The organism is Streptomyces mutabilis, from assembly GCF_014649815.1.
Classification (GTDB): Bacteria; Actinomycetota; Actinomycetes; order Streptomycetales; family Streptomycetaceae; genus Streptomyces; species Streptomyces mutabilis.
Genome location: NZ_BMTT01000004.1, coordinates 285,831 through 398,307, shown reverse-complemented (window position 1 = coordinate 398,307; position 112,477 = coordinate 285,831). Strand labels below are relative to the sequence as shown.

107 protein-coding genes and 4 pseudogenes (1 of these 111 running past the window's edge) are annotated in these 112,477 nt (G+C 73.3%); 56 read left to right on the top strand and 55 right to left on the bottom strand.

The features are described 5' to 3' along the window. The first annotated feature begins 177 nt into the window (after nucleotides 1-177). From IE142_RS12625 to msrB, 3 genes are all read left to right on the top strand, one after another. Complete coding sequence (locus tag IE142_RS12625) at nucleotides 178-651, top strand: indole-3-glycerol phosphate synthase (RefSeq protein WP_191885815.1); 474 nt, start codon at nucleotides 178-180, stop codon at nucleotides 649-651. An 82-nt stretch (nucleotides 652-733) separates the two neighbouring features. After that, entirely contained in the window at nucleotides 734-2,131 is a 1,398-nt protein-coding gene (gene murC, locus IE142_RS12620) for a UDP-N-acetylmuramate--L-alanine ligase (protein ID WP_191885814.1), read from the top strand. A 14-nt stretch (nucleotides 2,132-2,145) separates the two neighbouring features. Continuing rightward, complete coding sequence (gene msrB / locus IE142_RS12615; protein WP_191885813.1) at nucleotides 2,146-2,553, top strand: peptide-methionine (R)-S-oxide reductase MsrB; 408 nt, start codon at nucleotides 2,146-2,148, stop codon at nucleotides 2,551-2,553. 9 nt (nucleotides 2,554-2,562) lie between these two features. Here msrB and IE142_RS12610 read toward each other — a convergent pair. Next, nucleotides 2,563-3,039: pseudogene (locus IE142_RS12610) on the bottom strand (sensor histidine kinase); the annotation flags it as partial. Between IE142_RS12610 and IE142_RS12605 the strand changes: the two are divergent. From IE142_RS12605 to IE142_RS12580, 6 genes and pseudogenes are all read left to right on the top strand, one after another. Further along, nucleotides 3,034-3,462 (top strand): annotated as a pseudogene (locus IE142_RS12605) (oxidoreductase); the annotation flags it as partial. The pseudogenes IE142_RS12610 and IE142_RS12605 overlap by 6 nt on opposite strands. 2 nt (nucleotides 3,463-3,464) lie before the next feature. Next, nucleotides 3,465-3,824: pseudogene (locus IE142_RS12600) on the top strand (FAD:protein FMN transferase); the annotation flags it as partial. A gap of 68 nt (nucleotides 3,825-3,892) precedes the next feature. Continuing rightward, the gene (locus IE142_RS12595) at nucleotides 3,893-5,044 is read left to right on the top strand and encodes an ABC transporter ATP-binding protein (protein ID WP_191885812.1); all 1,152 of its coding nucleotides are present in this window, start codon (nucleotides 3,893-3,895) and stop codon (nucleotides 5,042-5,044) included. Next, the gene (locus tag IE142_RS12590; protein WP_191885811.1) at nucleotides 5,041-5,745 is read left to right on the top strand and encodes an ABC transporter permease; all 705 of its coding nucleotides are present in this window, start codon (nucleotides 5,041-5,043) and stop codon (nucleotides 5,743-5,745) included. The genes IE142_RS12595 and IE142_RS12590 overlap by 4 nt, the downstream gene beginning before the upstream one ends. Then, complete coding sequence (locus tag IE142_RS12585) at nucleotides 5,742-6,407, top strand: ABC transporter permease (RefSeq protein WP_191885810.1); 666 nt, start codon at nucleotides 5,742-5,744, stop codon at nucleotides 6,405-6,407. Before IE142_RS12590 ends, IE142_RS12585 begins: the two co-directional genes overlap by 4 nt. 80 nt (nucleotides 6,408-6,487) lie before the next feature. Beyond that, nucleotides 6,488-7,447 (top strand): ABC transporter substrate-binding protein, encoded by a 960-nt coding sequence (locus IE142_RS12580; protein WP_191885809.1) that lies wholly within the window; start codon nucleotides 6,488-6,490, stop codon nucleotides 7,445-7,447. A gap of 16 nt (nucleotides 7,448-7,463) precedes the next feature. Here IE142_RS12580 and IE142_RS12575 read toward each other — a convergent pair whose 3' ends face one another. The 7 genes from IE142_RS12575 to IE142_RS12545 all read right to left on the bottom strand — a co-directional run bounded on the left by IE142_RS12575 (nucleotide 7,464) and on the right by IE142_RS12545 (nucleotide 13,899). Further along, nucleotides 7,464-8,075 carry a GTP-binding protein gene (locus IE142_RS12575; protein WP_191885808.1) on the bottom strand — a complete coding sequence of 204 codons (612 nt, stop codon included), beginning with the start codon at nucleotides 8,073-8,075 and terminating at the stop codon, nucleotides 7,464-7,466. Then, a complete protein-coding gene (locus tag IE142_RS12570) occupies nucleotides 8,062-8,421 on the bottom strand; it encodes a DUF742 domain-containing protein (protein ID WP_191885807.1) in 360 nt (119 codons plus the stop codon). Before IE142_RS12570 ends, IE142_RS12575 begins: the two co-directional genes overlap by 14 nt. A gap of 1 nt (nucleotide 8,422) precedes the next feature. Continuing rightward, on the bottom strand, nucleotides 8,423-8,842 hold the full coding sequence (locus IE142_RS12565; RefSeq protein ID WP_100048488.1) for a roadblock/LC7 domain-containing protein: 420 nt from the start codon (nucleotides 8,840-8,842) through the stop codon (nucleotides 8,423-8,425). Beyond that, nucleotides 8,839-11,322: a sensor histidine kinase gene (locus IE142_RS12560; RefSeq protein WP_191885806.1), complete on the bottom strand. Its 2,484-nt coding sequence runs from the start codon at nucleotides 11,320-11,322 to the stop codon at nucleotides 8,839-8,841. The genes IE142_RS12565 and IE142_RS12560 overlap by 4 nt, the downstream gene beginning before the upstream one ends. A 65-nt stretch (nucleotides 11,323-11,387) precedes the next feature. Next, a complete protein-coding gene (locus IE142_RS12555) occupies nucleotides 11,388-12,392 on the bottom strand; it encodes a substrate-binding domain-containing protein (RefSeq protein ID WP_191885805.1) in 1,005 nt (334 codons plus the stop codon). Nucleotides 12,393-12,745: 353 nt separating this feature from the next. Further along, nucleotides 12,746-13,204: a DUF6114 domain-containing protein gene (locus tag IE142_RS12550; RefSeq protein ID WP_191885804.1), complete on the bottom strand. Its 459-nt coding sequence runs from the start codon at nucleotides 13,202-13,204 to the stop codon at nucleotides 12,746-12,748. Continuing rightward, on the bottom strand, nucleotides 13,204-13,899 hold the full coding sequence (locus tag IE142_RS12545) for a DUF6230 family protein (protein ID WP_191885803.1): 696 nt from the start codon (nucleotides 13,897-13,899) through the stop codon (nucleotides 13,204-13,206). The genes IE142_RS12550 and IE142_RS12545 overlap by 1 nt, the downstream gene beginning before the upstream one ends. Nucleotides 13,900-14,472: 573 nt before the next feature. Here IE142_RS12545 and IE142_RS12540 point away from each other — a divergent pair. From IE142_RS12540 to IE142_RS12520, 5 genes are all read left to right on the top strand, one after another. Then, nucleotides 14,473-15,156: a Tat pathway signal sequence domain protein gene (locus tag IE142_RS12540; protein ID WP_191885802.1), complete on the top strand. Its 684-nt coding sequence runs from the start codon at nucleotides 14,473-14,475 to the stop codon at nucleotides 15,154-15,156. A gap of 151 nt (nucleotides 15,157-15,307) precedes the next feature. Beyond that, nucleotides 15,308-15,955: a ScbR family autoregulator-binding transcription factor gene (locus IE142_RS12535; protein ID WP_191885801.1), complete on the top strand. Its 648-nt coding sequence runs from the start codon at nucleotides 15,308-15,310 to the stop codon at nucleotides 15,953-15,955. Between the two features lie 117 nt (nucleotides 15,956-16,072). Further along, nucleotides 16,073-17,278 carry a damage-control phosphatase ARMT1 family protein gene (locus tag IE142_RS12530; RefSeq protein ID WP_191885800.1) on the top strand — a complete coding sequence of 402 codons (1,206 nt, stop codon included), beginning with the start codon at nucleotides 16,073-16,075 and terminating at the stop codon, nucleotides 17,276-17,278. Between the two features lie 126 nt (nucleotides 17,279-17,404). Next, nucleotides 17,405-19,585: a germacradienol/geosmin synthase Cyc2 gene (gene cyc2 / locus IE142_RS12525; protein ID WP_191885799.1), complete on the top strand. Its 2,181-nt coding sequence runs from the start codon at nucleotides 17,405-17,407 to the stop codon at nucleotides 19,583-19,585. Between the two features lie 75 nt (nucleotides 19,586-19,660). Beyond that, the gene (locus IE142_RS12520; protein WP_191885798.1) at nucleotides 19,661-20,257 is read left to right on the top strand and encodes a PDZ domain-containing protein; all 597 of its coding nucleotides are present in this window, start codon (nucleotides 19,661-19,663) and stop codon (nucleotides 20,255-20,257) included. Nucleotides 20,258-20,333: 76 nt separating this feature from the next. Here the strand turns inward: IE142_RS12520 and IE142_RS12515 are convergent, their stop codons facing one another. Beyond that, a complete protein-coding gene (locus tag IE142_RS12515; protein ID WP_191885797.1) occupies nucleotides 20,334-21,089 on the bottom strand; it encodes a metallophosphoesterase in 756 nt (251 codons plus the stop codon). Nucleotides 21,090-21,275: 186 nt separating this feature from the next. Here IE142_RS12515 and IE142_RS12510 point away from each other — a divergent pair, with 186 nt between their 5' ends. Both IE142_RS12510 and IE142_RS12505 read left to right on the top strand, forming a co-directional pair. Beyond that, nucleotides 21,276-22,406, top strand: a complete 1,131-nt coding sequence (locus tag IE142_RS12510) for an aminopeptidase P family protein (RefSeq protein ID WP_191885796.1) — start codon at nucleotides 21,276-21,278, stop codon at nucleotides 22,404-22,406. 55 nt (nucleotides 22,407-22,461) lie between these two features. Beyond that, on the top strand, nucleotides 22,462-23,415 hold the full coding sequence (locus IE142_RS12505; RefSeq protein ID WP_191885795.1) for an aminoglycoside phosphotransferase family protein: 954 nt from the start codon (nucleotides 22,462-22,464) through the stop codon (nucleotides 23,413-23,415). 33 nt (nucleotides 23,416-23,448) lie between these two features. Here IE142_RS12505 and treZ read toward each other — a convergent pair whose 3' ends face one another. After that, complete coding sequence (treZ, locus tag IE142_RS12500; protein ID WP_191885794.1) at nucleotides 23,449-25,194, bottom strand: malto-oligosyltrehalose trehalohydrolase; 1,746 nt, start codon at nucleotides 25,192-25,194, stop codon at nucleotides 23,449-23,451. A 196-nt stretch (nucleotides 25,195-25,390) separates the two neighbouring features. Between treZ and IE142_RS12495 the strand changes: the two genes are divergently transcribed. The 3 genes from IE142_RS12495 to IE142_RS12485 all read left to right on the top strand — a co-directional run bounded on the left by IE142_RS12495 (nucleotide 25,391) and on the right by IE142_RS12485 (nucleotide 27,939). After that, nucleotides 25,391-25,942: an FHA domain-containing protein gene (locus tag IE142_RS12495; RefSeq protein WP_191885793.1), complete on the top strand. Its 552-nt coding sequence runs from the start codon at nucleotides 25,391-25,393 to the stop codon at nucleotides 25,940-25,942. Between the two features lie 216 nt (nucleotides 25,943-26,158). Next, the gene (locus IE142_RS12490) at nucleotides 26,159-27,484 is read left to right on the top strand and encodes a M14 family zinc carboxypeptidase (protein ID WP_191885792.1); all 1,326 of its coding nucleotides are present in this window, start codon (nucleotides 26,159-26,161) and stop codon (nucleotides 27,482-27,484) included. Next, the gene (locus IE142_RS12485) at nucleotides 27,481-27,939 is read left to right on the top strand and encodes an SSI family serine proteinase inhibitor (RefSeq protein WP_191885791.1); all 459 of its coding nucleotides are present in this window, start codon (nucleotides 27,481-27,483) and stop codon (nucleotides 27,937-27,939) included. The genes IE142_RS12490 and IE142_RS12485 overlap by 4 nt, the downstream gene beginning before the upstream one ends. A gap of 43 nt (nucleotides 27,940-27,982) precedes the next feature. On the opposite strand, the gene IE142_RS12480 is transcribed toward IE142_RS12485, so the two are convergent. The 3 genes from IE142_RS12480 to glgX form a co-directional block, all read right to left on the bottom strand. Further along, entirely contained in the window at nucleotides 27,983-28,120 is a 138-nt protein-coding gene (locus IE142_RS12480) for a hypothetical protein (RefSeq protein ID WP_191885880.1), read from the bottom strand. Nucleotides 28,121-28,330: 210 nt separating this feature from the next. Further along, complete coding sequence (treY, locus tag IE142_RS12475; RefSeq protein WP_191885790.1) at nucleotides 28,331-30,733, bottom strand: malto-oligosyltrehalose synthase; 2,403 nt, start codon at nucleotides 30,731-30,733, stop codon at nucleotides 28,331-28,333. A gap of 131 nt (nucleotides 30,734-30,864) precedes the next feature. Further along, on the bottom strand, nucleotides 30,865-32,973 hold the full coding sequence (gene glgX, locus IE142_RS12470) for a glycogen debranching protein GlgX (protein ID WP_191885789.1): 2,109 nt from the start codon (nucleotides 32,971-32,973) through the stop codon (nucleotides 30,865-30,867). Between the two features lie 378 nt (nucleotides 32,974-33,351). Between glgX and IE142_RS12465 the strand changes: the two genes are divergently transcribed. Both IE142_RS12465 and IE142_RS12460 read left to right on the top strand, forming a co-directional pair. Next, nucleotides 33,352-34,599 (top strand): DUF5919 domain-containing protein, encoded by a 1,248-nt coding sequence (locus IE142_RS12465; protein ID WP_191885788.1) that lies wholly within the window; start codon nucleotides 33,352-33,354, stop codon nucleotides 34,597-34,599. Between the two features lie 117 nt (nucleotides 34,600-34,716). Continuing rightward, nucleotides 34,717-35,439, top strand: coding sequence for a 3'-5' exonuclease (locus tag IE142_RS12460; RefSeq protein ID WP_191885787.1), 723 nt, complete (start codon nucleotides 34,717-34,719; stop codon nucleotides 35,437-35,439). 25 nt (nucleotides 35,440-35,464) lie between these two features. On the opposite strand, the gene IE142_RS12455 is transcribed toward IE142_RS12460, so the two are convergent. Continuing rightward, nucleotides 35,465-36,328, bottom strand: coding sequence for a phosphotransferase enzyme family protein (locus IE142_RS12455; RefSeq protein ID WP_191885786.1), 864 nt, complete (start codon nucleotides 36,326-36,328; stop codon nucleotides 35,465-35,467). Between the two features lie 152 nt (nucleotides 36,329-36,480). Between IE142_RS12455 and IE142_RS12450 the strand changes: the two genes are divergently transcribed. The 5 genes from IE142_RS12450 to IE142_RS12430 all read left to right on the top strand — a co-directional run bounded on the left by IE142_RS12450 (nucleotide 36,481) and on the right by IE142_RS12430 (nucleotide 41,942). Continuing rightward, on the top strand, nucleotides 36,481-37,428 hold the full coding sequence (locus IE142_RS12450) for a carbohydrate ABC transporter permease (protein WP_191885785.1): 948 nt from the start codon (nucleotides 36,481-36,483) through the stop codon (nucleotides 37,426-37,428). Beyond that, complete coding sequence (locus IE142_RS12445; RefSeq protein WP_191885784.1) at nucleotides 37,425-38,258, top strand: carbohydrate ABC transporter permease; 834 nt, start codon at nucleotides 37,425-37,427, stop codon at nucleotides 38,256-38,258. The genes IE142_RS12450 and IE142_RS12445 overlap by 4 nt, the downstream gene beginning before the upstream one ends. Continuing rightward, entirely contained in the window at nucleotides 38,258-39,547 is a 1,290-nt protein-coding gene (locus IE142_RS12440; RefSeq protein ID WP_191885783.1) for an ABC transporter substrate-binding protein, read from the top strand. Before IE142_RS12445 ends, IE142_RS12440 begins: the two co-directional genes overlap by 1 nt. A gap of 56 nt (nucleotides 39,548-39,603) precedes the next feature. Continuing rightward, nucleotides 39,604-40,806 (top strand): glycosyltransferase, encoded by a 1,203-nt coding sequence (locus IE142_RS12435; RefSeq protein ID WP_191885782.1) that lies wholly within the window; start codon nucleotides 39,604-39,606, stop codon nucleotides 40,804-40,806. Nucleotides 40,807-41,393: 587 nt separating this feature from the next. Continuing rightward, entirely contained in the window at nucleotides 41,394-41,942 is a 549-nt protein-coding gene (locus IE142_RS12430) for a DUF1697 domain-containing protein (protein WP_191885781.1), read from the top strand. A 17-nt stretch (nucleotides 41,943-41,959) separates the two neighbouring features. On the opposite strand, the gene IE142_RS12425 is transcribed toward IE142_RS12430, so the two are convergent. The 15 genes from IE142_RS12425 to IE142_RS12355 form a co-directional block, all read right to left on the bottom strand. Continuing rightward, nucleotides 41,960-42,697 (bottom strand): sirohydrochlorin chelatase, encoded by a 738-nt coding sequence (locus IE142_RS12425; protein ID WP_191885780.1) that lies wholly within the window; start codon nucleotides 42,695-42,697, stop codon nucleotides 41,960-41,962. Nucleotides 42,698-42,704: 7 nt separating this feature from the next. Further along, nucleotides 42,705-43,601, bottom strand: a complete 897-nt coding sequence (locus IE142_RS12420) for an ABC transporter permease (RefSeq protein ID WP_043378492.1) — start codon at nucleotides 43,599-43,601, stop codon at nucleotides 42,705-42,707. After that, the gene (locus IE142_RS12415; RefSeq protein ID WP_191885779.1) at nucleotides 43,588-44,382 is read right to left on the bottom strand and encodes an ABC transporter ATP-binding protein; all 795 of its coding nucleotides are present in this window, start codon (nucleotides 44,380-44,382) and stop codon (nucleotides 43,588-43,590) included. Before IE142_RS12415 ends, IE142_RS12420 begins: the two co-directional genes overlap by 14 nt. Nucleotides 44,383-44,417: 35 nt before the next feature. After that, the gene (locus IE142_RS12410; protein ID WP_191885778.1) at nucleotides 44,418-45,521 is read right to left on the bottom strand and encodes an aliphatic sulfonate ABC transporter substrate-binding protein; all 1,104 of its coding nucleotides are present in this window, start codon (nucleotides 45,519-45,521) and stop codon (nucleotides 44,418-44,420) included. Between the two features lie 223 nt (nucleotides 45,522-45,744). Further along, a complete protein-coding gene (locus IE142_RS12400; protein ID WP_191885777.1) occupies nucleotides 45,745-47,100 on the bottom strand; it encodes a sulfate adenylyltransferase subunit 1 in 1,356 nt (451 codons plus the stop codon). Nucleotides 47,101-47,102: 2 nt separating this feature from the next. Next, nucleotides 47,103-48,041, bottom strand: a complete 939-nt coding sequence (cysD, locus tag IE142_RS12395) for a sulfate adenylyltransferase subunit CysD (protein ID WP_191885776.1) — start codon at nucleotides 48,039-48,041, stop codon at nucleotides 47,103-47,105. Further along, nucleotides 48,038-48,574: an adenylyl-sulfate kinase gene (gene cysC, locus IE142_RS12390; protein ID WP_191885775.1), complete on the bottom strand. Its 537-nt coding sequence runs from the start codon at nucleotides 48,572-48,574 to the stop codon at nucleotides 48,038-48,040. Before cysC ends, cysD begins: the two co-directional genes overlap by 4 nt. A 43-nt stretch (nucleotides 48,575-48,617) precedes the next feature. Beyond that, nucleotides 48,618-49,328, bottom strand: coding sequence for a phosphoadenylyl-sulfate reductase (locus IE142_RS12385; protein WP_191885774.1), 711 nt, complete (start codon nucleotides 49,326-49,328; stop codon nucleotides 48,618-48,620). After that, nucleotides 49,325-49,504: a hypothetical protein gene (locus IE142_RS12380; RefSeq protein WP_043378468.1), complete on the bottom strand. Its 180-nt coding sequence runs from the start codon at nucleotides 49,502-49,504 to the stop codon at nucleotides 49,325-49,327. Before IE142_RS12380 ends, IE142_RS12385 begins: the two co-directional genes overlap by 4 nt. Continuing rightward, entirely contained in the window at nucleotides 49,501-51,198 is a 1,698-nt protein-coding gene (sirA, locus tag IE142_RS12375) for a sulfite reductase SirA (RefSeq protein ID WP_191885773.1), read from the bottom strand. Before sirA ends, IE142_RS12380 begins: the two co-directional genes overlap by 4 nt. A gap of 181 nt (nucleotides 51,199-51,379) precedes the next feature. Then, a complete protein-coding gene (locus IE142_RS37640; RefSeq protein WP_351391960.1) occupies nucleotides 51,380-51,463 on the bottom strand; it encodes a putative leader peptide in 84 nt (27 codons plus the stop codon). A 130-nt stretch (nucleotides 51,464-51,593) separates the two neighbouring features. Then, nucleotides 51,594-52,166, bottom strand: a complete 573-nt coding sequence (locus tag IE142_RS12370; protein WP_191885772.1) for a GNAT family N-acetyltransferase — start codon at nucleotides 52,164-52,166, stop codon at nucleotides 51,594-51,596. A gap of 64 nt (nucleotides 52,167-52,230) precedes the next feature. Further along, the gene (locus IE142_RS12365) at nucleotides 52,231-53,538 is read right to left on the bottom strand and encodes a hypothetical protein (RefSeq protein WP_191885771.1); all 1,308 of its coding nucleotides are present in this window, start codon (nucleotides 53,536-53,538) and stop codon (nucleotides 52,231-52,233) included. 364 nt (nucleotides 53,539-53,902) lie between these two features. Beyond that, nucleotides 53,903-55,192: a GAF domain-containing protein gene (locus IE142_RS12360; RefSeq protein WP_191885770.1), complete on the bottom strand. Its 1,290-nt coding sequence runs from the start codon at nucleotides 55,190-55,192 to the stop codon at nucleotides 53,903-53,905. A 241-nt stretch (nucleotides 55,193-55,433) separates the two neighbouring features. Further along, complete coding sequence (locus IE142_RS12355; RefSeq protein ID WP_191885769.1) at nucleotides 55,434-57,077, bottom strand: acyl-CoA dehydrogenase family protein; 1,644 nt, start codon at nucleotides 57,075-57,077, stop codon at nucleotides 55,434-55,436. Nucleotides 57,078-57,176: 99 nt separating this feature from the next. Between IE142_RS12355 and IE142_RS12350 the strand changes: the two genes are divergently transcribed. Then, nucleotides 57,177-58,310 carry a YihY/virulence factor BrkB family protein gene (locus IE142_RS12350; protein WP_191885768.1) on the top strand — a complete coding sequence of 378 codons (1,134 nt, stop codon included), beginning with the start codon at nucleotides 57,177-57,179 and terminating at the stop codon, nucleotides 58,308-58,310. A gap of 25 nt (nucleotides 58,311-58,335) precedes the next feature. Here IE142_RS12350 and IE142_RS12345 read toward each other — a convergent pair whose 3' ends face one another. Beyond that, nucleotides 58,336-59,187, bottom strand: coding sequence for a Rossmann-fold NAD(P)-binding domain-containing protein (locus IE142_RS12345; RefSeq protein ID WP_229830395.1), 852 nt, complete (start codon nucleotides 59,185-59,187; stop codon nucleotides 58,336-58,338). Nucleotides 59,188-59,269: 82 nt separating this feature from the next. Here IE142_RS12345 and IE142_RS12340 point away from each other — a divergent pair, with 82 nt between their 5' ends. Further along, the gene (locus tag IE142_RS12340) at nucleotides 59,270-60,205 is read left to right on the top strand and encodes an AraC family transcriptional regulator (RefSeq protein WP_191885767.1); all 936 of its coding nucleotides are present in this window, start codon (nucleotides 59,270-59,272) and stop codon (nucleotides 60,203-60,205) included. 10 nt (nucleotides 60,206-60,215) lie between these two features. Then, complete coding sequence (locus IE142_RS12335; RefSeq protein ID WP_191885766.1) at nucleotides 60,216-60,902, top strand: helix-turn-helix transcriptional regulator; 687 nt, start codon at nucleotides 60,216-60,218, stop codon at nucleotides 60,900-60,902. Here IE142_RS12335 and IE142_RS12330 read toward each other — a convergent pair. Further along, nucleotides 60,885-61,286 carry a VOC family protein gene (locus IE142_RS12330; protein ID WP_043378442.1) on the bottom strand — a complete coding sequence of 134 codons (402 nt, stop codon included), beginning with the start codon at nucleotides 61,284-61,286 and terminating at the stop codon, nucleotides 60,885-60,887. The two genes, IE142_RS12335 and IE142_RS12330, sit on opposite strands and share 18 nt — an antisense overlap. Nucleotides 61,287-61,408: 122 nt before the next feature. Here IE142_RS12330 and IE142_RS12325 point away from each other — a divergent pair, with 122 nt between their 5' ends. Both IE142_RS12325 and IE142_RS12320 read left to right on the top strand, forming a co-directional pair. Next, nucleotides 61,409-62,074 (top strand): hypothetical protein, encoded by a 666-nt coding sequence (locus IE142_RS12325; RefSeq protein ID WP_191885765.1) that lies wholly within the window; start codon nucleotides 61,409-61,411, stop codon nucleotides 62,072-62,074. Nucleotides 62,075-62,102: 28 nt separating this feature from the next. After that, entirely contained in the window at nucleotides 62,103-62,747 is a 645-nt protein-coding gene (locus tag IE142_RS12320) for a ThuA domain-containing protein (RefSeq protein WP_191885764.1), read from the top strand. Here the strand turns inward: IE142_RS12320 and IE142_RS12315 are convergent. The 6 genes from IE142_RS12315 to IE142_RS12290 form a co-directional block, all read right to left on the bottom strand. Continuing rightward, a complete protein-coding gene (locus IE142_RS12315) occupies nucleotides 62,744-63,595 on the bottom strand; it encodes an ABC transporter permease (protein WP_191885763.1) in 852 nt (283 codons plus the stop codon). The genes IE142_RS12320 and IE142_RS12315 overlap by 4 nt on opposite strands. Before the next feature lie 11 nt (nucleotides 63,596-63,606). Further along, on the bottom strand, nucleotides 63,607-64,521 hold the full coding sequence (locus IE142_RS12310) for an ABC transporter ATP-binding protein (RefSeq protein ID WP_191885762.1): 915 nt from the start codon (nucleotides 64,519-64,521) through the stop codon (nucleotides 63,607-63,609). After that, nucleotides 64,518-64,868, bottom strand: a complete 351-nt coding sequence (locus IE142_RS12305; protein ID WP_191885761.1) for a transcriptional regulator — start codon at nucleotides 64,866-64,868, stop codon at nucleotides 64,518-64,520. Before IE142_RS12305 ends, IE142_RS12310 begins: the two co-directional genes overlap by 4 nt. Continuing rightward, a complete protein-coding gene (locus IE142_RS12300) occupies nucleotides 64,865-65,371 on the bottom strand; it encodes a hypothetical protein (RefSeq protein WP_191885760.1) in 507 nt (168 codons plus the stop codon). Before IE142_RS12300 ends, IE142_RS12305 begins: the two co-directional genes overlap by 4 nt. A gap of 140 nt (nucleotides 65,372-65,511) precedes the next feature. After that, on the bottom strand, nucleotides 65,512-66,576 hold the full coding sequence (locus tag IE142_RS12295; protein ID WP_191885759.1) for a LacI family DNA-binding transcriptional regulator: 1,065 nt from the start codon (nucleotides 66,574-66,576) through the stop codon (nucleotides 65,512-65,514). A gap of 115 nt (nucleotides 66,577-66,691) precedes the next feature. Next, nucleotides 66,692-67,036, bottom strand: a complete 345-nt coding sequence (locus IE142_RS12290) for an STAS domain-containing protein (protein ID WP_191885758.1) — start codon at nucleotides 67,034-67,036, stop codon at nucleotides 66,692-66,694. Nucleotides 67,037-67,181: 145 nt separating this feature from the next. On the opposite strand from IE142_RS12290, the pseudogene IE142_RS36530 reads away from it, so the two are divergent. After that, a pseudogene (locus IE142_RS36530) lies at nucleotides 67,182-67,477 on the top strand (carboxylesterase/lipase family protein); the annotation flags it as partial. Between the two features lie 340 nt (nucleotides 67,478-67,817). Here IE142_RS36530 and IE142_RS12285 read toward each other — a convergent pair. From IE142_RS12285 to mmuM, 6 genes are all read right to left on the bottom strand, one after another. Beyond that, a complete protein-coding gene (locus IE142_RS12285; protein ID WP_229830392.1) occupies nucleotides 67,818-68,486 on the bottom strand; it encodes a hypothetical protein in 669 nt (222 codons plus the stop codon). Next, nucleotides 68,483-69,829 (bottom strand): DUF58 domain-containing protein, encoded by a 1,347-nt coding sequence (locus IE142_RS12280; protein WP_191885757.1) that lies wholly within the window; start codon nucleotides 69,827-69,829, stop codon nucleotides 68,483-68,485. Before IE142_RS12280 ends, IE142_RS12285 begins: the two co-directional genes overlap by 4 nt. Next, nucleotides 69,826-70,827 carry an AAA family ATPase gene (locus tag IE142_RS12275; RefSeq protein ID WP_191885756.1) on the bottom strand — a complete coding sequence of 334 codons (1,002 nt, stop codon included), beginning with the start codon at nucleotides 70,825-70,827 and terminating at the stop codon, nucleotides 69,826-69,828. The genes IE142_RS12280 and IE142_RS12275 overlap by 4 nt, the downstream gene beginning before the upstream one ends. Before the next feature lie 13 nt (nucleotides 70,828-70,840). Continuing rightward, entirely contained in the window at nucleotides 70,841-71,398 is a 558-nt protein-coding gene (locus tag IE142_RS12270; protein WP_191885755.1) for a hypothetical protein, read from the bottom strand. Next, the gene (locus IE142_RS12265) at nucleotides 71,395-72,333 is read right to left on the bottom strand and encodes a DUF4129 domain-containing protein (protein WP_191885754.1); all 939 of its coding nucleotides are present in this window, start codon (nucleotides 72,331-72,333) and stop codon (nucleotides 71,395-71,397) included. The genes IE142_RS12270 and IE142_RS12265 overlap by 4 nt, the downstream gene beginning before the upstream one ends. Nucleotides 72,334-72,454: 121 nt before the next feature. Beyond that, a complete protein-coding gene (gene mmuM / locus IE142_RS12260) occupies nucleotides 72,455-73,363 on the bottom strand; it encodes a homocysteine S-methyltransferase (protein ID WP_191885753.1) in 909 nt (302 codons plus the stop codon). Between the two features lie 161 nt (nucleotides 73,364-73,524). Here mmuM and IE142_RS12255 point away from each other — a divergent pair, with 161 nt between their 5' ends. The 6 genes from IE142_RS12255 to IE142_RS12230 all read left to right on the top strand — a co-directional run bounded on the left by IE142_RS12255 (nucleotide 73,525) and on the right by IE142_RS12230 (nucleotide 78,829). Further along, complete coding sequence (locus IE142_RS12255; protein ID WP_191885752.1) at nucleotides 73,525-74,364, top strand: CPBP family intramembrane glutamic endopeptidase; 840 nt, start codon at nucleotides 73,525-73,527, stop codon at nucleotides 74,362-74,364. Next, nucleotides 74,361-75,527 carry a sensor histidine kinase gene (locus IE142_RS12250; protein WP_191885751.1) on the top strand — a complete coding sequence of 389 codons (1,167 nt, stop codon included), beginning with the start codon at nucleotides 74,361-74,363 and terminating at the stop codon, nucleotides 75,525-75,527. The genes IE142_RS12255 and IE142_RS12250 overlap by 4 nt, the downstream gene beginning before the upstream one ends. Beyond that, nucleotides 75,524-76,183 (top strand): response regulator, encoded by a 660-nt coding sequence (locus tag IE142_RS12245; protein ID WP_191885750.1) that lies wholly within the window; start codon nucleotides 75,524-75,526, stop codon nucleotides 76,181-76,183. The genes IE142_RS12250 and IE142_RS12245 overlap by 4 nt, the downstream gene beginning before the upstream one ends. A 154-nt stretch (nucleotides 76,184-76,337) precedes the next feature. Further along, complete coding sequence (locus tag IE142_RS12240) at nucleotides 76,338-77,414, top strand: glycoside hydrolase family 43 protein (RefSeq protein WP_191885749.1); 1,077 nt, start codon at nucleotides 76,338-76,340, stop codon at nucleotides 77,412-77,414. A gap of 114 nt (nucleotides 77,415-77,528) precedes the next feature. Further along, nucleotides 77,529-77,996, top strand: a complete 468-nt coding sequence (locus IE142_RS12235; RefSeq protein WP_191885748.1) for a hypothetical protein — start codon at nucleotides 77,529-77,531, stop codon at nucleotides 77,994-77,996. Nucleotides 77,997-78,043: 47 nt separating this feature from the next. Next, nucleotides 78,044-78,829, top strand: coding sequence for an isocitrate lyase/PEP mutase family protein (locus tag IE142_RS12230; protein WP_191885875.1), 786 nt, complete (start codon nucleotides 78,044-78,046; stop codon nucleotides 78,827-78,829). On the opposite strand, the gene IE142_RS12225 is transcribed toward IE142_RS12230, so the two are convergent. Beyond that, entirely contained in the window at nucleotides 78,826-79,416 is a 591-nt protein-coding gene (locus IE142_RS12225) for a TetR/AcrR family transcriptional regulator (RefSeq protein ID WP_191885747.1), read from the bottom strand. The two genes, IE142_RS12230 and IE142_RS12225, sit on opposite strands and share 4 nt — an antisense overlap. A gap of 150 nt (nucleotides 79,417-79,566) precedes the next feature. Between IE142_RS12225 and IE142_RS12220 the strand changes: the two genes are divergently transcribed. From IE142_RS12220 to IE142_RS12210, 3 genes are all read left to right on the top strand, one after another. After that, on the top strand, nucleotides 79,567-81,282 hold the full coding sequence (locus tag IE142_RS12220; RefSeq protein WP_191885746.1) for a PHP domain-containing protein: 1,716 nt from the start codon (nucleotides 79,567-79,569) through the stop codon (nucleotides 81,280-81,282). Further along, nucleotides 81,279-81,803, top strand: coding sequence for a hypothetical protein (locus IE142_RS12215; RefSeq protein WP_191885745.1), 525 nt, complete (start codon nucleotides 81,279-81,281; stop codon nucleotides 81,801-81,803). Before IE142_RS12220 ends, IE142_RS12215 begins: the two co-directional genes overlap by 4 nt. A gap of 255 nt (nucleotides 81,804-82,058) precedes the next feature. Next, on the top strand, nucleotides 82,059-83,321 hold the full coding sequence (locus tag IE142_RS12210) for an MFS transporter (protein WP_191885744.1): 1,263 nt from the start codon (nucleotides 82,059-82,061) through the stop codon (nucleotides 83,319-83,321). 12 nt (nucleotides 83,322-83,333) lie between these two features. Here IE142_RS12210 and IE142_RS12205 read toward each other — a convergent pair whose 3' ends face one another. Further along, nucleotides 83,334-84,590, bottom strand: a complete 1,257-nt coding sequence (locus tag IE142_RS12205; protein WP_191885743.1) for an FAD-binding protein — start codon at nucleotides 84,588-84,590, stop codon at nucleotides 83,334-83,336. A 106-nt stretch (nucleotides 84,591-84,696) separates the two neighbouring features. Here IE142_RS12205 and IE142_RS12200 point away from each other — a divergent pair, with 106 nt between their 5' ends. The 4 genes from IE142_RS12200 (at nucleotide 84,697) to IE142_RS12185 (ending at nucleotide 89,634) form a co-directional block, all read left to right on the top strand. Beyond that, nucleotides 84,697-86,016, top strand: coding sequence for a radical SAM protein (locus IE142_RS12200; RefSeq protein WP_043378373.1), 1,320 nt, complete (start codon nucleotides 84,697-84,699; stop codon nucleotides 86,014-86,016). 262 nt (nucleotides 86,017-86,278) lie between these two features. After that, a complete protein-coding gene (rsgA, locus tag IE142_RS12195) occupies nucleotides 86,279-87,379 on the top strand; it encodes a ribosome small subunit-dependent GTPase A (RefSeq protein ID WP_191885742.1) in 1,101 nt (366 codons plus the stop codon). 243 nt (nucleotides 87,380-87,622) lie between these two features. After that, entirely contained in the window at nucleotides 87,623-89,035 is a 1,413-nt protein-coding gene (locus tag IE142_RS12190) for a bifunctional transcriptional activator/DNA repair enzyme AdaA (protein ID WP_191885874.1), read from the top strand. Further along, nucleotides 89,032-89,634 (top strand): methylated-DNA--[protein]-cysteine S-methyltransferase, encoded by a 603-nt coding sequence (locus IE142_RS12185; RefSeq protein ID WP_229830390.1) that lies wholly within the window; start codon nucleotides 89,032-89,034, stop codon nucleotides 89,632-89,634. The genes IE142_RS12190 and IE142_RS12185 overlap by 4 nt, the downstream gene beginning before the upstream one ends. Here IE142_RS12185 and IE142_RS12180 read toward each other — a convergent pair. Continuing rightward, nucleotides 89,631-90,119 carry a DUF456 domain-containing protein gene (locus tag IE142_RS12180; RefSeq protein ID WP_191885741.1) on the bottom strand — a complete coding sequence of 163 codons (489 nt, stop codon included), beginning with the start codon at nucleotides 90,117-90,119 and terminating at the stop codon, nucleotides 89,631-89,633. The genes IE142_RS12185 and IE142_RS12180 overlap by 4 nt on opposite strands. A 62-nt stretch (nucleotides 90,120-90,181) precedes the next feature. Beyond that, a complete protein-coding gene (locus IE142_RS12175; RefSeq protein WP_191885873.1) occupies nucleotides 90,182-91,165 on the bottom strand; it encodes a helix-turn-helix transcriptional regulator in 984 nt (327 codons plus the stop codon). Nucleotides 91,166-91,453: 288 nt separating this feature from the next. Between IE142_RS12175 and IE142_RS36525 the strand changes: the two genes are divergently transcribed. The 3 genes from IE142_RS36525 to IE142_RS12160 all read left to right on the top strand — a co-directional run bounded on the left by IE142_RS36525 (nucleotide 91,454) and on the right by IE142_RS12160 (nucleotide 95,941). Next, a complete protein-coding gene (locus tag IE142_RS36525) occupies nucleotides 91,454-93,643 on the top strand; it encodes a protein phosphatase 2C domain-containing protein (protein WP_229830389.1) in 2,190 nt (729 codons plus the stop codon). A gap of 28 nt (nucleotides 93,644-93,671) precedes the next feature. After that, on the top strand, nucleotides 93,672-95,414 hold the full coding sequence (locus IE142_RS12165) for a pyruvate dehydrogenase (protein ID WP_191885740.1): 1,743 nt from the start codon (nucleotides 93,672-93,674) through the stop codon (nucleotides 95,412-95,414). A gap of 143 nt (nucleotides 95,415-95,557) precedes the next feature. After that, nucleotides 95,558-95,941, top strand: a complete 384-nt coding sequence (locus IE142_RS12160) for an ATP-binding protein (protein WP_191885739.1) — start codon at nucleotides 95,558-95,560, stop codon at nucleotides 95,939-95,941. 47 nt (nucleotides 95,942-95,988) lie between these two features. On the opposite strand, the gene IE142_RS12155 is transcribed toward IE142_RS12160, so the two are convergent. Continuing rightward, a complete protein-coding gene (locus tag IE142_RS12155) occupies nucleotides 95,989-97,041 on the bottom strand; it encodes a DUF2637 domain-containing protein (RefSeq protein WP_191885738.1) in 1,053 nt (350 codons plus the stop codon). A gap of 256 nt (nucleotides 97,042-97,297) precedes the next feature. After that, nucleotides 97,298-98,143: a (2Fe-2S)-binding protein gene (locus tag IE142_RS12150; RefSeq protein ID WP_191885737.1), complete on the bottom strand. Its 846-nt coding sequence runs from the start codon at nucleotides 98,141-98,143 to the stop codon at nucleotides 97,298-97,300. A gap of 226 nt (nucleotides 98,144-98,369) precedes the next feature. On the opposite strand from IE142_RS12150, the gene IE142_RS12145 reads away from it, so the two are divergent. Then, on the top strand, nucleotides 98,370-99,209 hold the full coding sequence (locus IE142_RS12145) for a GntR family transcriptional regulator (RefSeq protein ID WP_191885736.1): 840 nt from the start codon (nucleotides 98,370-98,372) through the stop codon (nucleotides 99,207-99,209). Between the two features lie 19 nt (nucleotides 99,210-99,228). Here the strand turns inward: IE142_RS12145 and secD are convergent, their stop codons facing one another. From secD to IE142_RS12125, 4 genes are all read right to left on the bottom strand, one after another. After that, nucleotides 99,229-101,568, bottom strand: coding sequence for a protein translocase subunit SecD (secD, locus tag IE142_RS12140; RefSeq protein ID WP_191885735.1), 2,340 nt, complete (start codon nucleotides 101,566-101,568; stop codon nucleotides 99,229-99,231). Nucleotides 101,569-101,641: 73 nt separating this feature from the next. Further along, nucleotides 101,642-102,133 carry a hypothetical protein gene (locus tag IE142_RS12135; RefSeq protein ID WP_191885734.1) on the bottom strand — a complete coding sequence of 164 codons (492 nt, stop codon included), beginning with the start codon at nucleotides 102,131-102,133 and terminating at the stop codon, nucleotides 101,642-101,644. 90 nt (nucleotides 102,134-102,223) lie between these two features. Continuing rightward, nucleotides 102,224-102,967 carry a response regulator gene (locus tag IE142_RS12130; RefSeq protein WP_229830387.1) on the bottom strand — a complete coding sequence of 248 codons (744 nt, stop codon included), beginning with the start codon at nucleotides 102,965-102,967 and terminating at the stop codon, nucleotides 102,224-102,226. Nucleotides 102,968-102,969: 2 nt separating this feature from the next. Then, nucleotides 102,970-103,926 (bottom strand): HAMP domain-containing sensor histidine kinase, encoded by a 957-nt coding sequence (locus IE142_RS12125; RefSeq protein ID WP_191885871.1) that lies wholly within the window; start codon nucleotides 103,924-103,926, stop codon nucleotides 102,970-102,972. Between the two features lie 364 nt (nucleotides 103,927-104,290). Between IE142_RS12125 and IE142_RS12120 the strand changes: the two genes are divergently transcribed. From IE142_RS12120 to IE142_RS12105, 4 genes are all read left to right on the top strand, one after another. Next, nucleotides 104,291-104,617, top strand: a complete 327-nt coding sequence (locus IE142_RS12120; protein ID WP_191885733.1) for a TraR/DksA family transcriptional regulator — start codon at nucleotides 104,291-104,293, stop codon at nucleotides 104,615-104,617. A gap of 47 nt (nucleotides 104,618-104,664) precedes the next feature. Beyond that, nucleotides 104,665-105,033 (top strand): TraR/DksA family transcriptional regulator, encoded by a 369-nt coding sequence (locus tag IE142_RS12115; RefSeq protein ID WP_191885732.1) that lies wholly within the window; start codon nucleotides 104,665-104,667, stop codon nucleotides 105,031-105,033. After that, on the top strand, nucleotides 105,030-105,854 hold the full coding sequence (locus IE142_RS12110) for a rod shape-determining protein (RefSeq protein ID WP_191885731.1): 825 nt from the start codon (nucleotides 105,030-105,032) through the stop codon (nucleotides 105,852-105,854). Before IE142_RS12115 ends, IE142_RS12110 begins: the two co-directional genes overlap by 4 nt. Before the next feature lie 466 nt (nucleotides 105,855-106,320). Beyond that, the gene (locus IE142_RS12105) at nucleotides 106,321-106,959 is read left to right on the top strand and encodes an Rv1733c family protein (protein ID WP_191885730.1); all 639 of its coding nucleotides are present in this window, start codon (nucleotides 106,321-106,323) and stop codon (nucleotides 106,957-106,959) included. Nucleotides 106,960-107,114: 155 nt separating this feature from the next. On the opposite strand, the gene IE142_RS12100 is transcribed toward IE142_RS12105, so the two are convergent. Together IE142_RS12100 and IE142_RS12095 are read right to left on the bottom strand one after the other, a co-directional pair. Continuing rightward, complete coding sequence (locus IE142_RS12100; protein WP_229830383.1) at nucleotides 107,115-107,888, bottom strand: hypothetical protein; 774 nt, start codon at nucleotides 107,886-107,888, stop codon at nucleotides 107,115-107,117. Between the two features lie 176 nt (nucleotides 107,889-108,064). Beyond that, nucleotides 108,065-109,750, bottom strand: a complete 1,686-nt coding sequence (locus IE142_RS12095) for a PucR family transcriptional regulator (RefSeq protein ID WP_191885728.1) — start codon at nucleotides 109,748-109,750, stop codon at nucleotides 108,065-108,067. A 296-nt stretch (nucleotides 109,751-110,046) separates the two neighbouring features. Between IE142_RS12095 and IE142_RS12090 the strand changes: the two genes are divergently transcribed. The 3 genes in view from IE142_RS12090 to IE142_RS12080 are tightly spaced (at most 2 nt apart) and all read left to right on the top strand, a layout consistent with a single transcriptional unit that may run on beyond the window. Further along, nucleotides 110,047-110,937 carry an FAD binding domain-containing protein gene (locus IE142_RS12090; protein ID WP_191885727.1) on the top strand — a complete coding sequence of 297 codons (891 nt, stop codon included), beginning with the start codon at nucleotides 110,047-110,049 and terminating at the stop codon, nucleotides 110,935-110,937. Then, nucleotides 110,937-111,530, top strand: coding sequence for a (2Fe-2S)-binding protein (locus tag IE142_RS12085; protein WP_191885726.1), 594 nt, complete (start codon nucleotides 110,937-110,939; stop codon nucleotides 111,528-111,530). Before IE142_RS12090 ends, IE142_RS12085 begins: the two co-directional genes overlap by 1 nt. Nucleotides 111,531-111,532: 2 nt before the next feature. Then, nucleotides 111,533-112,477 carry the start of a xanthine dehydrogenase family protein molybdopterin-binding subunit gene (locus IE142_RS12080; RefSeq protein WP_191885725.1) on the top strand. The gene runs 1,437 nt beyond the window's last position, so only the first 945 of its 2,382 coding nucleotides appear in the window; it begins with the start codon at nucleotides 111,533-111,535; the stop codon falls past the right edge of the window.

Sequence of the window (112,477 nt, the reverse complement as noted above, 5' to 3'; positions counted from 1 at the left end):
CGGACAGGGGTTCGGTCGTTGCCACGCATCCGGGGATCGGCGGAATCTCCCGTTCCGTTCAGGTCGCGACGGGCACACTGATTCCGGCAGTACCCGTGCGATCACGGGGCAGGATGGTTTCCGCAGGGTTTGGACGGAGGGTGGGCCCGCGGGCCCGCGAAGGAGAAGGGGCGCCTGGTGTTCACAAGCGTTTTGATGATCGAGAAGGCCCTGACGTCCGCCGACGTGGAGTTCGTCACCACCTTGCACGGGGACGAGCAGGTCGCCTTCCACGTGCTGCTCCAGCCGCGCGGCGATCAGGCGGACCGGCTGCTGAGAGCGATCGACGACGTCGCGCTCGGCGAACTCGACGACGCCGTGCGGGAGGGTGAGACGCCGGAGGGCGAGGAGGCGCTGAGCGTCGGGCAGCGGGCACTGGAGGTGTCCCTCACGGCCCTGCGCGCGTCCGGAGCCGAGGCGGAGGGACGGCTGATCGAGGACCACCCGCTGGACGAGCTCAAGTCCCTGGTCCTGGAGGCCGGAGCCGATGAGGTGATCGTCCTGACCGACCCGCACTACGTGGAGGAGTTCTTCCACCGGGACTGGGCCTCACGGGCCCGCCACAAGGTCGGCGTACCCGTCCTGAAACTGTTCTCCCACAGCAAGGCATAGGCTTGGGCCGCGCTCCCCGGACCGGGGGCGCCACCAGCAGACCACCTCACGCAGACCGTCGCACTTCTGGGGAGAACAGCGCATGGCACCCGGCCTTCCTACCGCCATGGACCGACCGCACTTCATCGGCATCGGCGGCGCCGGGATGTCGGGCATCGCCAAGATCCTCGCGCAGCGCGGGGCCGCGGTGGCGGGCAGCGACGCCAAGGAGTCCGCGACCGCCGAAGCCCTGCGCGAGCTGGGCGCGACCGTGCACATCGGGCACGCCGCCGGGCACCTCGCCGACGACGCGACCTGCGTCGTCGTGTCCTCGGCGATCCGCGAGGACAACCCGGAGCTGGCCCGCGCCGCGGAGCTGGGCATCCCGGTCGTCCACCGCTCCGACGCCCTCGCCGCCCTGATGAACGGCCTGCGCCCGCTCGCCGTCGCCGGCACCCACGGCAAGACCACCACCACCTCGATGCTGGCGGTCTCCCTGTCCGAGCTGGGCCTGAACCCGTCGTACGCGATCGGCGGCGACCTGGACGCGCCCGGCTCCAACGCCCTGCACGGCGACGGCGAGATCTTCGTCGCCGAAGCCGACGAAAGCGACCGCAGCTTCCACAAGTACGCCCCCGAGGTCGCCATCGTCCTCAACGTCGAACTCGACCACCACGCCAACTACGCGTCGATGGACGAGATCTACGAGTCCTTCGAGACCTTCGCCTCGAAGATCGCCCCCGGCGGCACGCTGGTGATCGCAGCCGACCAGGCGGGCTCCCGGGAGCTGACCCGGCGACTGTCCGGCAAGGTGCGGACCGTGACGTACGGGGAGTCCGAGGACGCCGACGTGCGCATCCTGTCGGTCGTTCCGCAGGGCTTGAAGAGCGAGGTCACCGTCGTCATGGAGGGCGCCGAGCTGACCTTCACCGTCTCCGTCCCCGGCCGCCACTACGCCCACAACGCGGTCGCCGCCCTCGCCGCGGGCGCGGCCCTCGGCATCCCCGCCGCCGAGCTGGCCCCCGCCCTCGCCGCCTACACCGGCGTCAAGCGACGCCTACAGCTCAAGGGCGAGGCGGCCGGCGTCCAGGTCGTCGACTCCTACGCGCACCACCCCACCGAGATGACGGCCGACCTGGAGGCCATGCGCGCCGCCGTCGGCGACGCCCGCATCCTGGTCCTCTTCCAGCCGCACCTCTTCTCCCGCACCCAGGAGCTGGGCAAGGAGATGGGCCAGGCCCTGTCCCTCGCGGACGCGTCGGTCGTCCTCGACATCTACCCTGCCCGCGAGGACCCGATCCCGGGCGTCACCAGCGAGCTGATCATCGAGGCGGCCCGCGCCGCGGGCGCCGACGTCACGCCGGCGCACGACAAGACGGAGGCCCCCGCGGTGGTCGCGGGAATGGCGAAGGCCGGTGATCTGGTTCTCACCATGGGCGCGGGCGATGTCACGGACCTCGGACCGCGCATCCTGGACGAGCTGTCGAGCAAGGCGAAGTAAGGGGCTGAGGACTCATGTCGTACGACGTCGAGAAGCCGGACGAGCAGTGGCGCGCGGAGCTGGCCCCGGCCGAGTACGCCGTACTGCGCCAGGCCGCGACCGAACCCGCCTTCACCGGTGAGTACACCGACACCGAGACCGAGGGCGTCTACTCGTGCCGGGCCTGCGGCGCCGACCTGTTCACCTCGCAGACCAAGTTCGAGTCGCACTGCGGCTGGCCGTCCTTCTTCGACCCGAAGGACACCGACGCCGTCGAGCTGATCGAGGACCGCTCCCACGGCATGGTGCGCACGGAGGTGCGGTGCGCGCGGTGCGGGTCGCACCTCGGGCACGTGTTCAAGGGCGAGGGGTACCCGACCCCGACCGATCAGCGGTACTGCATCAACAGCATCGCGCTGCGGCTCCAGCCCGCCGAGGGCTGAGCCGGACGTTCAGCGGGCGGCGGCCGGGAGCGTCAAGGTGAAGACCGTCCTGCCCGGCCCGCCGCCCAGCGAGATCGTGCCGCCGTGCGCCCGCACCAGCGACCCGGCGACGGAGAGCCCCAGCCCGCTGCCGCCCCGGTCGCGGCTGCGGGCCTTGTCGACGCGGTAGAAGCGGTCGAAGACCCGCTCCCGGTCGGCCGCCGGGACACCCGGCCCGGTGTCCGCGACGGTCACCGTCACGCAGTCCGCCGCCGCCGACACCATGACCGAGACCTCCGTTCCCGGCGGGGTGTGCACGGCCGCGTTGGTGAGCAGGTTGTCGAGCACCTGCCGGATGCGCTGCGGGTCCATGCGCAGCTTCACCACCGCCGGCCCGGCCGTCACCGTGAGCGGGTGCTCCGGGTGACCGGCGCGGAAGGCGTCGGCCGCCTGCCGCACCAGCTCCGTGAGGTCCGCGTCCTCCCACCGCAGCGGCGCCTCGCGCTCGCCGCCCTGGCGGTCCTCGTGGTGGTGGGCGCCGTCTCGGCGCGTGCCGCCCGGCGCAGGATGGCGTACGAGACCTGGCACTTGGGCCACCTCTACACGTACGCCGCGGTAGTGCTGGCCTTCACCCACCAGATCGCCGTCGGTACGAGCTTCACCTCCTCGCCGGCCGCGACGGCGCACTGGTACGGGGTGTGGGGCGCGGCCCTCGGCGCGCTCCTGGCCGGCCGGGTCGTGCTGCCGCTGCGGCGGAACCTGCGCCACCGGCTGCGCGCGACCGCAGTCGTCCCCGAGAACGACCACGTCGTCTCCATCCTCATCACCGGCCGCGATCTGGACCGGCTGCCCGCGCGGGCCGGACAGTTCTTCCCGTGGCGGTTCCTGACCCGCGACCACTGGTGGCAGGCCAACCCCTCTTCGCTCTCCATGGGGTGCGGCACCCCGAGGACGCCGGCCGGCTGTGCACCGTCCTGGAGGTCACCGACGGGGCGGTCGCGACCTCCGCGCGATAGGAGCGCGGTGACCACGTCGTCGACGGGCGCACCGGGCGTCCGGCGTCCGGACCGCTCGCCGTGACCGTCGTGACGCCGACCCTCACGGAGGCGGACACGGTCGCCACGGCGGCGTTCGCGATGGGCGCCGAGGGCGTCGAGTGGGCGGCCGTACGGGACGGCTGCGAGGTCTTCGCGGTGGACGCCGGGCGGCGGGTGCGGCGCACGGCTGGGCTGCCCGTCGCGGAGCAGGTGGCCTCATACCGTCACCACGGTCATGTGACACCGGACGTCTAGACTTCCCCGGCAACGACCCGTGGCGACCTGGCCAGAACCATCCGCCCACCCGAAGGGTATTCGGCGTTTTGATACGGATTGATTCAGTCACCAAGCGGTACCCGGACGGCACCGTGGCGGTCGACCGGCTGTCGCTGGAGATACCCGACCGCTCGATCACGGTTCTCGTCGGACCGTCGGGCTGCGGCAAGACGACGACCCTGCGGATGATCAACAGGATGATCGAGCCCACCGAGGGCACCATCTCCCTGAACGGCGCGGACCTCCAGCAGCAGCCGGTCACCACGTTGCGCCGGTCGATGGGGTACGTCATCCAGAACGCCGGTCTCTTCCAGCACCGGACCATCCTCGACAACATCGCCACCGTGCCCCGCATGATCGGGTGGGGCAGGCGGAAGTCCCGGGAGCGGGCCGCCGAGCTGATGGAGCGGGTGGGGCTCGACGCCTCCCTCGCCAAGCGGTACCCGTACCAGCTCTCCGGCGGCCAGCAGCAGCGGGTCGGCGTGGCCCGGGCGCTCGCCGCCGACCCGCCGGTGCTCCTCATGGACGAACCGTTCTCCGCCGTGGACCCCGTGGTCCGCAAGGGCCTCCAGGACGAACTCCTGCGCATCCAGGACGAGCTGGGCAAGACCATCGTCTTCGTCACGCACGACATCGACGAGGCCATCAAGCTGGGCAGCACGGTCGCGGTGATGCGTACCGGCGGCCGGCTCGCCCAGTTCGCGCCGCCCGCCGAACTGCTGTCGAACCCCGTGGACGACTTCGTCGAGGACTTCCTCGGCGCCGATCGCGGCATCCGGCGGTTGTCCTTCTTCGCCTCCGAGGGCCTGGAACTGACGACGGACCCCGTCGTGCGCGTGGACGCCACGGCCGAACAGCTGGCCGCGCCCGACGCCCCCTACCTGCTGGTGACCGACGCGGAGGGCCGCCCGCTGGGCTGGGCCGAACCGGGGGACCTGACCGCCGGCGACATCGTGGCCGAAGGGCTGCTGCCGTACGGGCGGCCCTTCGTGCCGGGCGCGGATTCGCTGCGGGCCGCGCTGGACTGCGCGGTGCTCTCGCCCACTGGCTGGGCCGTCGCCGTGGACGCCGGCGGGCGGGTGACGGGGGTCGTCTCCCAGCAGGCCGTCGGCGAGGCGATCCGCGCCGCCCACAGTGCGGCGGACACCGGCGACGCGCGGGCCGTGGGGCCCGCCGACATCGCGAAGGTCGCGCCGTGAACGGCTTCTTCGACATCCCCAGCGACCTCGACAACACCTACTTCGGCCTCATCGGACTGCACCTGCGCGAGGCGCTGCTGCCGGTCCTGGCCGGGCTGCTGGCCGCGCTGCCCATCGCCCAGCTCTGCGTGCGGTTCCGCTGGCTGTACCCGCCGGTGCTCGGCCTGACCACCGTGTTCTACGCCATCCCGTCCCTCGCGGTCTTCGTCGTCCTCATCGACTACACCGGCCAGACCGAGCTGACGGTGATGATCCCGCTGGCCGTCTACAGCCTGGTGGTGCTCGTCCCGGCCATCGTCGACGGCGTGCGGTCGGTGCCCGAGGAGACCCTGGCCGCGTCCACCGCGATGGGTTTCGGACCCGTACGGCGCTACCTCCAGGTGCAGTTGCCGATCGCCGTGCCCGCGATCCTCGCCGGCCTGCGGGTGGCCGTGTCGGCGAGCATCTCCCTGGTCAGCGTCGGCGCCCTCATCGGCAACCAGGGCGCCCTCGGCAACCTGCTCGCGGACGCCCAGAAGTACGGCAGGCCCGAGCTGGCGGTCAACTCGGTCCTCACCACCGCCGTACTGGCCATCCTGTGCGACGCGGCGCTCGTCCTGGTCCGCAACCTGCTGACGCCTTGGATGCCGCGCGGCAAGGCCGGGCGACGTCCGAAGCAGGCCGCCGCGCGGCCCGAGCCGGAGGAGGCGGCGACCCGGTGAACGTCCTCGACTTCGTCAACGCCTTCTTCAGCGACAGCGCCCAGTGGCACGGCTACGACGGCATCCCGCAGCGCCTGCTGGAGCACGTCCAGTACACGCTGATGGCGCTCGGCATCGCCGCCGCGATCGGGCTGCCCGTCGGGCTGCTGACCGGCCACACCGGGCGCGGCGGCAACGCCGTCGCCTTCGTCGCCACCGCAGCCCGTGCCCTGCCCAGCTTCGGGCTGCTGGTGCTGATCGCCGTCGTCGTCGGCATCGGCCTGCTGCCCGTGATGATCCCGCTGGTCGTGCTCGCGATCCCGCCGATCCTCGTGACCACCTACGAGGCGGTCCGCTCCGTCGACCCCGCCCCGGTGGACGCCGCACGGGGCATGGGCATGCACGAGCCGGACATCCTCCTCCGGGTCGAACTGCCCGTCGCCCTGCCGCTGGTGCTCAGCGGACTGCGCTCGGCCGCCATCCAGGTCGTGTCGACGGCCACCATCGCCGCGTACGTCAGTCTCGGCGGGATCGGCCGGTACATCATCGACGGCCTCTACCAGCGCGACTACGAGAAGGTGGTCGGCGGCGCGACGCTGGTGGCCCTCCTGGCGCTGGCCACGCTCGCGGTGTTCTGGGCGGCGGAGCGGCTGGCGGTCTCCCCGGGGGTGCGCAGGCGCTGACGCGCTCGAACGCACACGTGACGAAAACCGTAACCAGGCCGTTCTTGACTGACCGACAAGTGGCTCGTTTGGATCGACGGATGACTTCTAGCGCGAAGAGCGGCAGGTCCAGGACGAGGCACACCGGCGCGGCGGCCGTCGCGCTCACCGCCGCGACGGCGCTGCTCGCGGGCTGTTCCTCCTCCGACGACACCTCCGACAACCCCCTGGCCGGGGAGAAGGCGGAGGCCGGCACCGTCGTCGTCGGCTCCAACAACTTCGCCGAGAGCACCCTGCTCGCCGACATCTACGGCGAGGCGCTCAAGGCCAAGGGCCTCAAGGTCACCTACAAGCACAACATCGGCAGCCGGGAGACGACGTACGGCCTGATGAAGAACGGCTCGGTCACGGTGCTGCCCGAGTACAACGGTTCGCTGCTCGCCTACCTCGACCCCGAGGCCGGGCAGCAGTCCGCCGAGGCCGTGAACGAAGCGGTCAAGGCCAAGCTCGACAAGAAGCTGACGCTCCTGGAGTCCTCGCCGGCCGAGAACAAGGACTCGGTCAGCGTCAACGCCGAGACCGCGAAGAAGCACGGCCTCACCGCCGAGTCGACCCTCGCCGACCTCAAGGACATAGCACCGGACCTGGTGATCGGCGGTTCACCCGAGTTCCAGACCCGGCAGCAGGGCCTCAAGGGCCTGGAGTCCGTGTACGGCCTGGAGTTCAAGTCGTTCAAGGCGCTCGACGCGGGCGGCCCGCTGACCCAGTCGGCGCTGACCAAGAACACCGTGCAGGCGGCGGACATCTTCACCACCGACCCGACCATCGTCAAGGAGAAGTTCGTCGTCCTCAGGGACCCGGAGAACCTCTTCGGCCACGCGAACGTGACACCACTGGTCCACAAGGAGGGCCTGCCCCCTGAGGGCGTCGACGCGCTGAACGCGGTCTCCGCCAAGCTGGACACCAAGACCCTCCTCGACCTGGACGCCCAGGTCCAGCTGGACAAGAAGGACCCGCTGGACGTGGCCGTGGAGTGGCTGGAGTCGGCCGGATTGAGCTGACCCGCAGCACGCTCCCTCACGACGCCGCGGCCGAGGCCGCGGCGTCGATCAACTGGTCGATCAGGGCGATGAGGACGTCCCGGCTGGAGGCCCGCTCCCGCGCGTCGCACAGCAGCACCTTGACGTGCTCCGGCAGCGCCAGCGCCTCCCGGATCTCCTCGGCCGGATACGGGTGCCGCCCGTGGAAGCCGTTGACGCCGACGACGAACGGAATGCCGCGGCGCTCGAAGAAGTCGATGGCCGCGAAGCTCGACTCGGGCCTGCGGACGTCCACCAGCACCACCGCGCCCAGTGCCCCGATCGCCAGGTCGTTCCACATGAACCAGAAGCGCTGCTGACCGGGCGTACCGAACAGGTACAGCACCAGCTCCCGGCCGATGCTGATCCGCCCGAAGTCCAGGGCGACCGTGGTGTCCCGCTTCTCCTCGATCCCGGCGAGGTCGTCGACGTCCAGCCCCGCCGCGGTCAGCGGTTCCTCGGTGCGCAGCGGGGCGATCTCGCTCACCGAGCCGACCATGGTGGTCTTCCCGACGCCGAAACCGCCGGCGATCAGGATCTTCACCGCCTCGGGCGCGGCCGGGGAGGCGGGTGCCGTGGGCGCCGGAGCGGCGCGGTCAGAGCCGGCCAAGGCCGTCCCTCACTTTCTGCAGCAGGTCCAGGTCGGGGGTGGCGCGGTCGACCGGGTGCGGCGGCCGGGCGGTGATCCGGCCGGCCTCCAGCAGGTCCGAGAGCAGGATGACGACCACACTCACCGGCAGGTCGAGGCGGGCCGCGACCTCCGCCACGGCGACCGGTTCCGCGCACAGGCGCAGGATCCGCAGGTGTTCGGGCTGTGGTCGCACGGCACGGGCCGGCTGCGGATCGAGGGCGGTCACCGTCGTGATGAGGGTGAAGTCGGCGCGGCTGGGCCGGGTCCGGCCGCCGGTCAGGGTGAACGGCCGCACCAGCCGCCCCCCGGTGTCGCCTCCGGTCACGTCACTCGCCTGGGAGGGCGGTGGCCCGCGGTGCCGCGCTCAGGTGCTCGCCGATCTTCTTCACCAGCATGTTCATCTGGTAGGCCACCACACCGACGTCGGCGTTCGCACCGGTGAGCACGACCAGGTGGGCACCGGGGCCGGCCGAGGTGAGTATCAGGTAACCGTTGGCCATCTCGATGAGCGCCTGCCGCACCGGGCCGCCCCGGAAGTCCATGCTGACGCCCTTGCTGAGGCTCATCAGACCCGACGCGGTCGCCGCCAGCCGCTCGGCGTCGTCGCGCAGGAAACCGGTGGACTTGCTGACGACCAGTCCGTCCTCGGAGAGCACCACCGCCTGGTTCACGTCGGCGACCCGCTCCACGAGTCCGGTGAGGAGCTGGTCCAGCTCGGTGTGAGTGGCGGGCGAGGGTCGGGTCATGGCGAGTCCTTCGTCGGCGGTCGGCGGTCGGCGGTCGGGGTCGAGGGGGTGGCGGAGGCGAGGAGCTGCCCGCCGGCTTCGGCGTTCGAGTCGTCGGCTTCCGTGTCGGCTTCGGTGTCGGTGTCGTCGGCCTGGGCCCGCAGCGTGCCGCGCTGGAAGCCGGCGAGGGAGGAGGCGGCGCGCTCGGCGGTGAAGTCGGCGTACCCCTCGCCTGCGGCGTCCGGACCGTCCTGGCCGGTGACGGGGGTCTCGTCGCGCAGCTCGGCGGCCAGGCTGGTCTGCGGTACCCGGCGGGGGAGCGGCGCCAGACCGCCGCGCTCGGCGGGCGACGCGGCCGGGGAGAGCGGCCCCGGGCGGCTCGTGGGTCGGCTCCGCGTCGGCCGTACGGGCTGCACGGGCAGTTCCGCCGGGGCTGCTGGAGCCGCGCCATGTCCGCGGGCATCGGTGGCATCGGTGGTTCCGTCGGCCTCGGGGCTTCCCGTGGACACCGGTGACGCCAGGGCACCGGCGCCGCGGCGGACCGCCGGCCCGTCCGCCCCGCCGGCGCCGTCGACCGGCTCGCGCACCACGATGTCGTGCGGGATCAGCACGATCGCCGTGGTCCCGCCGTACGGGGAGGAACGCAGCGTCACGGTGATGTCGTGCCGGTGCGCGAGCCGGGCGACGACGAACATGCCGAGCCGCAGGTCGTCGGCGAGAGCCACCACGTCGAACTGCGGGGCCACCGCCAACTGGGCGTTGAAGGACGCGTAGTCCTCCTCCGACAGCCCCAGCCCGCGGTCCTCGATCTCGACGGCCAGCCCCTTGGCGACCAGCGTGGCGCGCACCCCGACCGGGTGGGGAGCGGGGGAGTACGCCGTCGCGTTGTCGATCAGCTCGGCCAGCAGGTGGATCACGTCGGCGACCGCGGGCGGCGCGAGCGCCACCTCCTCCTCGGTGTGCAGCTCCACCCGCTGGTACTCGGCGACCTCGCCGACGGCACTGCGCAGGATGTCGACCAGCGCGACGGGCTCGCGCCAGGTGCGCCGGGGCTGCTCGCCTGCGATGATCACGAGGTTCTCCTCGTAGCGGCGCAACTGGCTGGCCGTGGAGTCCAGTTCGTACAGGCCCTTGAGGATCTCAGGGTCGGTGTGCTCGCGTTCCAGCGCGTCCAGCTTGCCCAGTTGCATGTTGACGAGGTTCTGGCTCTGCCGGGCGATACCTAGGATCACCTTCTGGAAGCCGCGCCGGGTGTCGGCGAGTTCGACGGCGGTGTACACGGCGGTGCGCTGCGCGGTGTTGAACGCCTGCGCCACTTGCCCGAGTTCGTCCCGCCCGTAGTCCAGCGGCGGGGTCGCCGACTCCACGTCGACCTTCTCGCCCCGCTCCAGCCTGGCCACCACGTCCGGCAGCCGTTCCTCGGCCAGGCTCAGGGTCGCCAGCCGCAGCCCGCGCAGCCGCCGGGACAACGAACGGGTGATGCGCCAGGACATGCCGACGCACAGCACCAGCGCGATCAGGCCGCCCACGCTGAGGGACGCGGCCTTGATCAGCAGACCGCGGGCGTTCTCGGCACTGCGGTCGAGCAGCCCGTCGGTCTGCTGCCGGATCAGCGTGGCGTACTGGTCGGAGACCTTGGCCAGCGCACCGGTCCACCGCTGCCGCGCGTCCGGGAGGTCGATCCGCGCCTCCTCGCCCGCCGCGCGGGCCGCCAGCACCTCGTCCTCGACGGATTCCAGGGTCTGCCACTCGGGGCTCGCGAGGATCCGCTCGGTCTGCGTCTTGGCGCTGCCGCTCAGGGAGGGGACGATCTGGTCCCGCACGAGCCAGCGCCGGGTGTGGACGAGCTGGGCGAACTGCGCCCACTCCTTCTCGTCCATCCGGCCGGACGGCCAGGACAGGGTGAGCCGGGCGTCCTCCTGGGACGTGAGTTCGGCCGCATGCTCCAGTGCGACCAGCGGCCCGGCCCGCGAGGTGAGGTCGCCGTCGTCGACCTGCGAGAGTTCCTGGAAGGCGTGGATCTGCTCGTCGATGATCGAGGTGTACTGGTCGAGCGCCTGCTCGGGGGTGATGTCGCTGGGGTCGTCCACCTGGTTGCGGTAGTACTCGAGGCTGCCCACCGAGCCGAGGACCGAGTACAGGCGGTCCGAGATCCGGTCGGGCGCGCTCTCGATCGCGTCGGACTGGCCGACGAGCTGGGCGACCGCCGCGTCCGTCCGCTTCCGTTGCGCGTCCAGAGCGGCCCTCGAGCCGTCCGGTTCGGCCAGCCAGGCCGCGGACAGACTGCGCTCCCGTTGCAGCGCCAGGGCCGCCTCGGTGCCCATGGCCCCGGTGGAGCGGCTCAGCTCCGTCTGCGCCCGCAGCCGCAGACCCTCCGAGAACACCTGGATCGTGGTCACGCCCCACACCGCGGCGAGGGTGACGCCGGGGACCAGGGCGAGGAGGATCAAGGAGAGACGTATGGAGCCGAGGCGGCGCCGGGCACCTTTCCGTGCAGACATCGTCGTCCTAGGCGATCAGTGGGGGAGGGTGGCGGGTGTGCGGGGCACGCGCCCGCGGAATCCGGTCATCGGGTGCCGCCCGCGGCGAACTCGGCGACCGCGCCGGCGTTGGCCCGGGTCACGAACGCGGGGCCGGTCAGCACGGGTGCCACTCCACCGCCGCTGACGTTGCCGTTGGTGCGGTGCAGCCACAGCGCGTCCACCGCGAGGTAGCCCTGCAGGTACGGCTGCTGGTCCACCGCGAACTGCACGTCCCCGCGTTCGACCGCGGCGACCAGGTCCTCGTCGAGGTCGAAGGTGGCCACGTGCGCCTTGCTGCCCGCCTCGTCGACCGATTCCACGGCGGCCAGGGCGAACGCGGCCCCGTTCATGACGACTTCGTCGATGCTCGATTCCTGCCGAAGCCGCGCGGTGACGGCGGCACCCACCGCGTCCATGTCGGTGCCCTCGACGTACAGCATCTCGGTCTCGCCCTCGAAGGTCTTCTTCACGCCGGCGCAGCGGGCCTCCAGGGCGACGTTCCCCCGCTCGTGGATGACGCACAGGGCGTGCCGCGCCTTCAGGCCGTTCAGCTTGTCACCGACGGCACGGCCCGCCACGCTCTCGTCCTGCCCGAAGTATCCGAGAAGTCCCGTGGAGCGCCAGGCGTCCATGCCGGAGTTGAGGCCGACCACGGGGATGCCGGCCTTCCTGGCCTCGGCTACCGGCCCCTTCATCGCCTGCGGCTTGGCGAGGGTGACGGCGATGCCGTCCACCTCGTCACGGACCGCGTCCCGCACCAGCTCGGCCTGGTCGGCGGCGTCGGCGTCCCCGGCGTACGTCAGGTCGATGCCGTCCTTGTCGGCCGCGGCCTCGGCACCCTTGCGCACCCGGTCCCAGAAGGCGTCCCCTTCGCCCCCGTGAGTGACCATGGCGACCTTCATCCGGTGGCCGCCGGGCCCGCCCGCGGGAGAGCCGTCCTCGTCCCCGCCGAGTGCGGAGCAGCCGGCCACCAGCAGGCAGCCGACGGCGACGAGGGCCGCGGTGCGCACGCGTCCGGGGAAGCGGGTGGTCGGGGGAGTCGTACTCATGGGGGGTGCGGCACCTCGCTGTACGGCCGAGCAGGAGGAACGGAGCGAGGGGGAACCGGAGCCGCGGGTCGGTGCGCCAGCCGGGGGAATCTCGCCTGGCCGGAGCAAACCGTGAGTGACCGCCGGTAGTCAAGTGACCAGCGACGAGGTGTGAGTTGTCGGTGCCGCATCGTGATGAACGGGGCGGGGGAGGTCTGTGGGTACGTGTCGCCTACGGTCCGGCGCCCGTGGCCCGGGGTCCATCTCCGGGTGCGTGCCGATGCGCGGACGCCGGGGGTTGGGGGCGCGGGGGCCTGGTGCACTGGGGCGCGGGGCCCGGGTGTCCGGTGGTTCCGGTGTCAGGCGGCTTCGGTTCAGGCGGCTTCGCCGGCCCCGCGTTCCAGTGGTGGTGGAGCCGTTCGCGCGACCCGGGCCGCCTTCCTGCGGCGCCGGCGATCACGGCGGGACTCCTGGTCGGGCAGCCAGCCGAAGACCAGGCAGCTGCCGGTACAGCCCAGGAGCAGCCCGACGACGAACCCGCCCAGATTGGACGTGACCCAGGTCCCCAGGGAGGCCAGGACGCCGATGAGCGAGTAGAAGAGCCGCTGGGAGGGGTTGACCAGGACGAGCAGCCCGCAGAGCAGCATGACGACCGGCAGCAGGTAGCCGGCCACGCCCTGCATGCCGACGTGCAGCACGACCTTCAGTGACGCCTTCATCGTGAGCAGTACCTCGGCCCCGGCCAGGGCGAGCAGCAGCCCGCCCCAGAACGGCCGGCCGGACCGCCAGTCGCGGAAGGCGGCCCGCAAGCCCCTGCGCCGGTCGCCGGGCATCAGCAGCCCGACCCGCTGAAGCGCATCTTCAGGCCGGGCAGCTTGAACACCCCGGCGGTGGTGGCGTAGTTGGTCTGCCGCAGGTTCTTGATGTGCACGGTGTCGGCCTGCTGACTGAAGACCCCGATCGGTCCGCGGCCCTTGGGGCCGGCCTTGTCCAGCGTGCTGGCGTCGTTGCCGATCTCGATGTTGTCGAAGGCGGCGTCGCCCGACAGTTCCGTGGAGTCGGTGGTCAGGTCCTTCGCCGAGACCCGGGTGGTCCCGCCGCCCGCGGTGATGAGCAGGTTGGTGCCGCCCAGGTCGACGCTCTGGCACAGCTTGGTGAGCTCGGCCTCCTTGATCACGGAGGTGACGACCAGCACCTGTCCGCCGGTGTCTCCCGCGTTGGGGCTGCCCTCGGCCATGTTGTCGAGGCCGCCGAACTGGGCGAAGCCGTTGCCGTCGAGTTCTGTCGCGGTGACGGTGAACGGCATGCCGGAGATCGCGAACTGCACGCCCAGCGCGCCCTGGGCGGTGAGGATCGCCAGGCCCGCGGTGACCGCGGCGGCGGGTACCGCCAGCACCGCGGCCCGGCGCAGCCTGACCCGGCCGCGTCCGGTGGTGGCGACGGCTTCCGGAACGGTACCGCTTTCCTGGCCGCTCACGGGGTCGGGGGTGTTGCCGGCGGACGGGGTGAGATCCGAGGACGAGGCCATGTCTGCTCCCAGAGGCACGGTGAATGCGGATCGGGCTTCAGCGGCACGTTGTCCTGGCGCGGACAGCGGCTGGTGCGCACGTCTCCCGGCAACTCCCGGCGGGTGCAGGGGCTATCACACGTTACGCACCAGTAGCCAATTGGGAAGTTACCGGTGGTTACACGGCGCGGTCAAGCAAGTTGTGAGTAAAGAGTGGGGATCGTGTGTCACCTGCCGTACTCCTCGGCCCGGTGGCACTGGAGGCGGGTACCGCGTCGCCTCAACCTACGTGCCGGGCCTTGACGTTGACGGCACGTCAGGTCTACAACGGTCCCTGTTTCCTCCGGATCCGTGGCGCCGGATCCGTTTCCGCGGCACCGTCCGCGTTCCCGGCCCCGGTGCTGTCCCCGCACAGCACCGGACCCCGCCCCCCTCGGGGCGCGCACCACACCTTCCGGGCGAGGCCCGTACCTCATGAGCCACGCACGTGCCCACCCGGCACGGCCCGGTATCCCGTCGCATCGGCCCGCCCGCGTCCCCGCGGCCGGCCCACTCCTGCTTCACCGAACCCCACTTCAGAGAAGAGGCAGCCGCATGCGTACTCGTACCGCTCCTCGCACCCGTCAGTTCCTCACCCTCACCGCGGCCGTCGCCGCGCTGACCCTCCCCGCGGCGGTCCCCGCCGTCGCGGACACCGCGGTGGCCGACACCCCCGTCCTCACCACCGGCGCCACCGGCGGTACGCCGGTCGCCGTCGGGGACGTCCTCACCGCCTCGCTGGCGAGCGGCACCGCCGCCACGTTCCACTCCAGCGCCACCGGCAGCAGCGGCGTGTCCTGCACGTCCTCGCAGTTCACGGTCACGGTCACCGACAACCCGACCGCGCCCGGCACGGCCACCGAGACGCTCACCGCCCACACCTTCGATAGCGGCAGCTGCACCAGCAACGTCACCGGCGTCCTCGGCGTCAACGGCATCACGGTCCACAACCTGCCCTACACCACCACCGTGTCTTCCGACGGAGCCGTCGTCGTCACCCCGCCGAGCGGTTCGACCGTCCGGACCACGGTCGCCCTGCGCACCCTGCTCGGCAGCATCAACTGCGTCTACGAAGCCCCTCGTCTCACCGGCACGGCGAGCAACGACGGCAACTCGATCGCCTTCACCGACCAGCGGTTCACCAAGGTGTCCGGCTCGGGACTCTGCTTCGCCAACGGGTACTTCACCGCCACCTACGCCCCGGTGACGGACGGGACGGAGGCGGTCTACGTCAACTGAACCGATCCGCCCGGCCCGTGCCGTGACGGCGCGGGCCGGGCCCCGGAACCGTGGGGTCTTCGGGTGACGGATCTGACGGTGAGTTATCTTGTACAGGGGGTCAAGACAGGCGGCACGGCCTGTTGAGTTCCAGCCCAGGAGAGTTCAGCCGATGGCGAGGCAGCTACGCGCCGAGCAGACCCGCGCGACGATTCTCGGGGCCGCCGCCGACCTGTTCGACCGTCATGGTTACGAGTCGACCAGCCTGAGCGAGATCGTGGCCCATGCCGGAGTCACCAAGGGCGCCCTGTACTTCCACTTCGCGGCGAAGGAGGACCTCGCCCACGCGATCATGGAGCTGCAGTCCAGAACCTCGCGTCGGCTGGCGACGGAGCTGGACGACCGGGGCTACACCTCCCTGGAGGCGCTGATGCGCCTCACGTTCGGCATGGCCCGGCTGTGCGAGGAGGGTCCGGTCCTGCGGGCGGGGCTGCGGCTCGCCACCGGGGGAGTGCCGGTACGTCCGCCGCTGCCGCACCCCTTCACCGAGTGGCGGGAGATCGCCTCCTCCCGCCTCCTGGACGCCGTCCGGCAGTCCGACGTCCATCCCGACATCGACGTCGACTCCGTCGCCCACACCCTCGTCAGCTCAATCGTCGGCACCCGCCTCGTGAGCGGCACCCTCGAACCGCACGCACGCCAGCCCCGCCGCCTGGCCGGCATGTGGCACCTCCTGATCCGCGGCATGGTCCCGGTGACCCGACGCGCGCGCTACCTCACCCTGGCGGCCCGGCTGGAACGCGAGACCTACGCGGCCTGACCGGCCGGGAGTCGGTCGGAAGTCGGCCGGGAGTCGGCCGATAGCCGAAGGACGCACCTGCCGGGAGGCGGCGACGGCCTCGCCGCCCGAGCGGAGGCGCGCGATACGGTGAGGCGCATGCCCGACACCCCGACCGAGTCCGTCCCTGTCATCCGCGGTGACGACCCCGGCTCCTTCCCGCACAGTGTGCTGGCCGAGCGGCACCCGGCCATCATCAGGCAGGTCAAGGAGGTGTTCCCCCACGGTCCCGAACGCCGGCGCGCCCTCGACGCGCTGCTCCGAAGCTGTGCCGACGGCGTCATCGAGCCACTGCCCGCCGACGCGGACGTCCGCGACCGTGACCGCTGGGCCGACTGGGGAATGAGCGAGTACGCCGGCCGCTCCTGGTACGACGTGCCCTGGCTGTGGGCCGAGGGCCACTTCTACCGCAGACTCCTCGACGCCGTCGGCTACTTCGGCCCCGGCACCTGGCGGGGCGTCGACCCCTTCCGGCCCGCGAAGCTCGCCGAACTCGACGCCCCCGAGACGGACGAGGAACTCGCCGCGCTCGACGGCCTCGACGCACTGTCCGCGGACGAGCGGACCCGGTCCCTGCTGCACGGCTCGCTCTGGGGCAACCGCGCGGACCTCGGCTTCCGCCTCTCCGGAAGCGGTGGCGACGCCGGGGGCGAGGTGGCGGCACTCGTCGCCGACGACAGCGACGCGCTCTGGTCCCTGCTCCCGCCGGCCCGAGCCGGCACCCCCGGCCCCGCCACTCTCTGCCTCGTCGCCGACAACGCGGGCCGGGAACTCGTCCCGGACCTGCTCCTCGTCTCGCACCTGCTCGGCGAGGGCCGCATCGACCGGGCGGTCCTGCACGTCAAGCCGTACCCGTACTACGTCTCCGACGCCACCCCCACCGACGTGCTCGACGCGCTGCGGCGGCTCGTCGCGGCGGGCGGCGCGGCGGCCGCGTACGGCGACCGGCTGTGGGCCGCGCTCACCGACGGCCGGGTCACCGTCCGCGCCCACCCCTTCTCGTGCGCCCCGCTCCCGTACTCCGACATGCCCGCCGACCTGCGCGCGGAGTTCGCCGCTGCCACGGTCACCGTGCTCAAGGGCGACCTGAACTACCGTCGTCTGGTGGGGGACCGCCGGTGGCCCCCGACCACGCCCTTCGCGGACGTGACCGCCTACTTCCCGGGTCCGGTCGCCGCGCTGCGCACCCTGAAGTCGGACGTGATCACGGGCCTGACCGCGGACACCGAGCAGGCGCTCGAAGGAAGCGGGGAACGACGCTGGCGCACGAGCGGGACGCACGCGCTGATCCAGGTCAGGACCTGAACGTCACGGCACCACCGCGGATGTCTAACCGGCGGAAGTTCCCGGATCACGCGCTGATTCACGCGATGGTGTGATCATGTCCCGGCGAGCGGGTGCGCCCACCGGGCCATGGGTAGTGCCCCGGCCATGACGCAACAGCCCTTCGAACTGCCGCACTTCTACCTGCCGCACCCCGCGCGGCTGAACCCGCATCTCGACGAGGCCCGCGCCCACTCGACGACGTGGGCGCGCGAGATGGGCATGCTGGAGGGCTCCGGGGTCTGGGACCGGGCCGACCTCGACGCACACGACTACGGCCTGCTCTGCGCCTACACCCACCCCGACTGCGACGGGCCGGCGCTCTCCCTGATCACCGACTGGTACGTATGGGTCTTCTTCTTCGACGACCACTTCCTGGAGAAGTTCAAACGCTCCCAGGACCGCGTCGGCGGCAAGGCCCACCTGGACCGGCTCCCGCTGTTCATGCCCCTCGACCCCGACGCCGTGATGCCCGAGCCCGAGAACCCGGTCGAGGCCGGTCTCGCCGACCTGTGGAAGCGCACGGTGCCGGCCATGTCGGCCGGCTGGCGCCGCCGCTTCGCCGTGGCCACGGAGCACCTGCTCAACGAGTCCCTGTGGGAGCTGTCCAACATCAACGAGGGGCGGATCGCCAACCCCGTCGAGTACATCGAGATGCGACGCAAGGTGGGCGGCGCCCCCTGGTCGGCCGGGCTCGTGGAGTACGCGACCGCGGAGGTGCCCGACGCCGTGGCCGGGACCAGGCCGCTCAGGGTGCTGATGGAGACGTTCTCCGACGCCGTGCACCTGCGCAACGACCTCTTCTCCTACCAGCGGGAGGTCGAGGACGAGGGTGAGCTGAGCAACGGCGTGCTGGTGCTCGAGACCTTCTTCGACTGCACCACCCAGGAGGCCGCCGAACTGGTCAACGACGTGCTCACCTCCCGGCTGCACCAGTTCGAGCACACCGCGTTCACCGAAGTGCCCGCCGTGGCCCTGGAGAACGGCCTGTCCCCGGCCGAGGTCGCCGCGGTCGGGGCGTACGCCAAGGGTTTGCAGGACTGGCAGTCCGGCGGTCACGAATGGCACATGCGCTCCAGCCGGTACATGAACAAGGGCGCCCGGTCCGGCGCCCCGTGGGAGGCGCTCACCGGCCCCGGCACCTCCGCCGCGGACGTCGGCGCGCTGCTCGCCCGGGCCGCCGCCGAGCGGGCGCGCCCCTACACCCACGTGCCCTTCCAGAAGGTCGGGCCGTCGATCATCCCCGACATCCGCATGCCGTTCCCGCTGGAGCTGAGCCCCGCTCTCGACGGCGCCCGACGGCACCTGTTCGAGTGGTCGCGGGCGATCGGCTTCCTCAGTGAGGGAGTCTGGGACGAGGACAAGCTCGCGAGCTGCGACCTCCCGCTGTGCGCCGCCGGCCTCGACCCGGACGCCACCCAGGAACAACTCAACCTCGCCTCCGGCTGGCTCGCCTTCGGCACCTACGGCGACGACTACTACCCGCTGGTCTACGGCCACCGGCGCGACCTGGCCGCCGCCCGGCTCACCACGGCCCGCCTGTCCGCCTGCATGCCGCTCGACGGCGAGCCGGTCCCACCGCCGGCCAACGCCATGGAACGCTCCCTGATCGACCTGTGGGCCCGCACCACGGCCGGCATGACGGCCGAGGAGCGGCGTCCCCTGAAGGCGGCCGTCGACACGATGACCGAGGCGTGGGTGTGGGAGCTCGCCAACCAGATCCAGAACCGCGTCCCCGACCCGGTGGACTACCTGGAGATGCGGCGCGCCACCTTCGGCTCCGACCTCACCCTCGGCCTGTGCCGTGCCGGACACGGACCGGCCGTCCCGGCCGAGGTCTACCGCAGCGGTCCCGTGCGGTCCCTGGAGAACGCGGCGATCGACTACGCGTGCCTCCTCAACGACGTCTTCTCGTACCAGAAGGAGATCGAGTACGAGGGCGAGATCCACAACGCGGTCCTGGTCGTGCAGAACTTCTTCGGCGTCGACTACCCGGCCGCCCTCGGTGTCGTCCAGGACCTGATGAACCAGCGCATGCGCCAGTTCGAACACGTCGTCGCCCACGAACTGCCCGTTGTGTACGACGACTTCCAGCTGACCGACGAGGCGCGGGAGATCATGCGGGGCTATGTGACCGACCTGCAGAACTGGATGGCGGGCATCCTCAACTGGCACCGCAACGTCCCGCGCTACAGGGCCGAGTACCTGGCCGGCCGCACCCACGGCTTCCTCCCGGACCGCGTCCCGACCGTGCCCGTACCACGGAGCAGCCTCGTCCCGATCCGCTGACCGCCGGTCAGTCTCACTCTTTCGTGGCTCGTCTCGCGCCGGTGCGCCGGGTAGATCACCTGCCGGAGGCGATCCATGGAACACACAGCGTTGCGACCCAAGCCGATGCCCGGACAAGACCCGGGGGCCGGCACCGCGCCCGACGGCGACCGGCCCCCGCCCGGCGGACACCGGCGCCGCCGACGGCTCACCACCCTGCTGCTCGGGGTGCTGGCCGCGACCGTGCTGCTGCTGTCCGGCGTGGGACTCGGCACGATGGGTGCCACGGTGATCGGTATGAGCAAACTGGCCGAACTGCAACGGCAGGCGGGAGCGCCGGGTGCGGGGACGGAGCAGCCGTCCGGGTCCCGGGCCGCCCCGGTGCACCCGTCGGCCGGTGCGTCCCCCTCCGCGTCCCCGGCCCGGGTCGTCGCGACCCTCGGAGTGGAGGCCGTGGACGACGACAAGCCGGGCGCGCTGGTCGTCGGCGTCCACGTGCCGGGCCCCGGGTACGAGGCCGGGCTGGTGAGGGGCGACGTACTCCTGGCGTTCGGCAGGACCCGAATCGATTCGGCGGCCGACCTCGCCGAGGCCGTGGCCGACGCCCGGCCGGGCAAGCAGATCAAGATCACGGTGCGCCACGAGAGCGGCGGCTACCAGCAACTGACGGCCGTACCGGGCGTCGTCACCTGACCGTGCTTCGGTACTGCTCCGGGCGTCTCACTGTGCCGGACGTCTGCTCCGGACGACTTCACTGATCCGTGCGTCGTCATGTCACCGTACGGAAGTGGCTGGTGAGCCGCCCGGTGTCGTCCAGCACGTGGTAGGCCAGCCCGACCGGCGCGTCCCGGTCCGCGATCTCCTTCCCCTCCCAGGGCAGCCGCAGGGTCCACGTCACCCCGGGCCCGACCATCAGGGGCCGCCCGGCGAACACCGTGGCGGCGGGCGTGTGGGCGTGCCCCGTGATCAGGCCGGCGATCTCGGGCCGGCGCTCCAGCAGCGCGGCGAGACGCTCGGGACGGAGCAACGGGTAGGAGTCGGGCAGGGGGTGGTGCAGGGGCACGGGCGGGTGGTGGAAGGCGAGGACGACCGGGCGGTCGCCGCCGAGCTCGTCGAGAGAGGCCTCGATCCAGCCGTACGTCTCCTCGTCCAGCTCGCCCTCGTCGCTGCCCGGGACGCTGGAGTCGCACATCAGCACCGCACCGCCGTCGAAGACGTGCGCACCGTTGACCGGCCCGTCGGTGGCGGGCCGGCCCAGCAGGGCCTTGCGGTAGGGCGCGCGGCTGTCGTGGTTGCCGGGGCAGGTGAGCACGGGGAACGGTGCGTCGCCGTCCCGCAGCCCCAGGATGCGGGCGGCCTCCTCGTACTCCGCCTCCGTGCCGTGGTCCGCGATGTCCCCGGTCACTAGCAGGGCGTCCACCCGCCCGGGCAGGTCCCACAACCGATCGCGCACCCGCTCGGCGCGCGCGGTGGCCCGCGCGCTCCCGTCCAGGTGCAGGTCGCTGATGTGCGCGAGTACGAGCACGGTGCCGGCCCCCTTCGGGCGCCCGAACACCGCGCCCCGTAGTCACTGCTGACTCATTTAATGCTTAGCCCGCATCAAACCATTAACGAAGGCCACTGATCAATGGCAATCGGCTCGCGCCGTCCCCTCGCTGCGGGCAGGATGCTGCTCGTGGTCCCTTCACCCACGTTGCCCAGGGAGGCCCGGATGACCGGCAGCGCGCCCGCTGCTCCCTTCACCGCCGACGACTACCGGGCCCGCATGGAACGCGCCGCTCGGGCGGCCGCCGACGCCGGACTGGCCGGGCTGCTGGTGGCACCCGGACCGGACCTCGTGTGGCTCACGGGCTACGCCCCCACCGCGGACACCGAACGACTCACCCTGCTCGTCCTCGCCCCCGGCCGCGACCCCGTCCTCGTCGTCCCGACGCTCGAGGCCCCCGACGCGGAGAAGGCCGCCGGCGCGCCCGCCCTGACCCTGCGCGACTGGACCGACGGCAAGGACCCCTACGCCGCCACCGCGTCCCTCCTCGACGGCGCCGGCCGGTTCGGCATCAGCGACAACGCCTGGGCGATGCACCTGCTGGCCCTCCAGCGGGCGCTGCCCGGCACCTCGTACGCCTCCCTCACCGAGGCGCTGCCCATGCTGCGTGCCGTCAAGGACGCGGCGGAGCTGGAACTCCTGGCGGCGGCGGGCGCGGCCGCGGACGCGGCGTTCGAGGAGATCCGGAAGGTGCGCTTCGGCGGGCGCCGCGAGTCCGACGTCGCCGCCGACCTCGCGGACCTGCTGCGGCGCTTCGGCCACTCCCAGGTCGACTTCACCATCGTCGCCTCGGGCCCGAACGGCGCCAATCCGCACCACGAGGTCGGTGACCGCGTCATCGAGGACGGCGACATGATCGTCCTGGACTTCGGCGGCCTGAAGGACGGCTACGGCTCCGACACCTCCCGCACCGTCCACGTGGGCGAGCCCACCGAGGAGGAGCGCAGGGTGCACGACGTCGTCCGCGAGGCCCAGGAGGCGGGGTTCGGTGCGGTGCGGCCCGGCGTGGCCTGCCAGGAGGTCGACCGGGCCGCCCGGGCGGTCATCGACGGCGCCGGGTACGGCGAGTACTTCATCCACCGCACCGGTCACGGCATCGGCGTCACCACGCACGAGCCGCCGTACATGATCGAGGGCGAGGAGCAGCCCCTCGTGCCCGGCATGTGCTTCTCCGTCGAGCCCGGCGTCTACCTCCCGGGTCGTTTCGGGGTACGTATCGAGGACATCGTGTCGGTCACCGAGGACGGCGGCCGGCGTCTCAACAACACGGCCCGGGAGCTGGTCACGGTGGAGTGACCGGCGACGACGGACCCCGAACGCCCCGGCGATCCCGGAAGACGACGGCGCGACCATGACCCAGGCACCGACACCCACCGCGGACACCGTCCGCCGACTGGTCCGTTCCCTGCTGGGCGAGGGCGCGGCCTCCGACGTCAGGCCCGCGGCGACGGGCGCCGAGCCCGCCACCTGGTGGGTCGGCACCCGGCACGTGCTGCGCCTGGCCACCGACCGCGAGACCGCACTGCGGCAGCGGCGCGAACTGCGGCTGCGCGAGCTGGTCCGCCAGTACGTCTCCGTGACGGTGCCGACGAGCGTGGCGCACGGCGAGTGGGCGCCCGGCCTGACCTACACGCTGGACGGCAAGGTGCCCGGCGGGTCGGCCGAGGAGCACCACGTGTCGGCCCTGGGCGAGGCGGACCTGGCCGCGCTGCTCACCGGACTGCGCGAGGTGCCCGTCCGCCAGGCCGAGACGCTGGGCGTGCCCCGCGCCGCCCCGCGCTCGCTGGAGGCCCTGCGGCAGTCCGCCGAGTCGGCCGGCCGGCGCCTCGCCGAGGCCGACGAGTTCGACCCCGCACGGCCGGAGCGGCTCACCCGCGAGGCGTCGGCGCAACTCGGCGTCCAGCCCGGCTCGCCGGCGGTCCTCGTGCACCACGCGCTGGCCGACGAGCACCTCGTGGTCGGCGCCGACGGCCGGGTCCGCGGCGTCCTCGGCTGGACCGACGCGGTGCTCGGCGATCCCGCCGAGGACATCGCAGCCCTCGCGCTCCGCTTCGGCTCGCCCGCCGCCGTCCGCGCCGCCACCCTCGCCGGCTACGGCGCCCGGCCCTGCCTGCGCGGCCTGTGGCTGGCCCGCTGCGACACCCTCGTCCACCTCGCCGACACCCTCGCCGGCCGGCCGTCCGAACCGGCGAGCGTGTCCCTGCCGCTGCTGCGGACCCGGCTGCGCCGCGCCTGGGAGCCCATCCTGCTGGAGCGGGTGACGGAGCTGCGCGGGGACGGCACGGGCGGGGACGGCCCCGCCTGAACGCACCCCGCGCAGGCTCGGCGGTCGCTCCCGTCACTCCTGTACGAGCACCACGCTCGACTCACCCGGCACCCGCAGCACCCCGTCCGCCGCCGGCGCCTGGACCGGCTCCCACGCGGCGAGCACGCGCGCGGGCCGGCCGCCCAGCGGGATCGCCGCGGGCTCGGCGCCCAGGTTGACGACCACCCGGATGTCACCGCGCCGGAAGGCCAGCCAGCGTGCCTCGCCGTCGTACGCCACCCTGGTGTCGGCGAGGTCGGGGTCGGTCAGGTCCGGCTGCTCGGCGCGCAGGGCGATCAGCCGGCGGTACCAGTCCAGTACGCGGGCGTGCGGCTCGCGTTCCGGCTCGGACCAGTCGAGGCAGGAGCGCTCGCGGGTCGCCGGGTCCTGCGGGTCGGGCACGTCCTCCTCCTTCCAGCCGTGCGCGGCGAACTCCCGCCGCCTGCCGACTCGCACCGCCTCGGCGAGCTCCGGGTCGGTGTGGTCGGTGAAGAACTGCCACGGGGTGCCCGCCGCCCACTCCTCGCCCATGAACAGCATCGGAGTGAACGGCGCGGTCAGCGTCAGCGTGGCCGCGCAGGCCGCCAGGCCGGGGGAGACCAGCGAGGCCAGGCGGTCGCCCTGGGCACGGTTGCCGACCTGGTCGTGAGTCTGGCTGTAGCCGGTCAGCCGGTGCGCGGCCGTGCGGCTCCGGTCCAGCGGGCGTCCGTGACCGCGGCCCCGGAAGCTGGACCAGGTGCCGTCGTGGAAGTAGCCCCGGGTCAGGGTCTTGGCGAGCGCCGCGAACGGATCGCGCGCGAAGTCGGCGTAGTAGCCCTGCGACTCCCCGGTCAGCGCGGTGTGCAGGGCGTGGTGGAAGTCGTCGTTCCACTGCGCGTGCACCCCGAAACCGCCCTCCGCGCGCGGGGTGATGATGCGCGGGTCGTTGAGGTCGGACTCCGCGATCAGGAACAGCGGGCGCTCCAGGTCGGCGGCGAGGTCGTCCACCGCCGTCGACAGCTCCTCCAGGAAGTGGCACGCGCGCGTGTCGACCAGGGCGTGCACCGCGTCCAGACGCAGGCCGTCGATCCGGTAGTCCCGCAGCCACGCCAGCGCGCTGTCCACCAGGTAGGCGCGGACTTCGTCCGAGCCGGGGGCATCCAGGTTGACGGCGACGCCCCAGGGTGTGTGATGGGTGTCGGTGAAGTACGGGCCGAACGCGGGCAGGTGGTTGCCGGAGGGGCCCAGGTGGTTGTGCACCACGTCGAGGACCACGCCCAGGCCCAGTTCGTGGGCCCGGTCGACGAACCGTTTCAGCGCCGCGGGCCCGCCGTACGGCTCGTGCACCGCCCACAGCGAGACGCCCTCGTACCCCCAGCCGTGCCGGCCCGGGAAGGGGCACAGCGGCATCAGCTCGACGTGAGTGACCCCCAGCGCGGCGAGGTGGTCGAGCCGCGCGGCGGCGGCGTCCAGCGTGCCCTCGCGCGTGTACGTGCCCACGTGCAGCTCGTACAGGACGGCGCCGGGCAGCGGGCGCCCGGTCCACCCGGCGCGCCACGAGTACCCCCCCTGGTCGACGACCGCGCTGAGCCCGTCCGGCCCGTCGGGCTGCCTGCGCGAGCGCGGGTCCGGCAGTACCGGCCCGTCGTCGACCGCGAAGCCGTACCGCGAGCCGTCCTGCGCCTCGGCCTCGGCGCACCACCACCCCGGCCGTTCCGTATCGCGCTCCAACGCGCGCGTGACGCCGTCGCACTCGAGCGTCACCCGGTCGGCCTGCGGTGCCCACACCTCGAACTGCACGGACGGTTCCCCTTCGTCTGCTCACCGTGATGTAGCCCGTCCATGGTGCTGCAAAAGCGATCTCCGCGCTGCCGAAAGTCCCCGTGCGCGGCGGGTGTCGTGGCGCACCGCGCGGGCCGGCCGGGGCGCACCGCGTGCGGGCGGCCGTTCTCCCGCTTTCTGGACACTCCGGCCCGGCTGACCGACAATCACCTGCGTGACGTCGTCCTTCGAGTTCCACACGTACCCCGCGCGGTTGTCCGACGCGGAGCGCGACAAGGCGCTGCAGGTGCTCCGGGACGGCGTCGCGATGGGGCGCCTCTCGCACGACACGTTCATCCGCAGGATGGAACTGGCGCTCGCCGCCCGCCGCCCGGACGAGCTCGCCGTGCTCACCGCCGACCTGCACTCCGAGGGCCGGTTGGCGCGACTGGTGTTCGGCACCGTCGAGGCGGTCTCCGGATTCGGCGTACGGCTGCGCAGGGCCTGGCAGGCCGAGCGGCTGCCCAAGCTGCTGCTGCCGCACCCCGGCGCCGGGCACCCCCTGCGCATAGGGCGCGATCCGGCGAACGGGCTCCGGCTGACCCACGAGACGGTCTCCCGGGTGCACGCCGAGCTGAGCCGCCAGGGCGGCACGTGGGTGCTGCGTGACCTCGGTTCCACCAACGGCACCACGGTCAACGGGCGACGGGTCATCGGGGCGGCCGTCGTCCGTGAGGGCGACCAGATCGGCTTCGGCCGGATGGCCTTCCGTCTCGCGGTGAACTGAACGCCGGCCGGAGGCACGGAGCCCAGCTCTGGCCTGGGCCTCACTCGGCGTCGTGCGTCCCGGTGGAGTGAGCGGGCGGGACAAATCCCATTGCGTTTTCTGGTGTTGACGTACCTCCCAACTCGTGACTGACTGTGCGTACACCGCGCACGCCAGGTGAACCGACAGCCCGCATCGTGGAGGTGTGCCCTGCCGCCCCTCCTGCGCTATCCGACCGTGGACGAGCTGGGCGCCCGGGCCGCCGCCCTCGTCGCCCGCCATCCCCGGCACGCCCGGCTGCGCCCCGTCGGGACCTCCCGCGCGGGCACCCCCCTGCTGCTGCTCTCCGTCGGCCACGGCAGCCGTCAGACACTCGTGGTCGCCGGACCGCACGCCAACGAACCCGTGGGCGGCGCCACCGTCCTGCGGCTCGCCGAGCGGGCCCTGGCCGACCCCCGGCTCACCGAGGGGGCCGACGCCACCTGGAACCTGCTGCTGTGCGCCGACCCCGACGGTCTGCGCCGCAACGAGGGCTGGCTTTCGGGTCCGTACACCCTGGGCCGCTACGCCCGTCACTTCTTCCGCCCCGGCTTCCTGGAGCAGCCCGAGTGGCTGCCCGACGGCCCCGAGCACGCGACTCTGCCGGAGACCCGCGCCCTGCTCGCCCTCCAGGACGAACTGCGGCCGTTCCTCCACTGCTCCCTGCACGGCGTGGACGTCGGCGGTGGCTTCGTCGAGGTGACCCACGACCTGCCGGGCCTCGCCCAGCGCATCGCCCACACCGCGGCCCGGCTCGGCATCCCCCGCGAACTCGGCGCCTACGACACCCTGTACTGGCCCGACCTCGGCCCCGCCGTCTACCGCATCCCGCCGCCCCGCGACGGGGACCTCACCGCGGCCATCACCGAGGCCGCCGTCGATTCGACGTGGTGCCACCCGCAGCGGTACGGCACCGTCACCGCGGTCGTCGAGGCGCCCATGTGGGGCGTGGCCGCGGTGGCGGACGACTCGCCCCCCGCCGACCGCGACGCGGTGCTCCGCTCGGTGAGCCGCACCCTGCGGCACGACACCCTGCGCCTGCGACGCGTCCTCGCCCGCGTCCGGCCCCACCTCGCCGGCGTCCCGGACGCGGCGCACCTGCTCGCACCGGTCGACGACTACCTGCTGGTCTGCCCGCAGCTCGCCGACGCCTGGGACCCCGAGACGGACGACGGGACGGGCCGCTCACTGCCCCCCATGAGCACCGCCCACCTGGTCGCCCTGCGCCTGGCCGGCCGGCGCCTGTCCCTGCGGACGGCGGGCCTGCTGCACCAGCTGGTGACGCGCACGGGCGACGATCCGGCGGGCGTGCTGCCCGAGGTGAACCGGCTCGTCGACGAGGGCTGCGCCGACTACACCGACGGCTGCGGGGCCCGCTGGATCCCGGTCGCGCGTCAGACGGAGTACCAGACACGGGTCGTCCTCGCCGCGTTCGAACTGACCGGCCGGCGCCCCACCGCGGGCTCCCGTTCGGGTGAGCCCGGCTGGGGTTCGGGGGCCGCCGTGCCGATGCACCAGGAATGACACACACCCTCACGACCGCCGCCCGGGCCGGTCTCCTGGCGGCCGCCGCGCTCCTCCTCGCCTGCGCGGCCCCGGCGCAGGCCGCCGCGGAGCGGGAACCGGCGGGCGACTGGCTCCTGCTCACCGTCACCCCTGACGACGCCCAGCCGGGCATCCTGCCCGGTGCCCCGGTGAAGGACCGGCCCGACGCCACCCGCGGCGCCCTGCTGCTGTGCGACCCGCCCCGGGGCCACGCCCGCGCGGCCCGCGCCTGCGCGGAGCTGGACGCGGCGAACGGCCGCATCGCGGACATCCCGCTGCGCGAGACCCACTGCCCGATGATCCACGCCCCGGTGACCGCACAGGCGCGCGGCCAGTGGCGGGGACAGCCGGTGGAGTACACGCAGACCTTCTCCAACGACTGCGTGATGGCGGCGCGGACGGGGGCGGTGTTCGCCTGGGACACGCAGGACTGAGCGGTACGGCGGACAGGCGTCCCCGTGGCCGGTCGGGGACGGGTCACTGCCGGTGCAGCCCCCGGGCGGCCAGGGTCGGGCACGCCTCGCCGACCGCCTCCGGGAGCGTGGGGCGGGCGTGGACGTGCGAGGTGACGTCGGAGGCCGTGCGGATGGGCGCCTCCGGCGTCGGCGTCCGCACGGCGCCCTGGCGCACCGTGGGCGGCGCGGTCGCGGTGAGGACCGCGTGGCCCGACGCCCGACCCGCCCTGGAGACGCGCCCTGACCGTCTTCTCCCGCGTCCCGCCCACCGGCGCCGCCGAGGCCTTCGGCCACCTGCTCCGTACCGCCTGGCCGGTCCCGGCGGCGGAGACACCGGACCCCGGGGGCAGCCGTACCGGCGGCCCGCCGCTCAGCTACCGGCCCCGTCCGCCGCCCCCACCCGCTCCAGCAGCGCCACCGGCACCTGGGCGAAGAGCTCCGCCACGCGCGCGTGCCCGGTGAACTCCCGGCCCGGTGTCAGTGCGTCGGCCCAGCGGCCCGGCGGCAGCGGCAGGGTCGTCCCCTGCCAGCCACCCGCCTCCGCCAGCCGCAGCGACAGCCGGGTCACGGCCGTCAGGACCTCGCCCGAGCGCACGAAGGCCACGCAGTGCGCCGCCGCCGGACCCTCGGCGGACAGCGCCTCGTACGTCGCCGCGTCACCGAAGACGTCGGGCCGCCGTGCGCGCAGCGCCAGCGCCGCCCGGGTCACCGCGGCTTTCCCGAGCCGGTCGCCTTCGACGGGGCCGGCGGACGGGAAGTCCACGGCCCGGCGGTTGTCCGGGTCCACCAGGGCCAGGTACTCCCGCTCGGTGCCCTGGTAGAGGTCCGGCACCCCCGGCATCGTCAGGTGGGTCAGGGCCGTGCCGAGGACGTTGGCGCGGACGTGCGGCTCCAGGGCGGAGCGCAGCGCGGTCACCCGCTTGCCCGGCGCCCCGCACGGGCCCGCCGCCACGAACCGGGCCACCGCCTCCTCGTACGGCGGCTCCTGCTCCGTCCAGCTGGTGTACATCCCCGCCTCGCGCACGTGCTTCAGCAGCGCCTCCCGCACGCGCTCACCGTCCGCCGGCCCCAGCCCGAACACCGTCTGCCAGGCCGCCCACGCCAGCTGCGCGTCCGGGGCGCCCTCACCCGCACGGGTGACCTCCGTCAGGACGTCCGCCCACCGCTCGGGGCACTCCGTGAGCACCGCCAGCGCGGCCCGCACGTCGGCGCTGCGCTTGGTGTCGTGGGTCGAGACGACCGTGCCCGTCGCGGGCCAGTCGCGCTGCACACGCGCGCAGTAGGCGTGGAACCCCTCCGGCGAGAGGGCGGGACGGCCCGGGTTCCCGCCCACCTCCGTCGCCGAGAGCAGCGGCACGTACCGGTAGAACGCCGTGTCCTCCACCGACTTCGCACGCAGCGCCGACGCCGTCTGCGCGAACCGCGTCCGGAACTCCACGTGCTCAGGACCGTCCCCGTACCGCCCGAGCACCAGACCCCGTACGACATCCACCGCCCCGGCCTCCTCGGGCACCGCGAAGGCGAGCCGCGCCTCGGCCGCCGCCTCCTCGGTGACGACGGACGCCGCGTCCACCGACGCGTACGGCCGGTACACCTCCAGTCGCACCAGCAGCTCCCGCAGCGCCGTGCGCAGCGCCCACGGCGCCCGGTCGCGCAGCGCGGGCTCCGGCGAGGCCACGCACAGGCGGTGGGCCACCCGGGTCAGCCGGTCCATCTCGGTGGCCAGCTCGTGCGTGAGCACCTTGTACGCCGCCCGCCGCACCGTCGCCGCCCAGTCCCCGCCCCGGTCCGTCTGCGGTGCCGCGAACCTGCGGTACCGGCCGAGGAGTTCCCCGAACCCCGCGGGGTCCGTGAAGAGCCCGTCCACGTGCCGCAGGGCGTCGTAGCCGGTGGTGCCCGCGACCGGCCAGGCGGCCGGCAGCCGCTCGCCGTCCGCAAGGATCTTCTCCACGACCGTCCACCGGCCGCCACTGGCCTCGTGCAGCCGCGCGAGGTAGGTGTCGGGGTCGGCGAGGCCGTCGGGGTGGTCGATCCGCAGTCCGTCGACCACGCCCTCGCGCAGCAGCCGCAGCACGGTGGCGTGCGTGGCCTCGAACACCTCCGGGTCCTCCACGCGGACGCCGATCAGCTCCGAGATGCTGAAGAACCGTCGGTAGTTCAACTCGGTCCGGGCCAGCCGCCACCACACCGGGCGGTACCACTGCGCGTCCAGGAGCTGCGGCAGCGGAAGGTCCGCGGTGCCCTCGCGCAGCGGGAAGGCGTGGTCGTGGTAGCGCAGGACGTCCCCGTCGACCCGAAGCTCGTCCAGCACCTCGCCCACCGGCGCCCCCAGCACCGGCACCAGCAGCTGACCGCCCTGCGCCTCCCAGTCGATGTCGAACCACCGAGCGAAAGGCGACTTCGGGCCCTCGCGCAGCACCTCCCACAGGGCACGGTTGTGACGGGGCGACATCGCCATGTGGTTCGGCACGATGTCCACCACCAGGCCGAGACCGTGATCCCGCGCGGTGCGCGCCAGCCCCCGCAGCCCCTCCTCACCGCCCAGCTCCCCGCGCACGCGCGCGTGGTCCACGACGTCGTAGCCGTGTAGCGAGCCCGGCACCGCCTCCAGGACGGGGGACAGGTGCAGGTGCGACACCCCGAGCGAGGCGAGGTACGGCACGGCCGCCGCCGCGGCCGCGAAGGGGAACGCGGGCTGCAGTTGCAGCCGGTAGGTGGCCGTGGGGGCCGGGGAAGCGGGGGACAGCACCGGGTCGGGTCGCTCAGGCGTCATGCAGACCTACGTACCCGCCTCGCCGCCTTTCGTGTCATCGGCCCCCTGCACGGGTGCAGGGCGGGCCCGGGAGGGGACACGCCGGTACCCCGCCCGCACTCACCCGCGCCCGCCCCTGCCCCGTACGCCGTCTAGACGGGCCGCCGCAGCACCGTCAGGCTCCGGTCCACCAGGGTCAGCCGGTCCCCGGCCTGCACCTTCGGGCCCGTGTCCGAGGGCACCCCCTCCGACCGGGAGGTGTCGACCACCACTTCCCACTGCCGGCCGTGGTCGACCGGCACCACGAAGTCCAGCGACTTGGGCGAGGCGTTGAACATCAGCAGGAAGGAGTCGTCGGCGATGCGTTCCCCGCGCGCGCCCGGCTCGGAGATCGCGTTGCCGTTCAGGAACACGGTGAGCGCCGACGCCCGCGCCGAGTTCCAGTCCCGCTGGGTCATCTCGCTCCCCTCCGGCGTGAACCACGCGATGTCCGACAGCTCGTCGTGGGTGCCCTCCACGGGCCGGCCGTGGAAGAAGCGCCGCCTGCGGAAGACGGGGTGGTCCTTGCGCAGCCACACCATCGCGCGGGTGAACCGCAGCAGGTCGTGGTCGCCCTCGGGCCACTCCACCCACGCCAGCTCGTTGTCCTGACAGTAGGCGTTGTTGTTGCCCTTCTGAGTGCGGGCGAACTCGTCACCGTGGCTGATCATGGGCACACCCTGGGAGAGCAGCAGGGTGGCGATGAAGTTGCGCATCTGCCGGGCCCGCAGCTCCAGCACCGCCGGGTCGTCGGTGTCGCCCTCGGCGCCGCAGTTCCACGACCGGTTGTGGCTCTCGCCGTCGCGGTTGTCCTCCCCGTTGGCGTGGTTGCGCTTCTCGTTGTACGACACCATGTCGTGCAGGGTGAAGCCGTCGTGGCAGGTCACGAAGTTGATCGAGGCCAGCGGGCGGCGGCCGTCGTCCTGGTAGAGGTCGGAGGAGCCGGTCAGCCGGGACGCGAACTCCGCCAGCGTGCGCGGCTCGCCGCGCCACAGGTCGCGCACCGTGTCGCGGTACTTGCCGTTCCACTCGGTCCACAGCGGCGGGAAGTTGCCCACCTGGTAGCCGCCCTCGCCCACGTCCCACGGCTCGGCGATCAGCTTCACCTGCGAGACCACGGGGTCCTGCTGCACCAGGTCGAAGAACGACGACAGCCGGTCCACCTCGTGGAACTGCCGGGCCAGGGTGGCGGCCAGGTCGAAGCGGAAGCCGTCGACGTGCATCTCGGTGACCCAGTACCGCAGCGAGTCCATGATCATTTGAAGCACGTGCGGGGACCGCATGAGCAGGGAGTTCCCGGTGCCCGTGGTGTCCATGTAGTAGCGCGGGTCGTCGGTCAGCCGGTAGTAGGACGGGTTGTCGAGGCCCTTGAGGGAGAGCGTGGGGCCCAGGTGGTTGCCCTCGGCGGTGTGGTTGTAGACCACGTCGAGGATCACCTCGATCCCGGCTTCGTGCAGCGCCTTGACCGCCGACTTGAACTCCAGCACCTGCTGTCCGCGGTCGCCCCACGAGGCGTACGCGTTGTGCGGGGCGAAGAAGCCGATGGTGTTGTAGCCCCAGTAGTTGTTCAGGCCCATGTCGACCAGGCGGTGGTCGTTGACGAACTGGTGCACGGGCATCAGTTCCAGCGCGGTCACCCCCAACTCGGTCAGGTGTTCGATCAGTGCCGGGTGCGCCAGGGCCGCGTAGGTGCCGCGCAGTTCCTCGGGGAGGCCGGGGTGACGCATGGTGAGGCCCTTCACGTGGGCCTCGTAGATCACCGTGTGGTGGTACTCCGTCCGGGGGCGCCGGTCGTCGCCCCAGTCGAAGTACGGGTTGACCACGACCGACGTCATGGTGTGCGGCGCGGAGTCCAGGTCGTTGCGCCGTTCGGGGTCGCCGAAGTGGTAGCCGTACACCTCCTCGCCCCACTGGACGGCGCCGCTGATCGCACGTGCGTACGGGTCGAGGAGCAGCTTGGCGCTGTTGCAGCGCAGCCCGCGCTCCGGGGCGTACGGGCCGTGCACGCGGTAGCCGTACCGCTGCCCCGGCATCACGCCCGGCACGTACGCGTGCCGTACGAACGCGTCGCTCTCCCGCAGTTCGACAGCGGTCTCCGAGCCGTCGTCGTGCAGCAGACACAGCTCTACTCGGTCGGCGGCCTCCGTGAAGACCGCGAAATTCGTGCCGGCGCCGTCGTACGTGGCACCGAGTGGATATGCCTCTCCAGGCCAGACCTGCATGGACACGACTCTTTCAGGTGTGGGGCGCCGGTGCGGACGCCTTGGCTCCGAGTCCTGCGGAAGTCTCCCCGAAAGTGAGGCGACCACCTAGCACGTACGTCCTCCTACCCACCCCTCGGCGTTCTCCTCGGTGTTCCGCGCGGTGTGCGCCTCGGAGCGGGCCCGAGGCATCCTTCCCCGTACCCGGCCACGTCACCGCTATGAATCCGCTCACTCCGCGGCCCCGGGGCGGGCGGAACACGCTTGCGGTGCAGCGGGTTTGGGAAAACCGGCCCGCCCATCGGGCTGCACCGCGGACCCCTCGCGGAGTACCCTTCCTTGATCGTTGGGACGGGGTCTGACCCGGAGTGCTCCGAGGGAGCGGAAGGCGGTGCGCGGGTGGGCTCGGGAGGGCTGGAGCTACCCCCTGGTGACGAAGGCCGGGAGGGGAGCTCCACGGACGTCCCGCCCGGTGCGGTGTCCCTGGCGCGGCCGATGAACGCGGGCGCGATCGGCCCGGAACTGGAGTGGGACGCCGAGGCCTGGCACGAGGTGCGCACGCGGGCGCAGCGCGCCGGCCGGGCGTACATCTGGCTCAACCTCGTCGAGCAGCGGCTGCGGGCGGTCGTGGCCGCCGTCCTGCGTCCGGTCTACGAGCCCGTCCACGGCGACGACTGGGTGGTCGCCGCCGCCGGACCCGCCGGTCAGGAGTGGGTGCAGCGCGCCGTCGCCGTCCGCGAGGTAAGCCGCCGCAAGGGCTACCTGCTCGACCCGGCCGACGACAACGTCCTCAGCTTCCTCACCCTGCCGCAGCTGCGCGAGCTGATGGTCCAGCACTGGCCCTGCTTCGAGCCGTACGTGGACGAGCGGCGCGAGGTGGAACTCGCCCTGGACGAGCTGGAGGTCACCCGCAACGTCGTCTCCCGCAACCGGGCACTGTCCGAGGCGGTCCTGAACCAGGCCGAGCGGGCGGCGGCGCGGCTGCTGGAGGTCCTCGGCGCGGGCAGTGACGTGCCGTCCACGCGCCGCCTGCCGGTGGACGCGGTGGAGGACCTGGTCGGCGACCGGTACGCCGACGTGGTCGCCGTGCACTCGGACCGGGTGCGGCTGCTGCGCCAGTTCCCGGCCGAGGACCTCTTCGGCAGCGCGCGGCGCGTGGACGCCCTCGGCATCGGCCTCAACCTGCTCGTGCAGAACTTCTCCGGCCGCCGCCTGCTCCGGCTGGCCGAGGCCGGCGGCCGGGTGCGGCTGCTCTTCCTGAACCCCGCCTCCAGCGCCATCAAGCGCCGCGAGCGCGAACTCGGCATCAAGCGGGGCGAGCTGAGCCGTGCCGTGGAGATGAACATCCTGCACATGCGCCGGGTGCGCGCCCGACTGCGCGACCCCGGCGCGTTCGAGATCCAGGTCTTCGACGAGACGCCCCGCTTCACGGCCTACCTCGTCGACGGCGACGGCGCCGACGGCATCGCGGTCGTCCAGTCCTACCTGCGCCGCACGCGCGGGATGGAGGCTCCGGTGCTCGTGCTGCGCAACGGCCGCAACGGCGGCAGGGTCGTGAAGTCGGACCAGACGGACGAAGGTGGACTTTTCCCCACCTACCGTGAGGAGTTCGAGCTGATGTGGGCGGACTCGCGGCCGGTCTCGTGAACGCGGCCCTCCGAGGCTCGTCGGCGGGGCAAGCGGAAGGCGATCCTCTGATTGTCAGTGGCCCGTGCGAGGGTGGAGGCCACTGGGGGAACGCACCACCAAGAAGGGGGACCGCCCATGGGCTGGCACCGGGAGCTGCTGATCGGCTTCGACCTGGAGACGACGGGCACCGATCCGCGCGAGGCGCGCATCGTCACGGGGGCCGTGATCGAGGTCAAGGGCGGAGAGCCGCTGGGGCGCCGCGAGTGGCTGGCCGACCCCGGTGTGGAGATCCCGCCGGACGCGGTGGCGGTCCACGGCATCAGCAACGAGCGGGCCACCGCCGAGGGGCGCCCCGCCGACCAGGTCGCCGACGCCATCGCCGGCGTGCTCGCGTCATACTGGAGGACGGGCGTCCCGGTCGTCGCCTACAACGCGGCCTTCGACCTCACCCTGCTCTCCGCCGAGCTGCGGCGCCACGGCCTGCCGTCCCTGCGCGACCGCCTGGGGGGCCTCGATCCGGCACCCGTCATCGACCCCTACACGATCGACCGCTCCGTCGACCGCTACCGCCGCGGCAAGCGCAACCTCGAAGCGGTCTGCAGGGAGTACGGCGTCCCGCTCGACGCCGCCCACGACGCCACCGCCGACGCCCTCGCCGCCGCCCGGCTGGCCTGCGCGATAGCCGGCCGCCACCCCAAGGTGGCGTCCCTCGGCCCGGCGGACCTGCACCACCGGCAGGTCGAGTGGTACGCCGAGAGGGCGGCGGACTTCCAGAGCTTCCTGCGCCGCAAGGGCGACGCCACGGCCGTCGTGGACGGGAGATGGCCGGTGCGCGAGCCGGCCGACGAGCGGGTCTGACCCGGCACCGCGTCCCCGCGCCAGCTCAGAAGGGGTACCACCGCACCGTCGGATCACCGTCGCGCAGCGACGCCACCCGGCGTTCGAATTCCGCCAGCGCCTTGGGGTTGCTGGGCGCGTGCTGCGCCACCCACGCGCAGCTGGCCGTCTCCCGGGCGCCGCGCAGCACCGCGCAGCCGTCCCACTCGCGTACATCCCAGCCGTACGCCGCGGTGAAGGCGTCGTAGGCCTCGGCGGGCAGCCCGTAGCGGTCCCGGCTGAGCGCGAGCACCACAAGGTCGTGCTCGCGCAGGTCGGTGGAGAAGGTCTCCAGGTCGACCAGGACCGGACCGTCGGGACCGACGTGCACGTTGCGGGGCAGCGCGTCCCCGTGGATCGGGCCCGGCGTCAGACGCGGGGTGAGCGCGGCGGCCGCCGACGCGAAGCCGTCCCGCCGCTCGCGCAGGAAGGCGGCGTCCGCCGGGTCGATCACGTCGCCCGCTAGCCGCAGCCAGCGTTCCACCCCGCCCAGCAGTTCGCGGGGCGGCAGCCCGAAGGAGGGGGAGGGCAGTCCGTGCACCAGCCGGAGCAGCACGGCCACGTCCCGCGGCTCGGCGGGCCGCACCGGGTCGGGCAGCCGCCGCCACACGGTCACCGGGTGCCCGTCGACGACCAGCGCCGTCGGGTCGGCCGCCCGCACCGCCGGCACACCGGCCTCTTCCAGCCATACCGCGACGGCCAGTTCCCGGCGGGCCCGGTCGAGGAGTTCCGCGTCCCGGCCCACCTTGACCGCCAGGCCACCCGCGGCGAACACCGCGTTCTCGCCGAGGGCGAGCAGTCGCGCCTCCCGCGCCGGACCGGGCAGCACATCCGCCTCGGCCAGCACCTCCCGCGCCCGTGCCTCGTCCATCGCTTCCCGCCTCCGTGTCCGCCTGGTTCCCGCCATCCGTCCGTCAGTGTCGCATTCGCACAGGTGGGAGCGTGTGCGCGGGCTCTTGACGGGGCACGGCGCCTTCACGACCATGACCAGGCCCGTCCGAGCCGCGCAAAGGGGCTGATTACGTGACATCGGTGACCGAGTCGAGGAGACCGGCGCGCGGTGCGCCCGACCGGGACCGGTCGCGACGCGGCCCGGACCACGGCGCCTGGTTCCTGGTGCTGCCCGCGCTGGTCCCCATCCTGCTGCTCAGCGTCGTACCGCTGCTCTACGGCATCCTGCTCGCGTTCACCGACGCCCAGTCCGGCCGGACCGAGCCCACGCAGTGGATCGGCTCGCTGAACTTCCAGGACCTGCTGCACGACACCCTGTTCTGGGAGTCGTTCCGCATCGGGCTGCTGTGGGCCGTCGGGGTGACGGTGCCGCAGTTCCTGCTCGCGCTCGGCCTCGCCCTGCTGCTCAACCAGAACCTGCGCATGCGATGGCTGGCCCGTGCCCTGGCGATCATTCCCTGGGCGATGCCCGAGGTCGTCGTCGGCATCATGTGGCGTCTGGTCTACAACCCGGACGCGGGCATCCTCAACGAGACGCTGCGCGACCTCGGCCTCGGCGACGGCCGGGACTGGCTCAGCGGCCTCGCCACCGCCCTGCCCGCAGTCATCGTCGTCGGCGTCTGGGCCGGCATGCCCCAGACGACCGTCGCCCTGCTCGCCGGCCTGCAGAACACCCCGCGCGAGCTGCACGAGGCCGCCGCCGTCGACGGCGCCGGTGCCTGGCGCCGCTTCCGCACGGTCACCTGGCCCGCCCTCAGACCGGTCGCCCTCGCCATCACCGCGCTCAACCTCATCTGGAACTTCAACTCCTTCGCCCTGGTCTACGTGCTGACCAGCGGAGGCCCCGGCGGCCGCACCCGGCTGCCCATGCTCTTCGCCTACGAGGAGGCCTTCCGTTACGGGCAGTTCGGTTACGCCGCGGCGATGGGCTGCGTCATGGTCGCCGTGATCTCGATCGTCCTGGCCGTCTTCCTCGCCGGCCGGCTCAAGGGCGGACTCAAGGGAGGTGACGAGGCGTGAGGACCTCGACCACGACCCGCGTGGGCCAGTACGCCGCGCTGCTCGCGTACCTCGTCTTCCTGGCCTTCCCCTTCCTGTGGCTCATCTCCACCGCGTTCAAACCGCCGCAGGAGCTGGGCAGTCTCCATCCCACCTGGATCCCGGAGAACCCGACGCTCGACAACTTCCGGCAGGCCTTCGACGAGCAGCCCCTGCTGCGCGCCGCCCTCAACTCCCTGCTCGCCGCGCTCGGCGCCGCCGTGATCGCCGTGCTGATCGCGACGCCGATGGCCTACGTCATGGCCCGTCACCGAGGCCGGCTCGCGCGGGCGGCCACCGGGTGGGTCGTGATCAGCCAGGCCTTCCCCTTCGTGCTGGTGATCATCCCGCTCTTCCTGGTCCTGAAGAACCTCCGGCTGATCAACAGCGTTCCCGGGCTGGTGATGGTGTACGTGGTGTGGTCGCTGCCGTTCGCGCTGTGGATGCTCGCCGGGTACGTCCGCGCGGTGCCGGCCGAACTGGAGGAGGCGGCCGCCGTGGACGGCGCCGGGCGGCTGCGCACCCTCGTGTCGGTGACCGCGCCGCTGCTCGCGCCGGGGATCGTGGCGACGGCGCTGTTCGCCTTCATCACCGCGTGGAACGAGTTCTTCTTCGCGCTCGTACTGCTGAAGACACCCGAGAAACAGACCCTGCCGGTGATCCTCACCCACTTCATCGGCGCCGAGGGTGTCGCCGACCTCGGCCCGCTCGCGGCGGCGGCCTTCCTCGCCACTCTGCCCTCGCTGCTCGTCTTCGCCCTCATCCAGCGGCGGATCACGGGCGGCATGCTCGCCGGGGCGGTGAAGAGCTGATGCGGGCACGCACGCCGATCACCACCCTGCTCGTCTCCCTCACCCTGCTGCTCGCGGGCTGCTCGGGCGGCGGTGACGCAGCGGACGACGGCCGTGTCACCCTGCGCTTCCAGTCCCTGGCCTGGCAGGAGGAGTCCGTCCAGGCCAACAAGGAACTGGTGCGGGAGTGGAACGCCACCCACCCCGACGTACGCGTCGAGTACGTCCAGGGCAGCTGGGACAGCGTCCACGACCAGCTCCTCACCTCCTTCGAGGGCGGCGAGGCGCCGGACATCATCCACGACGCCTCCGACGACCTCGCGGACTTCGCCTACGGGGGCTACCTCGCCGACCTGACCGACCTGCTGCCCGAGCGGCTGAAGTCGGACATCCCACAGCGCAGCTGGGAGACGGTCACTTTCGGCGACGGCGTCTACGGCGTGCCCTTCCTCCAGGAGCCGCGCGTACTGATCGCCAACGCCGCCCTGCTGGAGGAGTCCGGCGTCCGTGTCCCGACGCCCGAGGACCCCTGGTCCTGGGCGGAGTTCCGGCAGGTGACGAAGCGACTCAGCGGCGACGGGAGGCACGGGGTGGCCTGGCCGCTCAAGGAGCCCGTGTCCGCCACGCTCAACCTGTCCCTGTCCACCGGCGGGCAGCTGTTCCACCGCGGCGCGGACGGAAAGGTCACCGTCCGCTTCGAGGAGGGCGACCAAGTGGTGCCGCGCACCGTCCACGACCAGGTCAACACCGACCACAGCGCCTCCGCCACCACCCTGGGCAGCGGCGGCTCCGACACCCTGCCCGGGTTCTTCGCGGGCAAGTACGCGATGGTGCCGCTCGGCTTCGCCTACCGCCAGCAGATCGAGCAGCAGGCGCCCGACGGCTTCGACTGGCAGGTGCTGCCCGCCCCGGCGGGAGCCGACGGACTCACCCAGGGCGTCAGCCCGCAGACCCTGTCCATCGCCGAGGACAGCCGCCACAAGGAGGAGGCCGCCGCCTTCGTCGACTTCCTCCTCCAGCCGGACAACATGGTGCGCCTCGCCCTCGGCGACTGGATGCTGCCCACCGGCACCCGGGCCCTGGAGCATCCCGCCCTGCGCACCCCCGAGCACGGCTGGGCCACCGGCACCGCCCTCGCCGAACACCTGCGTTCGGCGCCCGCGCAGTCCGTGCGGGGCTATCCCGAGTGGAAGGACAAGGTGGCCACCCCCGCGCTCCAGGAGTACTACAGCGGAGCGATCGGCATGGAGGAGCTGCACGAGCGGCTGGAGGAGGACGGCAACCTGGTGCTCGCCCGCTACCAGCGCTGACGGACCGCGAACGGAAACGGTTGCACGAGACGTCTCGTCTCGCCTACTCTCGCAAGATGACCAGTCCCGCACACATCGCCATGTTCTCCATCGCCGCGCACGGCCACGTGAACCCCAGCCTGGAGGTGATCCGCGAACTCGTCGCACGCGGACACCGGGTGACGTACGCCGTCCCGCCGCTCTTCGCGGAGAAGGTCGCCGAGGCGGGCGCCGAGATCAAGCCGTGGAACAGCACGCTGCCCGGCCCCGACGCCGACCCCGAGGCGTGGGGGACCACGCTGCTGGACAACGTCGAGCCGTTCCTCGACGACGCGATCCAGGCGCTCCCGCAGCTCGTCGAGGCGTACGAGGGCGACGAGCCGGACCTGATCCTGCACGACATCGCCTCCTACCCGGCCCGGGTCCTCGGCCACCGCTGGGGCGTGCCCGTGGTATCCCTCTCGCCGTGCTTGGTCGCCTGGGAGGGGTACGAGAAGGAGGTCGGCGAGCCGATGTGGGAGGAGCCGCTGAAGACCGAGCGCGGCCGGGCGTACTACGCCCGCTTCCACGCCTGGCTGGAGGAGAACGGGATCACGATGCACCCGGACCCTTTCGTCGGCCGCCCCGCACGCTCCCTGGTGCTGATCCCGAAGGCGCTCCAGCCCAACGCCGACCGCGTCGACGAGAAGACCTGCACGTTCGTCGGCGCCTGCCAGGGTGACCGCGCCGCCGAGGGGGAGTGGCAGCGTCCGGAGGGCGCCGAGAAGGTCGTCCTCGTCTCCCTCGGTTCCGCCTTCACCAAGCAGCCGGCCTTCTACCGGGAGTGCGTCGCGGCCTTCGCCGGGCAGCCCGGCTGGCACGTGGTGCTCCAGATCGGCAGGCACGTCGACGCGGCGGAGCTGGGCGACGTACCGGAGAACGTGGAAGTGCGTTCCTGGGTGCCGCAGTTGTCGGTGCTTCAGCAGGCCGACCTGTTCGTCACCCACGCGGGCGCCGGCGGCAGTCAGGAGGGCCTGGCCACCGCCACACCGATGATCGCCGTGCCGCAGGCAGCGGACCAGTTCGGCAACGCGGACATGCTCCAGGGGCTCGGCGTCGCCCGGTACCTGCCCACCGAGGAGGCCACCGCCGAGGCCCTGCGCACCGCCGCCCTCGCCCTGGTCGACGACCCCGAGGTGGCCGGGCGCCTGAAGGAGATCCAGGCCCAGATGGCGCAGGAGGGCGGCACCCGGAGGGCCGCCGACCTGATCGAGGCCGAACTGGCGGCGGCGAGGGCCTGACCGCACCCGGACGCGAGAGGGCCCGTCGGTTCCCCGAGAACCGACGGGCCCACCGTCCCGGTTCCGGACCGCTCAGACCTGACCCGCTCGCTCCGCCCGCCCCGGTCGTCCGGGGTGGGCACCTCGGCGACCGCCTGGGGACTCGTCGGGGGTGAGGTCCGGCAGCCGGTGCAGCCACGTCGGCAGGTACGGGTTGCGCTCGCCCAGCAGCGCCATCACGCCGGCAGCAGCACGCCCCGGATACGGCAGCCCATCGGTGCCGGGCGCTCCAGCCGCAGGCTCGGGCGGTGATGCCCCGTACCCGTAAGTCGCCATTCCCCATGACGGACTTGCCCCTCCCATACCACCGTTCTCACCGCTGAAGGATGCAGGCCCCTACTTCTATCTGCTCTTCCCGGGGGCGCGGGGCAGGGTTCGGCGGCCCACCGGCGCCCATCCGCAGGGTTGTTGAACAAGTCACAGGTGTGCGTGGTGGTTGAACCGCGCACACGGCATCGGCGAGAGTGGCGCGCATGTCCGCCTGGCGCGCGGACCCGGCCGTCGTGCCCACCCCCCACGGGGCACGACGGCCGTTCTATGGTGTGCGCATGACGACGAGGTACGCGGCGCTGCTGCGCGGGATCAACGTGGGCGGCGCGAAGAGGCTCCCGATGGCCGACCTGCGCGCACTCCTGGAGGAGCTCGGATACGGCTCCGTACGCACCCATCTCCAGAGCGGACAGGCCGTGTTCGCGTCCGGCCACGGCGACGAGGAGACGCTGGCCGCCGAGTTGGCGCAGGCGATCGAGAAGCGCTTCGGCTTCCCGGTGCACGTCATCGTCCGCGACCACGCCTACCTCCGGACGGTCGCCGAGGCGTGCCCTTTCCCGTCCGCCGAGCTGGAGCCCAAGCAGCTCCACGTCACGTACTTCTCCGCGCCGGTCGACGAGCAGCGCTTCGCGTCGATCGACCGGCCCGCCTTCCTGCCCGAGGAGTTCCGCCTCGGCGACCGGGCCCTGTACCTGTACGCGCCGGACGGCCTCGGCCGCTCCAAGCTCGCCGAAGCCCTGGCCAGGCCCCGCGTGAACAAGGGCCTGATCGCCACCACCCGCAACTGGAACACCGTCACCAAGCTGGTCGAGCTGACCGGTGCCTGAAGGGGGCGGGTGAAACCTCAGGCCCCCACTGCCGCCAGCACCGGCACCCGCGCCGCCTCGTACCGCTCCAGCAGCACCCGCGCCACCTCCGGCGAGGGGCCGAGGACGTCTGCCAGTACGTCCGCCCCGACCGCGCCCCGAGCGATGCGGTCCGGCAGGAAGCCGGGGGCCAGGACGTAGGGGGCGACGGCCACACGGGCGCAGCCCAGCTCGCGCAGCTCCCGGACCGCGTCCTCGGTGCGGGGAAGGGATGCGGAGGCGAACGCAGGCCGCACGGCGCACCAACCGGTGTGCCGCCACTCCCGCGCGATTTCAGCGATCACTGCGATCGCCTCCGGGTCGGAGGACCCCGCCGAGGCCAGCACGACCCCGGTCGAGGACTTGTCGGCGGGGGTGAGGCCCGCCTCGTACAGGCGCCGTTCCAGCGCCGACAGCAGCAGCGGGGAGGGGCCGAGTACCTCCGCCTGACGGATGCGCAGCCGCGGTGGTGCGTCCGCCAGGACCGCCGGGATGTCGGCCTTCGCGTGGAAGGCGCGGGTCAGCAGGAGCGGGAGGGCCACGACGTCCCGCACGCCCTCCGTCTCCAGGGACTCCAGCACGCCCTGCACCGACGGGACGTTGAAGTCCAGGAAGCCCGTCTCCACCCGTACGTCCGGGCGCAGCGACCTGACCCGGCGTACGAGGGCGTGCACGGTGGCGGCGTGCCGCGGGTCGCGGCTGCCGTGGGCGATGACCAGGAGGACCGGCGCGGACATGACGGCTTCAGCTCCTCACCATCAGGCCGCGGCTGCGCAGCACCCACCGCTCCAGCGGACTGAAGATCAGCAGGTCGATGGCGATACCGACGATCAGGATGAGCAGGATGGCCTCGAAGACCATGGCCATGTCGCTGGCGTTGCGGCCGTTCTCCAGGAGCTGGCCGAGGCCCACACCGAGATCGGGGAACGACGCGATGATTTCGGCGGCCATCAGCGAGCGCCAGGAGAACGCCCAGCCCTGCTTCAGGCCGGCGACGTAGCCGGGCAGCGCGGCGGGCAGCACGATGTGCCAGGTGCCCTTCAGACCCGTCGCGCCGAGCGTGCGGCCCGCGCGCAGGAAGATCGGCGACACCTGGTCGACGCCCGACACCAGACCGTTGGCGATGGACGGCACCGCGCCGAGCAGGATGACGGCGTACATCATCGAGTTGTTCAGGCCGAGCCAGATCACGGCGGGCGGCACCCAGGCCACCGACGGCAGGGACTGGAGGCCGGAGAGGATCGGGCCGATCGCCGCGCGGACGAACTTCACGCGGGCGACGAGCAGTCCCAGCGGGGTGCCGATGAGCAGGGCCAGCAGGAAGCCGGACAGGCCGCGCGAGACGCTGGTCCAGATGTAGCCGAGCAGTTCGCCCTGGAGCCACGCCTGGTGGACGACGTCCCACACGTCGGACGGGGCGGGCAGCTTGGTCGGGTCGTCGACGATCTCGAAGGAGACCAGCGCCTGCCACACGGCCAGGACCAGCAGTACGGCCACGACCGGCGGCAGGACCTTCTGCGTGAGCGTCCGGTGGAAGGGTGTGCGGCTCTTGTGCTGGGTCTCCAGGGCGTCGAGGCCCGCCTCCAGCCCGGCGAGGTCGCCCGCGTCCTTGGCGGGCGGGGTGGTGTCAGTGCTGGCCATGGCGGCGGATCTCTCCCCGGAGTTCTTCGGTGATCTCGACGGACAGTTCCGCGACCTCGGTGTCCTCGATGCGGCGCGGGTGCGGGATGCCGACCGTCCACTCGCGCGCCACCCGTCCGGGACGCGAGGACAGGAGCACGACGCGCTCGGCGAGGCGGACGGCCTCGCGGACGTTGTGCGTGACGAACAGGACGGACAGCCGCGTCTCGCGCCAGATCCGGGTCAGTTCGTCGTGCAGGACGTCGCGGGTGATGGCGTCCAGTGCCGCGAACGGTTCGTCCATCAGCAGCAGATTGCTCTCCTGGGCCAGCGCCCGGGCCATCGCGACCCGCTGGCGCATGCCGCCGGACAGCTCGTGCACGCGTTTGCCGTGCGCGCCCTTGAGGCGGACGAGTTCGAGCAGCTCCTCCGCCCTGTCGCGGCGTTCGGACTTGGGTACGCCGCGCAGTTTCAGGGCGAGTTCGATGTTCTTGCCGGCGGTGAGCCAGGGGAAGAGGGCGTGCTCCTGGAACATCAGGGCCGGCCGTCCGTCCGTGGTGATCGCGCCGGCGCTGGGTTCGTCGAGCCCGGCGACCAGGTTGAGCAGTGTGGACTTGCCGCAGCCGGAGGCCCCGAGGAGGGTGACGAACTCGCCGGGCGCGACGTCGAGGGTGATGTCGTCCAGCACGAGCTGCTGCCCGGCGGGGCCGGCGAAGGACTTCGAGACGTGCTCGATCCGGGCGGCGTGCGTGACCGTCGCGGTGCCCTCGTCGGCCTTGGCGAGGGTGGTGGTCGTGGCCATGGTCGTCACCTCCTGGGGATGGTCGGGTTCCGGGCTTACTGGGCGCCGAGTCCGGCGTCGTCGACGGCGGGCTCGCCCTTGGCCTTCAGGACCTTGTTGAGCAGCGTGAGGTCGTAGATGCCGTTCAGGTCGGGCTGTTCCAGCAGGCCCGCCTCGACGGCGTGGTCGGCCTGGGCTTCGAGGGTGGCGGCCAGCGGGTCGTCGGTCAGCCGGATCGACTTCCACGCCGGGTCCAGGACGTCGGCGGGCAGGGCCTTGCCGGTGTCCTCCTCCAGCTGCTCGTTCGCGGCGGCCTTGGCCTTGTCGGGGTTGGCCCGGATCCACTCGTTGGTGTCGACCGAGGCCCTCAGCACCGCCTCGACGGCCTTCGGGTGCTCCTTGAGGAACTTCTGGGACACGATGATGTTCGTGATCACGAACTTGTCGTCCGGCCACAGCGTCGACTCGTCCAGCAGCACCTTGCCGCCCTCGGCGACCAGCCGGGAGGCCGTCGGCTCGGGCACCCACGCGCCGTCGACGGAACCGGCCTTGTAGGCGTCCGGGGTGACCTTGTTGTCGCTGCGGACGACCGTGACATCGCCCTTGCCGCTCTGCGCGTCGACCTTCCAGCCCTGCTCGGCCACCCAGTTGAGGAAGGCGACGTCCTGCGTGTTGCCGAGCTGCGGGGTCGCGATGCGCTTGCCCTTGACGTCCTTCAGCGACTTGATCTTCTCGGGGTTCACCACCAGCTTCACGCCGCCGGAGGCCGAACCGCCGATGATCCGCAGGTTCTTGCCGTCCGATTTGGCGTACCCGTTGATCGCCGGGGACGGTCCTATCCAGCCGATGTCGATCGAGCCGGAGTTCAGCGCCTCGATCTCGGACGGACCCGCGTTGAAGACCGCGTACTTGGCCTCGGTGGCGCCCAGCTCCTTCTGGAAGAGGCCCTTCTGCTTGCCGACCAGGGCGGTGGCGTGGGTGACGTTCCCGAAGTAGCCGATCCGGACGGAGTCGAGACCGTCGATCTTCTCGGCTCCGGCGGCGATCTCCACGCCCCCGTCGTCCTTGGCCTGGGAGCCGTACCCGCAGCCGGCGAGGACCAGCAGCGGCAGGGCGGCGAGGGCCGCCAGGGTGCGGCGCAGGGGCTTGGTGGCAGGCACGGGAGGTGTTCCTCTCGTTGGCCCGGCGGTCACGTTCCGTCAGGTCGTGGCCGGGAGATCGGCGGGTTTTCGTCTACGGCGGTGGGGGGTGAGGGCGCGCGAGCGGTGCGCGTACGTCACCGTCCACATCGCCCGACGCCGCCCTGCCCGCTGCCGAGGGCGCCGCTGCCGACGCGGCCGCCCTCCTTCGCGAACGTGGAGTAGAAGTCGGCGGAGCCCATGCTCAGAAGTCCCACCCGTTGTCGTCGGCCTCGTCCTTGACCGGCTCGGGCGCGGCGAAGGACTCGCCGGCCATGCCCGCGGTCAGCGTCGTGCCGTCGCTCGGGTCGATCAGGATGAAGGAGCCGGTGCGGCGGGAGTCGGCGTAGGAGTCGGCGGGCAGCGGCTCGGCGGTGCGGATCTTGACCCGGCCGATGTCGTTGGCGACCAGCTGCCCGGGGTGCGGGTGCAGGGACAGGTCGTCCAGGGTGAGCCTGGCCGGAATGTCCTTGACGATCGCCTTGACGGTGCGGGTGCCGTGTTTGAGCAGGACCCGGTGGCCGACGGTGAGCGGGGCGTCGGCGACGTGGCAGACGGTGGCCTCGACGTCCTGGGTGGTGGCCGGGGCGTCCTTGCTGGGCACGATCAGGTCGCCGCGCGAGACGTCGATGTCGTCCTGGAGCAGCAGCGTCACCGACTGCGGAGTCCAGGCCGCGTCGACCGGCTCGCCCAGCAGGTCGATGCCGGACACCTTCGAGGTGCGGCCCGAGGGCAGGACGGTCACCTCGTCGCCGACGCGGAAGGTCCCCGCGGCGATCTGGCCCGCGTAGCCGCGGTAGTCGCGGTGCTCGGTGGTCTGCGGCCGGATCACGTACTGCACGGGCAGCCGGGCGTGGCAGTGTGCCAGGTCGTGGCTGACCGGCACCGTCTCCAGGTGCTCCAGCACCGTCGGGCCGCCGTACCAGTCCATGACCGCCGACGGCTCCACCACGTTGTCACCGGCGAGTGCGGAGATCGGGATCGCGGTGACCTCCGGGACGCCCAGCTCGGTCGCGTACGCCGTGAACTCCTCGGCGATCGCGGCGAACACCGGCTCCCGGTAGTCGACCAGGTCCATCTTGTTGACGGCCAGGACGACGTGCGGGACGCGCAGCAGCGCGGCGATCGCGGCGTGCCGGCGGGTCTGCTCGACCACCCCGTTGCGGGCGTCGACCAGGATCACCGTCAGCTCGGCCGTGGAGGCTCCGGTGACCATGTTCCGGGTGTACTGCACGTGCCCCGGGGTGTCGGCCAGGATGAACCGGCGGCGCGGGGTGGCGAAGTAGCGGTAGGCCACGTCGATCGTGATGCCCTGCTCGCGCTCGGCACGCAGACCGTCGGTGAGCAGCGCCAGGTCCGGGGCCTCCTGGCCGCGGCTCGCGGAGGCGCGCTCGACGGCTTCCAGCTGGTCGACGAGGACCGACTTGGAGTCGTGCAGGAGGCGGCCCACCAGGGTGGACTTGCCGTCGTCGACGGACCCGGCGGTGGCGAACCGCAGCAGGGTGGTCTCCGACAGCTCCTCGACCGACAGAGGCTCTACGGGTTCGGTGGTGCTGGTCATGGCTAGAAGTACCCCTCGCGCTTGCGGTCTTCCATCGCGGCCTCGGACATCTTGTCGTCGGCCCGCGTGGCACCCCGTTCGGTGAGCCGGGACGCGGCGATCTCGGCGATCACCTTCTCGATGCTGTCGGCGTCGGAGTCGACGGCGCCGGTGCACGACATGTCACCGACGGTGCGGTAGCGCACCCGCCGCTTCTCCACCGTCTCGCCCTCCTTCGGGCCGCCCCACTCACCGGCGGTCAGCCACATCCCGGAGCGGGCGAAGACCTCACGCTCGTGCGCGTAGTAGATCGCCGGCAGCTCGATGCCCTCGCGGGCGATGTACTGCCACACATCCAGCTCGGTCCAGTTCGACAGCGGGAAGACCCGCACGTGCTCACCGGGGGCGTGCCGGCCGTTGTAGAGGTTCCACAGCTCGGGGCGCTGGCGGCGCGGGTCCCACTGGGAGAACTCGTCGCGCAGGGAGAACACCCGCTCCTTCGCCCGGGCTTTCTCCTCGTCGCGGCGCCCGCCGCCGAAGACGGCGTCGAACTTCTGCGCCTGGATCTTCTCGGTCAGCGGCAGCGTCTGCAGCGGGTTGCGGGTGCCGTCCGGGCGCTCCTTGAGCACCCCCCGGTCGATGTAGTCCTGCACGGAGGCGACGTGCAGCCGCAGCCCGTGCCGCTGAACCGCCCGGTCGCGGTAGTCCAGGACCTCGGGGAAGTTGTGCCCGGTGTCCACGTGCAGCAGCGAGAACGGCACCGCCGCCGGGGCGAACGCCTTCAGCGCCAGGTGCAGCATGACGATGGAGTCCTTGCCGCCGGAGAACAGGATCACCGGCCGCTCGAACTCGCCCGCCACCTCGCGGAAGATGTGCACGGCTTCCGATTCGAGTGCGTCGAGGTGGGAGAGGGTGTACGGGCCCGCCGTACCCTCCTCCACCGCTGCGGCGGTCGTCGTCATGCCAGTCCCCTTTCGGTGAGCAGGGCGTGGACCGCCGCGGCGGACTCCTGGACGGTCTGGTCCTGCGACTCGATGCGCAGGTCGGGCTTGACGGGCTCCTCGTACGGGTCGTCGACCCCGGTGAGCCCCGTCAGCTCGCCCGCGGCCTGCTTGGCGTACAGGCCCTTCACATCGCGCACCGAGCACACCTCGACCGGGGTGGCCACGTGCACCTCCACGTACGCCGTGCCGTTCGCCTCGTGGCGCTCGCGCACCGCGTCCCGGCTGTCCGCGTACGGGGCGATCACCGGGACCAGCGCCGTCACGCCGTTGCGGGCGAGCAGCTCGGCGACGAAGCCGATGCGCTGCACGTTGGTGTGCCGGTCCTCGCGGTTGAAGCCGAGGCCGCGCGAGAGGAACTCGCGGATCTCGTCGCCGTCGAGGAGCTCGACGCGCCTGCCCTCCTCGCGCAGCCGCCCGGCCAGCTCGTGGGCGATGGTGGTCTTGCCGGCGCTGGGCAGCCCCGTGAGCCAGACGGTGGCTCCGGTCGTCACGTGGATCTCCCTGTTTCTCGATGTTCCGGTGGTGTTCGTCATGTCAGCCGTGCAGGCCGCACTCGGTCTTGGAGCGGCCCGCCCAGCGTCCGGCTCGGGCGTCCTCGCCCTCCAGCACGCGACGGGTGCAGGGCGCGCAGCCCACGGAGGCATAGCCGTCCATCAGCAGCGGGTTGGTGAGGACACCGTGCTCGGCGACGTACGTTTGCACATCTTCCTGTGACCACTTGGCGATGGGCGAGATCTTCACCTTGCCCCGCTTCTCGTCCCAGCCGACGACCGGCGTGTTCGCCCGGGTCTCGGACTCGTCGCGGCGCAGCCCGGTGGCCCAGGCCTGGTAGCCCTTCAGGCCCTCCTCCAGCGGCTTCACCTTGCGCAGCGCGCAGCACAGGTCGGGGTCGCGGTCGTGCAGCTTGGGGCCGTATTCGGCGTCCTGCTCGGCGACCGTCTGCCGCGGGGTGAGCGTGATGACGTTCACGTCCATCACGGCTTCCACGGCGTCCCGGGTGCCGATGGTCTCCTCGAAGTGGTAGCCGGTGTCGAGGAACACCACGTCCACGCCGGGCAGGGCCCGGGAGGCGAGGTGGGCGACGACCGCGTCCTCCATGGAGGAGGTCACGCAGAAGCGGCTGCCGAAGGTGCCCGCCGCCCATCGGAGGATGTCCAGCGCGGAGGCGTCCTCCAGCTCGCGGCCCGCCCGCTCGGCGAGCGCCTTGAGTTCCTCGGTCGTTCGCTCTTCCTGAACCGCCGTCATATCGGTTCCCCTCCAGTGGGGTTGGGCTGAAGACCCCGGGCGAGCAGCCCGAGGAACTTCAACTGGAATGCGCGGTTGCACGCCCCGCATTCCCAGGCGCCGTGACCGTCCTCGTGCGGACGCAGGTCCTCGTCGCCGCAGTAGGGGCAGTAGAAGGGTGCGGCGCGCTCGCTCATGACAGGGCCTCCTCGGAGGCGCGGGCCGCCCAGGTGGCGAAGCGCTCGCCGTCCTCGCGTTCGGCCCGGTAGCGCTTGAGGACGCGTTCCACGTAGTCCGGCAGCTCCTCGGCCGTGACCTTCAGGCCGCGCACCTTGCGGCCGAAGCCCGGCTCCAGACCGAGGGCGCCGCCCAGGTGCACCTGGTAGCCCTCGACCTGCTCGCCCCGGTCGTTCAGGACCAGCTGACCCTTGAGACCGATGTCCGCGGTCTGGATGCGGGCGCAGGCGTTCGGGCAGCCGTTGAGGTTGATGGTGAGGGGCTCGTCGAACTCGGGGAGCCGGCGCTCCAGCTCATCGATCAGCGAGGCGCCGCGCGCCTTGGTCTCGACGATGGCGAGCTTGCAGAACTCGATGCCGGTGCAGGCCATGGTGCCGCGCCGGAAGGTGGAGGGCCGGGCGGAGAGGTCCAGCGCCTCAAGCGACTCGACCAGGGAGTCGACCTGCCCCTCCTCGACGTCGAGGATGATCATCTTCTGTTCGACCGTCGTACGCACCCGCCCCGAGCCGTGGGACTCCGCCAGGTCGGCGATCTTCGTCAGGAAGGTCCCGTCGACGCGGCCGACGCGCGGGGCGAAGCCGACGTAGTAGCGGCCGTCCTTCTGCCGGTGCACGCCGATGTGGTCGCGCCAGCGGCTGGTCGGGTCCGCGGGCGCCGGGCCGTCGGTCAGCTTCCGCTTCAGGTACTCGTCCTCCAGCACCTGGCGGAACTTCTCCGCGCCCCAGTCGGCGACCAGGAACTTCAGGCGGGCGCGGTTGCGCAACCGCCGGTAGCCGTAGTCGCGGAAGATCGAGATGACGCCCTCGTAGACGTCCGGCACGTCCTCGATCGGCACCCAGGCGCCGAGGCGCACGCCCAGCTTCGGGTTGGTGGACAGGCCGCCGCCGACCCACAGGTCGAAGCCCGGCCCGTGCTCGGGGTGCTCGACGCCGACGAAGGCGACGTCGTTGATCTCGTGCACCACGTCCAGCACCGGCGACCCGGAGATCGCGGTCTTGAACTTCCGCGGGAGGTTCGAGTAGGCCGGGTTGTTCAGGACGCGGCGCTTCATCTCCTCCAGCGCCGGCGTGCCGTCGATGATCTCGTCCTCGGCAATGCCCGCGACCGGGGAGCCGATCATCACGCGGGGCGTGTCGCCGCAGGCGGTGACCGTGGAGAGGCCGACGCCCTCCAGACGGTTCCAGATCTCGGGCACGTCCTCGATGCGGATCCAGTGGTACTGGACGTTCTGCCGGTCGGTGATGTCGGCCGTGCCGCGCGCGAACTCCTGCGAGATCTCGCCGATGACGCGCAGCTGCGCGGTGGTCAGCGCGCCGCCGTCGACGCGGACGCGGAGCATGAAGTAGCTGTCGTCCAGCTCCTCAGGCTCCAGGACGGCCGTCTTTCCGCCGTCGATGCCCTGCTTGCGCTGGGTGTAGAGCCCCCACCAACGCATGCGCCCACGCAGGTCACTGGGGTCGATGGAGTCGAAACCGCGCTTGGAGTAGATCGTCTCAATGCGTGTCCGCACGTTGAGACCGTCATCGTCCTTCTTGACCTGCTCGTTGCCGTTCAGCGGGGTGAAGTGACCGGCCGCCCACTGACCTTCGCCGCGGTGACGGCTCACCTTGCGGCGGGGGGTCGCGGCAGCGGAATTCGGCGGCGTGGCGGCCATGGGTGACACGTCCTTCGGGACAGCGATGGATGGGGCCGGCGCGTGGCGCCGACCGTGAGGGGCGGTGGTCGGGTGACGGGTGGGCGACTCTGACCTGCGCGTATGGGCGCACGGGCATAGTGCGCGTCATTGCGCGGGAATGAGGCGAAGGCAGGAAATCCGGTAGTGCTGGAGGGTGCTCTCAGCGGACCGGACAGATGGCGCTGGACATGCGGCCGAGGTCGACGTGCCGCCGACTCACCAAGGCAATTCCAGTTCCAGGCATGACGGAAGACTGGCACGGCGATCTGGACACAGTCCAGCAATGTCCAAAATGCAGACACCCTTGTCTCGTACAGCGAGACAAGGGTGTCGTGGGTCACACCCAGGGGTGCGAGCCCCGGTCGGGCGGTCGGTCAGGCGGGGAACGCTCCGGGCCAGGGCCCCGGGGTGGCCGCCTCCGGCTCCTCCTCGACCTTGGTGTCGAAGAGGCGGAAGCCCCGCCGCTGGTAGTTGCCCATCGCGTGCTCGCCGTCCTTGCTGCAGGTGTGCAGCCACACCCTCTTGGTCGTGGCCAGCCCCGGCCAGCGCTCCGCCAGGTCCCAGGCGCGGGCGGTGCCGTAAGAGAGCAGGTGGCCGCCGATGCGCCGGCCCCGGAAGGCCGGGAGCAGGCCGAAGTACTCGATCTCCACGACCCCGTCGTCCCCGGGCGTCAGCTCCACGTACCCCGCGGGCGTGCCGCGGTCGTAGGCGACCCAGGTCTCCACACCGGGCCGCTCCAGGTGCTCCCGCCACCGCGCGTGGCTCCAGCCGAGCCGGTCCGTCCAGCGGATGTCCCCGCCGACCGAGGCGTACAGGAAGCGGCTGAACTCGGGGGAGGGCACCTCGGAGCGGACGATCCGGACGTCCCCCTCGGGCGCGGCGGCCGGCAGCAGATCGGTCGGCGCCGTCTGCTCCAGGGACCAGGTGGTCACGGCGATGTTGGTCATGCCGGTCAGGGAATCACCAGCTCCGCGGATCTGTCGATCCCCGTCCGGTCGCACCGCGACGGCCTCAGTCCAGGGCGTCCTCGATCGACCTCATCGGTACCGCGAACAGCATCCGGCCCGACTGCGACCAGACCTCACCGGTCTCGGCCCAGTACGACAGGGGGCCCGCGGGTCCGCTCCAGCAGCGCTGCGAACGGTCCGCCCCGCACTCCCCGGCCCGGGCGCCCTCCGTGTCCTGGCGCCACAGGGTGCCGCGCCCGTCGTCCCCGCCGGCCGCGCGTCCCAGGTACCAGTCGGCCCGCGCCGCGCCCGCCGGGCGGTAGGAGAGCACGCCGCCCACCTCGGCCGCCCCGGTCTCGTACGCCTCCACCGCGTCGACGTGCCCGGCGGGGTCGGCGTCCGGCAGTCCGGTGCGCGCCGGGTCCGTGCTGAGGGCGTAGCGCCACAGCCGGGTGGGACGGTCGCCGTCCGAGGGCACCCGCTCGCTCGCCACCAGGCTGTCCGGGACCGTGCCGCGGTCCAGCGAGATCGCCCCGGGACGCGCGGCGCCGGAGGAGTCGGGGAGCCGGTACGAGGCGATGGCGGGCAGCACGTACGGGTGGCCGCCCGCCGCCCAGCCGCCGGGTACCCGGCCGACGGTGGAACCGTCGGTCGTGGCTCGCTGGATCCGGTCCACGTCGTACACGAACAGCGCGTCGCGGCCGCCGGTGCCGGCGGTGACCAGCAGCTTGTCCTGGTACCAGACCATGCCGGATACGGGGGAGGAGAGCCCCCGGTAGTCGTGGCCGCCGTCGACGGGTACGGCGAGCAGCGCCGAGGTGTAGGTGAGGCGGTCGGGGTCGTCGGCGTCGACGAACGACACCCGGGCGAGACCGCCCTCGGGTGTGCCGTCGTCGCGGGTCCAGGCGGAGAGGATGACGCGGTGGGTGCCCCAGCGGCCGTCCTCGTCGGCGTCCCCGGAGGTGGTGACCGCGCCGGGGCGCCAGCCCTCGGTGTCGCCCTCCTCCCAGCAGTAGGCGCGGGTGGCCGCGGGGGAGACCGGCAGCGCCTCCCGCTCCCCGGTCGTGCAGTCGTCGGCGTCGCGCAGTGTGTGGTCGGCGGAGTCGAGGACGGCGCCGACGCCCACCGGCTGGCCCATCGCGGCGGAGAGCCGGTCGAGCCAGGGGCGCGGTACGTGATGCTCCGTCAGCCGCAGGTCCTCGGTCGCGGCGGTGGAGGTGAAGGGTTTCAGGGCGCCCGGGTCGTCGGCCACCGTGGCCTGCGAGGCGCTGATCATCGTGGCGGCGCCCGTGAGCGCGAGGGCCGCGCCGGCCAGGGCCGCGCGCAGCGCCTTGCCCCGCCTGCGCCGGCGGTGTCTGCCGCGATGCTTCATGAAACCTCCAGATGCACCGTCCAACTGCGCTCGAAGGTGGCCGCGTTGACCGAGGAGCAGCTGGGGCGGTCCGTAGAGGATGCTACGACAGTCGGGCGGCCTGGCGGACGAGGACGCTGCAAATATGCGAGAACGTACCGCTTTCGTGCGTGCGCTCGCCGCCGCGACCGCCGTGGCGGCGGTCGTCCGGACCCGCCCGCCGGGCCGAGCTGGGCCCGGGGCGGGACGGTGGGAGGGGGAGGGGGAGGGGTGGACGGGCTCGGTCCGGGCGGGGGACGGACCGGGCGGGTCCGGCCGGCGACCGGCGCCGGCCCGGCGGGGAGTCCGGTGGGGGCGCCGGTGCCCTCGGCGCGGTGCCGTCCAGTCACGGCACCGGTACCGCCCCCCGGCGTTCCACGACCGCCGGGGCCGTCGAGTGGGGGAGCAGGTCGCGGGGGTCGGGCGGGAGGACCACCTCGACCTCCACGTCTTCGCAGAAACGATACGGCCGGTGTTCCAGGTAGGCCCCGAGGTACCTCCTGACCCGCGACATCTCCGCCCGCACCGTCACCGTGCGGGCCGGTTCGCCGAACATGTCCTCGGCCAGCCCCGCGGCACTGCGCCCGGCGCGGTGGACGGCCAGCAGGTACAGCAACTCGGCGTGCCGGGGGCTCAGTTCCCGCACCCAGTCCTCCGCACCGCCCAGCACCCGTACCGACCAGCGGCGCGGCTGCCCGAGGTCCAGCACGATCCGGGCGCCCTCCGGCCCCGCCGGCTCCCCGGCCGCCCGCACCAGCCAGCCCTCACCCAGCGGCTCCACCGTGCACGCCCCTAACCCCGGCAGCCACCTCGGCCCGGCGGCCGGGGACCTGGGCAGCACCACCCGCTCCAGGTGCGGCATCCCCGTCACCGCCGCCGTCCAGCCGTCCCGGTCGGCAACCAGGGCCCGCCCGTCCAGCCGGGCCAGCACCGGCGCGGCCACCGCGCGCAGCCGCTCCAGCGACCGTACGTGCGACTCCCGCAGCCGGGCCTCGGCGAGCTTGGCCACCGAATCGACCCAGGCCAGCGTCGCCGGGTGCATCGTCTCCAGCGGTCCGCTCACGTCGACCACGCCGAGCAGCCGGCCGTTGCGCGGGTCGGTGATGGGCGCGCCGGCGCAGGTCCAGGTCGCCTGGGACCGTACGAAGTGCTCGGAGGCGAAGACCTGGACGGGCCGCCGGGTGACCGCCGGCGTGCCCACGCCGTTGGTGCCCACGACCTCCTCGCGCCAGTCCGCCCCGAGTTCGAAGCCGAGCCCGTCGGCCCGGCGCAGCACCCGCGCGCTGCCCTCCCGCCACAGCACCCGCCCCTCGTCGTCGGCGACGACCATGATGTGGTGCGCGAGGTCCGCGACCGACAGCAGCCCCTCACGCAACACCGGCAGCACGTGCCTGAGCGGCGAGGCCTCCCGGCGCCGCAGGACCTCCTCCGGCGACAGCAGCCCGGAACGGAAGTCGTGCTCCGGGTCGACACCGCTGCGCAGCATCCGGTCCCAGGACTGCTCGATCACGGGACGCGGCGCCACCGGGGCCCGCCCGCCGGAGAGTCTCGCGGAGCGGACCTCGCTGAGCACGCGCGCCGCGCGTGCCGTGTCGACGGCGGCGAACTGCGTCACGTCCATCGGCGAGAGCGCCACTGGTCCCCGTCCTCCCCGGAGTCGGATGTTCGTCTCATAATGACCGCTTGCCCAGGGCTGAAGGGCACAGTCCGCACACAGCCGGACGCAAGTTGCAACCCCCTGCAACCCTGGTGGACCGCCGTACCGGCGCCCAAACTTGGAACACGTCGCCCCGAGCGGCGTACTCGGCCTGAACGGGCCTGTGCGGCGGGGGTGGTGCCGTGTCGGCGCAGCACCACCCCCGCTCACCTCCGAGAAATCAGGCCACCGGCCGGGCCCGCTCCACCACCGACGCCAGATCCAGCGTCGGCGGCAGCGTGCCGAAGGCCGCGCCCCCGTCGCCGCCCAGCCGCGCGGCACAGAACGCGTCGGCCACCTCCGGCGGCGCGTAACGCACCAGCAGCGCCCCCTGGAGCACCAGCGCCAGCCGCTCCGCCAGCCGCCGTGCCCGCCCCTCGGCGGCCCCCAGATCGGCCAGCTCCGTCAGCAGGCCCCGGATCGCCGCGTCCAGGCGGTGATCGGCGCCACGGGCCGCGCCCACCTCCGTCAGGTACGCGTCCAGCGCCGCCGGTTCCCGCCCGAGCGCCCGCAGCACGTCCAGTGCCTGCACGTTGCCGGCGCCCTCCCAGATCGAGTTCAGCGGCGACTCCCGCACCAGCCGGGGCATCCCGGACTCCTCGACGTACCCGTTCCCGCCCAGGCACTCGGCGGCCTCCACCGCCACCGGGGCGCACCTCTTGGTCACCCAGTACTTCGCCGCCGGCACCGCCAGCCGCAGCAGCGCCCGCTCCCGCTCGTCGCCGCCCTCCGCCGCGTCGTACGCCGCCGCCAGCCGCAGCCCGAGCGTGGTGGCCGCCTCCGACTCGATCGCGAGGTCCGCGAGGACGTTGCGCATGAGCGGCCGGTCGACCAGCTTCCCGCCGAACGCCTCCCGGTACGCGCAGTGGTGCACGGCCTGCGCCACGGCCTGCCGCATCAGACCCGCCGACCCCAGCACGCAGTCCAGCCGGGTCGCCGCCACCATGCCGATGACGGTGCGCACCCCGCGCCCCTCCTCGCCGACCCGGCGTGCCCAGGTCCCGGCGAACTCCACCTCGGCGGAGGCGTTGGACCGGTTGCCCAGCTTGTCCTTGAGCCGCTGGATCAGGAACACGTTGCGGGTGCCGTCGGCCAGCACGCGCGGCACCAGGAAGCAGGTCAGCCCGTCCGGAGCCTGCGCCAGCACCAGGAAACCGTCCGACATCGGCGCCGAGCAGAACCACTTGTGCCCGGTCAGCTCGTACGTGCCGTCCTCGGCCAGCGGCCGGGCGGCCGTCGTGTTGGCCCGGACGTCGCTGCCGCCCTGCTTCTCCGTCATGCCCATCCCGAACAGCGCCCCGGCCTTCTGGTGGGCCGGCCGCAGCTCCCGGTCGTAGACCCGCGAGGTCAGGCGCGGCTCCCACTCGGCGGCCAGCTCCGGGTCGGCGCGCAGGGCCGGCACCGCCGCGTGGGTCATCGACAGCGGGCAGCCGTTGCCCGCCTCGACCTGCGTCCACATGACGAAGCCGGCGGCGCGCAGCACGTGCCCGCCCGGCCGCGTCCAGGCCGCCGTCAGGCCCGCCGAGACGCCCTTGCCGAGCAGCCGGTGCCAGGCCGGGTGGAAGTCCACCTCGTCGACGCGGTGGCCGTAGCGGTCGTGCGTCCGCAGGGCCGGCGGGTTCTCGTTCGCCTGCGCGCCCCACTCCTGTGTCTGGACCGACCCGCAGCTGCGGCCCAGGCCCGACAGCTCCGCCACCGCCTCCTCCCGCAGTTCCGGTGCCAGGTGCCGCTCGACCGCGGCCGTGAGAGCCCGGTCGGCGGTGAAGACGTCGTGGCCGACCAGCGGCGGTGCCTGATTCGTCACGGTGTGGGTGCTGCCTGCCATGACCGTGAACCTACCGTGCCGCGGACCTGCGGGGAGCCGGCACCGGCCGACGGGCGTCCGCGGATGAGTGCGACCCTCCGCGGCGGATACCTTTAGGGCGTGCAGCCAGCAAGTGAATCCCCCGAACGGCCCTCCGGCCGGCTCCATCGCGCCCGGGTCCTGTACCGGAACGTCTCCAAACGCAGGACCGCCTGGCTGCTCCTCAAGGACACCGTCAACTCGGGCATGGAGTACCGCATCCTCGGCCTCGCGGCGGAGGCGGCGTTCTTCACGCTCCTGTCGGTGCCGCCCCTGCTGCTGAGCCTCCTCGGACTGCTCGGCTACGTCGACCTGTGGATCGGCGCCGACACCACCGAGAGCCTGCGCACCAACATCCTGGACGCCTCCCGCGCGGTGCTCTCCGAGAAGGGCGTCGAGCAGATCACCGAGCCGATCCTGGACGACGTGATGAAGGGCGGGCGGCCCGACGTCATCTCCATCGGCTTCCTGTTCGCCCTGTGGTCGGGCTCCCGCGCGGTGAACGTCTTCATCGACACGATCACCGTGATGTACGGCCTCGACGGCGTCCGGGGGATCGTCAAGACGCGTCTGCTGGCGTTCCTGCTCTTCCTCGTCGCCCTGCTGATCGGGTCGGTCGCGCTGCCGCTGATGGTGGCCGGCCCGGACGCCGTGGTGCGGATCGTGCCGTGGTCGACGACGGTCGTGCAGGTCCTGTACTGGCCGGTCGTCATCATCCTGTCGATCGCCTTCCTGACCACGCTCTACCACGTCTCGGTGCCGGTGCGCTCCCCGTGGATCGAGGACGTGCCCGGCGCGCTGGTCGCCCTCGCCATGTGGGTGCTCGGCAGCTTCCTGCTGCGCATCTACCTCACCAACACCGTCGAGGGCCCCACGATCTACGGCTCACTGGCCGCGCCCGTCGCCGTGCTGCTGTGGATCGGAGTGTCCGCGTTCGCGGTGCTCGTCGGGGCGGCGGTCAACGCGGCCATCGACCGGGTCTGGCCGGCCGCAGCCACCGCCGCCGCCCGCGAGGCCAACGAGCGGCTGCGCCAGGCCCAGGTCGCCGAGTACGTGGCCCGCACCGCCGCGAACGGCGGGGCGGGCCCCGACATGCCCTCCGAGTTCCCGGAACGCTGGTCCCGCTTCCTGCCCCCGGAGGACGTCACGTCCCGCCTGCGCACCCACGTGAAGAACACGCCGCCCGGGAACCACGACAAGCCGGAGGCATCCTGACCGGGCGGGGCAGTGCCCCGCCCGGTCAGGATGCCTCCGCGTCCCAGGCCCCGGCCGCCGCACCTTCCCGCACGAACTCCCCGAAGTCCCTCGGCTCACGGCCCAGCACCTCCTGGACGCCGTCCGACAGGCGGGCGTTGCGGCCGTCGAGCAGGGTGGCGAACAGTTCCACGAGGAACGCGGCCTCCTCCTCCGGCACCCCGGACCCGGCCAGGTTCGCCCCGTACTCCCGCGGCGGCACGTACCGGTACGTCAGCGCGCGCCCCGTCTCCTTCGCGATCTCGGCGACCGCCTCCCCGAAGGTCAGCAGCCGCGGCCCGGACACTTCCAGAGCCCGCCCGGCGTACCGGTCGCCCGAGGCCAGCACCGCCACCACCACGTCCGCGAGGTCCCGCAGGTCGACGAACGGCTCGCCCGCCTCCCCGGCCGCGAACACCAGCTCCCCGTGCTGCCGCAGCTCCGCCGCCAGCGGGCCCTCGCTGAAGTTCTGCGCGAACCACGCGGCCCGCACGACCGTCCAGTCCGTGGCCGCACCCGCGAGCGCGTCCTCGGTGGGCCGCGCCTGCTCCTCGCCCCGTGCCGACAGCAGCACCAGCCGCCGTACGCCGAGCCCGGCCGCCTCCCGGGCCAGCGCCCCGACCGCGTCCACGGCCGAGGGGTCGCCGACGTCGGTGGGGTAGGCCAGGTAGGCCGCGTCGGCGCCGCGCAGGACGTCCGCCCAGGTCGACCGGTTCCGCCAGTCGAATCCGGTCGCCCGGGACGCCGCCCGCACGTTCATCCCCGCCGTCCGTGCCGCCTCGGCCACCCGCCGCCCGGTACGACCGGAAGCACCCGTGACCACCACCGTCATGTCCTTGTGCGTGTTCGTCTCCGCCATGCCCCCAGCCAACCGCCGATCGCCGTGCGTTCCCATCGCCGAACGGCTCGCCGGCATACGAGTGCGTCTACGCTGTGACGCCATGGACGCACTCGCCGGCCTGCTGGAGGGCCCCAGGGCCCGTGGCGCGTTCATGATCCGCGCCTGTTTCGACCCGCCGTGGGCCGTCCGCGTCGAGGACCGGGCGCCGCTCACGGTGATGCTGGCGGTCCGGGGTGACGCGTGGGTCGTGCCGGAGACGGGGGAGCGGCTGCGGCTGCGCGCCGGCGACCTCGCCATCGCGCGCGGCCCCGAGCCGTACACCTGCGCCGACGACCCCGCCACCCCGCCCCAGGCGGTGATCCTGCCGGGCGGCGGGTGCAGCTACCCCGACGGGCGTCCCCTCAACGGCTCGATGGACCTCGGTGTACGCACCTGGGGCGACCGCCCCGACGGCGCGGCGGTCCTGCTGATCGGCACCTACCTGGTGCGCGGCGAGATCGGCGGAAGGCTCCTCGACGCCCTGCCCCCGCTGCTGTCCCTCACCGCCGACCAGTGGGACTGCCCGCTCACGCCCCTGCTGATGACCGAGGTCACCCGCGACGAGCCGGGCCAGGGGGTCGTCCTCGACCGGCTCCTCGACCTGCTGGTCATCGCCGCGCTGCGGTCCTGGTTCGCCGGTCCGCGGGCCGAGCCGCCCGCCTGGTACCGGGCCCTGGGCGACCCGGTCGTCGGCCGGGCGCTGCGGCTGCTCCAGGCCGATCCCGCGCACCCCTGGACGGTGGCGTCCCTGGCCGCCAAGTCGGGGGTCTCCCGCGCCGCGCTCGCCCGGCGCTTCACCGAACTGGTGGGCGAGCCCCCGATGGCGTACCTCACCGGCTGGCGTCTCGCCCTCGCCGCGGACCGGCTCCGCGACACCGACGACACGCTCGGCGCGATCGCCCGCCAGGTCGGCTACGGCAGCGCGTTCGCCCTGTCGACGGCCTTCAAGCGGGCGTACGGCGTCAGCCCGCAGGAGTACCGCACACGGGCGGCGTAGCCTGGCAGGCGTGTACGCGGAACGGGCGTCCCGGCTGACCGGCGCGGTGGTGTGGACCAACACCCCGCACGCGCCCGGCACGGGGCGGGTCCTGCCCGACGGTTGCATGGACCTGCTCTGGCACGACGGCCGGCTGCTGGTCGCGGGCCCCGACACCCGCGCCCACGTCACCGCGGGCACCTCGGGGCACTGGGCCGGCGTCCGCTTCCACCCCGGCACGGCGCCCGCCCTCCTCGGCGTCCCCGCCCGCGAGCTGCGCGACCGGCGCGCCGACCTCGCCGACCTCTGGCCGGCCGCCCGCGTCCGGCAGCTGACCGCGCGGGTGAACGCGGCCCCCGACCCGGCGACGGGCCTGGAGGAGGCCGCGCTGTCCAGGGCGGCCGACACCGAGCCCCCCGACCCGCTCCTGCGCCGGATCGTGGCCGCCCTCGACGCGGGCCGCCCGGTCGCCGCCACCGTCGACGATCTGGGCGTGAGCGCCCGCCAGTTGCACCGCCGTTCACTGGCCGCCTTCGGGTACGGCCCCAAGACGCTGGCCCGCGTACTGCGGCTCCAGCGCGCCCTCGCCCTGGCCCGCGCCGGCACGCCCCTCGCCGAGACGGCCGACCGGTCGGGGTACGCCGACCAGGCGCACCTGGCGCGGGACGTGCGGGAGTTGACGGGCCTGCCGCCGGGTGAACTACTCGCCGGGCCCTAGCGGCGCGAACAGATCGACCCCGTGCCCGTCCGGGTCGTTGACGACGGCGTACCGCTGTCCCCAGGGCGCGTCCCAGGGCTTGCGTTCGCCGTGGCAGCCGGCGCCGGTCAGCTCCTCGTAGCAGGCGTCGACCTCCGCGGGCGTGTCACAGAGCAGGGCGAGCGAGTGCCGCCCGCCGCCGGCCGGCGGCTCCCACCCGGGCGTGAAGGAACGGACGGACTCCTCGGTGTCGAGCAGCAGCCGGATCCCACCCGGCAACTCGGCCTCGGCGTGCGGCCCGTGCTCGGCGCCCTCGGGGAAGGCGAAACCGAGCCGGCGGTAGAAGGTCACGGACGCGGCCATGTCGGAGACGACGAGGCCGATGGCGTTGAATCGTGCGGTCATGCGGTCACCGTAGGCAGGGCGGCCGAGGCCCGTCTTGAAGGAATCGGACACGGTGAGCCGCCGTGGCGGGACCGCACGCGAAACCGCCCCGCCCCGGAACACCTGTGCGGCAGGATGGGCCCATGAATCGTCGCGCGCGCGTCCTGCCGCTGTTGCTGACCCCTCTGCTGCTCACCGCGTGCGGTACCGGGGAACCGGCCGAAGACCCGGTCGCCGCCGCTGCTTCGGCCGCCGCCGCCTCCGAGGCGGCCGAGGAGGTCTTCCTGACCCCCGACGAACTCGAGAACAGGGCGAAGGCGATGGGCGCGGACCCCGAACTGGTCCACGTCATGAGGGTCCCCGAGTTCCCCTTGGCCCCGCAGTCCGTCGGCGTGCTCGGTGACGACGGCTTCTCCGCCACCTACGTGGCCGCCTCGGGTGCCATGATCCGGCTCTCCGTCGAGCGGGGCGCGATCACCGAGGACACCTGCCGCAGCCGACCGGTGGGTGACACGAGCGACGAACGGACAACGTGCGAGTTCGACGCCGGGATGCTGTACCGCACCGGGGGCGGGCGGCACGAGTACGTCCTGCCGAAGAACGGGTACGCGGTACGGCTGTCCGCCGAGACGGACGCGGTGTCGCGCACCGTACTGCGGGACGCCGCCGGGGGCGTCCACCGCCCCGACGCCGCCGAGGCTGCCGCCACCCTCCCCTCACCGCGCCCCGACACCACCCCGGTGGAACGCGGTGACCTGCCGGAGTTCGGCGACGGCGCACCCGACAACAGCGTGGACATCGGCGGCTGAGCGCCGGCCGCACCGGAGGACTTCGACCGTGCCCCGACTCCTCGTCTACACCCGCACCACCGACTACCGCCACGACTCCATCCCGGCCGGAATCGCTGCCCTGCGCGCCCTCGGAGACTTCACGGTGGACGCCACCGAGGACCCGACCGCCCTCGAACGCCCCCTCACCTCCTACGCCGCCGTCGTCTTCCTCTCCACCAGCGGCGAGGTGCTCACCCCGGCCGGCCGCGAACGGCTCGCCGCCCACGTCGAGGGCGGCGGCGGCTTCGTCGGCGTGCACGCGGCGGCCTGCACCGAGTACGACTGGCCGTTCTACGGCGAACTCCTCGGCGCCCGCTTCGACCGACACCCCGCCTACCAGCCGGGCCGGGTGGTCGTCGAGGACCGCGACCACCCGGCGACCCGGGACCTGCCGCCGGTCTGGGACTTCACGGACGAGTGGTACGACTTCCGCACCAGCCCCCGGGGCTCGGTCCGCGTCCTCGCCCGCGCCGACGAGTCGTCCTACGAGGGCGGCGGCATGGGCGAGGACCATCCACTCGTCTGGTGCCGCGCCCAGGGCGCGGGCCGCGTCTTCTACACGGCCCTCGGCCACGCCGCCGAGGCGTACGCGGACCCGGACTTCCAGGCCCATCTGCGGGGCGGCGTCCAGTGGGCGGCACGCACGGACTAGCCGGGCATCGCCCCGCTCTGTGCCGCCTTCCGGTGACGTGCGCTCAGGCGGGAGCCCGACTCCCGGCGCGCGGCGCGGCGCAGGAGGGGGACCGCGAGGAGGGACCCGAGGACTGCCCAGGCGGTCAGGACCAGGGCGACCATGGGCAGTTCCCAGGAGCCGGCCGCCTCGGCGGCCCGTGCCGAGTCCGGGAAGAGTGCCGAACGCAGGCCCTGCGCCATCCATTTGAGCGGAAACACGGAGGCCACCTGCTGGACCGGCACGGGCAGCGAGGTGATCGGGAACACCGCCCCCGACGTGACCAGCAGCCCCATCGTCGGCAGCATGATCAGCGCCAGCGCCTCGCGCGGGTTGGGCAGCACGGCGCCGATGGCCGCGCCCAGCGGAACGACGGCGAGCAGACCCAGTGTGGTGACCCACAGCAGCGTCAGCCAGCCGCCCGGCCCGTGCGGCAGCGGCCCGTCCACCAGCACGGCCGCCGACAGCAGGAGCAGCGCCAGTGTGCCGACCGCCGTGCCGACCACCAGCACACACTTGGCGATCAGGTAGGCCGGTATCCCGCCGGGCGTGGCGCGCAGCCGCAGCAGGGCGCCCTCCTCGCGCTCGGTCACCAGCATCTGCGGGAGGTTGACCAGCCCTATCTGGAACAGCAGGTACGCGGCGAAGCCCGCCAGCACCAGGTGGGCCATCGGGGTCTGGGTGCCGGGCACGTCGTCGCCGATGTAGGCGGCGAGGGCCAGCGCGACGGCCACGTTGGTCAGATGGCCGGACAGCTCCTTCGGATTGCGCAGCAGCTGACGCAGCTCGATGCCGCCGCGCTGGAGACCGGCACGCCGGTAACGCCTCATGTGTGTTCCCTTCACGCGGCCCGCGCCTCCCCGTCCGCCGTCGCGTCGGTCCCGTCGGCCGCCCGGTGGACCATGTGCAGGTAGGTGTCCTCCAGGGTCGGGCGGCGGACCTCCAGGCCGGCGATCGGGCCGTCCGCGTCCCGGTGGAGTTCCCAGACCAGCCGCGAGGGGTCCCCGGTGCGTTCGCGCCGGGGCGTCCCGTCGTCGGCCGTCCAGCGGACCTCGGCCTGGGCGGCGGCCCGGCGGGCCAGTTCGGCGGGGGTGCCGTGGGCGCGGATCCGGCCGCCGACCAGCATGGCGATCCGGTCGGCGAGCCGTTCGGCCTCCACCAGGTCGTGGGTGGTGAGCAGGACGGTGACGCCCTCCTCGCGGGCCAGCCGTTCGACCAGGAGGTGGAACTCGTGCCGGGCCTCGGGGTCGAAGCCGGTTGTCGGTTCGTCCAGGAAGAGCAGTTCGGGACGGCCGACGATGCCGAGCGCGACGTCCAGCCGGCGTCGCTGGCCGCCGGACAGCCGGTTCACCTGGCGGCCGGCCTGGTCGGTGAGCCCGACCAGGGCCAGCAGCTCGGCCGGTTCGCGCGGATCGGGGTAGTACGCCGCGAAGTGCGCGAGCAGTTCGGCCACCCGCCAGCGGGGATGGTCCCGCCAGGACTGCAGGACCAGTCCGAGCCGGCCGCGCCAGGCGTCGTCGCCCCGTTCCGGGTCGGTGCCCAGCACGCGGACGTCGCCGGCCGAGCGCCGCCGGAAGCCCTCCAGGATCTCGACGGTGGTGGTCTTCCCGGCGCCGTTGGGCCCGAGCAGGGCGAAGACCTCGCCGCGGTGGATGTCGAGGTCGACGCCGCGCAGGACGTCGACGTCCCCGTACGCCATCGTCACGTCCCGGGCCTCGACGACGACGTCGGAGGCGGAGGTGTGGGTCGGTGTCATCGTGCGGCCTCCGTCGAGTGATGCGGCGCCGACCGGCCGGCCGCCGCCGGAGGGCCGGCGCCCTCGACGATCGCCCGGAGTGCCGCCACGTGCCCGTCGAAGGCGGCACGCCCGCGGTCCGTCAACCGCACTTTGGTGCGCCGCTTGCGCCCGGCGCCCTCCTTGCGCAGCTCCAGGTATCCGGCCTCCTCCAGCGTGTGGAGCTGCTTCGAGAGCGCGGAGTCGCTGAGCGAGAGGCTGTCGCGGACGAACGCGAAGTCCGCCCATTCGGTGGCGGCGAGCAGCGCGACCACCGACAGCCGGGTGGCGGGGTGGATCAGCTCGTCGAACCCCGAGGGAGTGCTCACCGGCCCGCCCCCTCGGAGGTCTTCCGTCCATTCCGGCCGCGCAACGCCCCGGTCGACCACCGGCTCACCGGTCCCGTGAACAGCACGAACACGGCCGCCGAGACGGTGGCCTGGATCAGGGCGCCCGTCATCGGCTCCAGCGGCTCGACCAGACGGCCGGACAGCACGATCGTCGCGCAGGTCACCACCGCACCCGCGACGAAGCCCGCCAGCATCCGCCAGTCGCAGCGGGAGTGGTGCAGCCGCACCCGGCTCCTGCGGTGGTGCGCCCGGGCCAGCGTGCCCAGCGCCACGAGATACACGGCGAGGGCCAGCCAGACGCCCCACTTGGGCAGGTCCAGCCCCATGGAGACCAGGAAGACCCACATGATCGCGGCCGTGGTGCGGGTCGTGCGGGGGCTGCCGGAGGCCGACCGCTCGACCTCGTCGTACACCCGCTCCTGCGGCACCCGGATGCGCTGCAGGTCCCTCCACGCCTGTTCGGCATCGACCGGTGTGCTCACGCCCACCGCCTCCCTGTCCGTGTCCACTTCACTTTCCTGCTGGGAAAGTTACCCTTGACTTTCCCAGCAGGCAAGTAGGGAGGAGTGGTGGCGCGAGGGCGCGGGTCCCCCGGGAGGTGCGGTCGGCGCCGCGGTCGAGGTCACCGGCGGGTGCGCGGCGGCGCGGTGCTCGCGCGCTCCACCAGGCGGGTCGACAGTTCCGTGCGCGTGCTCTCCGGGTGGTGGCCCTCCATCATGCGCAGCAGCAGGCGCAGGGCGGTGGCCGCCATCTCCGAGAGCGGCTGGCGGACCGTGGTCAGGGCCGGGGTGGCCCAGCGGGCCTCGGGCAGGTCGTCGAAGCCGACCACGCTCAAGTCGGCCGGTACCGTCAGGCCCCGCTCGGCCAGCGCCTCGTACACGCCGAGGGCCATCACGTCCGAGCAGACGAACACGGCCGTCGGCGGCTCGGGCAGGTCCAGCAGCTCCCGCGTGCGCCGCCGGGCCGCAGCGCGGTCGAACCCGGCGTGGCGGACGTACTCGGGCCGGTCGGGCACCCCCGCCGACGCCAGGGCGGAGCGGTAGCCGGCGATCCGTGCGCCGCTGCCGAGGCTGCGCCGCTGACCGGCGACGACGGCGATCCGCTCGTGGCCGAGGCGCAGCAGGTGCTCGGTCGCCGTCACCCCGCCCTGCCAGTTGGCGGCACCCACCGACACCACGTCCGACGGCGGTTCCACCGCCGGATCGATCATCACGAACGGGATGCGGTGCTGTTCCAGCCACGCGTACTGGAGAGCGGTCGGCTCGGCCCGGTTGAACAGCACCCCGGACGAGCCGCGCACCACGAGCCGGTCCAGCCAGCCGTGGGCCGGTCGCGGCCGTTCCTCGCCCCCGGGCCGGGGGCGGTTCAGGCCCGCCGAGACGACCACCTCCAGCCCCGCGTCGTACGCCGCCTCCTCCACCCCGCGCAGCACCGCGCCCGACCGGGAGCTGTCCAGGGAGTGCACGACGAGGTCGACCAGCCGGAGCGCCCGCGCGGTGTCGAAACGCGGGCGACGCACGTAGCCGAGCCGGTCCAGCGCCTCCGTCACGCGCCGGCGGGTCTCGGGTGCCACGTCCTCCCGTCCGTTGACGACCTTGGACGCGGTCGGCACCGAGACCCCGGCTTCCCGGGCCACCACCGCCAGCGTCGGCCCGGCCGACGTGCTCGCACTCGCCGTACGGGCCATCGGGCAACCACCTCTCCGGCCCGTCCGGGCCCGGGGACAGAAAGCGCTTCCTATCCTAGGTACGCCGCTTCCCGGCGGGAAGACCGGGGAAGAGAGGGCGCCGAAGGGCGGCGGGTCAGCGCTCGAAGGTGGCGACGGTGTCCACGCCCGCGTGCCGCAAGGTCCGGTGCACGGCGGGGCGGGCTCCGCGCACGGTGATCGCGATCTCCCGCTCCGGCGTCTCGGTGACCGCGCGCAGCAGCGCGTAGGCGCAGGCCAGGTCGATGTGGCGGAGGCCGGTCATGTCCAGCGTCCAGGCGGTCGGCTCGCGCAGGCGGTGGTCGAGCAGAATCTCCTCCAGCACGCGCAGCGCCGGAGCGTCCAGGTCGCCGGAGAAGGTCAGGACGGCGTGGTGCCCGTCCGCCTCGGCGATCCTCACGGGTGCGGTCGTCGGGCTGGAGCGACGCGGGTCGACGGTCACGACGGCCTCCTCAGCGACTCAGTGCGGGCGGACGTGTCTCCCATTGTCCCCCAGTGGCGCCGCGCAGGTCGGCCGGAACAGAGCCGACGTCCGCTGCGCTCTGACATGAGCGGTGCAACAGTGCGGTGAAGGGCTGGTGAGCGCGATGGCGGGCCGGACGAACCCCGTGATCCGTACGCCCCACGGGGCGGTACGGGGCAGGTACGAGCACGGTGTCGCCGTGTACCGGGGCATCCCGTACGTGGCACCCCCTTCGGACCGCTCCCCCACGGCACCGAAACGCCGTACTCCGAGGTTGTCGCCCAGTACCTCTCCGACCCGGCGGTCGACGTCGAGGTTGAGGCAGTCGTCGCCAGGTTGACCCCCGACCCGAGCCACGACGCCCGCCCGCCGGTCCTGGTGTGGCTCCACGGCGGCGCTCTGACCAGGGGCTCCGAGTCGTCCGCGCCGTCGTCTTCGACCGAGATGCCCTGCGGCCGCGGGCCGCTGTCGTCGGCGGCGAAGGCCGAGGTTCCGGCCAGCGTGGCGGAGGCCACGGGTACGGCCATCGCGAGCACGAGGGCCTGTCGCGCGCCGACGCGGCTCAGTCTCACCCTGCGGTGCCGGCGCCGTCCGCCCGGCGTGAACGTGTTGGTGGAGGCTCCGTCCGGCGTTCCAGTCATGAAGGGAAGTCCAAAGATCGGTTGCTTCGGTCTGTGGGGTGAAGCGCCGGGCACGCTACCAGCCGTCATATGAGAGACCGGGACGGTAATTGACGGGATGTGAATGTTGTGCGACCGAACTACGGGACGGCTTCCCCGGCGCCCTCGTGCAGCGGGTCCTCCCGGTGTCGTACGGGAAATTCCGTTGCCCTTTCGGGCACCGGGAAAAGGGCTTCCGGAGCGTCCCCGCGCCACCGCGCGCGCAACAGCACGCCCACGGCCACCGCGAGGGCCACCACCACCCCGGCGGCGATCACTCGCCCGAGGCCGGACCCGGCTCCGCTCACCGGAACCGCGGCGGCCACCGCCACGACGCCCGCTCCCGCGCAGGCCGCGACCGCCTCCGCCCACGCGCGCGCGGCCCCGCGCCCCCACCGCCAGGGCCACGTCTCACTCGCCACCAGGTGGGCGACCAGCAGCCCGATCACGCAGGCGCGCTCCCACCAGGCCGGATCGCCGGACGCCGCGATCACCACGACACCGCCCGCCAGCACCGTCGTCCGGTGCCGCAGCAGACGGTAGGACCACCGCACGGACTCCAACGACGGCCGCCGGTCCAGCGACGGCGCCGCCCACACCGCGAAGGCGACCGCGCACCCGAACACGACCGTGTCCGGCGCGCCGTTCACCGTCGCCCACGGCCGCCACGCCATCACGAGCGCCGCCGCCCCGAGTACCCGGACCGGCAGGGTGCCGACCCAGTACCCCAGGTACTCCCGGAAGCCGACCCGGCCATCGAGCACCGTCATCCCGCGCGCCCCCTCCCGCCGACCCGCCCCGACAGCAGCGGCGCCAACGCCAGATCCAACGACTCGCCGACGACGTGCCGCACCACCGGCACCCCGCTGTCCCGCAGCGCGAAGCGCATCGCGTCCCGCTCCGCGTGCCACAGCCGCAGCCCCAACTCGCCCGCCGCGTCCCCGGGCTCGACCTGAGGGTCGCCGCTCGGTATCTCCACGACCACCGGGCGGCGCCCGCGCGCCTGGAGGTCCCGCAGCACCTTCAGCACCCGCGCGTCGCTCAACGGCGTGAACACGTACACGAGGGCCCCCTCCGGCAGCGCGGGCGGCGGTACCCGTTCGAGGCCGGATGCCTCGAACCGCCGGTCCTTGCGGACGTCGAGGACGCTCTCCACGATGCGGTAGAACGCCGCGTCCCCGGTGCCCGGCGCCAGCCAGCGGGTGGTGCCCCCGGTCGAGACGACCCCCACCCGGTCGTGGGTGCGCAGGTAGGCCCGGGTGAGCCCGGTGGCGGCCCGCACCGTCTCGTCCAGAGACGACACACCGGTCACCGGGTCCACGACGTCGCCGAACGCGTCGATCAGCATCACCGTGTCGGCCGCCCGCTCGGCCGCGAACCGGTGCAGCTGCACGGCCCCGCGCCGGGTCGTCGACGGCCAGTGAATGCGCCGCTGCCGTTCCCCGGGCACCCAGGGACCCACGCCGACGACCTCGACCCCTTCGCCGGCCTGCGGCGAGGCGTGCTCGCCGAGCCGCTGCGGCAGCCGGGCCGGGATCGGCGTGAACCGCGCCTGTGTGGCCTGCGGGAAGACCGCCACCTCGGCCGCCCCCACGCGCACGGTGCGGCGCACGGTGCCCCCGGCGTCGTACACGTCGAGGTCCACCGGCCCCAGCGACCAGCGGCCCCAGTGCAGCGCGGTGTGGCGCAGCGTCACCGTGGACGGGCCGACCACGACCTCGTCGAGCCGCAGTCCCGGGCCCAGCGTGACGCCGGGGTCCAGACGGACGGCGCCCCCGTCGTGGGCGACCACGATGCGCAGGGTGACGGTGTCACCCTCGAAGCAGCGGCCCGGTTCCACGGTCGTCGACGTCTCGACGCGCCGGGGGAAGGCGCGGGGCAACGCCAGTGCGAGCAGCACCAGCGGCGCCGCCGCGAGCGCCAGCAGCCACGCCCGCCCGGTGAGCAGCGCGGCGGACAGCGCGACGACGGCGACGGTCAGCAGGCGCAGGGTCCGCTCGCTCGGGCGCGGCCCGCCGGGCGGCGGAGGCGGCGGCTGCGCCGGGGAGGTACGCCCCTCCAGGGCGCGGACCGCGCCGGCGTCCGGCGGCGGCGCGGGAGCGGGCGCGGTCACGACGAGACGGCGGCGGCCGTACGCCGTGTCGTCGGCGTGCCGACGCTGCCGACGATCTCGCGCAGCACGTCGTCCGTGGACACCTCGCGCACCCACAACTCCGGCCGCAGCGACACCCGGTGGGCGAGCGCGGGCACCGCGAGGGACTTGACGTCCTCCGGGACGACGTAGTCGCGGCCGTCCAGCACGGCGCGGGCGCGCGCCAGCTGGACCAGGGCGAGTCCGCCGCGCGGTGAGGCGCCGATGCTGATCTGGGGGTGGTCGCGGGTCGCGCCGACGAGCGCGACGGCGTACTCCAGCAGGTCGTCGTCGATCTCCACGCGCTCCACGACGGCCCGCCAGGCCACGACGTCGGCCGGCCCCGCGAGCCTGTCGAGCACGGCCTCGGGCGCGGCCCGGTCGATCCGCGCCCGCAACATCGCCAGCTCCTCACCGGCGGTCAGGTAGCCCATCCGCACGCGCAGCTGAAACCGGTCGAGCTGGGCCTCGGGAAGGGAGTACGTGCCCTCGTACTCCACCGGGTTGGCGGTCGCGATGACCACGAACGGGTTGGCCAGCGGCCGGGTCTCGCCGTCCACCGTCACCTGCGACTCGGCCATCGCCTCCAGCAGCGCGGCCTGGGTCTTGGGCGGCGTCCGGTTGATCTCGTCGGCGAGCAGCAGGTGGGTGAAGACCGGGCCGGGGTGGAACACCATCTCGCCGGTGCGCCGGTCGTACAGCGGCGTCCCGGTGACGTCGGAGGGCAGCAGGTCGGGCGTGAACTGGATCCGGCGGAAGTCCAGGCCGAGCGTGGTGGCGAAGGACCGCGCGAGAAGGGTCTTGCCGAGCCCCGGCAGGTCCTCGACGAGGACGTGGCCACCGGCCAGCACGCCCAGCATCACCAGTTCCAGGGCGTCCGGCTTGCCGACGACGGCACGGCCTATCTCGCGCAGTACGGCGCCGGCCTGCTCGCCGACCTCTTCGGCGGTGCGGAGCTGAGGCGTGGGGTCAGTCGTCACGTCGCTTGATTCCTTACCGGTGCGGGGTACGAGTGCGGGGTGCGCCGAGCGATTCGAGCCGGTCGACGAGGCGGCGCAGCACGTCGACGGGGACCTCGCCGTCGGGCCCGGTCCCGGGTGGCTCGGGGCCGAGCCACGGCCACAGCTCGGGTCCAATCAACTCGGCCGCCCGCTCGGGCTGCTGGTCGAGCGAGACGTGGTGGTGCTCGGCGAGCGCGGCGGCGTACAGGTGGCGCAGCTCGGGCCGGAGCACCGCGCGGTAGTAGAGGGCGCCGTCGGGCCCCGTGGCGGTCCCCACGTTCCGCCGCCACTCGCCCATGCCCGGCGCCCTGGTCCGCAGCAGCCGCACCTCGCCCCGGTGGCCGGAGTCGAACGCGCCCGCCCCGGCGACGTACCGGGCGAGGAGCAACGCCACGACGACGAGCAGGGCCAGGAGGGCGCCGGCCGCCACGGCACCGTCGAGGAGCAGGACGAGCAGGACACCGGAGCCGGCGACCGCGCCGCCGAGCAGCCCGAGCCGGCCCAGGGTGAGCATGTCCCCGCCCGGAGTCTCCTCCACCGGCCGGTTCACCGCGCCTCCTCCCGGTCCAGGAGCATCGAGGCGATCTCCTCCAGGGCGTCGGCCGCGGCCTCGCGGTGCGAGGCGTCCATCGGGTGGGAGGAGAACCGGGCCTCGCGGAACAGCGCGGTGAGGCGCGGTGCGGCCGGTCCGGGGGCGAGTCCCGCGGCGACGGCGCGGACGAGCAGATCGGTGGGGCTGTCGGAGGCGTGCCGCGGTACGCCGGACGCGACGAGGGCTTCCTCCATCCCGGCGTAGCAGGCGATGACGGCCGTACGGGCGTCGCCGGTGTCGGCCAGGGCGCGGCGGCCCGACCGCACGGCGGACAGCAGCACGCGCGCGTCGTCGTCCTCGCTCGCGGTGCCCGCGAGGTCGGGTCGCCGCGGCACCCTCAGCCCGAGCCGTCGCAGCCGTCGCGCGACGGCCACCGCGACGAGCACGACGACGACCGCGGCCAGCAGGCCGAGGACGAGGTAGAGCGGCAGGGACGGAAGGCGCGACGAATCCCCCGAGCCGTCCGAGGGAACCGGCCGGCCGGGAGCCGTCGGGGTGGGGAACCGCGTCGGGAGGGCCTCCGGTGCGTCGGGCCCGCCGTCGCCGCGGGAGAACCGGTGCAGGACCAGGGAGAGGACGCCGATGACGCCCGCCCCGGCGATCAGCAGCGGTCCGGCGGTCTCCCGCAGCCGCTCCTCGCCCGCCGGCAGCGAGACGCGGTAGGCGTTGAACCGGGGGCGGAGGCGCTGGACGGCCAGTACGACGCCCACCGTCCAGGCTGCGGACGACCCGATCGCGACGATGCCCCAGTGACCCAGAGGCCCCTTGCCGGAATGCAGTAGCCCCTCAGCGGGCCGCAGTGCCAACGCGGCCACGGCCAGCGCCGCGACCACTCCTACCGCGACCAGAGCCCCGGGCACCGCCCGCTGCCGCGGCCGCCCCCCGTGTTCCATGCGGTCCCCCCTGCCGAACCCGTCGCCCCCGAACGCCAGTTCGCCGTCATCCTGGCACACACCCGCCGACTGCGGCACGGCGCACGCCCCCCCCCCGGACGACCGGACCGCCGGCCGTCGCTCACGCCGATGCCAGCGTGGTCGCGACCGACCTGATCGTCTCCGGCCCGACCCGGCAGCAGCCGCCGATCAACCGGGCCCCGGCCGCCCGCCACTGGCGGACCCGCCCGGCGTCGAACGAGGAACGCCCTTCCCAGGAGCGCGCCTCAGCGTTCCAGGCCTCCCCGCAGTTGGGGTAAACAACAACAGTCTTTCCGGTGACGCGGGCGGCGGTCTCCACGGCGCCGGGCACGTCATCGGGGTGGCAGCAGTTCACGCCCACCGCGATCACCTCCTCCGCGTCCGCGGCCAGGGTGAAGGCCTCCTCCAGCGGCTGGCCCGCGCGGGCGCGGTCGCCCGCGACGGTGTACGACAGCCAGGCCGGCACACCCAGTCCGCGCACCGCCCGCAGCAGCGCCGCCGCCTCGTCGGTGTCGGGGACGGTCTCCAGCGCGAGCACGTCCGGCCGGGCCGCCGCCAGTACCTCCAGGCGGGGACGGTGGAAGCGCTCCAGCTCCGCGATCCCCAGCCCGTACCGGCCCCGGTACTCGGAGCCGTCCGCGAGCATCGCGCCGTAGGGGCCGGCGGAGGCCGCCACCCACAGCCGTCGGTCCACCCGCGCGCGGCGGGCCGCCTCGCGCGCCGATTCCACGCTCAGGGCCATGAGTTCCGCGGCACGCCCGCGGTCGGCACCCCGTCGGGCGAACCCCTCGAACGTCGCCTGGTAGCTGGCGGTGGTCGCCACGTCCGCGCCCGCCTCGAAGTAGGCGACGTGCGCCTCGGTGACCGCCTCCGGATCCTCGGCGAGCAACCGCGCCGACCACAGGTCGTCGCTCAGGTCGTGGCCCGCCGACTCCAGTTGGTTGGACATGCCCCCGTCGAGCACGAGGGGGCGGCCGGAGGCGAGGGCGTCGGCGAAGTCGCTGGTCATGGCACGAGGCTAGTCACCGCGACGGGACGGCCGCGGGGCCGTGTCCCCCGTGCGAGCTACAGCGAGGTGTCCACCGGGAGGTGACGATCTCCGGTCGCCGGATCCGTAGCGTCGGGTGCAGCCCGCGGCCCACCCGGTCGCGGCCCGGTGAAGGGGTTCTCGTGAGGTTTGTCTGGCAGTTCCTGGCCGTCATGGCGACGACCGCCCTCGGAGGAGGTGCCATCGCCGCCGTGAAGGGGAACGACTGGCTCTCGCTGGCCCTCGGCCTCGCGGCCGCCGCGCTGGCCGTGCTCGTGTACGCGTGGGTGGTGCGGCGGACCGAGCACCGGCCCGCCCTGGACGTGACCCGGGAGGGCGCCGTCGCCAAGACCGGCTGGGGCGTCGTGATCGGGACCGGGATGTTCGCGGCCGTCATCGTCAACCTCTTCACCTCCGGGCACTACGCAGTGGACGGCCTGGGCTCGGTGACGGGCGCGCTGGGCCTGGTCGGCTTCATGGCCGGTGCCGCCGCGACGGAGGAAGTGCTCTACCGCGGAGTGCTGTTCCGGATCATCGAGGAGCGCACCGGCACCTACATCGCGCTGGCGCTGACCGGCCTCGTGTTCGGCCTCTCGCACCTGCTCAACGAGCACGCGACCCTGTGGGGCGGCATCGCCATCGCCATCGAGGCCGGCTTCATGCTCGCCGCCGCGTACGCCGCCACCCGCAGCCTCTGGTTCGCCATCGGCGTGCACTTCGGCTGGAACTTCGCCGCGGCCGGCATCTTCAGCACCGAGGTGTCCGGCAACGGCACCAACGAGGGGCTGCTCGACTCCTCGACGTCGGGCCCGGAGCTGCTCACCGGCGGTGCGTTCGGGCCGGAGGGCAGCGTGTACTCGGTGGGCTTCGGGGCGCTGCTGACGCTGGTGTTCCTGTGGCTGGCCCACCGGCGCGGCAACATCGTGCCCTTCGGCTCCCGGCGGGCCGCGGGTGTCGACTCCGCTATTAAACTGCCCCGGTGATCCTTCGTCGGCGCGTCCCGGAGCTGTGGCACCGGCTCGACGTCACGGTCCGGGACCTTCCGCTCGGCGTGCTGTTCCTCGTCGCCTCGGCCCTGCCGGTGTTCCACGGCGACGGCACGGAGGTCGGCGGTCTGCCGCACCGGCCCGCCGACGCGCTGGCCGGTGCGGCGGCCGTCCTGCAGTGCCTGCCCCTCGCCGTGCGCCGACGGTGGCCGCTGGTCTGCCTCGCCCTGGTGTCGGGCGGCTTCGCCCTCGACCAGGTGCGCGGCTACCACCTCGTCGCGGGCACCGCGCTGCCCATCGCCCTGCTGAGCGCCGGGTCGTACCTGGACAGGTACCGGCGCACCACCCTGGTCGCCGCCACCGTGGCGTTCGCGGGGCTGTCGGTCGAGCTGCACCGGCGCGGGCCGGGCGAACCGGCCGCCGAGTTCGTGACGTTCTACCTGGCGCTGGCCCTCGCGTGGGGCGTCGGCACGTGGATGCGCTCCGCCCGGGTCGCGGAGGCTGAACACCGCAGCCGCGTCGCCGAGGACGCCCGCACCGCCGAACGCACCCGGATCGCCCGCGAACTCCACGACGTCGTGACCCACCACGTGACGGCGATGGTCGTGCAGGCCGAGGCGGCCCGGTACCTGACCGCCGCGCCCGACCGGCTCGACCGGACCCTGACCGCCGTCAGCGACACCGGCCGGCGCGCCATCACCGATCTGCGGCACCTGCTCGACCTGCTCAACCCCGACCACGGCACCGGCCACGGCGGCGAGGACCGGACCCCGCCCGTCGGCCGGGTGCTCACGCTCGTCGAGCAGACGCGCCGGGCCGGTCAGCCGGTGGAGTTCACCGAGGAGGGCACGCCGCCCGCCTCGACCGGCAGCGCCGACCTCGTGGCCTACCGGGTCGTGCAGGAAGCCCTGACGAACGCGCTCAAGTACGACCACGGCAGCCGGACCTCGGTCCTGGTGCGCCACGGCGAAAGGGAGATCACCGTGGAAGTCGGCACGGACGGTTCCGGTTCCCGGGCCGCGTCCCCCGGCGGCAGCGGGCGGGGACTGGACGGCCTGCGCGAACGGGTCGACGTCCTGGGCGGCGACTTCAGCGCGGGCCGCCGGACGGGCGGCGGCTTCCTGGTCCGGGCGCGGATACCCGCAAGGAGCCCGGCATGAGCGCGCCGGTCCGGGTGCTGGTCTGCGACGACCAGGTGCTGATCCGCACCGGTCTGTCGACGATCATCGACGCGCAGCCCGACCTGGAGGTCGCCGGCGAGTGCGGGGACGGGCGGACCGCGGTGGAGCTGGCCGGCCGGCTCCGCCCGGACGTCGTGGTGATGGACGTACGCATGCCGGTGCTCGACGGTATCGAGGCCACCCGGCTGCTGGCCGGGGCCGGGGTCGAGCACCCCGTGAAGGTGCTGGTCGTGACGACGTTCAACCTGGACGAGTACGTCTACGAGGCGCTGCGCGCGGGAGCGAGCGGGTTCCTGCTCAAGGACGCGCCGCCGGACCGGCTGCTGCACGGCATACGCACCGTGGCCATGGGCTCCGCGCTGCTGGACCCGGAGGTGACGCGCCGGCTCGTGGGCCGGTACGCCGCCCGGATCCGGCCCGCCGAGGGCGGCGCGCCGGACGTCCCGCTGACACCCCGCGAACTGGAGGTCCTGTGCCTCATCGCGGACGGCCTGTCCAACAGCGAGATCGCCGCGGCGCTCGTCATCAGCCACGAGACGGTCAAGACCTTCGTGTCGCGCATCCTCGCCAAGCTCGGCCTGCGCGACCGCGTCCAGGCCGTCGTCTACGCCTACCGGCACGGCCTGGTGACCTGACGCCCGCGCGGGCCCCGGTGTCGGAACCGTTGACCTCCCCCTGCCACACCCTTACCTTTTTCGACGTTCGTAATAACAGATGATGTTCGGTATGTCGGACGGGCGTGCAGGACCGCCGTCCGCATGACGAACTCCCCGTCGAGAGGCAGCCCGCATGAGCCGCGCCGACGAAGCGCCCGCGCAGCCCGCAGTCCCCGGCCGACGCCTGCTGTTGAAGGGCGCCGCGGCCGCGGGAGCCCTGACGGCCGTCCCCGCCGTCGCCACCGCCGCGCCCGGGAAGGCGGCACCCTACGTGAACCCGCTCGTCCGCAACCGCGCCGACCCGCACATCCGCCGCCACACCGACGGCTTCTACTACTTCACCGCGACCGCCCCCGAGTACGACCGCATCGTCCTGCGCCGCGCCCGCACCCTGAACGGCCTCCGGACCGCCCATGAGTCCGTCATCTGGCGCAAGCACGTCACCGGCGACATGGGCGCGCACATCTGGGCGCCGGAGATGCACCGCGTCGGCGGCAAGTGGTACATCTACTTCGCCGCCGCGCCCGCCGAGCGCGTCTGGGACATCCGCGTCTGGGTCCTGGAGAACGCCCACCCCAACCCCTTCCGGGGCACCTGGGTCGAGCGCGGCCAGGTGAAGACCGCCTGGGAGACCTTCTCCCTCGACGCCACCACCTTCACCCACCGCGGTACCCGCTACCTCGCCTGGGCCCAGCACGAGCCCGGCATGGACAACAACACCGCCCTGTGGCTGTCCGAGATGGAGAACCCCTGGACGCTGAAGGGCCCTCAGGTACGGCTTTCCACACCCGAGTACGACTGGGAGTGCGTGGGGTTCAAGGTCAACGAGGGCGCGTCGGTCATCGCCCGCAACGGACGGCTGTTCATGACGTACTCCGCGAGCGCCACCGACGCCAACTACTGCATGGGGCTGCTGACCGCCGACGCGGACGCCGACCTGATGGACCCCGTGAGCTGGTCGAAGTCACCGACGCCCGTCTTCACCAGCAACGACACCACCGGCCAGTACGGTCCCGGCCACAACTGCTTCACCGTCGACCGCGACGGCAGCGACGTCCTCGTCTACCACGCCCGCCAGTACGAGGAGATCGACGGCGACCCGCTGAACGACCCCAACCGGCACACCCGCATCCAGAAGCTGGGCTGGAAGGCGGACGGCACGCCGGACTTCGGCGTCCCGGTCGCCGACACGGCGAGGGAACGGGCGTGAACGTGCGTGCCGGCCACCACCACCCCGGTGGCCGGCACCCCCAGGTCCCCGTCTCCCGGAAGGGCGGGAACACTTCGGCCGGCGCCGAAGCAACCGGCTCGTAGCGTGCTGGACATGAACGACGAGAACACCGCCACCGCCGCCACCCCCGCCGACACCGTCACCGCCATGGTCGACCACGTCCTCACCCTCGCCGCCACCTGGACCGCCTGGGACGGGCGGCCCGCACACGTCGACGGACGCGTCTGCACCCCGCACAAGGCGCTCCGCCGGGTCGCCGACCACATGGTCGACCACCTCGCCGAGATGGAGGCGCGGCTGGCGGGCGAGGAGACGCAGCCCGACCACTGGCACGCCTCCATGGTCACCACGGAGGCGGACCGCGCCCCCTTCACGCAGGAGGACCTGGACGAGGCCCGCAGCCGCCTCACCCGGCTCGCCCGGATCTGGGCCAACCGCCTCGACGCGCTCACCGAGGAGCAGCTCGACCACTCGCCCGGCGAGGGCTGGAGCTTCCGCCGACTCGCCGAGCACCTGGAGGAGTCCGTGTACTACGCCGACGCGGTGGGTGACCTGTCGTGACCGGCGCCGGCGCTTCCTCCGGTATCGGCACGTGTGCCTCCTCCGGTATCAGTGCCTGCACCGACTTCGCCGACCTGCACCGCGCGGGTGAGCCGCTGCTCCTGCCGTGCGCCTGGGACCACGCCTCGGCGTACGCCCTCGCCGGGCGCGGGTTCCGGGCGGTCGGCACGACCAGCCTCGGCGTGGCAGCGGCGGGCGGAATGCCCGACGGGGCGTCGGCGACCCGCGAGGAGACGCTGCGGCTGGCCCTCACCCTGGGATCGGGACCGTTCCTGCTCTCCGTCGACGCGGAGGACGGTTTCAGCGACGACCCCGACGCCGTGGGGGAGTTCGCCCGGGAACTGGCGGCGGTAGGCGCCGTCGGGATCAACCTGGAGGACGCCCTCGGCCCAGCCGACCGGCACGCCGCGAAGATCGCCGCGGTCAGGGCGGCGGCGCCCGGCCTGTTCGTCAACGCCCGGACGGACACGTACTGGTACGGCGACGGTTCCCTTCCCCGTCCCTCGTCCGATCCCTTCACCGAGACGGTGCGGCGCCTGGACGCCTACCGCGAGGCCGGCGCCCACGGGGTCTTCGTCCCCGGCCTCGCCGACCCCGACCGGATCGGCGAACTGGTCGCCCGCCTCGATGTCCCGCTGAACGTCCTCCACTCGCCCGCCGGGCCCGCCCTGCCGCACCTCGCCGACCTGGGCGTGAGCCGGGTCAGCCTCGGCTCGCTGCTGTACCGGCGGGCGCTGGGCGCAGCCCTGGAGGCGGCGGAGGACGTGCGCGCGGGGCGCGTGCCGGGTGGGGTCACGCCCGCGTACGAGGAGGTGCGGGCGCTGAGCGACTAGCGGTCCGGTTCGGCCCGCTGCCCGGCCGGCCAGTGCGTCAGCGCCGCGTGCAGTGCCTCGACCACCTTGTCCCAGGACGCCCGCACGTCGCGCGCGGCGCCGAAGCCGCCGGTCGCTTCCAGGGCGCAGTAGCCGTGGAAGGTGCTGCGCAGCAGGCGTACGGCGTCGGTGAGGTCGGGCTCGGTGAGGCCGTAGGCGCGGAGCATGCCGTGGGTGATCTCGGCGGTGCGGCGCAGGGCGGGGGAGTCGGCGACCAGGGCCGGGTCGATGCGGATCTGGGTCGCGGCGTACCGGCCGGGGTGACGCAGGGCGTATGAACGATAGGCGTCCGCGAAGGCGGCCAGCGCGTCCTTGCCGGCCCGGCCGGCCACCGCCGCGGCGATCTCGTCGGTCAGCTCGCCGCCGGCCAGCAGTGCGACCCGCACGCGCAGGTCCTGGAGGTTTCTGACGTGCGTGTACAGACTCGCGTCCTTCACCCCGAAGTGCCGGGCGAGCGCGGAGACGGTGACGTTCTCGAGTCCGGCCGCGTCGGCGAGGTCGGCGGCGGCAGCGACGACACGGTCGGTCGTGAGACCCACTCGGGGCATGAGCCACCTTCCCTCTTTCCTAGGGCTCCTAGGTTTCATGCTAGGGCGGGCAGGGCGGCATGCGGGGCTCATCTTCGGGCCGTTCAATGTTCATCTTCTGCCTCGATTCTCCTCGGAGCCGCGCACGGCGGCGGTTTCCAGGAGGGGCTCATGGGGCACGGACACGGTCACACGCACGGCCATCACCACCACGCACACACGCACGATCACGACCACGAGGCGACGCGGGCCCTGCCCGCCGCGTTCGACACCACCGTCCCCGACGAGGCCCTGAGCCCCGAACAGCAGTCCCGCCGGGGCCTGCTGCGCCGCGCCGGTCTGCTCGGCGCCGGACTGGCCGCCGGCACCGTCCTCGCCCAGACGGCCACCGCAGCCCCCGCGCAGGCCGCGGGCAACGGTCGCCGCAAGAAGGGCTTCCTCTGGCTGGCCGGCGACCACCACATCCACACCCAGTACAGCAGCGACGGCAAGTACCGCGTCGTCGACCAGGTCCGCCAGGGCGCCCGGCACGGCATGGACTGGCTGGTCATCACCGACCACGGCAGCGTCACCCACGCCAAGATCGGCGTGGAGAAGGTCAACCCGGACATCCGCGAGGCCCGCGACGCCTACGAGGACACCCTCGTCTTCCAGGGCCTGGAGTGGAACATCCCGGCCGCCGAGCACGGCACGGTCTTCGTCCACCCCGGCAAGCACGAGGTCTCCGTCCTCAAGCAGTTCGAAACCGGCTACGACGGCGGCGTCAAGGGCGCCACCGCCTCCACGCCCGCCAACGAGGCCCTCGCCGTCGCCGGCCTCTCCTTCCTCGCCGACCAGGTCAAGCGGCGCAAGGTCAAGGACGCCCTCATGCTCGCCAACCACCCGGCGCGCAAGGGCATCGACTCCCCGCACGAGATCCGCGCCTGGCGCGACGCCACCGGCACCGGCGACCGGCAGATCGCGGTCGGCTTCGAGGGCGCCCCCGGCCACCAGGCGGCCGGCCTGCCGAAGCCGCTCGGCATGGGCCGCGCCCGCGGCATCTACGACGGCAGCCCCGGCGCCAACTCCTTCCCCGGCTACCCGCTGGAGAGCTACCGCACCTGGGGCGGCTTCGACTGGATGACCGCCACCGTCGGCGGCCTGTGGGACAGCCTCATCGCCGAGGGCCGCCCCTGGTGGATCACCGCCAACTCCGACTCCCACCAGGTGTACGCCGACACCGCCGCCCGCGGCGGCGGCGACTTCAACGCCAACGGCCGCTACGACGACCCGGTCTACGGCGGACAGATCGACGTCACCCAGGGCGACTACTGGCCGGGCCAGTACAGCCGCACCCACGTGGGCTCCGACGGCTTCAACTACGCCGCCGTCATGGACGGCATCCGCGCCGGCCGCATCTGGGTCGACCACGGGCAGCTCATCAGCGGCCTCGACGTCCGCGTCTCGGGCGGCGGCCGCTGGGCCACGCTCGGCGGCGCCCTGCACGTCCGCAAGGGCACCCGGGTCACCCTGTCCATGGACGTCGCCCTGGCCGGCGGCCCCAACTGGGCGGGCTTCACGCCCAAGCTCGCCCGAGTCGACGTCATCCAGGGCGACGTGACCGGCCCGGTCGCCGACAAGGACACCTTCACCGCGCCGACCGCCCGCGTGGTCAAGTCGTACGAGGTGAACAAGGACACCGGCACGGTCCGCCTCACCTACGACCTCGGCCACGTCGACCGCCCCGTCTACCTCCGCACCCGCGGCACCGACGGCAACCGCTCCGCCGTCGGCGCGATGGGCGCCAAGGTCGACCCGGCCGGCCCCGCCATCGACGTCGTCGGCGACGCCGACCCCTGGCGCGACCTGTGGTTCTACTCCAACCCGGTGTGGATCCTGCCCTCGTGACCCCGTCGTACGCCATCGGTGTCGACACCGACGCGACGACGCTGCGCGCGGCCGACCACCTGCTCCAGGCGCTCGCGGCCGAACTCGAACTCCCCGAGGGCGTCTTCGGCTGCACGCACCTGGTGCGGGACGGCCGCCCGCGCGTCGCGCTGTCCCTGGCCGCGGACGCGGCCGGGACGGAGCCGGTCCTGCGCGCCGCCCGCGACCGGCTCACCGAGCAGGGGTACGAGGTCAGTGACGGCGTCCCGGACGCCGTCGGCCGGGCCGTCCTCTACCCGGGCGCCGGCGCCCTCACCGGCACGCTGACCCTCGCCGAGTTGCTGGCGCGCTCCGCGATCGACCGCGTGACCGTACTGGGCACGCCGGGCGAGCCGGCCCCGGACACCCTGCTGGTGACCCGGGACCACGTGCGCCCGCAGTGGCAGGACGGCCGCCTCGTCCTGGCCGCCATGCCGGCAGCGGGCGGCACTCTCGTGCCGTTCGAGGACCCGGACCCGACACCGTGCTGCGCGGACCACTGACGGGCGGCAAGTGCGGTGCTTACGCGTACCGCTGACGGTCCGTTGCCGCGGTCCTTGCGCAGGCCGCTGACGGCCCGTGAGCGCGGTGCGTGCGCGGGCCACCGCAAGGTCCGTAGGTGCGATGCGCGAAGCACCGCAAGGTCCGCAAGTGAGATGCGCCGACCACTGACGGCTCCATAAGGTGCTCGCGGACCTGGCAGCGGGTGACGGGGAGGCGACCGGCATGGGACGGCGACGGCGGACGGCGGCGGCCCGGTGACCCACGAGGCACCGGACACCGGGAGGGCGGGCGACCGCATCCCCGACGACCGCCGCCCGCTGTGGCGGCAACGGGACTTCGGCGTCTTCTGGGCCGCGCAAACCCTCTCCGTCCTCGGCGACTCCTTCGCGCTGATCGCCCTGCCGCTGCTGGTGCTGGAGGCCACCGGGTCGATCGCGCGGATGGGGCTGCTGACGGCCGTCGGCGGTGCGGCCGCGGTCCTCGCGGCGGTGTTCGCCGGGGCCGTGGTCGACCGGGTGGACCGCCGCAGACTGCTCGTCGGCTGCGACCTCGTACGGATGGTCCTGTACGGGCTGGTTCCCCTGGTCTGGCTGCTCGGCCCGCAGGTCTGGCTCCTGTACGCAGTCCTGCCGCTGTGCGAGGCCGTCGGCATGTTCTTCGCCGTCGGCTACGTCACCGTCGTGCGCTCCCTGGTCGGCACCGAACAGCTCACCGAGGCCAACGGACGCCTCAACGCCACCGCCGCGGCGGCCGGTGTCCTCGGACCGCTGTGCGCCGGGGTGGTGGCCGCCTGGTCCGGCCCGGCCGCCGCCGTCGGTGTCGACGCGGCCAGCTTCGGCGTCTCGGCCGCCCTGGTCGCCCTCGTCCGCTTCCGGCCCCGCCCCGCCGACGACCAGGGCAAGGGCGAGAGCTCCGGACTGCGGCAGGACCTGCGCACCGGCGTCGCCTTCCTCCGCCGGCACCCGGTGCTGCGCGCGCTCACCCTCCTGCTGTGCTGCTTCAGCTTCCTCACCCTCGGCCTGAACGACCTGGTCATCTACCACCTCAAGCACGACCTCGGCCACGACGACGGCACGGTCGGCACCGTCATGGCGGTCGGCGCCCTCGGCACCATCACGGGCGCGCTGCTGGTGGCCCGGGTGCGCCGCCGGCTCGGCTTCGGCCCGACCTGGACCGGAGCCGTCGCCGTGTGCGGACTGGCGTTCGCGGGGATGGGCCGGGCCGATGACGTGACCACCGTCGCCCTGCTCAGCGCGGCCTTCCTGGCCTGCGTCGGCATGGCGGGCACGTGTTCGATGTCGCTGCGCCAGGAGGTGACCCCGGAGCACCTGCTCGGCAGGGTCACCTCCGCCTTCTGGACCCTCCAGTACTCGGTGGCACCCATCGGCGCGGCCGTCCTCACCTGGGCGGCCGAGGCACGCGGCACCACGCCGGTCGCCCTGGTGGCCGGCGCCTGCTGCGTCCTCATCGCCCTCGCCGCGCTGTTCACCCCCGTCCGACGGGCGGGGAAGTCCTGAGCCGCCGGGGACTCAGCCGCCCAGCACACCGCGGACGAACGCGTTGCTGAACTTCCCCGCCGGGTCCAGGGCGTTCACCAGCGCCCGGAATTCGTCCAGCCGCGGGTAGAGCGCGCGCAGCCGGTCCGCCGGCGTCGTGAACACCTTCCCCCAGTGCGGGCGGGCCGCGAAGGGGGCCAGCGCCTCCTCCAGCCGCCGCACCACCGGCAGGACCGCGGCCGTGTCCTCGACCCAGGTGAAGTGCGCGGCCACGGTGTCCCGCCCGTAGGAGGGGCTCAGCCACTGCCCGTCCGCGGCGACCGTGCGGATCTCACAGGTCTGCAGCACCGGCGCGACGACCTCCCGTATCGCGTCCATCGCGCGCAGGGCGTCCAGGGCGTGCCCGCGCGGCATCAGGTACTCCGACTGCAGCTCGGCGCCGCTGCTGGGCGTGAACTCGGCGCGGAAGTGAGGCAGCCGCTCGTGCCAGGGCCCCGGCACACCGAACTGCTCGGTGCAGTTGACCGCGGGCATGCCCGGCACCGGGTGCATCTTCTCGGCGGCCGGAGCGGCGTGCGGGAAGTCGGACAGCGGCTGGTCGGTGCGCCGCTTCAGCCACACCTGCCGGAAGCCGGGCGCCCGCCAGTCCGTGAACAGGCTCACGCTGTACGCCGCCGCCGTCACCGTCTCGAACGTCGCCTTATCCAGGCCGTCCAGCGGCAGTTCGGTGAAGACGTGCTGCTCCACCTCGTAGGCCGGCTCCAGGTCGAGGGTGAGCGCCGTCACGACTCCCAGTGCGCCGAGCGAGGTCACCACGCCGCCGAACCGCTCGTCGCCGCGCGCCACGGTCACCGACTCGCCGTCCGCCGTGACCAGCTCCACCTCGCGCACGGACGAGGAGAGCGGCCCGTTGCCGATCCCGGACCCGTGCGTGCCGGTCGCCACCGACCCGGCGACCGAGATGTGCGGCAGCGACGCCATGTTCGGCAGCGCGAGCGCGTGGCCGTGCACCACCCGGGCCAGCTCCGCGTACCGGACGCCGCCGCCCACCCGCACCGTGCGGGCGGCCGAGTCGACGTCCACCTCCGCGGGCAGGCCGGCCAGCGACAGCAGGACGCCCTCGGCGCCCGGCTCGGCGATCTCGTTGAAGGAGTGCCCGCTGCCCAGCACCCGCACCCGCGCGCTGTCCGCCACCAAGGCCCGCAGCGCGGTCAGGGAGTGCGGCCGGAGCAGTTCCTTGGCCGTGTAGGTGATGTTGCCGGCCCAATTGGTCACGGTGATGTCGGTCATACCGCGGAAACCTACCCGGCGCGTCTGGAGGGCCCCCGCGCGGGAAGCCGCACCGGCGGGGGCATACCGTGAGAAGTCGAACGCCGGAGCTGGGAGGAGACACGGGATGGACAGCCGTACCGCGCTGGTCGAGGATCTGATGGAGCGGTTCCCGCACGTACCGCGCGAGGCCGTCTTCAAGGAGGACCTCCTGCGGGGCGGTGTCGCCTTCGACCCCTCGGCGCTGAGCGACAACGAGGACGGCGAGGTCAAGCCGAAGTCCTACTTCATCTTCTCCTTCGACCACGGCACCCTGCCCGAGCTGGGCGAGGCCGCGCTGCGCCGCCCGCCCGAGGAGATCATCCTCACCGGCGGCCCCTACGACCTGCGCCGCACCGTCGTCTCCGTCCGCGTGAACCCGTCCTCGCCCTACCGCGTCGCCGCCGACGAGCACAACCAGCTCGGCCTGTACCTCGACGGCAAGCGGATCGCCGACGTCGGCGTGCCGCCCATGCCCGAGTACTACCGGCACAAGCTCTCCAACGGGAAGTCGGTCATGGAGGTGGCCCCGACCATCCAGTGGGGCTACCTGATCTACCTGACCGCGTTCCGCGTCTGCCAGTACTTCGGCGCCAAGGAGGAGTGCCAGTACTGCGACATCAACCACAACTGGCGCCAGCACAAGGCGGCCGGGCGGCCGTACACGGGCGTGAAGGACGTCGACGAGGTCCTCGAGGCGCTGGAGATCATCAACAAGTACGACACCGCCAAGATCTCCACCGCGTACACGCTCACCGGCGGCGCGATCACGTCGAAGGTCCAGGGTCTGGACGAGGCCGACTTCTACGGACGGTACGCCAAGGCCATCGAGGAGCACTTCCCCGGCCGGTGGATCGGCAAGGTCGTCGCCCAGGCCCTGCCCAAGCCGGACGTCCAGCGCTTCAAGGACTACGGCGTGCAGATCTACCACCCCAACTTCGAGGTGTGGGACGAGTACCTGTTCAAGATGTACTGCCCCGGCAAGGAGCGGTACGTCGGCCGTGACGAGTGGCACAAGCGCATCCTGGACTCCACCGACGTCTTCGGCGCGCGCAACGTGATCCCCAACTTCGTCGCGGGCGTGGAGATGGCCGAGCCCTTCGGCTTCAAGACGGTCGACGAGGCCATCGACTCCACCACCGAGGGCCTGCGCTTCTTCATGTCGCACGGCATCACGCCCCGCTTCACCACCTGGTGCCCCGAGCCCACCACCCCGCTCGGCAAGGCCAACCCGCAGGGCGCCCCGCTGGAGTACCACATCCGCCTCCTCCAGGCCTACCGCCAGACCATGGAGGACTTCGGCCTCTCCTCGCCCCCCGGCTACGGCCCGCCCGGCGCCGGCAACGCCGTCTTCTCCGTCAGCTCCTTCATGGACAGCCTGCCGGAGGACGCGCCGGTCGAGGTGTGAGGCGGGCGCCGGAAAAGGCGTTGACGGGGCGTGGTGCCGCCCGGCTACAGTGGCGGCACGTCGCGCGGTGATCGCCGCGCAGGCGTACGCAGGGACGACGCAGGATCAGGAACGAGCGAGTGAGGAGGTGTCGACCGATGGCTGTCATCGCGACGGGCGCTGCCCGCATCCGGGAATCCATCACGTCCACCTCCGCGGCCGCTGGCCTTCCTCAGCGCTTCTGAGACCTCTTGCCGGGGCCGCCCCCTGAAGGGGCCACCCCTTGACATCCATCTCCCTTTTCACCGCCCACTCCGCCCTGACCCCCTACGGCTGGGACGAGGACTGGGCCGACGCGTTCGCGCCCCACGCCGCCGACGGGCTGCTGCCCGGCCGCGTCGTGCGGGTCGACCGCGGGCAGTGCGACGTCGCCACCAGCGACGGCGTCCTGCGCGCCGACACGGCGTTCGTCACCCCTCACGACCCCCTGCGCGTCGTCTGCACCGGCGACTGGGCAGCCGTCGAACCGGACGGCAACCCGCGCTACGTGCGGACGTACCTGCCGCGCCGTACCGCCTTCGTGCGCTCCACCTCCTCCAAGCGGTCCGAGGGGCAGATCCTCGCGGCCAACGTGGACCACGCGATCGTCGCGGTGTCGCTCGCGGTCGAGCTCGACCTCGCCCGCGTCGAACGGTTCCTCGCGCTCGCCTGGGAATCCGGGGCGCAGCCCGTGGTCGTCCTCACCAAGGCCGACCTCGTGCCCGATCCGGTGACGCTCGCCCACCTCGTGCAGGACGTGGAGACGTCCGCCCCCGGTGTGCCGGTGCTGTCCGTCAGCGCCGCGCTGGGGGAGGGCCTGGACGTCCTCTCCGCCGTCGTCGCCGGCGGTACGGCGGTGCTGCTCGGCCAGTCCGGCGCGGGCAAGTCCACCCTCGCCAACGCCCTGCTCGGCGAGGACGTCATGGACGTACAGTCCACCCGGGACGTCGACGGCAAGGGCCGGCACACCACCACCACCCGCAACCTCCTCGTCATGCCCGGCGGGGGAGTGCTGATCGACACCCCCGGCCTGCGGGGCGCCGGGCTCTGGGACGCGGGGAGCGGGGTCGGGCAGGTCTTCGCCGAGATCGAGGAACTGGCCGGCGACTGCCGGTTCCACGACTGCGCCCACGAGAGCGAGCCGGGCTGCGCCGTCCTCGCCGCCATCGACAGCGGCGAACTGCCCGAACGGCGGCTGGAGAGCTACCGCAAGCTCATGCGGGAGAACCAGCGCATCGTCGCCAAGACCGACGCCCGGCTGCGCGCCGAGATCCGCAAGGAGTGGAAGCGCAGGGGAGCGATCGGCAAGGCGGCGATGGAGGCCAAGCGGGGGCGGCTGGGGTAGCGGGGCCCTGGGGAGTCCGGTGGGCGTGCCGAGGCCTTGACCCGGCACGCCCACCGGCGGCCCCGAGCATGCCGGTGGTTCCGGCGGCGGTGCTGTCGTCGGTCACCGGCTCCGCCGCCTCGCCGGCTCCGGGGGGCGGCCGGGGAGCGCCCGTGCGGGCCGGCGACCGGCGTCACGTCTTCCGACGCGATGTCCGATTTCCGCCAGCCCGGACCTCCGTACTGACGGAGACTGGACGGCGTGATGACGGACGACGTGGCGCACGAGAAGGCGCAGGACAGCAGGTACGAGGCCGTACGCAGCCGGGACGCCCGGTTCGACGGGGCGTTCTTCTTCGCCGTCGAGACGACCGGCATCTACTGCCGGCCCAGCTGCCCCGCGGTCACGCCGAAGCGGAGCAACGTGCGGTTCTTCGCGACGGCCGCCGCCGCGCAGGGCTCGGGATTCCGGGCCTGCCGGCGGTGCCGCCCGGACGCCGTGCCGGGCTCGGCGGACTGGAACGTCCGCGCCGACGTCGTGGGTCGCGCCATGCGGCTGATCGGCGACGGCGTCGTCGACCGGGAGGGCGTCGCCGGACTCGCCGGCCGGCTCGGCTACAGCGCCCGCCAGGTGCAGCGGCAGCTCACCGCCGAACTCGGCGCCGGGCCCGTGGCGCTTGCCCGCGCCCAGCGGGCGCACACCGCGCGCGTCCTGCTGCAGACCACCGGCCTGCCGGTCACCGAAATCGCGTTCGCGGCGGGGTTCGCCAGCGTCCGGCAGTTCAACGACACGATCCGGGCCGTGTACGCGGCCACCCCGAGCGAGCTGCGCGCCGCCGCGCCCGCCCGGTCACGCGCCGGGGCCGGTGCCCCGTCCGCCGGCCTCCCGCTGCGGCTCGCCCACCGGGGGCCCTACCACGCCGGGCCGGTCTTCGACCTGCTCCAGCAGGAGGCCGTCGCCGGGGTGGAGGAGGTGAGCGGTGCGAAGGGCCGCCGCGTGTACCGTCGCACGCTGCGGCTGCCGTACGGCACCGGGATCGTCGCCGTCGACGAGCGTCCGGGCCGGCCGCCAACCGGCAGCGGTGGCTGGCTCGACGCCCGCCTCCACCTGACCGACCTGCGTGACCTGACCACCGCGGTACAACGGCTGCGCCGGCTGTTCGACCTCGACGCCGACCCGTACGCGGTCGACGAACGGCTCGGCGCCGAGCCCCGTCTCGCCCCGCTGGTCGCCGCCCGCCCCGGGCTGCGCTCGCCGGGCACCGCCGATCCCGACGAGTTCGCCGTACGCGCCCTGGTGGGGCGGGCGGAGGCCGAGCGGCTGGTGGCGCGGTACGGCAAGACGCTGGACGCGCCGTGCGGCACCCTCAGCCACCTCTTCCCCGAACCGGGCGTCCTCGCCGAGGCCGAGCCGCACGGCACCCTGGGCGCCCTCACCACCGCCCTCGCCGACGGCGCCGTGCGCCTCGACCCCGGCGTTGACCGGGACGACGCCGAGCGGGCGCTGCTCGCCGTCCCCGGCGTGGACGCCGCCACGGCGGCCGCCGTCCGCGCCCGCGCCCTCGGCGACCCGGACGTCGCCCCGCCCGGTGCGGACCCGCCCGACACCTGGCGCCCTTGGCGCTCGTACGCCCTGAACCACCTGCGTGCAGCAGGAGAGTGGGGGAACGACCGATGACGACCACGACCGAGACCACGACCGAGACCACGACCGAGACCACGACCGTGATCAGGACTACGGCCGCGACCGGGACCAAGACGACGGCCGCGACGGCCGACCCGACCACGGCGTACTGGACCGAGGTGGACAGCCCCGTGGGTCCGCTCCTCCTCACCGCCGGCCCGGACGGGGCGCTCACCTCCCTGTCCGTGCCCGGGCAGAAGGGCGGCCGGAGCGTCCAGGAGGCGTGGCGGCACGACGCCGGGCCCTTCCGGGCCGCCGAGGAGCAGCTCGCCGCCTACTTCGCCGGAGAGCTGACGGAGTTCAGGCTGCCGCTGCGCGCCGAGGGCACCGCCTTCCGGGAGCGGGTGTGGGCCGCCCTGGACGACGTGCCCTACGGGTCGACCACGACGTACGGCGAGATCGCCGCGCGCATCGGGGCCTCCCGGCCGGCGGTACGCGCCGTCGGCGGCGCGATCGGCGCCAACCCGCTGCTGATCCTGCGCCCCTGCCACCGGGTGATCGGCGCGGACGGCTCCCTGACCGGGTACGCGGGCGGCCTGGAGCGCAAGACGCGGCTGCTGGCCCTGGAGGGCGCCCGGCCGACGCCCCGCTAGCCGGCCAGTACCGCCCCCAGCCACGCCCCGGTGATCAGCAGGCACGCGAAGAACTCCGTCAGCACGCCGGCACCGCCCGAGCGCATCGCGGTCCGCAGCGCCGCCATCGCCTCGCCGTGCCGGCCCAGCCGCAGCCGCTCGGCGAGGTAGATGCCACCCATGAAACCGGGTATCGCGCCGATCACCGGTATCAGGAGGAAGCCGGGGACCGCGCCCGCGCCCCCGTACTGCATCAGCCTGCGGGTGGCGTCGTCCGCCCGCGTCCGCCGCCAGGAGGACGGCAACGCCCAGCGCACCGCAAGGGACAGGAGCAGGACGACGGTGGCGCCGACGAGCACGGCCCACGCCAGCGGCCGCGGGTCCTTCAACGCCCACCACAGGACCCCGGCCCACACCAGCCAAGACCCGGGCATGCCGGGGAACAGCACCCCGCACAGTCCGAGCAGGATCACCAGTCCGGACAGCAGGAGGTCCCACGCGCCCATCTGTCCAGCGTGCCGGAACCGGGCGCGGTCCGCAGATGCGCGGGCGGGGCGGACCGCGACGGTCAGCGCTTTCTGGCCACCCACTCCCGTTCGTACGCGTGCCAGCCCAACTGGAGGCGGGTGGTGACGCCGGTCAGCTCCATCAACCGCTTCACCCGGCGCTGCACGGTCCGCAGCCCCAGGTCGAGCTGCTTGGCGACGCTCGCGTCGGTCAGGCCGGCCAGCAGCAGCGAGAGGATCTCCAGGTCGGTCCCGTCGGGACCGTCCGGGCCGTGCTCGGTCACGCCCGAGGCGCCGAGCCGGAGCGGCAGCGCCCCCCGCCACACCGCCTCGAACAGCCCGGACAGCAGCTCCAGCAGGCCGCTGGCGTGCACGACCAGCGCGGCGGGCTCCGAGGAGTGCGCGGTGAGCGGCACCAGGGCGAGGGACCGGTCGGCGACGACCAGCTTGGTCGGCACCCGGTCCACCACCCGCACCTGCTCGTCCCGGCCGAGGGCGGCGGTCAGCTCGGTGATGCCGGTCGGCAGGTCCAGCACCGACCGCTCCACGACCACGCGGTAGCGGACGCCGCGCCCGGTGGCCTGCTCCTCGGCGTCGTTCTCCATGCCGGTGACGGCGACCGGGTTGCCGGTGACCAGCGCGCACACCTCCTCGCTCGCCCCGAGCTGGAGCTGGACGAAGCGCTGGGCGACCGCCCCGGCGCCGGTCACCACCTCCACCAGGTCGTGCACCGCGGGCTCGGCCGCCGCCGCGCGGTACTCCTCCGCCAGCAGGGCCGCCGCCAGCTCCGCCCGTTCCAGCTCGTGGCGCTGCTGGGTGAGCAGCGCGCCCAGCGCCACTCCCGGCGGCGCGGCCACCCAGCGGCCGGGCCGGGCGGAGGACTGGGCCGCGAGGCCGTTCTGTTCCAGCCGGCGCAGCGCCCGCTCCGTGTCCTGCTCGCCGAGCGCCAGCCGGCGGGCCAGATCGGGCACGTCGGCGGCGCCCACGGCCACCAGCGCCCGGTACGCCGACTCGTGCGTCTCCGTCAGCCCCAGCACTCCCAGCATCAGCCGTCGCCCCTCCCCGAGCACGAACCTCACCACCTGCGGTGCCGCCCCGTGGCGGAAAACGGCCACGGCACAAACCCGCCTCGGGACATCATCGCCGTACCGCCGGTCACTCTGCCAAGGTGGCGTCGCCGAGCGGTCCTCCCGTGGGGGGTGGGGCCGCTCGGCCACCCCACCTCGCAACACCGTTCGAGCCGTCCCCCGACACGCCGTCCGGCGCGCGCAGGTGGGCGCGGATTTTCCGGATGCCCCGTTTTCATCCGGCTCCGTCGGTGGACAATCAGGAGCATGAGTCAGCAGGGGGGAAGTCCCGCCGGTCATGACGACGACTGGTGGGCGCAGCTGTACGACGACTCCGCCGACGACACCGGCCCCACGACGGCGCCCGATTCCCTGGACGACCGCTTCGCCTCGGCGGCGGGGACGGTGGCCCGCGGCCCGGACCACGACCTGCGGGGCGGACAGACATCCCCGCCGCCGGACCGTCCGCTGCCCGCCGACGGCCAGGCACGCCCGGCCCCGCCCTGGTGGGTGACGTCAGCGTCCGCCGGAGCCCGCGCTCCCCGCACCGGGCCCCCACCGCCCACCGACACCGCGCCGCGCCGACCCGGCTCGCCTCCGCCACGGGCCCCGTGGGAGCCCCCGCCCGCCATACCCACCGGACCGGCGAACTTCCCACCCACTCCCACCGGGCGAGAAGCAGGACAGCCCGCCTCCACCGGGCCGGGAGCGGGACAGCCCGCCCCCGCCCGGCCCGCGGCCGAGCCACCCGGCGCCGAGGACCCATCGGGCGAGCGGCCCAGCCCCGCGCGGCCCATGGCCGGGTCGGCGGGGCCCGCGCCGCATCGGGCAGCGGCGGCCGGTTCTCCGCCTCGCCCGGCGGGTGAGCGGTCAGGCAGCCCTGCGCGGACCGCGGAAGAGCCCACCGGTCCCGCACGGCCCCCGGCGAAGCCGTCCGCTGCCCCGCGCCCTCCGGTCGACGCGCCGTCGGGTGCTCCGCAGTTCCCGATCCACCCGCCGTCCGGTGCTCCGCAGTCTCCGGCCGGGCCGCCGTCCCGTGCCCCTCAGCCGCCGGTCGACGCGCCGTCCGGTTCCGCGCTGTCTCCGGTCGACGCGGCGCCCGACCCGCCGCGATCCCCGACCGACGCGCAGTCCGGCCCCGCGCAGCCCCCCGCGCGCCCGCCGTCCGACCTCGCGCAGCCCCCCGCGCAGCCGCCCGCCTCCGCGCAGCCCCTGGCCGACCCGCCGTCCGACGGCATCGTGCCGTCCGCCGCGCCGGTGGTACCGCCCAAGGGGGGCGGGCGTCGGGTGTGGCTCCGTGGGCGTACGACCGCGGGGACCGGGAACACCGATCTCTCGGAGCCGTCCGCCGGTGGCTCCGTGCCGGTCCCCGGCGGGTTCCGGCCACCGCCGCCGGCCGGGGCCGCCCTCGGTCTGCCGCCGCTGCCCCCGCCGTTCCTCCCGTCCGACCCGTCCGACCCGCCCGATCCCGCCCCGGGCACCGTGGTCTCCGACCGCCACTACGTCGGCTCCGGGCCGCCCACCTACGACGCCGAACCCACCGCGCTGCCGCCCGCCGACCCGGACGGGCTGGACGGACTGGTGGCGGACACCGTGCTGGACGGTGCCCGGTACGGGAGCTGCACCCTGCGTGCCGTCTCCGTACGGGGGGACTCCGCGCGCTACCGGGGCGACCCGCGCCGGGACGCGCTGCTCGTCGCCCGCTTCGGCGCGGGGGAGCAGGCGCTGGTGCTGGTGGCGATGGCGACCGGGGCCCGCGCGACCGCCGGCGCGCACCTGGCGGCGGTCGAGGTGTGCCGGTGGATCGGGCGGGCCGTGGGCCGCAGCCATGCCCGGCTCGGGGAGGACCTGCGGGCCGCCCGGCGCGGCGACCTGAAGTCCGGGCTGCACCGCCTCACCGACCGCAGTCTGGGCCGGCTCCGCGCCGGCGCCGCCGACCAAGGACTGAGCCCCGACGAGTACGCGGCCACCCTGCGCTGCCTGTTGCTGCCCGCCGACCCCGAGTGCCGCACGCGGGTGTACTTCGGCGTCGGCGCGGGCGGACTGCTCCGGCTGCGGGACGGGACCTGGCAGAACATGGAGCCGAGTGCCGGCGAAGTCACCGGCGAGCCCGTGGTCGGGTTCGGGCCGCCGCCCGCCCAGACGCCCGAAGGCGACCGGCTCACCGTGGACCTCGGCGTCACCACCCCGCCCGGCCCGTACTACGACCCGCCCGCCGAGCCGCCCCGCGAACCCTTCCGCTTCCGCGCCTCCGTAGCCCGCTCGGGTGATGTGCTGCTGATGTGTACCGCGGGATTCGCCGAGCCGCTGCTCAACGAGCCCGAGCTGGGCGAACTCCTCGCCCGGCGGTGGTCCGGCCGCCCTGCGCCCGGCCTCGCGGAGTTCCTCGCCGACAGCCGCGTCCGGGTCAAGGGTTACGCCGACGACCGTACGGCCGCCGCCGTTTGGGAGGCGTGACGCCGCTCGGTGTGCCATAGCTGGAGCCATGGCCAAACAGAACGTCGCGGAACAGTTCGTCGACATCCTCACCCGTGCCGGAGTCAAGCGCCTCTACGGAGTCGTCGGCGACAGCCTCAACCCGGTGGTGGACGCCGTGCGCCGCCATTCCGGCATTGAGTGGGTGCACGTGCGGCACGAGGAGACGGCCGCCTTCGCCGCCGGGGCGGAGGCCCAGATCACCGGGAAGCTCACCGCGTGCGCCGGCTCCTGCGGTCCCGGCAACCTCCACCTCATCAACGGCCTCTACGACGCCCACCGCTCCGCGGCCCCCGTCCTCGCCCTCGCCTCCCAGATCCCGTCCAGCGAGATCGGCCTCGGCTTCTTCCAGGAGACCCACCCCGACCAGCTCTTCCGCGAGTGCAGCCACTACAGCGAGCTGATCTCCAGCCCCAAGCAGATGCCACGGCTGCTCCAGACCGCCATCCAGCACGCCGTCGGCCAGGGCGGCGTCAGCGTCGTCTCCCTGCCCGGTGACATCGCCGACGAGCCCGCGCCGGAGAAGGCCGCCGAGACGGCCCTCGTCACCTCCCGGCCGACCGTCCGGCCCGGCGACGAGGAGATCGACCGGCTGGTGCGGCTGATCGACGACGCCGACAAGGTCACCCTGTTCTGCGGCGCCGGCACGGCGGGCGCGCACGCCGAGGTGATGGAGTTCGCCGGGAAGATCAAGTCCCCGGTCGGGCACGCCCTGCGGGGCAAGGAGTGGATCCAGTACGACAACCCGTACGACGTGGGGATGAGCGGCCTGCTCGGCTACGGCGCGGCCTACGAGGCCACCCACGAGTGCGACCTGCTGATCCTGCTCGGCACGGACTTCCCGTACAACGCCTTCCTGCCCGACGACGTGAAGATCGCCCAGATCGACGTCCGGCCCGAGCACCTGGGCCGGCGCTCCAAGCTGGACCTCGCGGTGTGGGGCGACGCGAAGGAGACCCTGCGGTGCCTGATCCCGCGGGTGCAGGAGAAGAAGAGCCGCCGCTTCCTCGACCGGATGCTGAAGAAGCACGCCGACGCGCTGGAGGGCGTGGTCAAGGCCTACACCCGCAAGGTCGACAAGCACGTCCCGATCCACCCCGAGTACGTCGCCGCCGTACTGGACGAGATGGCCGACGACGACGCCGTGTTCACCGTCGACACCGGCATGTGCAACGTCTGGGCCGCCCGCTACATCTCGCCCAACGGCCGGCGCCGCATCATCGGCTCCTTCTCGCACGGCTCGATGGCGAACGCGCTGCCGATGGCGATCGGCGCCCAGTTCACGGACCGGCGCCGGCAGGTCGTGTCGATGTCCGGCGACGGCGGCTTCACCATGCTGATGGGCGATTTCCTCACCCTCGTCCAGCACGACCTGCCGGTGAAGGTCGTGCTCTTCAACAACTCCTCGCTCGGCATGGTCGAGCTGGAGATGCTGGTCGCGGGGCTCCCCTCGCACGGCGTGTCCAACGCCAACCCCGACTTCGCCGCCGTCGCCGAGGCCTGCGGCGCCTTCGGGGTGCGGGTGGAGAAGCCCAAGGACCTGGCCGGGGCGCTCAAGGCCGCGTTCAAGCACAAGGGGCCGGCCCTGGTCGACGTCGTCACCGACCCCAACGCGCTGTCCATCCCGCCGAAGATCAGCGCCGACATGGTCACCGGCTTCGCCCTGTCCGCATCCAAGATCGTGCTGGACGGCGGTGTCGGGCGGATGCTCCAGATGGCCCGCTCGAACCTGCGGAACGTGCCGCGGCCGTGACCGAACGGGCGCCCGCTGTGTGAAGCGGCACGAATTCACAGGACTGTCCGGGGCCCGAACGGGCAAGGCTTCCCGCGTAAAGGTGTTCGAACAGGGAGGGAAACGACATCACCACGCGGACGGGGGACATGGAGAGGAAGGCGGTGCCACAGCTCAGGCGACGACTCGGGCGGGCGGACCTGCGGGCGGTGCCCGAAGCCCGGCGGGCGCTGCGTGAGCTGCTGCGCCACTGGGGCGGTCCCGGGCGCTCGGACATCGCGGAGCTGCTCACCAGCGAGCTCGTCACCAACGCGCTCGTCCACACCGACGAGGGCGCGGTCCTGACCGCCACGGTCGGCCCGCGCGCGCTGCGCGTCGAGGTGCGGGACCACGCCGACGGGTTGCCCCGGCCGCGCACCCCGCGGCCGGAGGAGAGCACGGGCGGCAGGGGGCTGCTCCTCGTGCAGTCCCTCGCCGACGACTGGGGAGTGCGGCCCCGCGAGGTGGGCAAGTCGGTCTGGTTCGAACTGGACGCCGAGGCGGCGTGACGGGGCGCCGGGATCCCGGCGCCCCGCGGCCTCAGCGGACGGAGCGGCTAGCCGAACTGCTGCTCCAGGTCCTTGAGCTTGCGCTCCAGGGAGTCCAGACGCGGCAGGGCCTGGGTGTCGTCCTCCGCGGTGAGGTCGACGGTGACCGGGTCAGCTCCGTTCCGAACGGGCTGCAAGGGGGGCCGCCGGCGTACGGGCAAGGGCTCCGGGGTCGATATGGCAGGCTCCGCAGTGGCCCGTTCGGTGCCGCGCTCCACCTGCTGCACCTCGACCTCGACCTGCCGGCCGCCGCGCCCGGGGAAGCCCCGGTGGCCGTGGCCCCGGCTGATCGCCTTGAGTTGGGCCCGCTCCAGACGTTCCTGCTCGCGCCGGCGCTGCTTCGCCTCCTCCTTGCGGCGCCGGTCGTCGCGCACCTCCTCGACCGCCTCGTCGAGGCTGCGCACGCCCTCAAGGAGCATCAGCGACCAGGCACGGTAGGTCTCCCGGGGGGCCCGCACCCAGCGGACCATGCGGATCTGCGGCAGCGGACGGGGCACCAGGCCCTGCTCGCGCAGCGCCGCCCGGCGGGTCTGCTTCAGGGCGCGGTCGAACAGGACCGCCGCCGACAAAGACATGCCCGCGAAGAAGTGGGGGGCGCCCGCGTGACCGATGCCGCGGGGCGCGTGCACCCAGTTGAACCACGCCGCCGCGAACGCGAAGGTCCACACGAGTATGCGGGAGCCGAGCGCCGCGTCACCGTGGCTGGCCTCGCGCACCGCGAGGACGGAGCAGAACATCGCCGCACCGTCGAGCCCGAACGGGACCAGGTACTGCCAGCCGCCGCTCAGCCCGAGGTTCTGCTCGCCGAAGCCGACCAGACCGTGGAAGGAGAGCGCCGCGGCGACCGCGGCGCAGCAGAAGAGCAGGACGTACGAGACGCTGCCGTAGAGGGCTTCCTTGCGTCGGCGCCGCTCCTCCATGCGCTCCCACGAGTCGTCCGAGCCCGCGTCCTTCCCCGAGGAACGCTTGCCTCGCGCGAGCACCGCCACCGCCGCCAGCATGCCCAGGAGCAGCACGGCGCCCGGAAGCAGCCAGTTCAGCGATATGTCGGTCAATCTCATCTGGGGTCCCTCGCATTGGGATAGGGCGTAACGCCCGCCATGGTGGCCCAAACCCAGCGGCCCTCAGGGGGTTTCGGGGCAAGAGGCCGCCAAGGGGGTGTGAGGGAGTGCCCAGGGCGGCGTTCTGCTCGAACTGCCGCATGAGGGGCGGGAGTTGAGTTCGACTAAGAATACCCGCACGGGTGGTTCCGGGGAAAATTCCCGTGCCGCACGGGGAAGTTCCGGAACAGCGTAGGCCTTCTCGTCCGGGGGCGGCTCAGCCCGCCGCGGCGAGCAGCTTGTCGACGCGGTCCGCGTCGCAGGTGCGCGGGCAGGTGGCGCAGGTGTCCTCGGGGCGCACAGTGTAGAACATGCAGCAGCTGGCGCGGTCCCGGGTGTGCAGCGGTTCGCCGTCCGGTCCGGTCAGCTCGCGGAACGCCGCGTCGCCGACGTACGGCTCGGTCGCGCCCGGCAGCAGCAGCTCCAGCTCGTGCCGGGCCCGCTCCTGCTCGCCGAGCAGATGGGCGACGTACCACAGGCCCTCGACGACCTCGTCGGTCGCCATGCCCCACAGGGCCCGTCCGCGCCGCCGCATCCGAGGGCCGAATCCGGCCAGTACCGGCTCCAGGTGCTCGGCGACCGCGGCCCGCACCTGCACCCGCAGTGCCTCCTCGTCGGCGGCCACGCGAGCCCCGGGCAGGGCGGCGGCCGGGTCGCCGGGCAGGCAGGCGAAGCCGGCGGGGCGCACGGCCATCCGGCCGAGGGGGAGGCCGGCGGCGGAACGGTCGTAGGCGACGTGGGTGGCGGGGTAGCGGGGCACCCGGCGGTGCAGGAACCACGGCACGGTGATCAGCAGGCAGGCCGGCCACGCGTACCGGTGCAGGCCGAAGCTCGCCACGACGTCCGGGCGGGCCCGCTGCCCGTAGTCGCGCAGCACCTGGGCGTCGTCCCAGGCGAGGAACGCCTCCAGCTCCGCCCCGCCCGCGGCGAGCGAGCCGGCCGTGACCCAGCCGCCCCCGGCCGGGACCTCGCCGGCCGGATCCAGCTCGGTGACGCCCAGCCCCGGAAGGACCTCGGCCAGGCGCGCGTAGGCGTCCGTGAGGGCCGTGCGGGTGACAGGCATGCGGGACCACCGATCCACGTCGGAACGAACGGGCTGCTTGAGGTAAGCCTTACCTTACCGAAGATCCTCGGGATTTGAACTGACGGCCCGTGCCTTTAGGGTGCTGACGGACAAGTGACAACCCGCCGTAATGACCTCAAGTACCGACACGTCCGCAGGAGGACCCGTGAAGCCGAGCGCGCAGGGTCCCGGAGGGACGGGAGCGGGACACGTCAGGGCCGTCGGTATGGCCGAGCCCTCGGCGGCGTCCGCAGCGGCGCGGGTCCCGGCGCAGCCCGGTGCCGAGGACGTGGACCGGGAACGGCGGGATCCGGGTCGGGACCGGGGCGGCGACCCGAGCCGGGACGGAACCGGGGGCCGTGCCCGCGGTACCGGGGAGCCGGTCGGGGCCGCCCGCGGTGAGCACATCCACAGTGAACCCCCCGCGCCCCGCCCGCGCGTCCTCGTCCAGCGCTCTTCCGTGCGCGGACAGATCCTCGACGCCCTGCGTTCCGCGCTGTTGTCCGGCGAGCTGCGACCCGGCGAGGTCTACTCGGCGCCCGCGCTCGGGGAGCGGTTCGGCGTCTCGGCCACGCCCGTGCGCGAGGCCATGCAGCAGCTGGCCGTGGAGGGCGCCGTCGAGGTCGTCCCCAACCGCGGCTTCCGCGTCGTCCGGCGAGGCGACCGGGAACGGGCCGAGCTCTCCGAGGTCCGGGCACTGCTGGAAGCCCCGGTCTGGCTCCGCCTGGCCCGTACGGTGCCCGCCGAGCGGTGGGCACGGCTGCGCCCCCTCGCCGAGGCCACCGTCCGGGCCGCGTCGTCCGGCTGCCCGGCGAGCTACGCCGAGGCCGACCGCGCCTTCCACCGCGCGGTGCTCGCGCTGGCCGGCAACGAACAGCTCGTCGGGATCGCCGGCGACCTGCACCGCCGCGCCCAGTGGCCGCCGGCCGGCACCCCCGCGGCACGGGGACGGGCCGACCTGATCGCCGACGCGCACGAACACACGGCACTGCTGGACGCGCTGATCGCCGGCGACCAGGACGTGGTGCGGGCCCTGGTGGAGGAGCACTTCGGCGCGGCGCCCTGAGCGCTCCCTTCAGGGCCGGCTACGAGACCTCCTGCCGTTCCGTGCGGCTCGCCGGCACCGCCTTCTCCGTGGCCCGCCCCTCGCGGCGGGACCGCCGGGACCCGTTGCCTCGGTCGTACATCTCGATGGCCAGCGGAGAGGCGGTGAACACCGAGGAGTACGTCCCGACCCCCACACCGATCAGCAGCGCGAGGGCAAAGTCGGTCAGCGAGTCCTCGGCCAGGAGGGCCAGCGAGGCGAGGATGAGCACCGCGCCCGTACCCGTGTTGACCGTCCGGGGCAGGGTCTGCAGGATCGCCCGGTTGGTCAGCCGGGCGAACGGTGTCCTGCGGTCCTTGCCGCCGAGCAACTCCCGGATGCGGTCGAAGAGGACGACCGAGTCGTTGACCGAGTAGCCGATCACGGTCAGCAGCGCGGCCAGGAACACCCCGTCGATCGGCTTGTCCAGCCACGCGAAGACACCGACCAGGATCACCACGTCGTGGGCGAGCGCCCCGACCGCCGCGGTGCCGAACAGCAACCGGAACCGGAAGGCGAGGTACAGCAACTGCGCGCCGAGGGCCAGCCCCAGGGCGAGCAGGGCGTCCCGCCGCAGTTCCTCGCCCAGACTGGGGCCGATCAGCTCGTCGCGGACCTTCTCCGTCTCGCCGCCCAGCGCGCCGACGGCCCCCGTGACGGTCTCCGCCTCGGCGTCGGTCAGCTCTTCGGTGCGCACCGTGAGGTCGCCGTCGCCGGAGGACTGGACCACGGCACGGGGGAAGCCCGCGTCGGCTAGGGCGTCCCGGGCCCGGTCGGCGTCGACCTGGGTGGCCGTGGAGTACTCGATCAGCCGTCCGCCGGTGAACTCGATGCCGAAGTCGAGGCCGCGGACCAGGATGCCGGAGCCGGCCACCACCAGGACGACCGCGGACACGGCCAGCCAGCGGCGCGGTCGGCGCATCAGGAACGGGTCGCGGCGCAGCAGCGCGTCGCGGACCGGGCCCGTGGTCGAGATGCCGGTGATGTGCGGGCGGCGGAAGACCGACGGGCGGCTCGCGGCGAACTCGGCCAGCACCCGGGTGATCACCAGGGCGCTGATCATGGAGGCGAGCACACCGATGCCCAGGGTGACGCCGAAGCCCTTCACCGGGCCGGAGGCCAGGAAGAACAGCAGGGCGGCGGCGATCAGCGTGGTGATGTTTGAGTCGGCGATCGCGCTGAAGGCGCTGCGGAAGCCGGCGGTCAGCGACGAGCGCGTGCTCGGGCGGGTCCGGGCGGCCTGTTCCTCGCGGGCGCGTTCGAAGACGAGGACGTTGGCGTCCACCGCCATGCCGATGGCCAGGACGAAGCCGGCCAGGCCCGGCAGGGTCAGGGTGGCGCCGACCGCGGCCAGTGCGGCGTACGAGATCAGGCCGTAGCAGAGCAGGGCCACGGTCGCGAGGGCGCCCATGAGGCGGTAGACGACGACGATGAACAGCGCGGTGAGCGCGGTGCCGACGACGGCGGCCCAGGCACCGGCCGAGATCGCCTCGTCGCCGAGGGTCGCGCCGATGGTGCGCTGTTCGATGGTCTCGACCGGTACGGGAAGGGCGCCGCCCTTGACGAGCAGCGCCAGCTCGCGGGCCTCGGCGTCGTCGAAGGAGCCGGTGATCTGGGTGGAGCCGCCGGCGATACCCGCCCCGCAGGACACCGACGGGTCGACCTGCGGCGAGGAAATGATCTTTTCGTCGAGCACGATGGCGACCCGGCGCTGTGGGTCGCCGGCCGGGTGACAGGCGGCCTCGCCGGTCACCTTCGCCCAGCGGTCGCCGCCCGCGTCCTCGAAGTCGACGGTGACGTGCCAGCCGGCCCCGCCCTGCTGGTCGAAGCGGGCGTCGGCGCCCTTGACGTCCTCACCGGTCAGCGTGGGGGTTTTCAGCCGCAGGGGTTGGCCGTCCTCGTCCGGCAGAACCCGTTCGCCGTCCTCATCGGACGAGGTCCCGGCGCCCTTCTCGGTGGTCTCGGCCGCACCGAGTACCGAGTGCACGGTGAGCTGCGCGGTGCGGCCCAGCACGTCGGCCGCCTGCTTCGGGTCCTGCACGCCGGGCAGCTCGACGACGACGCGGTTGTCGCCGGAGCGGACGATGGACGGTTCGGCGACGCCGAGTGCGTCGATACGGCCGCGCAGCACCTCCACGGTGCGGTCGGTGGCCTCGCGGTCGGCCTTGGTGGTCTTGGTGGACTTGGTCTGCAGCACGATCTGGGTGCCGCCGCGCAGGTCGAGTCCGAGGCGGATCGGCATGGTCAAGGCGATGGCCACGGCCCCGGCCAGTACGAGGAGGGCGAGGAGCGCACGCCCCCTCAGGGAGTGGGCGCGGGAGCGGGGACGGGAACGTTTCACACGGGCCTCCGGCAGGCATGCCACGGCGGCGGCCCAGCGCGGCCGCGGCGGAAGAAGGAAAGGACGGGGTGTCTCAGGTGCCGGAGGAGGCGGGAGGCGCCCGTCCGCGGTCGTGGCTCGTGCGGCCGGGGGAGGCGGGCACGGAACCGGGCGCCGCCGTGGCCCGCCGGTGAGCGGCGGGGGCGACGCCCGTCAGGCGCGTGGCCGTGGCGAGGCGGTCCGGGGGCGCCGGACGCTCACCGAGGTGGTCGTGCCGGGCCCTGACCTGGGTGGCGCAGGTGGTGGCACAGCCGTCGTCGGCGCGGAAACCGGTGTCCGGTCGCGGAACGGTCGTCGCCGCTGGGACCGTTGCCGGCAGAGCGAGGCCCGCACCGGCCGCGGGACCGGCCGGGACGAGGGTCAGCAGGACGGCCAGCAGCGCGGTGAGCGTCGCGGCGAGCCGGTGACTCGGCGGGGTGCGGGGTGCGGGGGCGGTGCGCAGGGCTGGGGTGGCGCGGGGTGGGGCGGCGATCGGCGGGGCGGGGGTGGTGCCTGGTGCGGGGGCGGTGCGAGGTGTGGGGCGCATGCACCGTCCCTTTCGTGTGGGTGGCGGGTGGGCGGAGCGGGGCCCGGGCCGGGGTGTGGGCGGCCGGAGCCCCGGGCGGTCCGGGGTGGGTCAGGGCTCGATGAGCCCGGCGCGGATGGCGTAACGGGTGAGTTCCAGGCGGTCGCGCAGGCCGAGCTTCTGCAAGAGGTTCGCCCGGTGCCGCTGGACGGTCTTGATACTGATGAAGAGGATCTCCGCGATCTCCTTCGAGGAGTGGCCCTCGGCGACCAGCTTGAGGACCTCCTCCTCCCGGGGCGTGAGGATGTGGTCGGCGTTCTCCTCGCCGTGCCGGACCCGGTCGAGGTAGTTGCGGATCAGGGCGGTCACCGCACCCGGGTACAGGAAGGGCTCGTCGCGCACCGCGGCCCGGCAGGCGGCGACCAGATCGCGGTCGGCGACGGACTTGAGGACGTATCCGCAGGCCCCCGACTTCAGCGCCTGGAAGAGGTACTGCTCGTTGTCGTGCATCGTCAGCATCAGGATGCGCAGCCCCGGTTTCAGCGCGGCCAGCTCACGGGCCGCCTGCAGACCGGTCAGGCGGGGCATCGCGATGTCCAGGACCGCCAGGTCCACGGCGTGTGCCCGTGCCATGTCGATGGCCTCCGCGCCGTCCCCGGCCTCGGCGACGACCTCCAGGTCCGGCTCCCGGTCGAGGATGAGCCGTACCCCGCGCCGCACCAGCGCGTGGTCGTCGGCCAGCAGGATGCGGATCCTCGCCGGGGCGGACGAGGGCGCCGCGGAGGGGGCGGACGGGGCCGTCCCGGGCAGGGACGGGTCGGGCAGGGACGGGTCGGGCAGGGACGGGTCGGACATGGTCAGGGCTGCTTCCTGGGGACGGGTGCGGTGAGCCGGATGCGGGTGCCGGCGCCGGTTGCCGAGGTGATGTCGAGGGTGGCTCCGATGAGCAGGGCCCGTTCCCGCATGCCGCGGATGCCGGCGCCCTCGCAGACCGCCTCGGCGGTGCCGCGGCCGTCGTCGGCGATGGTGAGGGCCACCGCGCCGTCGGCCCGGCCGACGCTCACCTCCACGCGTCCGGCGTCCGCGTGGCGGGCGGCGTTGGTCAGGCTCTCCTGCGCCACACGGTAGATGACCAGCTCGGTCTCCTGGTCCAGCGTGGGCAAATCGGAGTCGAAGCGGCGGACGACCCGCAGCCCGGTGTGGGTGGCGAAGTCGTGCGTGAGCGAGGACAGCGCGCTGATCAGCCCGAGGTCGTCCAGGACGCCTGGCCGCAGCCGGCGCACCAGACGGCGGACCTCGTCCAGGCTCTCCCGGGTGATCTCCTGCGCCTGCTGGAGCTCCGCGCGCATCGGCTCGTCGGCGTCGTCCGCGGCGCGGCCGAGCACCAGCAGGATCGCGGTCATGCTCTGCCCGACCTCGTCGTGCAACTCCTGGGCGATACGCCGGCGCTCCGCCTCCTGGGCGAGCAGCACACGGGCGCTGCTCGTGGCCCGCTCGTGCTCCAGCCGGTCGAGCATGGCGTTGAAGGTGCGGATCAGCTCGGGCACGTCACCGCCGCCGGACACCGGGAGCCGCTGGCCGGGGCGCAACAGGTCGACGGTGGTCATCATCTTCGTGAGCCGGTCCAGGGGCGCCAGGCCCCAGTGCAGCAGGGCGCCGTTGGCCACCAGCATCACGCCCATGCCGCCCACCAGGATGACGGCCTCGGTCAGCAGCACCGGAACGGAGACGGTAACCGGAGCCCAGAGCAGCAGTGCCGTGGCGAAGCCCAGCACCACCGAGTTGAGCCCGAAGATCCGCCAGAACAGGGACACCGGGAGGTACGCCTCCTTCTGCGACGCGTCGACTGGTACGCCTTCACTGTCGGTCATCGCGCACCGGCGGGAGCCGCGGTCCCCGGGGCCCGTCCGGCGAAGCGGGCCCCGGTCGCGACCGAGCAAGCGACCAGCGTGCCTCGCCGGGAGCCGTCGGGTCGATGGGTTCCGACCCCCATTTCCGGGTGGTCGCGCACCCGTTCCGGGACGTCGGTGCCCCGCCGAGTGGATCCTCGGCCCCCGGACAAATGGGGCCTGCGCCCGATGGGTTTCCCCGGTCGCCTTGGCCATGGTTGAGGCTGGCCGGGCCCGTTCGGCCCGGCGCTCGCCGTACCCGCTAAACCCTGCGAGAAAAGGACGCACCGTGTCGCTCGACGCCTCCCGCATCGAACCCCGCCCCGAGCGGCTGACCGCTCACGAGGCACGCCAGCGCCTCGAACACGCCCGCAACACCCGTATGACCCAGCTCCAGGCCCTCAGCGAGGGCGGCCAGGCGGACGACCAGCTGGTGTCCGCGCAGCAGGCCGCCATCGAGCGGGTGCTCAAGGAGATCGACGAGGCCTTCGCCCGTATCGACGCCGGCATCTACGGCGCCTGCATGGGCTGCGGCAAGCCCGTGCCGGGGGAGCGGCTGGAGATCCTCCCGTACACGCGGTACTGCGTCGCCTGCCAGCGTCGCGCCGCCGCCTGACCGTCGTCCGTCCCAGTCTTCCTGTCCCGCCCTGCCCAAGGAATGACGTGGTGAACAAGCAGATCATCGGTGACCGCGACACACGCCTGTCGCCCGCGGACCTCGCCGCGCTCGAGGAGAGCCTCCATGAGCAGCGGAGGTTCCGCGAGGAGCAGTTGCGGCAGATCGCGGCCGTCCCGTCCCGCGCCGGCGAGCCGAGTCGGCCGGGCGCCGCGCAGACCGAGGTCCGGGTCGAACTCGCGGTCTCCGCGCGCATGGTCCTCGCCGACGTCGAGGCGGCCCTCGCCCGCCTGGCGGACGGCCGCTACGGCCGCTGCCACCTGTGCCGGCGTCCCGTCGACCGCGAGCGCCTGATGATCGTGCCGCAGGCCCGCTACTGCGCTCGCTGCCAGCAGGTGCGGGAGGCGGGACGATGACCGTGGTCCGCCGGTCCCGTACCGCTCGTGCCCCGCACCGGCCCTGGCCGATGTGCCGGCACTGCACCGGAGTCGCCCTCGACATGGGCAGTGCCCGTACCCGTGCCTGGGTCGCCGGGCGGGGGATGATCCTCGACGTGCCGACCGTGACCTTTCCGGGCGCCGGCGCGGTGTATCCCATCCAGCGCGGCTCCATCGTCGACACTCCGGGCACGGCCCGGATGCTCGACCGGCTGCTGGGCCACCGGCTGCCCCGCTTCACCCGTCCCCTGGTGGTGGTCACCGCCCCGGTGCTGGACGGGTACGCCTTCCGCAACGAGGCCCGTACGGCCGTGGAGGTGCTGCGCCCGCGCAGTGTGCCGACCGTGCCCAGCGCGCGGGCCGTGGCCCTTGCGGCGGGCGCGGACCTGGCCCGGCCGCTGCTCGTGATCGACATCGGCGCGCACCTCACCGAGGTGGTACTCCTGGTGGACGGCGCCGTCTTCGACGCGCGCCGCACCGCGCTGGGCACCGGTGACCTCGGCGAGGCCACGCCGGCCGGGGGGATCGGGGAGGCGGTGGCCGACATGACGACCTCGATGCTGCGCCAAAACCGTACGTCCCTCACCGTCGACGCCCTGGGCAGGGGAGCGCTGCTGGCCGGCGGGGGCGCCCTGCGCCCCGAGATCACCTGCGACCTCGCCCGCATACTGCACGTCCCCCTGCGCGCCGTGCCGGCTCCGCACACCGCCGCCGTGCGCGGCGCCGCCGAGCTCCTCGGGGCGGCGCACTCCCACCCGTCCACCGCGGGCACGGACCCACCGGACGAACTCCCGCACTGACGGCCCGGCGGACGCCGGGACGCCGGTGCCGTCGGCCGGGGACCTGCCCGACGCCGCGTGCCCTAGTCCGACGCTCCTCGCGGGCCTGCGGGCCTGCGGGCCTGCGGGGGATCGGCACGCGGGAGCGGTGCGGCGACCGGGCTCCGCCGCCACCTCGACGGCGACGTACTCGGCGGCGACGTACCGCGGGCCCGGACGAGTGCCGGTGCGTGCCCGGCTCTCCACCGTCGGACCCACGACCGCGAACCCGCCCAGCCACCCGGCGGGCGCCGGCCACACTCCCGGGACCGGCGCTCGCCGGGTCGTCCACCGCCCGAGCCGTACGCCGCCTCGCTCCGTACGCCCGCCCCGACACTTCCCGCGCCCGGACCACGCCCCCGAACCGCCCCCCCACCCGCCGCCGTCATCGCCACCCCGCACCGACGGCCCCGATCCGGCTGCCTTCGAGCCAGGAAGGAGCACCACCGTGGCCGGTGAGACACCTCGAGCCCAGCCACCGCCCCCCGATCCCGCCCGCGGAGGGGACCCGCACCTCCTGCTGTGGCGGTGGCGACGCAACCCCCTGCGGCGCCGTACCGACCGCGTGCAGGCGTGGATCGCCCTCGGGCTGGTGCTCGCGGTGCTGTCGGCGGCGCCGGCGGCGATGTACGCCGTCGGCGACACCGTCCACCGTCACTACCGGAGCACCGCCGCGCACGAGGCCCGGACCCGGGACCACCGTCCCGCGGTCCTCGTCCATGACGCCCCGCGCCACCCTGAGCCCGGCTCGGACGAGGGGAGGAAGACCCGGTATCCGGTCGAGGTCCGCTTCACCGGCCCCGACGGGACGGCCAGGACCGGAAAGACGGACGTCGAGCCGGGGCTCCCCGCGGACAGCACCGTCCTCGTCTGGGTCGACGCGACCGGAGAGATCACCGGGCCGCCGCTCACCGCCGACCAGATCCGCAGCCGGACGATGGGCTGGGCCATCCTCGCCTACCTGGGCGTCGTCCTGACCGGCCTCGCGGTCCACGGCGTCACCGGGCTGGTCCTGCACCGCCGCAACCTGGCCGGATGGGACGCCGCCTGGGCCGACACCGCCCCGCGCTGGAGCAGGGCCCCGTGACGGCCGTCGGGCAGCTCGCCGCGCCGCCCGCCGCCGGCACCGCGCCGCCCTGCGCACGGGATCGGCCGTCACGGCGGCCGGGTGCAACGACGGTCAGCGTGACGGCATCGGGTGCCACGGCGACCGGCCCGCACGCCGGTCAGCCGTCACGGCAGTCAGGCCGTCGCCGCGCCCGCCTCGGGCGGCGCCAGATGCCGGGCCAGCCACGTCGGCACACCACCGAGCAGCTTGAACAGCCGTCGGGCCTCCTCCCGCAGGCGCGACGCCTCCGGTTCGGACTCCGCGTCGGCGAGCGACACCAGTGCCGGCGCCGTGCCGACGAGGTAGCCCAGCTCCTCGCGGATCCGCAGCGACTCGCCGAAGCCGTGCCGCGCCTCGGCCAACTCCCCTTCCCGCAGGGCCAGTCCGGCCAGATGCCGCCAGGTGAAGGACTGCAGGAGCGGATCCGCGTGCGCGGTGGCGCCGGCGTGGGCCCGTCGGTACGCCGCGCGGGCGGCCTGCGGCGACCGGGTCAGGTTCTCCGCGAGCAGCCCGCGCCGGAAGTCCAGCAGCGCCCGGCCCGCGGCCCCCGGCGGGACGAGTGCCGCCGCACGGCCCAGTGCGGCCCGCGCCTCGTCGGCGCGGTCCCGCACCCCGTGCACGGTGGCGGCGTACGCGAGCTGACCGCGTTCGCAGGCGGCGGCGCCGCGCTCCTCGTCGCTGTGGGCCAGCGCCTCGGCGGTGCGCAGCGCGTCCTCGGCGTCCGCCCAGCCCTGCTCGGTGTACAGGCACCGCTCCACCAGCAGCGCGGTCCGCTGCAGCGCGGCCGCCGCGGTGACCGGCTCCAGCAGGGCCGCCGCATCCGCCCAGCAGGCGCGCGAACGCAACCGCCACACGGCGGTCTGGAGCGGATCGTCACCCTCGGTCGTTCCCCAACCAGAACCAGCCATGGCGGAATGCGCCACGTCGCCCTCCCCTAGCACGCCATCGAGCTCTCGAGTGGTGGCGGCATCTCAGCACGGATACGGCGGCCGGGCCAAGGGGATGGGTGAAACTTTTCACAAAGTCGTGGGACTTCCCGTCGCCGAGGTTCGGCGCCGGGCAGGGCGTCCGCGCGATCCGCGCCTCAGCTCATCCGCAGTGCCAGGAAGAAATCCAGCTTGTCCTCCAGGCGCGACAGGTCACGCCCCGTCAACTGCTCGATCCGTCCGACGCGGTAGCGCAGCGTGTTGACGTGCAGGTGGAGCCGGGTGGCGCAGCGTGTCCAGGAGCCGTCGCTGTCGAGGAAGGCCTCCAGGGTCGGGATCAGCTCGGCCCGGTGGCGGCGGTCGTAGTCCCGCAGCGGGTCCAGCAGCCGGGCGGTGAAGGCCCGGCGCACGTCGTCGGGGACGAAGGGGAGAAGCAGGACGTGCGAGGCCAGCTCCTGATGACCCGCGGCGCAGACCCGGCCGGGGCGCGCCGCCGCGACCCGCCGGGCGTGCCGGGCCTCCTCCAGGGCGCCGCGCAGCCCCTCCGCCGAGTGCACGGCCGCGCTGACGCCGAGCGTGACCCGCCCGTCGCCGTCCAGCCCGGCCGACAGCGGTTCCCGTACGGACTCCAGCAGCGCGTCCGCGAGGATGCCGGTCTCCGAGCCGTCGTGCTCGGTGGAGACCGCCGGCAGCGGCACCAGGGCCACGGCCTCCTCGCCGGTGTGCGCCACCGCGATGCGGTCGGAGTGCTCGGGGCCGGTGGCGAGCGGGTCGACGAGGATCTCCTCCAGCAGCGTCTGGGCGACCGGCCCGGTCTCCGCCTCGTCGTCCTCCCACTCGACGCGGGCCACGACCACCTGCCAGTGCGGAGCGGCGCCGAGGCCCGGCAGCAGCACCGGCGCCGCCACCCGCAGCCGGGCCGCGATCTCGGCCGGCGCCGCGCCCGTCTGCACCAGTTCCACAACCTCCTGCGCGAGCCGCCGCCGCACCGTGCGCGCAGCGTCCCGCCGGTCCCGCTCGACGGCGATCAACTGCGTGACGCCGTACAGCAGGTCGAGCCGCTCCTCGGCCCAGTCCCCGGCGTCCGCCTCCACCACCAGCAGCCACTCCGACAGCACCGTCTCCCGCACGTCGCGGCCGGTACCGGCCGCGCTCCGCGGCGCACGTCCGGTGCCGCGCACCGGGAAGAGGCTGTACGTCGTCCCGCCCAGCGGCACCCGGTGCGGCGCGCGCCGGCCCGTGCGGGTGGCGGCGAGATGTTCCGCCGCCAGCTTCGCGCACACCTCGGTGGGAAGGGCGGGACCGGCGTCCTTCGGTCCGGCGACCGGCCGCCCGGTCGGCGACAGCACCCAGGCCCGCAGGTCCAGGTCGGAGCCGAGCAGGTCGAGGACCACGTCGGGGCCGCCGCCCGCCGGGCCCGAGGTCATCATCCGGCGGTGCCGGTCCACCACGGCCGCAAGGTCCCCGGCCCGCTCGCCCGAGACCTGCCGGACCACGTGCTCGGTGATGGTCGCGAAGGCCACCGACTCGTGCACCGCGAACAGCGGCAGCCGGTGCCGCGCGCACGCCACCACCAGATCCTCGGGCACGTCCCCCAGCTCCGCCTCACCGGCGGCGAGCGCGGCCACACCGGCCTGCACGAGGATGCGCACGAACGGGTCTGAGTCCGCGGCGTCCCGGCGCCAGGCCAGACCGGACAGGACCAGTTCGCCGCCCGAGAGGTAGCGGCTGGGGTCCCGCAGGTCGGTGGTCATCACACCCCGCACGGAGCGGTCCAGCTCGCCCTCGCCGCCGAGCAGCTTGAGGCCCAGCGCGTCGGTGTCCAGCAGTGCGCGCAGCCGCATTCTCGTCGCCGCCGTTCTTTGTCTCGAAGTGTTCCAGGTCACGCGGCCGTGTCGCCCGATTTCCGGAGGGACCAGTGGAAAACAAGGAGGTTTCCGAGAGCCTCCTTTCATACGAATCTACAAGATGACCGCCCTGGCCAGCCAACTCCTTCATGGTTTCTGCGACTGACTCCGGTGGAGCAGCGGGCGGTGTACTGAGCGCACTCCACGTGCACAGCACTCGAACGAGCCGGACCCGTGGAGTGCGTGTTGGCTCGATCCGTACGACCCACCGGACGACGAGAGGAGAGCCGGTCATGGACTTTCTCCGCCCCGCCGGCTGGGAGGAGGCGCTCGCCGCGAAGGCCGAGCACCCCACCGCTGTGCCGATCGCGGGTGGCACCGACGTGATGGTGGAGATCAACTCCGACCGCCGCCGACCCGAGTACCTGATGGACCTGAACCGCGTCGGCGACCTCCTCGAGTGGGAGGTCGGGGAGGACTCCGTACGGCTCGGCGCCTCCGTGCCCTACACCAGGATCATGGAGAACCTGCGCGCCGAGCTGCCGGGTCTCGCCCTCGCCTCGCACACGGTCGCCTCCCCGCAGATCCGTAACCGCGGCGGCGTGGGCGGGAACCTCGGCACCGCCTCCCCGGCCGGCGACGCCCATCCGGTGCTGCTCGCCGCCGGGGCGGAGGTGGAGGTCGAGTCGGTGCGCGGCAAGCGGCTGATCCCGATCGACGCGTTCTACACGGGCGTGAAGCGCAACGCCCTGGAGCCCGACGAGCTGATCCGCGCCGTGCGCGTCAAGAAGGCGGACGGCCCCCAGCAGTTCTCCAAGGTCGGCACCCGCAACGCCATGGTCATCGCCGTGTGCGCCTTCGGCCTCGCCCTGCACCCCGGGTCCCGCACGGTCCGTACCGGCATCGGCTCGGCGGCGCCCACCCCGATCCGGGCCACGGCCGCCGAGGAGTTCCTGAACGCGGCGCTCGACGAGGGCGGCTTCTGGGACAACGGCAAGATCATCACCCCGGCCGTCGCCAAGCAGTTCGCCGTGCTGTGCTCCGCCGCCTGCGACCCGATCGACGACGTCCGGGGCACCGCGGGCTACCGCCGCCACGCGGTCGGCGTCCTGGCCCGCCGGACGCTCACCTGGACCTGGGAGTCGTACCGCGGCGCCCGCCACACCACGGAGGGAGCGGCGTGATGCGCGTCAACTTCACCGTCAACGGACGCCCGCAGGAAGCCGACGACGTGTGGGAGGGCGAGTCGCTGCTGTACGTGCTGCGGGAGCGGCTCGGGCTGCCCGGTTCGAAGAACGCCTGCGAGCAAGGCGAGTGCGGCTCCTGCACGGTCCGTCTGGACGGCGTCCCGGTGTGTGCCTGCCTGGTCGCCGCCGGCCAGGTCCAGGGGCGCGAGGTAGTCACCGTCGAGGGCCTCGCGGACTTCGCCAGGGAGCGCGCCGAGGGCCGCGCGACCGGCGCCCGCGAAACCGGCGGCGGGGGCACCCCGCTCGACCGGGCCGGGCGGTGGCAGGCCACCGGCCACGACTCACAGGCCGGCGAGGGCACCGGACTGTCCCCCGTCCAGCAGGCGTTCATCGAGGCCGGCGCCGTTCAGTGCGGTTTCTGCACGCCGGGTCTGCTGGTCGCCGCCGACGAGATGCTGGAGCGCGCCCCGAACCCGTCCGACGCGGACATCCGCGAGGCGCTCTCGGGCAACCTGTGCCGCTGCACGGGCTACGAGAAGATCTTGGACGCGGTCCGCCTGGCGGCCGCCCGCCGGTCCGAGGGGGTCTGAGCATGGCTGCCGACGGCGCTCCCACCCGCCTCGCCCAAGGCACCCGCACCAAGGGCGGCATCGGCGAGTCCACGCTCCGCCCGGACGGCACCCTGAAGGTCACCGGCGAGTTCGCGTACGCGTCCGACATGTGGCACGAGGACATGCTCTGGGGACAGATCCTGCGCTCCACCGTCGCGCACGCGGAGATCGTCTCCATCGACACCTCCGAGGCGCTGGCCCAGGCGGGCGTGTACGCCGTCATGACGTACGACGACCTGCCGACCGACGTGCGCCACGGACTGGAGATCCAGGACACCCCGGTCCTCGCCCACGGCAGGGTCCGCCACCACGGCGAGCCGGTCGCCGTCGTCGCCGCCGACCACCCGGAGACCGCGCGCCGCGCCGCCGCCAAGATCAAGGTGGAGTACCGGGAACTGCCCGTCGTCACCGACGAGGCCTCCGCCACCGCCCCCGACGCGATCGTCGTCCACGAGAACCGCACCGACCACCACGCCGCCCACGTCCCGCACCCCAACATCGTCCACCGCCAGCCGATCGTCCGCGGCGACGCCGACGGGGCCGCCCGGCGGGCGGACGTGCTCGTGACGGGCGACTACTTCTTCGGCATGCAGGACCAGGCCTTCCTCGGCCCCGAGTCCGGCCTCGCGGTCCCCGCCGAGGACGGCGGCGTCGACCTCTACATCGCCACCCAGTGGCTCCACGCCGACCTGCGCCAGATCGCCCCCGTGCTCGGACTGCCCGAGGAGAAGGTGCGGATGACGCTGTCCGGCGTCGGCGGCGCCTTCGGCGGGCGCGAGGACCTGTCGATGCAGATCCACGCCTGCCTGCTGGCCCTGCGCACCGGCAAGCCCGTCAAGATCGTCTACAACCGCTTCGAGTCCTTCTTCGGCCACGTCCACCGCCACCCGGCCAGGCTCCACTACGAGCACGGCGCCACCAGGGAC

Bases quoted from the DNA above. Each gene is read 5' to 3' on its own strand.
- murC (WP_191885814.1), top strand. From the start codon at position 734: ATGGCACCCGGCCTTCCTACCGCCATGGACCGACCGCACTTCATCGGC.
- msrB (WP_191885813.1), top strand. From the start codon at position 2,146: ATGTCGTACGACGTCGAGAAGCCGGACGAGCAGTGGCGCGCGGAGCTG.
- IE142_RS12580 (WP_191885809.1), top strand. From the start codon at position 6,488: ATGACTTCTAGCGCGAAGAGCGGCAGGTCCAGGACGAGGCACACCGGC.
- IE142_RS12565 (WP_100048488.1), bottom strand. From the start codon at position 8,842: ATGACCCGACCCTCGCCCGCCACTCACACCGAGCTGGACCAGCTCCTC.
- IE142_RS12560 (WP_191885806.1), bottom strand. From the start codon at position 11,322: ATGTCTGCACGGAAAGGTGCCCGGCGCCGCCTCGGCTCCATACGTCTC.
- IE142_RS12555 (WP_191885805.1), bottom strand. From the start codon at position 12,392: ATGAGTACGACTCCCCCGACCACCCGCTTCCCCGGACGCGTGCGCACC.
- IE142_RS12550 (WP_191885804.1), bottom strand. From the start codon at position 13,204: ATGCCCGGCGACCGGCGCAGGGGCTTGCGGGCCGCCTTCCGCGACTGG.
- IE142_RS12545 (WP_191885803.1), bottom strand. From the start codon at position 13,899: ATGGCCTCGTCCTCGGATCTCACCCCGTCCGCCGGCAACACCCCCGAC.
- IE142_RS12540 (WP_191885802.1), top strand. From the start codon at position 14,473: ATGCGTACTCGTACCGCTCCTCGCACCCGTCAGTTCCTCACCCTCACC.
- IE142_RS12535 (WP_191885801.1), top strand. From the start codon at position 15,308: ATGGCGAGGCAGCTACGCGCCGAGCAGACCCGCGCGACGATTCTCGGG.
- IE142_RS12530 (WP_191885800.1), top strand. From the start codon at position 16,073: ATGCCCGACACCCCGACCGAGTCCGTCCCTGTCATCCGCGGTGACGAC.
- cyc2 (WP_191885799.1), top strand. From the start codon at position 17,405: ATGACGCAACAGCCCTTCGAACTGCCGCACTTCTACCTGCCGCACCCC.
- IE142_RS12520 (WP_191885798.1), top strand. From the start codon at position 19,661: ATGGAACACACAGCGTTGCGACCCAAGCCGATGCCCGGACAAGACCCG.
- IE142_RS12510 (WP_191885796.1), top strand. From the start codon at position 21,276: ATGACCGGCAGCGCGCCCGCTGCTCCCTTCACCGCCGACGACTACCGG.
- IE142_RS12505 (WP_191885795.1), top strand. From the start codon at position 22,462: ATGACCCAGGCACCGACACCCACCGCGGACACCGTCCGCCGACTGGTC.
- IE142_RS12485 (WP_191885791.1), top strand. From the start codon at position 27,481: ATGACACACACCCTCACGACCGCCGCCCGGGCCGGTCTCCTGGCGGCC.
- treY (WP_191885790.1), bottom strand. From the start codon at position 30,733: ATGACGCCTGAGCGACCCGACCCGGTGCTGTCCCCCGCTTCCCCGGCC.
- glgX (WP_191885789.1), bottom strand. From the start codon at position 32,973: ATGCAGGTCTGGCCTGGAGAGGCATATCCACTCGGTGCCACGTACGAC.
- IE142_RS12460 (WP_191885787.1), top strand. From the start codon at position 34,717: ATGGGCTGGCACCGGGAGCTGCTGATCGGCTTCGACCTGGAGACGACG.
- IE142_RS12455 (WP_191885786.1), bottom strand. From the start codon at position 36,328: ATGGACGAGGCACGGGCGCGGGAGGTGCTGGCCGAGGCGGATGTGCTG.
- IE142_RS12440 (WP_191885783.1), top strand. From the start codon at position 38,258: ATGCGGGCACGCACGCCGATCACCACCCTGCTCGTCTCCCTCACCCTG.
- IE142_RS12435 (WP_191885782.1), top strand. From the start codon at position 39,604: ATGACCAGTCCCGCACACATCGCCATGTTCTCCATCGCCGCGCACGGC.
- IE142_RS12430 (WP_191885781.1), top strand. From the start codon at position 41,394: ATGACGACGAGGTACGCGGCGCTGCTGCGCGGGATCAACGTGGGCGGC.
- IE142_RS12425 (WP_191885780.1), bottom strand. From the start codon at position 42,697: ATGTCCGCGCCGGTCCTCCTGGTCATCGCCCACGGCAGCCGCGACCCG.
- IE142_RS12420 (WP_043378492.1), bottom strand. From the start codon at position 43,601: ATGGCCAGCACTGACACCACCCCGCCCGCCAAGGACGCGGGCGACCTC.
- IE142_RS12415 (WP_191885779.1), bottom strand. From the start codon at position 44,382: ATGGCCACGACCACCACCCTCGCCAAGGCCGACGAGGGCACCGCGACG.
- IE142_RS12400 (WP_191885777.1), bottom strand. From the start codon at position 47,100: ATGACCAGCACCACCGAACCCGTAGAGCCTCTGTCGGTCGAGGAGCTG.
- cysD (WP_191885776.1), bottom strand. From the start codon at position 48,041: ATGACGACGACCGCCGCAGCGGTGGAGGAGGGTACGGCGGGCCCGTAC.
- IE142_RS12385 (WP_191885774.1), bottom strand. From the start codon at position 49,328: ATGACGGCGGTTCAGGAAGAGCGAACGACCGAGGAACTCAAGGCGCTC.
- IE142_RS12380 (WP_043378468.1), bottom strand. From the start codon at position 49,504: ATGAGCGAGCGCGCCGCACCCTTCTACTGCCCCTACTGCGGCGACGAG.
- sirA (WP_191885773.1), bottom strand. From the start codon at position 51,198: ATGGCCGCCACGCCGCCGAATTCCGCTGCCGCGACCCCCCGCCGCAAG.
- IE142_RS37640 (WP_351391960.1), bottom strand. From the start codon at position 51,463: ATGCCTGGAACTGGAATTGCCTTGGTGAGTCGGCGGCACGTCGACCTC.
- IE142_RS12370 (WP_191885772.1), bottom strand. From the start codon at position 52,166: ATGACCAACATCGCCGTGACCACCTGGTCCCTGGAGCAGACGGCGCCG.
- IE142_RS12365 (WP_191885771.1), bottom strand. From the start codon at position 53,538: ATGAAGCATCGCGGCAGACACCGCCGGCGCAGGCGGGGCAAGGCGCTG.
- IE142_RS12355 (WP_191885769.1), bottom strand. From the start codon at position 57,077: ATGGCAGGCAGCACCCACACCGTGACGAATCAGGCACCGCCGCTGGTC.
- IE142_RS12345 (WP_229830395.1), bottom strand. From the start codon at position 59,187: ATGGCGGAGACGAACACGCACAAGGACATGACGGTGGTGGTCACGGGT.
- IE142_RS12340 (WP_191885767.1), top strand. From the start codon at position 59,270: ATGGACGCACTCGCCGGCCTGCTGGAGGGCCCCAGGGCCCGTGGCGCG.
- IE142_RS12330 (WP_043378442.1), bottom strand. From the start codon at position 61,286: ATGACCGCACGATTCAACGCCATCGGCCTCGTCGTCTCCGACATGGCC.
- IE142_RS12325 (WP_191885765.1), top strand. From the start codon at position 61,409: ATGAATCGTCGCGCGCGCGTCCTGCCGCTGTTGCTGACCCCTCTGCTG.
- IE142_RS12315 (WP_191885763.1), bottom strand. From the start codon at position 63,595: ATGAGGCGTTACCGGCGTGCCGGTCTCCAGCGCGGCGGCATCGAGCTG.
- IE142_RS12310 (WP_191885762.1), bottom strand. From the start codon at position 64,521: ATGACACCGACCCACACCTCCGCCTCCGACGTCGTCGTCGAGGCCCGG.
- IE142_RS12295 (WP_191885759.1), bottom strand. From the start codon at position 66,576: ATGGCCCGTACGGCGAGTGCGAGCACGTCGGCCGGGCCGACGCTGGCG.
- IE142_RS12285 (WP_229830392.1), bottom strand. From the start codon at position 68,486: ATGACGGTGCTCGATGGCCGGGTCGGCTTCCGGGAGTACCTGGGGTAC.
- IE142_RS12265 (WP_191885754.1), bottom strand. From the start codon at position 72,333: ATGGAACACGGGGGGCGGCCGCGGCAGCGGGCGGTGCCCGGGGCTCTG.
- mmuM (WP_191885753.1), bottom strand. From the start codon at position 73,363: ATGACCAGCGACTTCGCCGACGCCCTCGCCTCCGGCCGCCCCCTCGTG.
- IE142_RS12245 (WP_191885750.1), top strand. From the start codon at position 75,524: ATGAGCGCGCCGGTCCGGGTGCTGGTCTGCGACGACCAGGTGCTGATC.
- IE142_RS12240 (WP_191885749.1), top strand. From the start codon at position 76,338: ATGAGCCGCGCCGACGAAGCGCCCGCGCAGCCCGCAGTCCCCGGCCGA.
- IE142_RS12235 (WP_191885748.1), top strand. From the start codon at position 77,529: ATGAACGACGAGAACACCGCCACCGCCGCCACCCCCGCCGACACCGTC.
- IE142_RS12225 (WP_191885747.1), bottom strand. From the start codon at position 79,416: ATGCCCCGAGTGGGTCTCACGACCGACCGTGTCGTCGCTGCCGCCGCC.
- IE142_RS12220 (WP_191885746.1), top strand. From the start codon at position 79,567: ATGGGGCACGGACACGGTCACACGCACGGCCATCACCACCACGCACAC.
- IE142_RS12205 (WP_191885743.1), bottom strand. From the start codon at position 84,590: ATGACCGACATCACCGTGACCAATTGGGCCGGCAACATCACCTACACG.
- IE142_RS12200 (WP_043378373.1), top strand. From the start codon at position 84,697: ATGGACAGCCGTACCGCGCTGGTCGAGGATCTGATGGAGCGGTTCCCG.
- IE142_RS12190 (WP_191885874.1), top strand. From the start codon at position 87,623: ATGACGGACGACGTGGCGCACGAGAAGGCGCAGGACAGCAGGTACGAG.
- IE142_RS12185 (WP_229830390.1), top strand. From the start codon at position 89,032: ATGACGACCACGACCGAGACCACGACCGAGACCACGACCGAGACCACG.
- IE142_RS12180 (WP_191885741.1), bottom strand. From the start codon at position 90,119: ATGGGCGCGTGGGACCTCCTGCTGTCCGGACTGGTGATCCTGCTCGGA.
- IE142_RS12175 (WP_191885873.1), bottom strand. From the start codon at position 91,165: ATGCTGGGAGTGCTGGGGCTGACGGAGACGCACGAGTCGGCGTACCGG.
- IE142_RS36525 (WP_229830389.1), top strand. From the start codon at position 91,454: ATGAGTCAGCAGGGGGGAAGTCCCGCCGGTCATGACGACGACTGGTGG.
- IE142_RS12165 (WP_191885740.1), top strand. From the start codon at position 93,672: ATGGCCAAACAGAACGTCGCGGAACAGTTCGTCGACATCCTCACCCGT.
- IE142_RS12155 (WP_191885738.1), bottom strand. From the start codon at position 97,041: ATGAGATTGACCGACATATCGCTGAACTGGCTGCTTCCGGGCGCCGTG.
- IE142_RS12150 (WP_191885737.1), bottom strand. From the start codon at position 98,143: ATGCCTGTCACCCGCACGGCCCTCACGGACGCCTACGCGCGCCTGGCC.
- IE142_RS12145 (WP_191885736.1), top strand. From the start codon at position 98,370: ATGGCCGAGCCCTCGGCGGCGTCCGCAGCGGCGCGGGTCCCGGCGCAG.
- IE142_RS12135 (WP_191885734.1), bottom strand. From the start codon at position 102,133: ATGCGCCCCACACCTCGCACCGCCCCCGCACCAGGCACCACCCCCGCC.
- IE142_RS12130 (WP_229830387.1), bottom strand. From the start codon at position 102,967: ATGTCCGACCCGTCCCTGCCCGACCCGTCCCTGCCCGACCCGTCCCTG.
- IE142_RS12110 (WP_191885731.1), top strand. From the start codon at position 105,030: ATGACCGTGGTCCGCCGGTCCCGTACCGCTCGTGCCCCGCACCGGCCC.
- IE142_RS12100 (WP_229830383.1), bottom strand. From the start codon at position 107,888: ATGGCTGGTTCTGGTTGGGGAACGACCGAGGGTGACGATCCGCTCCAG.
- IE142_RS12095 (WP_191885728.1), bottom strand. From the start codon at position 109,750: ATGCGGCTGCGCGCACTGCTGGACACCGACGCGCTGGGCCTCAAGCTG.
- IE142_RS12090 (WP_191885727.1), top strand. From the start codon at position 110,047: ATGGACTTTCTCCGCCCCGCCGGCTGGGAGGAGGCGCTCGCCGCGAAG.
- IE142_RS12085 (WP_191885726.1), top strand. From the start codon at position 110,937: ATGCGCGTCAACTTCACCGTCAACGGACGCCCGCAGGAAGCCGACGAC.